The sequence below is a fragment of the Prolixibacter sp. DSM 2831 genome (genome assembly GCF_056493735.1).
The window spans coordinates 4,333,700-4,449,042 of sequence record NZ_CM151379.1; the positions used below are offsets into that span (position 1 = coordinate 4,333,700).

The 115,343-nt window shown below is 44.8% G+C and carries 100 protein-coding genes and 7 tRNA genes (2 of these 107 running past the window's edge); 30 read left to right on the forward strand and 77 right to left on the reverse strand.

The window, feature by feature from the left end; genetic code table 11:
• Positions 1-1,027 carry the beginning of a bifunctional UDP-N-acetylmuramoyl-tripeptide:D-alanyl-D-alanine ligase/alanine racemase gene (locus tag AC060N_RS17920; protein ID WP_479524932.1) on the reverse strand. The gene continues 1,457 nt to the left of window position 1, outside the view, so only the first 1,027 of its 2,484 coding nucleotides appear in the window; it begins with the start codon at positions 1,025-1,027; its stop codon lies off the left edge, out of view.
• Positions 1,028-1,033: 6 nt separating this feature from the next.
• Positions 1,034-1,609 carry a thymidine kinase gene (locus AC060N_RS17925; RefSeq protein WP_106540470.1) on the reverse strand — a complete coding sequence of 192 codons (576 nt, stop codon included), beginning with the start codon at positions 1,607-1,609 and terminating at the stop codon, positions 1,034-1,036.
• Between the two features lie 202 nt (positions 1,610-1,811).
• On the opposite strand from AC060N_RS17925, the gene AC060N_RS17930 reads away from it, so the two are divergent.
• The 5 genes from AC060N_RS17930 to AC060N_RS17950 all read left to right on the forward strand — a co-directional run bounded on the left by AC060N_RS17930 (position 1,812) and on the right by AC060N_RS17950 (position 9,966).
• Entirely contained in the window at positions 1,812-2,555 is a 744-nt protein-coding gene (locus tag AC060N_RS17930; protein WP_106540471.1) for a hypothetical protein, read from the forward strand.
• A 4-nt stretch (positions 2,556-2,559) separates the two neighbouring features.
• A complete protein-coding gene (rsmI, locus tag AC060N_RS17935; protein ID WP_106540472.1) occupies positions 2,560-3,282 on the forward strand; it encodes a 16S rRNA (cytidine(1402)-2'-O)-methyltransferase in 723 nt (240 codons plus the stop codon).
• Between the two features lie 27 nt (positions 3,283-3,309).
• On the forward strand, positions 3,310-4,080 hold the full coding sequence (locus AC060N_RS17940; protein ID WP_479524933.1) for a YjjG family noncanonical pyrimidine nucleotidase: 771 nt from the start codon (positions 3,310-3,312) through the stop codon (positions 4,078-4,080).
• 1,135 nt (positions 4,081-5,215) lie between these two features.
• On the forward strand, positions 5,216-8,461 hold the full coding sequence (locus tag AC060N_RS17945; RefSeq protein WP_106540474.1) for a SusC/RagA family TonB-linked outer membrane protein: 3,246 nt from the start codon (positions 5,216-5,218) through the stop codon (positions 8,459-8,461).
• A 14-nt stretch (positions 8,462-8,475) separates the two neighbouring features.
• The gene (locus tag AC060N_RS17950) at positions 8,476-9,966 is read left to right on the forward strand and encodes a SusD/RagB family nutrient-binding outer membrane lipoprotein (RefSeq protein WP_106540475.1); all 1,491 of its coding nucleotides are present in this window, start codon (positions 8,476-8,478) and stop codon (positions 9,964-9,966) included.
• A gap of 369 nt (positions 9,967-10,335) precedes the next feature.
• Here the strand turns inward: AC060N_RS17950 and AC060N_RS17955 are convergent, their stop codons facing one another.
• The 8 genes from AC060N_RS17955 to AC060N_RS17990 all read right to left on the reverse strand — a co-directional run bounded on the left by AC060N_RS17955 (position 10,336) and on the right by AC060N_RS17990 (position 18,073).
• Positions 10,336-11,595 (reverse strand): hypothetical protein, encoded by a 1,260-nt coding sequence (locus tag AC060N_RS17955; protein WP_479524934.1) that lies wholly within the window; start codon positions 11,593-11,595, stop codon positions 10,336-10,338.
• Between the two features lie 26 nt (positions 11,596-11,621).
• The gene (dnaB, locus tag AC060N_RS17960) at positions 11,622-13,184 is read right to left on the reverse strand and encodes a replicative DNA helicase (RefSeq protein WP_479524935.1); all 1,563 of its coding nucleotides are present in this window, start codon (positions 13,182-13,184) and stop codon (positions 11,622-11,624) included.
• Between the two features lie 205 nt (positions 13,185-13,389).
• Entirely contained in the window at positions 13,390-14,382 is a 993-nt protein-coding gene (locus tag AC060N_RS17965) for a D-alanine--D-alanine ligase (protein WP_479524936.1), read from the reverse strand.
• A gap of 11 nt (positions 14,383-14,393) precedes the next feature.
• Positions 14,394-15,449 carry an RluA family pseudouridine synthase gene (locus AC060N_RS17970; protein ID WP_479524937.1) on the reverse strand — a complete coding sequence of 352 codons (1,056 nt, stop codon included), beginning with the start codon at positions 15,447-15,449 and terminating at the stop codon, positions 14,394-14,396.
• A gap of 10 nt (positions 15,450-15,459) precedes the next feature.
• Positions 15,460-16,263: a PASTA domain-containing protein gene (locus AC060N_RS17975; protein ID WP_479524938.1), complete on the reverse strand. Its 804-nt coding sequence runs from the start codon at positions 16,261-16,263 to the stop codon at positions 15,460-15,462.
• A gap of 174 nt (positions 16,264-16,437) precedes the next feature.
• Positions 16,438-17,568, reverse strand: a complete 1,131-nt coding sequence (gene mqnE, locus AC060N_RS17980; protein ID WP_106540481.1) for an aminofutalosine synthase MqnE — start codon at positions 17,566-17,568, stop codon at positions 16,438-16,440.
• A gap of 170 nt (positions 17,569-17,738) precedes the next feature.
• Positions 17,739-17,897 (reverse strand): 50S ribosomal protein L34, encoded by a 159-nt coding sequence (gene rpmH, locus AC060N_RS17985; protein WP_106540482.1) that lies wholly within the window; start codon positions 17,895-17,897, stop codon positions 17,739-17,741.
• A 20-nt stretch (positions 17,898-17,917) separates the two neighbouring features.
• Entirely contained in the window at positions 17,918-18,073 is a 156-nt protein-coding gene (locus AC060N_RS17990; protein WP_153637024.1) for a hypothetical protein, read from the reverse strand.
• A 172-nt stretch (positions 18,074-18,245) separates the two neighbouring features.
• On the opposite strand from AC060N_RS17990, the gene AC060N_RS17995 reads away from it, so the two are divergent.
• Positions 18,246-19,415 (forward strand): hypothetical protein, encoded by a 1,170-nt coding sequence (locus tag AC060N_RS17995; protein WP_479524939.1) that lies wholly within the window; start codon positions 18,246-18,248, stop codon positions 19,413-19,415.
• Between the two features lie 9 nt (positions 19,416-19,424).
• On the opposite strand, the gene rsmG is transcribed toward AC060N_RS17995, so the two are convergent.
• From rsmG to AC060N_RS18010, 3 genes are read right to left on the reverse strand one after another with little or no spacing between them, the layout of a single operon-like run.
• A complete protein-coding gene (gene rsmG, locus AC060N_RS18000) occupies positions 19,425-20,057 on the reverse strand; it encodes a 16S rRNA (guanine(527)-N(7))-methyltransferase RsmG (RefSeq protein ID WP_479524940.1) in 633 nt (210 codons plus the stop codon).
• Entirely contained in the window at positions 20,054-20,623 is a 570-nt protein-coding gene (locus tag AC060N_RS18005; RefSeq protein ID WP_479524941.1) for an RNA polymerase sigma factor, read from the reverse strand. Before AC060N_RS18005 ends, rsmG begins: the two co-directional genes overlap by 4 nt.
• A gap of 41 nt (positions 20,624-20,664) precedes the next feature.
• Entirely contained in the window at positions 20,665-21,792 is a 1,128-nt protein-coding gene (locus tag AC060N_RS18010; RefSeq protein WP_479524942.1) for a glycosyltransferase, read from the reverse strand.
• 149 nt (positions 21,793-21,941) lie between these two features.
• On the opposite strand from AC060N_RS18010, the gene tgt reads away from it, so the two are divergent.
• The 4 genes from tgt to AC060N_RS18030 all read left to right on the forward strand — a co-directional run bounded on the left by tgt (position 21,942) and on the right by AC060N_RS18030 (position 26,282).
• Positions 21,942-23,072: a tRNA guanosine(34) transglycosylase Tgt gene (gene tgt / locus AC060N_RS18015; protein WP_479524943.1), complete on the forward strand. Its 1,131-nt coding sequence runs from the start codon at positions 21,942-21,944 to the stop codon at positions 23,070-23,072.
• A 36-nt stretch (positions 23,073-23,108) separates the two neighbouring features.
• Complete coding sequence (locus AC060N_RS18020; RefSeq protein WP_479524944.1) at positions 23,109-24,206, forward strand: LptF/LptG family permease; 1,098 nt, start codon at positions 23,109-23,111, stop codon at positions 24,204-24,206.
• A 177-nt stretch (positions 24,207-24,383) separates the two neighbouring features.
• Positions 24,384-25,928 (forward strand): acyl-CoA carboxylase subunit beta, encoded by a 1,545-nt coding sequence (locus AC060N_RS18025; protein WP_153640371.1) that lies wholly within the window; start codon positions 24,384-24,386, stop codon positions 25,926-25,928.
• 33 nt (positions 25,929-25,961) lie between these two features.
• Positions 25,962-26,282, forward strand: a complete 321-nt coding sequence (locus AC060N_RS18030) for a biotin/lipoyl-containing protein (RefSeq protein ID WP_106540488.1) — start codon at positions 25,962-25,964, stop codon at positions 26,280-26,282.
• Positions 26,283-26,593: 311 nt separating this feature from the next.
• On the opposite strand, the gene ispE is transcribed toward AC060N_RS18030, so the two are convergent.
• From ispE to AC060N_RS18050, 4 genes are all read right to left on the reverse strand, one after another.
• Positions 26,594-27,412 carry a 4-(cytidine 5'-diphospho)-2-C-methyl-D-erythritol kinase gene (gene ispE / locus AC060N_RS18035; RefSeq protein ID WP_479524945.1) on the reverse strand — a complete coding sequence of 273 codons (819 nt, stop codon included), beginning with the start codon at positions 27,410-27,412 and terminating at the stop codon, positions 26,594-26,596.
• A 45-nt stretch (positions 27,413-27,457) separates the two neighbouring features.
• Positions 27,458-30,328, reverse strand: a complete 2,871-nt coding sequence (gene gcvP, locus AC060N_RS18040; protein WP_479524946.1) for an aminomethyl-transferring glycine dehydrogenase — start codon at positions 30,326-30,328, stop codon at positions 27,458-27,460.
• A gap of 92 nt (positions 30,329-30,420) precedes the next feature.
• Positions 30,421-31,059, reverse strand: coding sequence for an MBL fold metallo-hydrolase (locus AC060N_RS18045; protein WP_479524947.1), 639 nt, complete (start codon positions 31,057-31,059; stop codon positions 30,421-30,423).
• A 12-nt stretch (positions 31,060-31,071) separates the two neighbouring features.
• Entirely contained in the window at positions 31,072-31,716 is a 645-nt protein-coding gene (locus AC060N_RS18050) for a protein-L-isoaspartate(D-aspartate) O-methyltransferase (protein ID WP_479524948.1), read from the reverse strand.
• Between the two features lie 127 nt (positions 31,717-31,843).
• Here AC060N_RS18050 and AC060N_RS18055 point away from each other — a divergent pair, with 127 nt between their 5' ends.
• Together AC060N_RS18055 and AC060N_RS18060 are read left to right on the forward strand one after the other, a co-directional pair.
• The gene (locus AC060N_RS18055) at positions 31,844-32,731 is read left to right on the forward strand and encodes a Gfo/Idh/MocA family oxidoreductase (RefSeq protein WP_479524949.1); all 888 of its coding nucleotides are present in this window, start codon (positions 31,844-31,846) and stop codon (positions 32,729-32,731) included.
• A gap of 104 nt (positions 32,732-32,835) precedes the next feature.
• Positions 32,836-34,251, forward strand: coding sequence for a sugar transferase (locus AC060N_RS18060; RefSeq protein WP_479524950.1), 1,416 nt, complete (start codon positions 32,836-32,838; stop codon positions 34,249-34,251).
• Between the two features lie 13 nt (positions 34,252-34,264).
• Here the strand turns inward: AC060N_RS18060 and thpR are convergent, their stop codons facing one another.
• Complete coding sequence (gene thpR, locus AC060N_RS18065) at positions 34,265-34,828, reverse strand: RNA 2',3'-cyclic phosphodiesterase (RefSeq protein ID WP_479524951.1); 564 nt, start codon at positions 34,826-34,828, stop codon at positions 34,265-34,267.
• Positions 34,825-35,478 carry a DUF4294 domain-containing protein gene (locus AC060N_RS18070; RefSeq protein WP_106540495.1) on the reverse strand — a complete coding sequence of 218 codons (654 nt, stop codon included), beginning with the start codon at positions 35,476-35,478 and terminating at the stop codon, positions 34,825-34,827. The genes thpR and AC060N_RS18070 overlap by 4 nt, the downstream gene beginning before the upstream one ends.
• A 98-nt stretch (positions 35,479-35,576) precedes the next feature.
• Here AC060N_RS18070 and AC060N_RS18075 point away from each other — a divergent pair, with 98 nt between their 5' ends.
• Positions 35,577-36,848, forward strand: coding sequence for an arginine deiminase (locus tag AC060N_RS18075; protein WP_479524952.1), 1,272 nt, complete (start codon positions 35,577-35,579; stop codon positions 36,846-36,848).
• Entirely contained in the window at positions 36,849-37,382 is a 534-nt protein-coding gene (locus tag AC060N_RS18080) for an RNA methyltransferase (RefSeq protein WP_479524953.1), read from the forward strand.
• A 191-nt stretch (positions 37,383-37,573) separates the two neighbouring features.
• Here AC060N_RS18080 and AC060N_RS18085 read toward each other — a convergent pair whose 3' ends face one another.
• From AC060N_RS18085 to AC060N_RS18125, 9 genes are all read right to left on the reverse strand, one after another.
• Positions 37,574-39,325 carry a tetratricopeptide repeat protein gene (locus AC060N_RS18085; RefSeq protein WP_479524954.1) on the reverse strand — a complete coding sequence of 584 codons (1,752 nt, stop codon included), beginning with the start codon at positions 39,323-39,325 and terminating at the stop codon, positions 37,574-37,576.
• A 109-nt stretch (positions 39,326-39,434) separates the two neighbouring features.
• Positions 39,435-40,070 carry a deoxynucleoside kinase gene (locus tag AC060N_RS18090; protein ID WP_463228444.1) on the reverse strand — a complete coding sequence of 212 codons (636 nt, stop codon included), beginning with the start codon at positions 40,068-40,070 and terminating at the stop codon, positions 39,435-39,437.
• A gap of 51 nt (positions 40,071-40,121) precedes the next feature.
• Positions 40,122-42,239 carry a prolyl oligopeptidase family serine peptidase gene (locus tag AC060N_RS18095; RefSeq protein WP_479524955.1) on the reverse strand — a complete coding sequence of 706 codons (2,118 nt, stop codon included), beginning with the start codon at positions 42,237-42,239 and terminating at the stop codon, positions 40,122-40,124.
• A gap of 144 nt (positions 42,240-42,383) precedes the next feature.
• Positions 42,384-42,881 (reverse strand): hypothetical protein, encoded by a 498-nt coding sequence (locus AC060N_RS18100; RefSeq protein WP_479524956.1) that lies wholly within the window; start codon positions 42,879-42,881, stop codon positions 42,384-42,386.
• 90 nt (positions 42,882-42,971) lie between these two features.
• Entirely contained in the window at positions 42,972-45,197 is a 2,226-nt protein-coding gene (locus AC060N_RS18105; protein ID WP_479524957.1) for a polyribonucleotide nucleotidyltransferase, read from the reverse strand.
• A gap of 102 nt (positions 45,198-45,299) precedes the next feature.
• Positions 45,300-45,569 carry a 30S ribosomal protein S15 gene (gene rpsO / locus AC060N_RS18110; RefSeq protein WP_106540503.1) on the reverse strand — a complete coding sequence of 90 codons (270 nt, stop codon included), beginning with the start codon at positions 45,567-45,569 and terminating at the stop codon, positions 45,300-45,302.
• 167 nt (positions 45,570-45,736) lie between these two features.
• A complete protein-coding gene (locus tag AC060N_RS18115) occupies positions 45,737-46,771 on the reverse strand; it encodes a potassium channel family protein (RefSeq protein WP_106540504.1) in 1,035 nt (344 codons plus the stop codon).
• The gene (locus tag AC060N_RS18120; protein ID WP_106540505.1) at positions 46,758-48,035 is read right to left on the reverse strand and encodes a DUF2851 family protein; all 1,278 of its coding nucleotides are present in this window, start codon (positions 48,033-48,035) and stop codon (positions 46,758-46,760) included. Before AC060N_RS18120 ends, AC060N_RS18115 begins: the two co-directional genes overlap by 14 nt.
• Before the next feature lie 65 nt (positions 48,036-48,100).
• Complete coding sequence (locus AC060N_RS18125) at positions 48,101-49,465, reverse strand: sigma-54-dependent transcriptional regulator (RefSeq protein ID WP_479524958.1); 1,365 nt, start codon at positions 49,463-49,465, stop codon at positions 48,101-48,103.
• A 134-nt stretch (positions 49,466-49,599) separates the two neighbouring features.
• Between AC060N_RS18125 and AC060N_RS18130 the strand changes: the two genes are divergently transcribed.
• Both AC060N_RS18130 and AC060N_RS18135 read left to right on the forward strand, forming a co-directional pair.
• Positions 49,600-50,064 (forward strand): toxin-antitoxin system YwqK family antitoxin, encoded by a 465-nt coding sequence (locus AC060N_RS18130; RefSeq protein ID WP_479524959.1) that lies wholly within the window; start codon positions 49,600-49,602, stop codon positions 50,062-50,064.
• 66 nt (positions 50,065-50,130) lie between these two features.
• Positions 50,131-50,346 (forward strand): hypothetical protein, encoded by a 216-nt coding sequence (locus tag AC060N_RS18135; RefSeq protein ID WP_479524960.1) that lies wholly within the window; start codon positions 50,131-50,133, stop codon positions 50,344-50,346.
• A 56-nt stretch (positions 50,347-50,402) separates the two neighbouring features.
• On the opposite strand, the gene nhaD (AC060N_RS18140) is transcribed toward AC060N_RS18135, so the two are convergent.
• From nhaD (AC060N_RS18140) to AC060N_RS18180, 9 genes are all read right to left on the reverse strand, one after another.
• The gene (gene nhaD / locus AC060N_RS18140) at positions 50,403-51,791 is read right to left on the reverse strand and encodes a sodium:proton antiporter NhaD (protein ID WP_106540508.1); all 1,389 of its coding nucleotides are present in this window, start codon (positions 51,789-51,791) and stop codon (positions 50,403-50,405) included.
• A gap of 170 nt (positions 51,792-51,961) precedes the next feature.
• Positions 51,962-53,344, reverse strand: a complete 1,383-nt coding sequence (nhaD, locus tag AC060N_RS18145) for a sodium:proton antiporter NhaD (RefSeq protein ID WP_479524961.1) — start codon at positions 53,342-53,344, stop codon at positions 51,962-51,964.
• 50 nt (positions 53,345-53,394) lie between these two features.
• Positions 53,395-54,228, reverse strand: a complete 834-nt coding sequence (gene pyrF, locus AC060N_RS18150; protein WP_479524962.1) for an orotidine-5'-phosphate decarboxylase — start codon at positions 54,226-54,228, stop codon at positions 53,395-53,397.
• Between the two features lie 151 nt (positions 54,229-54,379).
• On the reverse strand, positions 54,380-55,465 hold the full coding sequence (prfA, locus tag AC060N_RS18155; protein ID WP_479524963.1) for a peptide chain release factor 1: 1,086 nt from the start codon (positions 55,463-55,465) through the stop codon (positions 54,380-54,382).
• Between the two features lie 65 nt (positions 55,466-55,530).
• Complete coding sequence (locus AC060N_RS18160; RefSeq protein WP_479524964.1) at positions 55,531-56,703, reverse strand: AIR synthase related protein; 1,173 nt, start codon at positions 56,701-56,703, stop codon at positions 55,531-55,533.
• A gap of 94 nt (positions 56,704-56,797) precedes the next feature.
• Positions 56,798-58,804, reverse strand: a complete 2,007-nt coding sequence (porE, locus tag AC060N_RS18165; RefSeq protein ID WP_479524965.1) for a PorE family type IX secretion system protein — start codon at positions 58,802-58,804, stop codon at positions 56,798-56,800.
• A gap of 150 nt (positions 58,805-58,954) precedes the next feature.
• Entirely contained in the window at positions 58,955-61,144 is a 2,190-nt protein-coding gene (locus AC060N_RS18170; RefSeq protein WP_479524966.1) for a glutamine synthetase III family protein, read from the reverse strand.
• A 362-nt stretch (positions 61,145-61,506) separates the two neighbouring features.
• Complete coding sequence (locus tag AC060N_RS18175; protein ID WP_479524967.1) at positions 61,507-62,877, reverse strand: dipeptidase; 1,371 nt, start codon at positions 62,875-62,877, stop codon at positions 61,507-61,509.
• A gap of 84 nt (positions 62,878-62,961) precedes the next feature.
• Positions 62,962-64,440 (reverse strand): alpha-L-fucosidase, encoded by a 1,479-nt coding sequence (locus tag AC060N_RS18180; protein ID WP_479524968.1) that lies wholly within the window; start codon positions 64,438-64,440, stop codon positions 62,962-62,964.
• 142 nt (positions 64,441-64,582) lie between these two features.
• Here AC060N_RS18180 and AC060N_RS18185 point away from each other — a divergent pair, with 142 nt between their 5' ends.
• Together AC060N_RS18185 and AC060N_RS18190 are read left to right on the forward strand one after the other, a co-directional pair.
• Positions 64,583-64,996: a MarR family winged helix-turn-helix transcriptional regulator gene (locus tag AC060N_RS18185; RefSeq protein ID WP_479524969.1), complete on the forward strand. Its 414-nt coding sequence runs from the start codon at positions 64,583-64,585 to the stop codon at positions 64,994-64,996.
• Between the two features lie 24 nt (positions 64,997-65,020).
• Positions 65,021-65,392 (forward strand): VOC family protein, encoded by a 372-nt coding sequence (locus tag AC060N_RS18190; protein ID WP_153640402.1) that lies wholly within the window; start codon positions 65,021-65,023, stop codon positions 65,390-65,392.
• Between the two features lie 82 nt (positions 65,393-65,474).
• Here AC060N_RS18190 and AC060N_RS18195 read toward each other — a convergent pair whose 3' ends face one another.
• From AC060N_RS18195 to sqr, 4 genes are read right to left on the reverse strand one after another with little or no spacing between them, the layout of a single operon-like run.
• On the reverse strand, positions 65,475-65,981 hold the full coding sequence (locus AC060N_RS18195) for a DsrE/DsrF/DrsH-like family protein (RefSeq protein WP_479524970.1): 507 nt from the start codon (positions 65,979-65,981) through the stop codon (positions 65,475-65,477).
• Positions 65,982-65,997: 16 nt separating this feature from the next.
• Positions 65,998-66,309 carry a TusE/DsrC/DsvC family sulfur relay protein gene (locus tag AC060N_RS18200; RefSeq protein ID WP_479524971.1) on the reverse strand — a complete coding sequence of 104 codons (312 nt, stop codon included), beginning with the start codon at positions 66,307-66,309 and terminating at the stop codon, positions 65,998-66,000.
• A gap of 30 nt (positions 66,310-66,339) precedes the next feature.
• Complete coding sequence (locus AC060N_RS18205) at positions 66,340-67,008, reverse strand: helical membrane plugin domain-containing protein (protein ID WP_479524972.1); 669 nt, start codon at positions 67,006-67,008, stop codon at positions 66,340-66,342.
• Between the two features lie 8 nt (positions 67,009-67,016).
• The gene (gene sqr, locus AC060N_RS18210; protein WP_479524973.1) at positions 67,017-68,252 is read right to left on the reverse strand and encodes a type III sulfide quinone reductase, selenoprotein subtype; all 1,236 of its coding nucleotides are present in this window, start codon (positions 68,250-68,252) and stop codon (positions 67,017-67,019) included.
• 155 nt (positions 68,253-68,407) lie between these two features.
• Between sqr and AC060N_RS18215 the strand changes: the two genes are divergently transcribed.
• The 3 genes from AC060N_RS18215 (at position 68,408) to AC060N_RS18225 (ending at position 70,270) form a co-directional block, all read left to right on the forward strand.
• Complete coding sequence (locus AC060N_RS18215) at positions 68,408-69,097, forward strand: Crp/Fnr family transcriptional regulator (protein WP_479524974.1); 690 nt, start codon at positions 68,408-68,410, stop codon at positions 69,095-69,097.
• Positions 69,098-69,181: 84 nt separating this feature from the next.
• Positions 69,182-69,754, forward strand: coding sequence for a pentapeptide repeat-containing protein (locus AC060N_RS18220; protein WP_479524975.1), 573 nt, complete (start codon positions 69,182-69,184; stop codon positions 69,752-69,754).
• A gap of 75 nt (positions 69,755-69,829) precedes the next feature.
• Positions 69,830-70,270 carry a peptidylprolyl isomerase gene (locus AC060N_RS18225; RefSeq protein WP_463229956.1) on the forward strand — a complete coding sequence of 147 codons (441 nt, stop codon included), beginning with the start codon at positions 69,830-69,832 and terminating at the stop codon, positions 70,268-70,270.
• Between the two features lie 52 nt (positions 70,271-70,322).
• On the opposite strand, the gene AC060N_RS18230 is transcribed toward AC060N_RS18225, so the two are convergent.
• From AC060N_RS18230 to AC060N_RS18240, 3 genes are all read right to left on the reverse strand, one after another.
• Entirely contained in the window at positions 70,323-71,519 is a 1,197-nt protein-coding gene (locus AC060N_RS18230; protein ID WP_479524976.1) for a hypothetical protein, read from the reverse strand.
• A gap of 42 nt (positions 71,520-71,561) precedes the next feature.
• Positions 71,562-72,653 (reverse strand): family 20 glycosylhydrolase, encoded by a 1,092-nt coding sequence (locus AC060N_RS18235; RefSeq protein ID WP_479524977.1) that lies wholly within the window; start codon positions 72,651-72,653, stop codon positions 71,562-71,564.
• Positions 72,654-72,938: 285 nt separating this feature from the next.
• Entirely contained in the window at positions 72,939-74,744 is a 1,806-nt protein-coding gene (locus AC060N_RS18240) for a glycoside hydrolase family 15 protein (RefSeq protein ID WP_479524978.1), read from the reverse strand.
• An 86-nt stretch (positions 74,745-74,830) separates the two neighbouring features.
• Here AC060N_RS18240 and AC060N_RS18245 point away from each other — a divergent pair, with 86 nt between their 5' ends.
• Entirely contained in the window at positions 74,831-77,062 is a 2,232-nt protein-coding gene (locus AC060N_RS18245) for a bifunctional alpha,alpha-trehalose-phosphate synthase (UDP-forming)/trehalose-phosphatase (protein ID WP_479524979.1), read from the forward strand.
• 36 nt (positions 77,063-77,098) lie between these two features.
• On the opposite strand, the gene AC060N_RS18250 is transcribed toward AC060N_RS18245, so the two are convergent.
• Positions 77,099-77,848 carry an SDR family oxidoreductase gene (locus AC060N_RS18250; protein WP_479524980.1) on the reverse strand — a complete coding sequence of 250 codons (750 nt, stop codon included), beginning with the start codon at positions 77,846-77,848 and terminating at the stop codon, positions 77,099-77,101.
• 115 nt (positions 77,849-77,963) lie between these two features.
• Entirely contained in the window at positions 77,964-79,628 is a 1,665-nt protein-coding gene (locus AC060N_RS18255) for an AMP-binding protein (RefSeq protein WP_479524981.1), read from the reverse strand.
• Between the two features lie 288 nt (positions 79,629-79,916).
• Between AC060N_RS18255 and AC060N_RS18260 the strand changes: the two genes are divergently transcribed.
• Together AC060N_RS18260 and AC060N_RS18265 are read left to right on the forward strand one after the other, a co-directional pair.
• Positions 79,917-80,564 carry an HD domain-containing protein gene (locus tag AC060N_RS18260; protein WP_479524982.1) on the forward strand — a complete coding sequence of 216 codons (648 nt, stop codon included), beginning with the start codon at positions 79,917-79,919 and terminating at the stop codon, positions 80,562-80,564.
• Between the two features lie 288 nt (positions 80,565-80,852).
• On the forward strand, positions 80,853-81,848 hold the full coding sequence (locus AC060N_RS18265) for a sugar ABC transporter substrate-binding protein (RefSeq protein ID WP_479524983.1): 996 nt from the start codon (positions 80,853-80,855) through the stop codon (positions 81,846-81,848).
• Positions 81,849-81,921: 73 nt separating this feature from the next.
• Here AC060N_RS18265 and AC060N_RS18270 read toward each other — a convergent pair whose 3' ends face one another.
• The 11 genes from AC060N_RS18270 to AC060N_RS18320 form a co-directional block, all read right to left on the reverse strand.
• Positions 81,922-82,494, reverse strand: a complete 573-nt coding sequence (locus tag AC060N_RS18270) for a DUF3109 family protein (RefSeq protein WP_479524984.1) — start codon at positions 82,492-82,494, stop codon at positions 81,922-81,924.
• 129 nt (positions 82,495-82,623) lie between these two features.
• Complete coding sequence (gpmI, locus tag AC060N_RS18275; protein ID WP_479524985.1) at positions 82,624-84,159, reverse strand: 2,3-bisphosphoglycerate-independent phosphoglycerate mutase; 1,536 nt, start codon at positions 84,157-84,159, stop codon at positions 82,624-82,626.
• Positions 84,160-84,720: 561 nt separating this feature from the next.
• Positions 84,721-84,870: a GIY-YIG nuclease family protein gene (locus AC060N_RS18280; protein ID WP_479524986.1), complete on the reverse strand. Its 150-nt coding sequence runs from the start codon at positions 84,868-84,870 to the stop codon at positions 84,721-84,723.
• 97 nt (positions 84,871-84,967) lie between these two features.
• Positions 84,968-85,303 (reverse strand): GIY-YIG nuclease family protein, encoded by a 336-nt coding sequence (locus AC060N_RS18285; RefSeq protein ID WP_479524987.1) that lies wholly within the window; start codon positions 85,301-85,303, stop codon positions 84,968-84,970.
• Positions 85,304-85,359: 56 nt separating this feature from the next.
• Complete coding sequence (locus AC060N_RS18290) at positions 85,360-85,653, reverse strand: GIY-YIG nuclease family protein (RefSeq protein WP_479524988.1); 294 nt, start codon at positions 85,651-85,653, stop codon at positions 85,360-85,362.
• A 97-nt stretch (positions 85,654-85,750) separates the two neighbouring features.
• Complete coding sequence (locus tag AC060N_RS18295; RefSeq protein ID WP_479524987.1) at positions 85,751-86,086, reverse strand: GIY-YIG nuclease family protein; 336 nt, start codon at positions 86,084-86,086, stop codon at positions 85,751-85,753.
• A gap of 56 nt (positions 86,087-86,142) precedes the next feature.
• Entirely contained in the window at positions 86,143-86,436 is a 294-nt protein-coding gene (locus tag AC060N_RS18300; RefSeq protein ID WP_479524988.1) for a GIY-YIG nuclease family protein, read from the reverse strand.
• Between the two features lie 97 nt (positions 86,437-86,533).
• Positions 86,534-86,827, reverse strand: a complete 294-nt coding sequence (locus AC060N_RS18305) for a GIY-YIG nuclease family protein (RefSeq protein ID WP_479524988.1) — start codon at positions 86,825-86,827, stop codon at positions 86,534-86,536.
• Positions 86,828-86,970: 143 nt separating this feature from the next.
• Positions 86,971-87,043: transfer RNA gene (locus AC060N_RS18310), tRNA-Phe, on the reverse strand.
• A 179-nt stretch (positions 87,044-87,222) separates the two neighbouring features.
• A tRNA-Phe gene (locus AC060N_RS18315) sits at positions 87,223-87,298 on the reverse strand.
• Between the two features lie 104 nt (positions 87,299-87,402).
• The gene (locus AC060N_RS18320) at positions 87,403-89,814 is read right to left on the reverse strand and encodes a TonB-dependent receptor (protein WP_479524989.1); all 2,412 of its coding nucleotides are present in this window, start codon (positions 89,812-89,814) and stop codon (positions 87,403-87,405) included.
• 168 nt (positions 89,815-89,982) lie between these two features.
• On the opposite strand from AC060N_RS18320, the gene AC060N_RS18325 reads away from it, so the two are divergent.
• Together AC060N_RS18325 and AC060N_RS18330 are read left to right on the forward strand one after the other, a co-directional pair.
• Entirely contained in the window at positions 89,983-91,203 is a 1,221-nt protein-coding gene (locus AC060N_RS18325) for a M16 family metallopeptidase (RefSeq protein WP_479524990.1), read from the forward strand.
• Positions 91,204-91,209: 6 nt separating this feature from the next.
• The gene (locus AC060N_RS18330) at positions 91,210-91,872 is read left to right on the forward strand and encodes an O-methyltransferase (RefSeq protein ID WP_479524991.1); all 663 of its coding nucleotides are present in this window, start codon (positions 91,210-91,212) and stop codon (positions 91,870-91,872) included.
• 25 nt (positions 91,873-91,897) lie between these two features.
• On the opposite strand, the gene AC060N_RS18335 is transcribed toward AC060N_RS18330, so the two are convergent.
• The 20 genes from AC060N_RS18335 to glmM all read right to left on the reverse strand — a co-directional run bounded on the left by AC060N_RS18335 (position 91,898) and on the right by glmM (position 113,018).
• Positions 91,898-93,499 carry a hypothetical protein gene (locus AC060N_RS18335; protein WP_479524992.1) on the reverse strand — a complete coding sequence of 534 codons (1,602 nt, stop codon included), beginning with the start codon at positions 93,497-93,499 and terminating at the stop codon, positions 91,898-91,900.
• A gap of 31 nt (positions 93,500-93,530) precedes the next feature.
• Complete coding sequence (locus tag AC060N_RS18340) at positions 93,531-94,382, reverse strand: hypothetical protein (protein WP_479524993.1); 852 nt, start codon at positions 94,380-94,382, stop codon at positions 93,531-93,533.
• Positions 94,383-94,529: 147 nt separating this feature from the next.
• The gene (locus tag AC060N_RS18345; protein WP_479524994.1) at positions 94,530-96,440 is read right to left on the reverse strand and encodes a hypothetical protein; all 1,911 of its coding nucleotides are present in this window, start codon (positions 96,438-96,440) and stop codon (positions 94,530-94,532) included.
• Between the two features lie 42 nt (positions 96,441-96,482).
• A complete protein-coding gene (locus tag AC060N_RS18350) occupies positions 96,483-97,325 on the reverse strand; it encodes a hypothetical protein (protein ID WP_479524995.1) in 843 nt (280 codons plus the stop codon).
• An 893-nt stretch (positions 97,326-98,218) separates the two neighbouring features.
• Positions 98,219-98,294: transfer RNA gene (locus AC060N_RS18355), tRNA-Gly, on the reverse strand.
• Between the two features lie 45 nt (positions 98,295-98,339).
• Positions 98,340-98,425, reverse strand: a tRNA-Leu gene (locus AC060N_RS18360).
• Positions 98,426-98,434: 9 nt separating this feature from the next.
• A tRNA-Gly gene (locus AC060N_RS18365) sits at positions 98,435-98,507 on the reverse strand.
• Between the two features lie 89 nt (positions 98,508-98,596).
• A tRNA-Gly gene (locus tag AC060N_RS18370) sits at positions 98,597-98,669 on the reverse strand.
• Between the two features lie 92 nt (positions 98,670-98,761).
• Positions 98,762-98,834, reverse strand: a tRNA-Gly gene (locus AC060N_RS18375).
• Between the two features lie 124 nt (positions 98,835-98,958).
• Complete coding sequence (gene mutS, locus AC060N_RS18380; RefSeq protein WP_479524996.1) at positions 98,959-101,538, reverse strand: DNA mismatch repair protein MutS; 2,580 nt, start codon at positions 101,536-101,538, stop codon at positions 98,959-98,961.
• Positions 101,539-101,720: 182 nt separating this feature from the next.
• Positions 101,721-102,905 carry an Lnb N-terminal periplasmic domain-containing protein gene (locus tag AC060N_RS18385; protein ID WP_479524997.1) on the reverse strand — a complete coding sequence of 395 codons (1,185 nt, stop codon included), beginning with the start codon at positions 102,903-102,905 and terminating at the stop codon, positions 101,721-101,723.
• A 70-nt stretch (positions 102,906-102,975) separates the two neighbouring features.
• Complete coding sequence (locus AC060N_RS18390; RefSeq protein ID WP_479524998.1) at positions 102,976-103,686, reverse strand: tRNA1(Val) (adenine(37)-N6)-methyltransferase; 711 nt, start codon at positions 103,684-103,686, stop codon at positions 102,976-102,978.
• Between the two features lie 4 nt (positions 103,687-103,690).
• The gene (locus tag AC060N_RS18395) at positions 103,691-104,458 is read right to left on the reverse strand and encodes a TIGR02757 family protein (protein WP_479524999.1); all 768 of its coding nucleotides are present in this window, start codon (positions 104,456-104,458) and stop codon (positions 103,691-103,693) included.
• Positions 104,459-104,463: 5 nt separating this feature from the next.
• Positions 104,464-105,135, reverse strand: a complete 672-nt coding sequence (locus AC060N_RS18400; protein WP_479525000.1) for an ABC transporter ATP-binding protein — start codon at positions 105,133-105,135, stop codon at positions 104,464-104,466.
• A gap of 53 nt (positions 105,136-105,188) precedes the next feature.
• Positions 105,189-106,175: a calcium/sodium antiporter gene (locus AC060N_RS18405; RefSeq protein WP_479525001.1), complete on the reverse strand. Its 987-nt coding sequence runs from the start codon at positions 106,173-106,175 to the stop codon at positions 105,189-105,191.
• A 134-nt stretch (positions 106,176-106,309) separates the two neighbouring features.
• Positions 106,310-106,588: a Sec-independent protein translocase subunit TatA/TatB gene (locus AC060N_RS18410; RefSeq protein WP_106540541.1), complete on the reverse strand. Its 279-nt coding sequence runs from the start codon at positions 106,586-106,588 to the stop codon at positions 106,310-106,312.
• Positions 106,589-106,726: 138 nt separating this feature from the next.
• Positions 106,727-109,741 carry a protein translocase subunit SecDF gene (gene secDF / locus AC060N_RS18415; protein WP_479525002.1) on the reverse strand — a complete coding sequence of 1,005 codons (3,015 nt, stop codon included), beginning with the start codon at positions 109,739-109,741 and terminating at the stop codon, positions 106,727-106,729.
• A 151-nt stretch (positions 109,742-109,892) separates the two neighbouring features.
• Entirely contained in the window at positions 109,893-110,333 is a 441-nt protein-coding gene (locus AC060N_RS18420; RefSeq protein ID WP_479525003.1) for a retropepsin-like aspartic protease, read from the reverse strand.
• 61 nt (positions 110,334-110,394) lie between these two features.
• Positions 110,395-111,330 (reverse strand): malate dehydrogenase, encoded by a 936-nt coding sequence (gene mdh / locus AC060N_RS18425; protein ID WP_479525004.1) that lies wholly within the window; start codon positions 111,328-111,330, stop codon positions 110,395-110,397.
• 296 nt (positions 111,331-111,626) lie between these two features.
• Positions 111,627-113,018 carry a phosphoglucosamine mutase gene (glmM, locus tag AC060N_RS18430; protein WP_479525005.1) on the reverse strand — a complete coding sequence of 464 codons (1,392 nt, stop codon included), beginning with the start codon at positions 113,016-113,018 and terminating at the stop codon, positions 111,627-111,629.
• 28 nt (positions 113,019-113,046) lie between these two features.
• Here glmM and AC060N_RS18435 point away from each other — a divergent pair, with 28 nt between their 5' ends.
• The 4 genes from AC060N_RS18435 to AC060N_RS18450 all read left to right on the forward strand — a co-directional run.
• Positions 113,047-113,178 carry a hypothetical protein gene (locus tag AC060N_RS18435; RefSeq protein WP_479525006.1) on the forward strand — a complete coding sequence of 44 codons (132 nt, stop codon included), beginning with the start codon at positions 113,047-113,049 and terminating at the stop codon, positions 113,176-113,178.
• Between the two features lie 131 nt (positions 113,179-113,309).
• Positions 113,310-114,668 (forward strand): pseudouridine synthase, encoded by a 1,359-nt coding sequence (locus tag AC060N_RS18440; protein ID WP_479525007.1) that lies wholly within the window; start codon positions 113,310-113,312, stop codon positions 114,666-114,668.
• 70 nt (positions 114,669-114,738) lie between these two features.
• Positions 114,739-115,227 (forward strand): RNA polymerase sigma factor, encoded by a 489-nt coding sequence (locus AC060N_RS18445; protein WP_106540547.1) that lies wholly within the window; start codon positions 114,739-114,741, stop codon positions 115,225-115,227.
• Positions 115,227-115,343: the start of a hypothetical protein gene (locus tag AC060N_RS18450; RefSeq protein ID WP_479525008.1), read on the forward strand. The gene runs 564 nt beyond the window's last position; 117 of the gene's 681 nt are visible here — the first part of the coding sequence; it begins with the start codon at positions 115,227-115,229; its stop codon lies off the right edge, out of view. Before AC060N_RS18445 ends, AC060N_RS18450 begins: the two co-directional genes overlap by 1 nt.

The following is a 115,343-nucleotide window of genomic DNA, read 5'->3' on the forward strand; positions in this document are numbered from 1 at the left end:
TATATGAGTCATCGATAACGATAGCACCATGTTGTCCTTTCTTCAGCTCAAGCCGCATAGCTACCGGTGCCAAACGCGCGAACCTAGACTCGAAGCTTCCAGGCTCGTATCCCATCGCCAGCATGGTCGCCCAGCAATGAATGCCATCCTCAACGTAAGCATCATCGGTAAAAGGAAGGAAAACTTCGACTTCACGTCCGTTGAAGATTGCTTTTAACTGCGAGCCGTCCTTTTGTCTCTCTTCTTTACTGATGAATAAATCGGCACTTTCGTCTTCACGCGACCAGCGAAAAAGATCAGCACTCCATCCCTCCGCCTTTTTAGTATCAACCGCTTTTTTCAGCTCGTCGAAGTCGGAGCAAAACACCAAATGCTTGCTCTGGTTAAAAAGTTGCAGCTTTTCTTGCACCAAATGGCGCTGATTCCGGAAGTTCTCAAGGTGTGCCTGACCAAGGTGAGTGAAAACACCCCATTCGGGATGTAATAGTTTTTCGAGCTTCTCCATTTCGCCGGGCTTCGAAATACCGGCTTCAAATATGGAAAGATTGAATTGCTCATCCATCAGCCAAACCGAAAGTGGGTTTCCAATTTGCGAATTATAGCTGCGCGGACTGCGAATGATCTTGTACTCCGGGGCCATCAATTCGCTCAGCCACTCTTTCACAATGGTTTTGCCGTTACTTCCGGTTATTCCAATAACCGGATAATTAAAACGGTTTCGATGGTAAGTTGCCAATTTCTGAAGAGCTTCCAACGAATCGGGTACACGGATAAAAGAAGCCTCTGTCAACCCTGAATCATCCGGAACATCTTCAACGATAAAAGTTCTGACGCCGCGCAAATATGCATCCCTTACGTATTGGTGACCGTCCCGCAAATTCCCCTTCAGGGCAAAAAATAACGTTTCAGGTCCGGCCAGAATGGTGCGGCTGTCGAATGACAAAAAACGGATTGGCTTCGCGTTTTTTTCTCCGTGCAACTCTCCATCTGTAATCTCCAATACATTTTGTAAGGAATAGGCTGTCATAAAGCTTTATTTAGTCGCTTCGCGGTAGCATGACCGGCAAAGCGGTTCGTAGGCTTCTTTCTCTCCCAAAACCACTAATTTGTCAGCATCTGTCAAACGGTGGCTGTAATGGGCTAAATTTCCGCAACGCATGCAAATAGCATGTACCTTGGTGACATATTCGGCGCAAGCCATTAAACCCGGCATGGGACCGAACGGTTTGCCACGAAAATCCATATCGAGTCCTGCTGCAATCACGCGGACACCCTGATCGGCCAGTTTCACACACACATCCACAATCCCCTCATCGAAAAACTGCGCCTCGTCGATGCCCACAACATCTACATCACTTGACAACAAAAGAATGTTCGAGGAGTTCTCGACGGCTGTTGAACGAATGGCATTTTCGTCGTGCGAAACAACGTCAGTCTCTGAATAGCGCACATCTACAGCCGGTTTGAATATTTCCACTTTCTGCCGGGCAATTTCGGCGCGGCGTAACCGGCGAATCAATTCCTCGGTTTTACCGGAAAACATGGACCCTGCAATCACTTCGATACAGCCATGCTTCGTTTTTGCATTTAGGTTCGTTTCGATAAACATGAGGTAAAAATAACCAAATTGTCACCGACCTCAGAGATTCTTTTTCCACAATTGAATGAAATATGTTTTCAATCATTTTTTAACGACCGGTAAGCAAAATTAACCACCGATGATTAAGGATTAATAACGAACAAGATACACGCAGGACCTGACTTTTTTATACTTTTACTTTCTCAAATACGAATCGCAAATCATCATACATATGGAAGCCTCAATATTGTTGCAAATCATTAAGGATGACATTAAAATATTAAATAACCTGGCAGCTGATTTATCCACAGATACCGGGCTCACTTCGGATGAAGTAGAAATTGTTCTGGCCCGGGCCCGAAACGTGGTGAAAGAACTGGAATTGTTGAAATCAAAAGTTGTGGAAAAAGCAGAACCTTCCGCAGTGAAAACTTCACCGGAAAACCTCCAAAAGATTGCAGAAAAGACTATCGAATTAGAAGAAGAGGCTGCTCCGGAAGTCAAAACAGAAGAAATTCCGAAAGACGAAAGGCAACCGGAGAGCAAAGAGTCTAAAGAACCAGAACGGACGGAGACTTCATCTGAAGAAAAAGAGAAGCTGGTTTCCGAAGAACAGGAAGAAGATTCGGACATGGAGTTACTTGAAGTTGAACAGGAAAACAATAGAACCTTAGGCGAGTCGGTGGCAGCACAGCGTTCTATAAACGACCTGATTGGTGAAGACTACAAGGAAGATTCGTTCACAAACCGACCGCTGGGAAGTATCCGTGAAGGCATTAGTCTGAACGACCGGTTCCTTTTTGTGAGAGAGCTTTTTGGTAACAACAGTGACAAGTTCAACGAAGCTGTCGACAAGCTGGATCGGGCTGAGAACATTCAGGAAGCTGTCCATTTCCTAAAATCAAATTATAAATGGAGTAAGACGGAAACCAGTCAGAAGTTTTTGTCATTGGTTAAACGTCGTTTTTTAAGCTAATACTATGGGAAAATTATTCCTCATCCCCACTCCTATCGGGAATCTGGAAGACATCACCTTCCGGGCCGTGAGAATTCTGAAAGAAGTGGACCTGATTTTGGCAGAAGATACCCGGACTTCGGGGAAATTATTGAAACACTACGAAATCGAAAATAAAGTCACTGCTCATCATAAATTCAACGAACACAAGACTGCCGGCCGTTTTGCCGAACGAATTCTGGCAGGCGAAAATATAGCCCTGATTTCAGATGCAGGAACTCCCGGTATTTCTGATCCCGGTTTTCTTTTGGTGCGCAGTTGCCTGGACATGGGAGTCGAAGTGGAATGCTTACCCGGCGCAACTGCTTTTGTGCCTGCGCTTGTTAACTCGGGTCTTCCCTCTGATAAGTTTTGCTTCGAAGGATTCCTTCCTCAGAAAAAGGGTCGACAAAAAAGACTGACAGAACTGGAAACAGAAGAACACACCATCATTTTTTACGAGTCGCCACACCGCCTGTTGAAGATGCTGGAACAGTTTGCGGAGCATTTTGGAGAAGAAAGACAAATTTCAGTTTCGCGGGAGCTTTCTAAAATACACGAAGAAAATGTACGCGGCACCATTGCCGAGGTAACCAGCCATTTTGCCGAAAAAGGAGTAAAAGGTGAACTCGTTGTGGTCCTGGAAGGTTTGCAACACGCCCTGAAGAACAAAGACAAAAATAAAAACGACGGTACCGAGATGATTTAATTTATCTCACTCACCATATTTGCTTTCATGAAACAATACAGACACCTGTTTTTCGACCTGGATAATACGCTGTGGGATTTTGAAACCAACTCGTATTATGCGCTGGAGAGTGCTTTTCAACGATTAGGCTTACTGACAAAACTTGATAGTTTCGAAGATTACTTCAAAATATATCACCGCATCAATCACCATCTGTGGGAACTGTACCGAAACAGGGAAATTACCAAGGATAAGCTGACTGTCAAACGGTTTGAAGATTCGTTACAGGAGTATGGATTACCTCAACCCGGGAGAGGGGCTGAAATCAACGTGGCATATTTGTCACAGATGCCACTAAAAACTCAATTGGTTGAAGGAGCCCGCGAAGTTCTGGAAGCTTTGCATAAAAAATTCAAAATCCACATCATTACCAATGGCTTTCGCGAAGTCCAGCATCAAAAGCTGGTGAACAGTCAATTGGACCACTTTTTTGACAAGATATTCATATCGGAAGTAATCGGAGCCCCTAAACCGAGTCGCGAAATATTTGAACATGCCCTGAAATCAACCAATGCCCGCAAACAGGAATCTTTGATGATAGGAGATTCATGGGAAGCCGACATAAAAGGCGCACTTGAATTTGGCATTGATCAAGTCTTTCTGTCCGATGATTTCTCAGACAACCTTTCTCAACTGCTTGAATCGCCTCAGACTCAAAAAATCGAGTATAAAAAGACAGAATATATTCATCTGACCAACGGACGCACTTCCACTTATCTTATTCATCAGCTTTCGGAATTATTGGATGTTGTGTATTGAATCAGGCAGTGCCTCTGATTTTTTTCATCGTACTACCCAAAAGCCACAGTCACCAACGATCTAAAGCATTTTAGGGATAGATACTAAAAGATTGTTACCCAAAATGCACAAACACCAGTTAAATTGACTATATTTGTTTATGTGGGTTTTGGATGCAAAATTGTTTTTTGACACCCACTTTCGGTTTCATATTGAAAGTGTATTCGATGTAGCCCATAAGCCACTAACACTCTTTAAAGCTGATTTTATGTCTTTACAAAATACGACAAATGACAGGAGCCCAATCCGCTAGTTACTCATAGATTAAATTCGAATACAACAATCACACACACAATCTCTCCGGGCTCCTGTTTTTTTATTTCAATTTTTCCGAATATCCCTGTAAATAGTTAAGAATTTAAAGCTCGTATTCATTCCTGATTAAAACCAGCTACTTCCTGATGAACTCTTTTCAAATTTTGTTTTTTTAACAAGGGCCCACACTGTTTTCATACACCAAACACCAAATCCACAATTTTCAAACAACCACCCCTCACCCTGATAGTATCTTGCAAAAAATAAATACACATTTCACCAAAACCACCCCCTAAAATCAGCAGCTGAATGTTAATTGAAAATTACCTTTTCACCTGCTCTTTATTTAGATTCTGTCTAAATTAACATAGCGTTTTATGTTTTAGAATGATTCTGTACAACATGAAAAATCCTCACATTCTGACAATTTCAAATTGGAAAAGGCAAAAAATGACTTCAATCATGGTTAAAAATCATTCTTAATGCCCCTCTCATCAAGTTTCCGAAAGTATCTAAAAAGTTGCATGTAAATTTCATTTGAATATATTTGCATCCGGTAACACTTTTTAACTAATGCGTTCATATTAGTTATGATTTGGAAGATGTGTATGCTATCATACCACTGACTTGGCGGAGTCAGTCTGAAAGAGAAAAAGATTAAAAGTTTATTGATGCCCGGTAAAAAACCGGAAGAAAGGGGAGGCATGGTCCTAAAGCCATGTAAGGCCAGATTCACAAATCTGGAGTGTGTGTTTATTCTTAATCCGTAAATGCTTGTAATTTCTATAACCACCTGAAAATTGGGAATTAATGCTTACTGTTAAACGTTAAAACTATTTTTATGAAAAAATTTTCGCTGTTACTTGCTCTCCTTGGGTTTCTTGGATTGCAGGTCGTTTTTGCACAAACCAGGGAAATTTCAGGTCTTGTGACTTCCAGCGAAGACGGAAGTTCAATACCTGGAGCATCTGTTGTTGTTAAGGGTACCACCTTAGGTACGATTACCGACATGGATGGAAAATTTACATTGAAGGTACCGGAAAATGCCGCTGCCTTAACTGTCACTTTTGTGGGAATGAAATCACAAGAAATTCCCCTTACTTCTCAAAGTACTTACACAATTAAGCTGGAACCTGAAAACGTTGCCGTGGACGAAGTGGTTGTAACCGCTCTCGGTATTTCCCGTGAGAAAAAATCTCTGGGATACGCTGTACAGAAGGTTAGCGGTGACGATCTAAGTACGGTGAAGACCGATAACTTCGCCAACCTGCTTTCAGGTCGTGCTGCCGGTGTACAGATTAAAGCCAACGGTAACATGGGTGGTTCTACCAACGTTGTTATTCGTGGAAATGCTTCGCTGACCGGTAACAACCAGGCCCTGTTCGTAGTAGACGGTATTCCGATTAACAACTCTACCACGAACAACAGTGGACAGACCACTGGTCGTAGTGGTTATGACTACGGTAACGCGGCATCGGATATCAACCCCGATGACATCGAATCAATCAGTGTTCTGAAAGGTGCTGCTGCAACGGCTCTTTATGGTTCGCGTGCAGCCAACGGTGTTATCATGATTACCACCAAATCAGGTAAGAAAAACAAAAGAGGCGTAGGTGTATCAATTAGCTCTAACGTTACAGTTGGAACTATTGACAAGAGCACCTTCCCTAAATACCAGCACAATTATGGTGGTGGTTATGGTCCTTATTACAGTGACGGAAATTATCCGGGACTTTACCAGTATGACGTAAACGGAGACGGAACTCCTGACTTAGTCGTTCCGACTACGGAAGATGCCTCGATGGGTGAGAAATTCGATCCGAATTTGATGGTATACCAGTATGACGCATTCGTTCCGGAGTCACCGAACTACGGAAAAGCTACCCCGTGGGTTGCTGCCAAGAATGGACCCGACACCTTCTTCAACACAGCTCTGACGAAATCGAACAGTGTTGATATTAGCGGTGCTGGTGACAAATCGACTTTCCGCTTAGGTTATACCAACTTCGATCAGACTGGTATTATGCCGAACAGTGAATTGAAGAAAAACAACTTCAACTTCAATGCAACGTATAATATCCTCGATAACCTGAAGGTTACCGCCATGGCCAACTACATCAACACCCAGGGCAAAGGTCGTAACTCAACCGGTTATAGTGATAACATCCTGTCTTCTTTCCGTCAGTGGTTCGAAGTAAACGTTGATATCAAAGAACAGGAAAGACTGTTTAAAGAAACAGGTCGGAACGTAACCTGGAACCGTCACTCACCGACTAGTGGTACCCCTGAATACTGGGACAACCCTTACTGGGTACGATTTAAAAACTACGAAACAGACAAACGTAACCGTTTGATCGGTTATACTAAATTGGACTGGACAGCTACTGACTGGATGACGTTGACTGGTCGAGTTTCTGTTGATACCTATAATGAGTTACAGGAAGAAAGAAAAGCAATGGGTTCTGTTGCTGGTGAATTTGGTGTTGGTCGTCCCGATGTAACGTCAGGATATTCAAGACTGAACCGCGCATTCATCGAAACCAACATCGACCTGATGGCTAACTTCAATAAAGACCTGACTGACAAATTGAATTTGACAGGTCTTCTCGGTATGAACATCCGTAAAACCAAGATCGATCAGGTTTATGCTTCTACCAACGGTGGTTTGAGTGTTCCGGATGTATATGCATTGAGTAACAGTGCTTCTCCGATGTTGCCACCGGATGAACTTTACAGCATTGTTCAGGTAAATGGTGTGTTTGCACAGGCATCATTGGGCTATAACAACTTACTCTTCCTTGATGCTGCTATTCGTAGAGACCAATCTTCTACGTTGCCTCTTGACAACAATGCATATTACTACCCATCAGTATCTGGTAGTTTCATCTTCTCGAATTTGGTACAGAACGACTGGTTGTCGTTGGGTAAGGTTCGTTTGAACTACGCAGAAGTAGGTAACAGTGCACCGTTTGCAAGTATCAATGATACCTATGTACAGAACTCTCCGTTCAACGGTAACCCAATGGTAACTGTTCCGAATACAAAAAACAACGAAAATCTGAAGCCGGAGAAAACAAAGAGTTTGGAAGCCGGTCTGGAAATGAACTTCTGGAACAACCGTCTCGGATTTGATGTTGCTTATTACGATAACCGATCTGTTGACCAGATTATGCCGGTCGCAATTTCTTACGCAACTGGTTACTCCAGGAAGTATGTAAACGCCGGTGAGGTACAGAACAAAGGTATTGAATTGCAATTGAACGCTTCACCTGTTGTTACGAACAAGTTCCGTTGGGATATCAACGTAAACTGGTCGAAAAACGACAACAAAGTTGTTTCACTTGCTGCTGGTGTAGACAACCTGCAGATTGCAGCATTGCAAGGTGGTGTTACCATCAACGCCCGCGTTGGTGAGCCTTACGGAACCATCCAGGGTACTGACTTCGTTTACAAAAATGGTCAGCCTGTTGTAGGTTCAAACGGTTACTATGAAAAAACTTCCACTTCGGACGTAGTAATCGGTAATGTGAATCCAGATTGGACTGGTGGTGTAAGCAACACCCTGACCTATGGAGACTTTGCACTAAGCTTCCTGGTTGATATGCAACAAGGTGGTAGTGTTTTCTCACTTGACCAATGGTACGGTATGGGTACCGGCTTGTATGCTGAGACTGACTTCATCAACGACCTGGGTAACCCCGTACGTAACACAATTGCCAACGGTGGTGGTCTGATTCTCCCGGGTGTTAAAGAAGATGGTACTCCGAACGATGTCCGCGTTCCTGGTAACGACTACCGTGTATTTGGATGGTCGAAAAACCCGAACAGCAAGTTCGTATATGATGCTTCTTACGTGAAACTGCGTTCAGCTTCATTGACCTACAACTTCCCGAAAACAATGCTTAACAACACCTTTATCACTGGTGCTTCTCTGAGCGTTGTAGGTTCGAACCTGTGGATCATCCACAAAAATCTTCCACACGCTGATCCGGAAGCCAGCCAGGGTGCCGGTAATATTCAAGGATGGCAGAGTGGTGTAATGCCTACTACCCGGAATATTGGTTTTAGTGTAAAAGTTCAATTCTAAACATCGACGCAACTATGAAAAACAGATATTGGTTATTATTGGTAGTGATTGCACTTCTCGCGTCATGTACCGATAAATTTGAAGAATATAACACCGACACAAAGAATCCGTCGGAAGTGCCGGGAGAACCGCTCTTCTCCAACGCAGAGAAGACTCTCTCCGACCAGATTTCCAGCACGAACGTCAACAACAACGTATGGAAGTTGTGGGCCCAGTACTGGACTGAAACAACGTATACGGATGAGGCGAACTACGATATCGTTAACCGTACTATTGCAGACTGGACGTTCAACTACTACTACACCGGTGCTGTAGCCAATGATGGTGTATTAAGTGACCTGAAACGTGCCAAAGAGTTGATTAGTGCACAAACACCTGCAACCGATCCAGAGAAAGTTGCTCAGCAAAACAAGCTCTATATTATCGACTTGTTACAGGTCTACTCTTATCAGCGGTTGGTAGACATCTTCGGTGATGTTCCTTATACCGAAGCTCTTGATATCAATAATATTCATCCAAAGTATGATGATGGAATGACTATCTATAAGGACCTCATCACTCGTGTGGATGCTGATATCGCGGGGCTCGATGATACCGGAGATAGCTTTGGTTCTGCTGATCTGTACTACAACGGAGATGTTTCAGCGTGGAAAAAGTTCGCTTACACATTGAAGGTTAAGTTGGGTATCACTTTAGCTGATGCCGATCCGACATTGGCTCAGTCAACTGTTGAAAGTGCTTATGACAAAGCATTCACTTCATCTGATGACGACTGCCTGATGCCGTATCTGACTAACACTCCGAATACGAACACCCTCTATGAGGACCTCGTATTGAGTGGACGTCATGACTTCGTACCTGCAAATACTGTTGTTGATATCATGAACAACCTGCAAGACCCTCGTCTACCGTTGTATTTCACACAGGTTGATACTTCTACTGAGACAGGTGTTGAAAAACTCGCTTATCTTGGTGGTTCTTACGGTGAAAGTTCTCCTTTCGATAACTACTCTCACGTATCTGACAAGCTGCTTGATCCTACTTTCCCGGGTCTGATTATGACCTACACAGAGCTCCAGTTCTATTTGGCTGAAGCAGCTCAACGTGGTTGGAACGTGGGTAAAACTGCTGCTGAATACTATGATGAAGGTGTAAAATCTTCTATCATGTGGTGGGGTGGTACCGAAGCCGAGGCTAACGCATATCTTGCCAAACCGGATGTTGACTATGCGACTGCTGTTGCTGCCACCAGCTGGAAAGAAGTCATCGGAACCCAATCTTGGTTGGCTTCTTACACAAGAGGTTTGAATGGTTATACTACCTGGCGTCGTCTGGATTACCCGATATTTAATCTGGCTCCGACAATCGATAGCTACGATCAGATTCCGGTAAGGTTCACCTACCCGATTAACGAACAGACTTTGAACGCAGACAACTACGCTGCTGCATCGTCTGCCATCGGTGGTGACTTGTTAACGACAAAACTCTTCTGGGATAAAAATTAATCCTAAATAAATACCCCAGCCCTTTTGGGTTGGGGTAATTAAAATATACAGGAGCCCGTTTTTAATACTACCTATACTCATAGATTAAATTAGAGATACAACAATCACACACACTCTCTCTCCGGGCTCCTGTTCTTCAAATAAAATACAATTCCCCGCGAGGGGGATTTTAATCTAAACCCAGGCTTTTAATTGACTGGTTGAATAGCAAAAGATTTTACTATTCCAGCTATTCCCAATTTATTCCCTGGTTTAGTATGAGCAGGAAGTCTTCGGATTTCCTGCTCTTTTTATATAACGTCATGCTTTATTGGAGAACAATTATTATTCCGCTTAGAGGAGAATAATGAGGTGGAGAAGTAAATAAACCTAAGTTTTATGTTTCTTTTTACGTGCGGCGGGAAATAAAACATTATTTAAGATAAGCCGGTAGCCGGGCGAGTTAGGATGAAGACTTAAATCGGTTGGCGGATCGCCCACTAAATGCCGGTAATCTTCCGGATCGTGACCACCATAAAAAGAGAAAAAACCCTTTCCATAATCACCGTGAATATAACGCGCCTCATGGGCTGCTTTATTTTCACCCATGATAAGAATATTCGCTTTTAATTTATCCTCGTTAAACGCCGTCGTTTGCCCCATAAAACCTTTAATAACACGAGTGTGGTCCTGTGTGAGCATGGTTGGCACGGGATCCCATTTTGCTGAATAATCAAACAAGGTGAAATAATCTTCTTCCGGCTTTACTTTTCTGGTCTCCGTCACATCAATGTCAGAAAACTCATACGCGTAAGGATCTTTGACTATTTGAAAATTCTGAAAAGCCAGCGTATTGCCAAAGTCCAACTTGCTATTCATATCCGGATCTTCCGGGTCGCCGTCGTACATGGGCCCACAAATATCGGTGTTGTGGGCAGCGAGGGCAATGTCGTAGGTATCGGTTGCTGCACACATGGCAAACAGAAAACCGCCGTTTTTGACGAAATTTTTGATGATTTCTGCGACCTTAAGCTTGAGCTTAGAAACTTTCTGAAATCCGTTTTTTTGCGCCATTTCGCGATTAACACGCACCTCCTCCTGGTACCATGGCATGTTATGATAGTTCCGGTAGAATTTTCCAAACTCTCCGGTGAAGTCTTCGTGATGGAGATGCAACCAGTCGTAATTCTTCAACTTCCCGTCGAGAATATCCTGATCGTAAATTACGTCGTATGGAATTTCCGCATAGCTTAACACGAGGGTTACGGCATCATCCCAGGGTTGCTTATTTGGTGGGGAATAGACTGCTATCTTAGGCGCTTTCTGCATGGCAACAGCGTCCATGTTCACGTCTTCACGAGCAATGTACTGAAGGATTGATGAAGCTTTCGCATCCGGAATTGTCTCTACGCTAACACCACGAATCAGGCACTCGTCATGGACGTTCTGGTTCGAAGGCATCAAGAAACTACCTCCCCGGTAATTCAACAACCACTTCACCTCCACATCCTGCTGAAGAGCCCAATAAACAACGCCATATGCTTTGAGGTGATTTTTCTGCTGATCATCCATGGGAATCAGCAAAAAAGCTGCGTGTGCTTTTACTGCCAGGATAAACAGTAGAATCAGTAGAGAGAAAATTCGCTTCATATTCAACCTGTTTTGAGAAGATCTTCTCAGAAAGGAGTCTCATCGTCAAGTCCTCCTCCCGCAGCGGGGAAGCCTTGTGTGCCCAAGCTCTTTTCAAACGGATCATTGTCGTCTTCGTTCATCTTTGAACTGAAACGAGCACCAACCTGCCCATTTCCCAAATCTTCAGGCATGGTGCCGAGACTTTCTTCATCCGGATCGCTAAAGCGCGCCAAATGACTCTTAAATGCCAAATGAACATCACCGACGGCACCGTTACGATGCTTAGCGATAATGATTTCAGCCATCCCGATAAGGGAATTACCACTTTCGTCTTCCGTGATGCCGTAATATTCCGGGCGGTGAATAAACATAACCATATCGGCATCCTGCTCAATCGCACCCGACTCCCGGAGGTCGGAAAGCTGTGGCCGCTTACCGTCACGCGATTCAACCGAACGGTTCAACTGCGACAACGCGATAATAGGCACATCCACCTCTTTCGCTATCGCTTTCAGGTTACGTGAAATCGTACTCACCTCCTGTTCGCGACTTCCTCTCCCTTCCGAGCCGGCAGTCATCAGCTGCAAATAGTCGACAATGATGATGCCGATGTTATGTTGCATTTTTAAACGCCGGGCTTTTGCCCTGAACTCAAAAATGGAAAGTGCGGGTGTATCGTCAATGAAAAGTGAGGCTTCCTCTAAGTTTTTTATTTTGCGGTTCAGCTGTTCCCATTCCCAGTTTTCCAACCGGCCGGTTTTCAGTTTTTCTGAACCTAGTTCCGTTTCTGCAGCAATCAAACGATTGACCAGCTGAATCGAGGACATCTCCAACGAAAATACTGCGACAGGTACATGGTGATCAACGGCCATATTACGGGCCATCGACAAGACAAAAGCTGTTTTTCCCATCGCCGGACGAGCAGCGATAATCATCAGGTCCGTTTTCTGCCAACCGGAAGTCATCCTATCCAGACGCGTAAAGCCCGAAGGAACACCACTCAGTCCTTCTTCCTTCTTCGAGTTCTCTTCAATCTGTTCGATGGCTTCCCTCAAAATAGGCTTGATAGGCTGCGACTCTTTAGTGATACTACCTTCGGTTACTTTGAACAAAGAACCTTCGGCATAATCGATCAAATCCTCCAGCTCCATGGTATCGTCGTACGACTTGGTCTGGATTTCGGTGGAAATACGAATGAGTTCACGCTGAATGTGTTTCTGCGCAATGATGCGAGCGTGAAACTCAATGTGCGCCGCGGAGGCTACTTTGCTGGTCAGCTGCGTAATGTAAAGCGGGCCGCCAACTTCTTCCAACTCTTCCCGGTTCTTCAGCTCCTGCGTTACCATCAGCAAGTCGACCGGTTTTTCGTTGGCACTTAAATCCTGGATGGCTTTGAAAATTCTCTGATGCTCCTCCTTATAAAAACTTTCGGGCTTCAAAATATCCGCCACAGCAATGTAAGCATCCCGCTCGAGCATGAGCGCTCCCAATACGGCCTCCTCTACCTCGAGCGCTTGCGGCGGTATTTTACCGTATTGCGCGTTGAGTTGATCCAGTGTTAACTTACCTCTGTTTTTATTGCGGTTATTGTAATTTTCGCCAGCCATTTAACTTAAAAATTAGTGCGTTGTTGGGTCTGCAAAGATTCAAAAATAACGATTCCGACCATGTCATATGGGATATTTTATCCACCATCGGCAGTACATGTGCGTTCTATCAGCACGTTACCTATTTACTCACAAGAAATCACCAACACCGTAAACACCCTGTAAACAGAGTTGTCAACAAGATGTGAACAATTTCAGTTGATAACTACACTTTAGCCTTATTAATTCCCTCTTCGATGATTTCTGTTAATAACTCTTTCAAATCGAGCTCCATGGCCTCTACTTGCTGTGGAATAAAGCTTGTTCCGGTCATGCCGGGAATGGTATTTACTTCGAGAAAATAGAAACGTCCCTCGTGCCGGATGAAGTCGATACGAACAATTCCGTTGCAGCCACACAGGTCATAAATCTGGGACGACAGCGCCTGAATTTCCAGCATCGCCTCTTCCGATATCCGGGCCGGAGTAATCTCTTCGGCCATTCCGGCTACATATTTCGATTCGTAATTGAAGAACTCGTTCCTGGGAATAATTTCGGTTGCCGGGAAAACCAGCTTTTTTTCGCCGATTTTCACCAGACCACAAGTGAACTCGGTTCCCGAGATAAATTCATCGACCAGTACTTCATCATCCTCTTCAAATGCTTTTTTGATAGCAGGCTTCAGCTCATCAGCCGTTTTTACTTTCGTGATACCAAAGCTGGACCCACCCGCATTTGGCTTTACAAAAATGGGCAATCCCAATTCCGACAGAATCTCATCAATATCATAGTCATCTCCTTTCACAAGATGAAACGAACGCGCCATTTCAATCCCCGATGTCCGGAGAAAGTTGTTGCAATAGAATTTATTGAATGTCAACGCCGACGATTCGGTATCGCTCGACGAATACGGAATACCAATCAGATCGAAATAACCTTGCAGAATACCATTCTCGCCCGGAGAACCGTGAATGATGATATAAGCATATTCAAGCTGAATCTTTTTACCATCAACCGAAAATGAGAAATCCGACTTATCGACATTGGCGATCTTCGTTTCACCGTCAATCACTTCCCACACACCGTTCCTCATTTTTACCATCCACGGTGTAAAGTGCTCCCGATCGATTGATTTCATCACATTGGCGCCACTATTCATCGAAACTACATACTCCGACGAATCGCCGCCAACCACTACTGCAATGTTTCTCTTTGTCATTCCGGTTACGATTAAAACTGGTTTCTGTTTGAAATATAGGTTCGCCACTTTTCGATCACCTGCGTCATGTCTTCAGGCAATTCCGAATCAAAAATCATTTCTTCACCGGTACGCGGGTGTATAAATCCCAGCATTTTAGCGTGCAGCGCCTGCCGGGGAAGAAGCTGGAAACAGTTTTCCACAAACTGCTTGTATTTCGTGAAGGTGGTTCCTTTCAGAATCTTGTCACCACCATAATTATCATCGTTAAATAGCGGATGACCAATGTAGCGCATGTGCACCCTGATTTGGTGCGTCCTTCCGGTTTCCAGTACACATTCGACCAGGTTGACGTACCCAAGCTTTTCAATCACTTTGTAATGCGTCACGGCAGGCTTGCCATAATCTCCTTCCGGGAAAACCGTGAACACCTGCCGGTTTTTCAAACTACGGCCGATGTTACCTTCAATCGTTCCTTCGTCCTCCTTCAGGTTTCCCCAAACAATGGCGTTATACTTTCGCTTGGTTGTCTTATTGAAAAACTGTGCTGCCAAATGATTCTTAGCCATTTCGGTCTTGGCAACAACCAGCAATCCCGTCGTATTTTTATCGATACGGTGCACCAGTCCCGGGCGCGGATCGTCACCGCCATAAAGCGGCAAATCCTTGTAACGATAGGCCAATGCATTCACCAGTGTCCCTGAATAATTTCCGTGTCCGGGATGAACGACCAATCCGGCCGGCTTATTAATCACCAGTAAGTCGTCGTCTTCGTATACGATGTCGAGCGGAATATCTTCCGGAATAATTTTCAGCTCGCGACGCGGGTAATCCATCACAATGGAAATCTCATCATCGGGCTTTACCTTGTAGTTGGCTTTTACAGAGACATTATTCACCAGAATAATACCGGCTTCGGCAGCTGACTGAATCCGACTGCGGGAAGCGGTATCGATGCGGTTGACTAAAAATTTATCGATGCGCAAAGGCTTCTGCCCCGGATCGACGGTGAGCCGGTAATGCTCAAACATTTCATTATCGTCATCCTGCTCGTCCCGATCATCTACCGGCAAATTCTTTTCTGTCATCAAAAACTCCTTATTTATTATCATCGCCCGAAGAAAGGCTGTCAACCGGAAGCTTCAGCCACAGATCGACCGAATGGCCAATTTCGACACCTTCGTGCCTGTTAAATTCCGGCGATTGCTGCCAAATGATCGCGTTCGTCGAATCTTCCTCTGTCTTGACATCTTTGCTGTAAATAACAGCACCAACCGTCAAAGACACATCCTGCAAAATTTTTCGCCCTTCATCATATGTGTATCCGGTCAAATCGGGTACAACCGTCCGCTTATTCTCCATGGTCTTTCCTACAACCAAATCGATAGCTGTTCCCCGGGGAACCAGAATACCCGGATCAATACTGGAACCGTGCAGCTTCTGCGCAAGCACCAAATTATTGAACTCCGAAGGGCTGAAGGTCACATCGCCTAATTTCAGACTCTTAGATTGAAGCAATACCCGGGCTTCCCGTAACGAAACATCGGTCAACTTAGGCAGTTGAACCATTTCCGGCTTAACCGCTGCAATGGTTACATAAACCGTGCGTCCCGCTTTGATGTAGTGGCCACTCCTGGGCATCTGCTCAATCACCGAACCCGGCGAGAAATCGGTGTGGTACACCGAATCACGAATAACCACGTCGATATCTTTGTTCTTGGCTACTTTTTCCCAATCCGTCTGCTCCAGTCCGGTAAGATTTGGAGTTGGAAATGCTTCGCCGTGATGCGTATACTTCGACAGCGCATACATCGTCAACCACAGCAAAATAAGCGTAAGCACAACGGCCAGAATTACATTCAGCCAAAAAACCTTGCTTTTCAGAAATTTTCGGAATGACATATCTTCTTATCTAGGGTGAATATGACCTTGCAACAAAATTAATCCTAAAGTCGAAAAGTAAAAATTTATCGCACCTGTTGCCCACAAAAAAACCGAAGGTGCATATCTTCATCATCGGATGAAAATTTCACGCTCCGGTTTCCATATCTCTTTGCTGATAAATTCTCAGTGCAATTAATCGAAACGACGAACGATATTGTACAACGTATCGCGTTCGACAGGCACTTTACCAGCCGTCTTAATCATTTTAACCAACTCGTCGGTCGAAGCAGACGGATTCTGCTCTTCAGCTCCGGCCATTGAGTAAATCTTTGTCGAATCATCAATGGTTCCGTCCAAATCATCTACACCAAATGCGAGAGACAACTGGGCAACCGATTTACCAATCATCGGCCAATAGGCTTTCAGGTGTGGAATATTGTCGAGGAAAATCCGGGCAACCGCGTAGTTCTTCAAATCTTCCAATGTTGTTGATTCTGCAATGTGCGAAAACGCATTGTTGGAATGACGGAATTTTAACGGAATAAAGGTATTGAAGCCATGGGTCTGGTCCTGCAATTCCCTCAACCGATTCATGTGATCGACGCGGTGCTCGTAAGTTTCAATCAATCCGTAAAGCATCGTTGCATTACTCGGGATTCCCAGTTTGTGCGCTGTTTCATGAATCTTCAACCAACCGGCTGTATCGGTTTTGTCGGGGCAGATACGGGCTCTCGTCTTTTCATCAAAAATTTCAGCACCTCCACCCGGCATCGAATCCAACCCGGCTTTTTTCAGGGTCTGCAATCCTTCTTCCAACGAAAGTCCTGCTTTCTTTATCATGGCATCCACCTCAACTGCTGTGAAGCCTTTGATATGAATATCAGGCAATACCGACTTGACCGTTTGAACTAAATCGGCATAATAGAAAAGATCGCGGTTGGGGTGTACAGCACCCACGATGTGTACTTCCGTAATATCTTTCCCTACATAACTTTCGGCTTTGCGCCGAATATCGTTCAAACTGTGTTCCCAGCTTCCTTCTTCACCATCGTCACGACGATAGGAACAAAATGAGCAGTGGCTTTCGCAAATATTCGTCGGCTCAATATGAAAGTTGCGGTTGAAATAGACATATTCGTCATTGATACGCTGACGCACTGCATTGGATAACATCGACAAAAAAGGAATCTCGCCTTCCTGATAAAGTGTAACTCCTTCATCGAAAGTAATACGTTCTCCATTAAGTGCTTTTCCAGCTATATCCAGTAATCTGCTGTTCGATACGGTGGTCTTCAGCAGAGAGAAAACATCACTGTTTTGCATGATTTCCAGTTTTTCTGAATTATACGTCCGGATTTCCCGGAATCAGCGACTAAAGTACAAAAAAATACCTTGGTGTCCGCTAAAAACAGGCCAACATCGGCCATAAACAACAAAAGGTAAAGAGTATTAGCTCCTTACCTTCCGTATATCGTACTCGAAAATAATGTTCATTATCTCTTGTGACGCGGCTCATCTGAAACAGTCAGTTTTTTCCGACCTTTCGCACGACGAGCTTTAAGAACTTTGCGACCGTTTACAGTCGCCATTCTTTCACGGAAACCATGTTTGTTTTTCCTTTTCCTGTTATGCGGCTGAAATGTTCTTTTCATCTCTGAAAATATTTTACTGTTTAATTTCTTTTGTACTTCCTTGCCAATTCGGACTGCAAAATTAACTCTTTTTTTCTTTGCTCCAAACGAATCGGGTTTTTTATAGCTTTTTCTCCGGCAATAATTTCCAGCCAGACAGACGCTGCAAATATATTATTTTGAGGGACAAATTTCATCCCTGATATGTTTCAAAAATGGCCTGTAAAATATTTTATCTTTACGCCCGTTAAGTTTTATGGCATACTATATGTTATATACAGGCGAATCAAGACAATTCAATTGACGAATTGTTTTTCGATTCTCCCGTTTGAAAAGGGACATTTTAAAAACGTGCTTAAAAAACACCCAATGAGAAACTTGCATTATTTACTGTTCTTCGTCCTGCTGGTGACCTCTTGTGCATCGCCGAAGAAATACCTGGCCAATCAGAACTATGATGCGGCGATTGGAAAAGCTGTACACAAACTACTCAAGTCACCCCGCAAAGCGGAACTGATGGCAACCATCGACCGGGCTTATAAGCTGGCCAACCAACAAGACCTGGAACGGGTTAAATTCCTCGAGCAGGAAGGGAGTCCGCGAAACTATGATGAAGCAGTGGATATCTACCGCCGTTTGAAAAACCGCCAGGCGCTGGTAAATACGGTTACGCCATTCCGTTACAACGGGAAAGTTTACGATTACCCGCTGGTGGATTATGACCAGAAACTCATCGCATCGAAAAGAAAAGCTGCTGATTATCTTTACGCTCACGGTAACAAACTGATGCAAAACGGCGACAAAGAATCTTTCCGGAAAGCTTATCAAGAATTCGCTAAAGTGAAAGAGTACACCGGAGATTACACCGATATCGATCAAAAAATGGCAGAAGCCCACGATAAGGGAATGAGCCGTGTTCTGGTGCAGGCTATCAATAATACCCACCTAAAGTTTTCTCCCCAATTCATGGACAATCTGCTGACTATTGATAACAGTGGATTAAACAGTGACTGGGTGGAGTATGATTTCCGCGATATGGACCGGCAAATGCAGTATGACTACTACGTCAATATCAACCTAAATAATATCCAGATTTCTCCCGACCAATCGGAAGAAAAAGATTACACCGAACAAAAGAAAGTGGAAGATGGCTGGAATTATGCGCTTGACAGCCGCGGCAACGTGATGAAAGACTCCCTTGGCAATGACATCAAGATTAAGAAGTACAAAGAGTTGAAGTGCACGGTTATCGAAACTCATCAGCATAAGACCTGCCAGGTCAACGGCGTGGTAGAATACCTGCAGAATAATCCGTCGAAATTGCTTCGGAAAGTACCGATCGGTACCAACCTCGATTTCGATCATTCGTGGGCTCGCGCTGTCGGAGATTTGGGAGCCCTTAGCGAAGAATCAAAGAAAAAATGCCAGGTAAAAGCGATGCCATTCCCGTCAAACCTCGATATGGTTTATGAAGGAACCGATAAATTGAAGCTGGCAATTACCAATGTTATCAGGAATAACCGGCAGTTTATTTATTAACCGGAAAACTTAAAGCGAAAGGCAGACCACTTTTTTGGTCTCGAAGAAAGATTCGCTGAAAAAATCAGCAATCGAATACAATTCCACGTCCCGGCGGAATGGTTTAATTTCATCGGCAAAGTCACCGCCCTTGAGATAAATGATTCCGTTGGGACGTGCGTTTTTTTGCTCTTTTGCTAGGTTTTTCCTAACCATCGCCACAAACTTCGGAAAAGCAGTTACCGCCCGGCTAACCACAAAATCAAAAGGCTCTTTCACCTGCTGCACACGGGTATGAACTCCTTTCACGTTCGTTAATCCCAACGCTGCCGCCACTTCATTCACCACTTTTATTTTCTTACCAATCGAATCAACCAATAAGAACTCCGTTTCCGGAAATAAAATAGCCAGGGGTATTCCGGGGAAACCACCGCCGGTGCCTACGTCCATGATACGCGTTCCCGGTACAAACTGAATCACCTTGGCAATGGCCATCGAATGTAAAACGTGATGAATATAAAGCTCATCAATATCCTTCCGGGAAATCACGTTGATTTTCTCGTTCCATTCACGGTAAAGTGTTCCAAGCCGTGCAAAACGTTCATATTGTTCCTGGGTTAAATCGGGAAAGTACTTCTGAATAATCTCCATTGCGATGCTCATTTGCCCGTTTTGTCGGAACCCATTTCTGTTTTCTTTAACAGGTTAAACAGCATTTCGCGGGCACGAAAAAGCTGCACTTTGACAGTTCCAAGGGGCAAATTTAACTCTTTTGCTATTTCGTCATACGAATACTCCTTGAAATATCGGAGTTCGACTAACATGCGGTAACGCGGCTTCAGTCGGCTCACCATCCGGCGAAGAATGTTGGCGCGCTGCTGACGAATATATTTTTCTTCGGGCGAAAGCGTTTCCGATTTGAAATTGGGATTGTACTCCGAGTCTTTCCTATCGGTATCCGGATTCTCCAGCGGAACCGTGTTGGCTCTTCGCTTCCGCAGAAAATCGATCCCATTGTTTGAGGCAATTCGGAACAACCAGGTACTAAAAGCAAACTTGGGTGAATATTGATGAAGGTTAGTAAAGGCTTTTCCAAAAGCCTCGATGGTTAAATCCTCCGCATCGGCGCGGTTATTAACCATTTTTAGCAACATGAAATAAATAGCATCTTTATAACGGTTCATCAGCCGCGCAAAAGCATACTCGTCCCCTTCCCTTGCCAGCTTCACAAGCTCAAGGTCTCTACGTGCATTCTCTGACAAATTGGGGTTTATTTCCATTTCTTCCTCTCCGCCGCAATGTGCTGTCTCCAGCTCATCCAACCATTAATCAGCGGCAGGCAGGTTCTGTACAGAAAGCTTCGCAACACCAATCCTTTATCACCCAAACGATTCGAGGCAACTATCATCAGGGTAAATTCCAGCAAAAGCCGAAATGCCCAAATACCCAGAATCCAAAACCGATAAGGTGATATAACCAGAAGAACCAGCAAGGCAACATCTGTCAAAATCCTGCTTACCGTATCAAGCGATAAATAGAATCGCTGGGATACAGAAAATTTTCTTCTTAATAACAAATGTTTCTTTTTTAAGTTCATCCAGTCATAGTACATCAGCGGACCTGAAATACCTACAGAAGTGGCAGCGTCGAAGGCCACTGCCGAATTCTTCTTACGCGATAATTTGTTGACGAACATTTCGTTTTCACCGAAAGGGGTATTCAGCTGGGCAGCAAATCCCCGCTTCTCCAGGAAATATTTTCGGCGATAAGCCAGGTTAATATTCGAAATAGGCATTGGTAATCCGAAAAACCAGGCAGGACCGTATCGAAGTGCCAGCGTGAAATTCTCAATGCGTGTCCACCATTTGCCGTAGCCGGAAGTGCGGGAATAGTTGACGTATCCGAAAACAATATCCTTTCCGGGCTCCAGATAGGAAGAATAAGTCTCAAGCCAGCCCGTACCCGGCACCACCACCTGCGGATCTAGGAAAATCAACCAGTCATTGTCGGCGGCTCTGATTCCCACCGTCAGCGCCAGCGCATTGGCGAAATCAGTTTCCTGTTTCACGATGGTTGTCTTCAACTGTGGATACTTGCTTTTCATTACCCTCAACACGGCATCCGTATGATCGGTAGAGCAATCGTCTACGACTATGACCTCATAGTTTGGGTAATTCTGTTCCAGCAGAGGCGGCAAAGTTTCCTTTAATTCTTCGGCGTAGTTCCGGGAAGTAATAATCAGCGAAACCGAGGGCTTTTCTGACGAAGGCTGTTGCTTCTTTCGAAAGATTAGTGAGGCGAGCGAAATCAGATAAACCAACTGAATAAGCGTTCCTATTGCCAAAACAGCCATTCCGATAAGTTCCACCAAACTAAATGTAAGATTATCTGTCAGCATTATTCTTTTGGTTTTCCGAGTCTCCCAAAAATAGATAATGACGGAGTATAATACCTACATATCGTTAATTTTTTTTCACATATCTCAATCATAAGCTCTCCGGGGATATTACACCATAATAATTATCTTTGTGCGTCAAATTTTTGGTAATGAAGTTCGAACTACAATATACACTGCAGGGCACCAACGCCCGCGCGGGAAAACTTTATACTGCTCACGGCGAAATTGAAACGCCCATTTTTATGCCTGTCGGAACGGTTGGCTCGGTAAAAGGCGTCCATTTTCGTGATCTGAAAGAAGATGTAAACGCCCAGATTATTCTGGGAAACACCTACCACCTGTATCTTCGTCCTGGCATGGATACCATCGAAAAAGCGGGAGGTTTGCACAAATTCAACGGATGGGACGGTCCTATCCTGACTGACAGCGGCGGTTTCCAGGTTTTTTCGTTGGGCGACATCCGTAAACTATCGGAAGAAGGAGCCAAATTTCAGTCGCACATCGATGGTTCCCGCCATATGTTTACGCCGGAAAATGTGGTTGATATCCAACGGACCATTGGTGCCGATATCATCATGGCTTTCGATGAATGCCCCCCGGGAGATTCGGATTTCGATTATGCCAAAAAGTCGCTGGAGCTCACCCAGCGCTGGCTGGAACGTTGCGTCAAACGCTTCGATGAAACGGAACCGAAATATGGTTACGACCAAACGCTCTTTCCCATTGTTCAGGGAGGAATTTATCCGGAACTAAGAAGAAAAGCGGCTGAGCACGTCATCTCTTTCGAACGCGACGGTTATGCCATTGGCGGTCTTTCGGTTGGAGAAAAAGAGGAAGATATGTATTCGACCATTGAAGTAGTGAATGAAATTCTTCCCGAAGACAAACCCCGTTACCTGATGGGAGTCGGTACTCCGGTCAATATTCTGGAAGCCATCGACAGAGGTGTGGACATGTTCGATTGTGTGATGCCCACCCGGAACGGACGGAACGGAATGTTGTTCACCAGCGAGGGCATTATTAACATCAAGAATAAGAAATGGGAGAACGACTTTTCACCGGTCGACCCGAATGGCACCTCGTTTGTGGACCATCATTATACACGGGCATATTTGCGGCACTTGTTCCAGGCAAAAGAAATGTTGGGAGCCCAAATCGGAAGTCTCCACAACCTGGCCTTTTATCTTTGGCTGGTTGGAGAAGCCCGGGAACAAATCAAGGCAGGAACATTCAAGCAATGGAAGAATGTAATGGTCGAAAAATTAGGCCGTCGTTTGTAGTTTACTATTAAATTCGCAGAAAATACGCTTAGTCGCATGCAGCTGTCAAAACCATATCTTAAAAAGCTCGACGTATACATCATCAAAAAGTTTCTGGGAACCTTTTTCCTGGCAATTGCCCTGATTATCGGTATCTCGATTGTTTTTGACATCTCCGAGCACATCGACGAGTTCATCAGTCGTCATGCTCCACTGCACGCCATCATTTTCGATTTTTATCTGAACTTCATACCCTATTTTGCGAATCTCTTCAGTAGTCTGTTCACCTTCATCGCGGTTATTTATTTTACCTCGAAGATGGCTTACAACTCCGAGATTATAGCCATCCTCGCCAGTGGAGTAACCTACAAACGATTGATGCGCCCCTACATGATTGGTGCAGGGATTATCGCTTTAATGTCGTGGACATTGGGAAATTTTGTCATTCCGCCGGCCAATACTATTCGTATCGATTTCACCAACAAATACCTGAAAGGGGAATACAATAACCAGGATCGAAACATCCACAGGCAGCTGGAACCGGGACTATATATCTACATGCGCAATTACAACAACAAAAACGATGTAGGATATAAATTCTCTATCGAGAAATTTAAAGACCATAAACTGGTCTCAAAATTGATTTCCGACTATGTGAAATGGGACCGCGACAAGAAAAAATGGGTGATTCACAACTACTACATTCGTGACCTGAGCGGACCGACAGAAAAAATCACATCAGGTGCTGTAATTGATACCACCCTCCGTATGAAACCGGAAGATTTTGGCCGGCAAAAAAACCTCGAAGAGACGATGAACTATTGGGAGTTGAATCATTACATCGAGGATTTGAAGTTGCGCGGTGTGGACAATGTCGTGCAATACGAAATCGAAAAACATAAACGAACATCCGGACCATTTTCCACTTTTATCCTTTCGATCATCGGTGCAGCACTCGCTTCGCGGAAAATCAGGGGTGGAATGGGACTCCACCTCGGTATCGGACTGTTACTCAGCTTTTCTTACATTATGTTCCTCCAGGTATCAACCGTTTTTGCCACCAAGGGAGGGATGGATCCGTTTATTGCGGTCTGGATACCCAACCTCCTGTATTCCATTATAGCTATCTTCTTATACAGGTGGGCATCCAAATAATCGAACAATAAAAACTGTTATTCATTTTTTTGATATCTAAATAGATAGAGATGTCATTTAATGTCGGGTCGTGCTCTTTCCCGGCATTTTTTTTATAATTTTGACCCCCGAAGTAGATGAACTTTATAGGTGATCATCCTGGCTTTTCATGATGATCTTGAATTTAAATCGTAACCTATGTCATTAAAAAGAAACATCCTGGACCTCCGTAAACGCAAGCAAGAGGTACAGTTGGGGGGTGGTGAAAAAGCCATCGAAAAACAAGTGGCCATGGGTAAAAAGACGGCCCGTGAGAGAATCATGTCCATTCTGGACGAAGATTCTTTCCACGAGTACGATCTTTTTGTTGAGCACACAGCTCGTGATTTCGACATGGACAAAAAGGTGTTGCACGGCGATGGTGTTATCATCGGGACAGGTACTATTTACAATCAACCTGTTTGTATTTATGCACAGGACTTCACCGTAGCCGGTGGTTCACTCGGTTTGATGCATGCCCGTAAAATCACCAAAATCATGGACCACGCCCTGAAAATGCGCGTTCCGATCATCGGTATCAATGACTCCGGTGGTGCCCGCATCCAGGAAGGTGTCAACTCGCTCGCCGGTTACGGTGAGATTTTCTACCGTAACACCAAAGCTTCCGGCGTTATTCCGCAGATTTCAGTTATCCTCGGCCCTTGTGCCGGTGGAGCCGTTTATTCTCCCGCTTTAACCGATTTCGTATTTGTAGTGGAAAACATCTCCAAGATGTTCATCACCGGACCAAGTGTTATCAAAACAGTGCTTGGCGAAGAAATCAGTATGGAGGAGCTTGGGGGAGCCCGGGTACACAGCGAAATTACCGGTAATGCCCATTTCTTTGCCGAAAGCGAGGATCAATGCTTCGACCAGATCAAAAGCCTGATTTCATTTATTCCGTGGAATAATACGCAGAAAGCACGGAAATTCCCGCCCCAGGAGCCAACCTCTTCGCTCAATGTGGAAGAGATTGTTCCGTCCGATCCGAGGCGTCCGTATGACATCCGCGATATCATTCGCGCGGTGAGCGACAGTAGCGAGTTCCTTGAGATTATGGAGAACTTCGCCCGCAACATCGTTATCGGTTTTGGACGTATCAAAGGCGAGACTGTGGGTTTTGTGGCCAACCAGCCCAAATACCTGGCCGGGGTACTCGATTGCGACAGCTCGGATAAAGCCGCTCGTTTTATCCGCTATTGCGACTCATTTAACATCCCGATTGTCACCCTCGAAGATATGCCTGGTTATCTGCCCGGCGTTGATCAGGAACATGCTGGTGTCATTCGCCACGGAGCTAAACTGTTGTATGCCTATAGCGAAGCAACCGTTCCGAAAATCACCGTTATCCTGCGTAAAGCATATGGTGGAGGTTACATTGCCATGAACTCGCGCCACCTGGGTGCCGACTTTGTTTTCGCATGGCCAACTGCCGAAATTGCTGTGATGGGACCAGAAGGTGCTGCCAATATCGTCTTCCGTAAGGAAATTGCTGAAGCAGAAAATCCGGACGAAGTTCGGAAACAGAAAATCGAAGAGTACAAAGAGAAATTCGCCAACCCGTTTGTGGCCGCTGCCAAAGGCTACATCGACGAAGTAATTGAGCCGGCTGAAACCCGTGCCCGATTGATTCACTCGCTGTCACTTTCCGACAACAAAGTGGATGCCCGTCCGGCGAAGAAACATGGTATTCCTCCGTTCTAAAACGGGATTTTCTGTTAACCAAATCCTTTCAAAATGGAAGAAAGTACACCAAAATATCAAACCTTTGTGGTGAATAGCGCCAAATACAAAACGCTTTACACAAAGAAGTTTGAAACTCGAAAAAAATGGGAACGCCCAAATCCGTTTGAGATTCGTTCCTATATTCCGGGGACCGTCTTAAAGATGTGTGTAAAAACCGGACAGGAAGTAAAAGAAGGTGAATGCCTTCTGATTCTTGAAGCCATGAAAATGGAAAACAAGATCGAGATGCCTTTCGATGGTAAAATCAAAGAGATTCACGTCGAAGAAGGTGTCAAGATTCCGAAAGATGTTATCATGGTAACCATCGAATAAACAACAAAAGCTGCCTCAATCGGGGCAGCTTTTTTATTTTTTCTTTCCGGGGAATAAATCCCCTTTCAAAATTCTTACCGCACATTTTCACAACGACACATAAGTTTTCAGGCAAAAACAGCCAATCCTATCGGTAGCAAACCATAACCAACGCATAGCAACACGCGACTGACGCGAAGAAATCCATAACGGACCTGTAGCAGCCCCTCACGCACCTGAAGCAATGCACGACCGACCTGTAGCAACTCACGCCGGACGCGAAGCAACGCATCCAGAACGATTCGCAGCTGACCTCCCCTAAAAACAAAAAACTAGAATACTTCCGTCCAGAGAAAACTCCCTTCCGGGAAATCGCTATCGCGCCACATAGGTTCCGCGCGGAATAATCCGAAAACCGACGAGCCACTCCCCGACATGGAGGTATAAACAGCTCCCCGCTCCTTCAGCTTTTCTTTTATAGCTTCTATTTCCGGAAAACGTTGAAAAATTCCTACCTCAAAATCATTGACAACGCTTTCCTGCCAGTTATTGACCGACTGCCGGATGGCCTCTCTCAAACGAATTTCAGGTATTCCGGGACGAACTCCTGCATATGCCTCTTTGGTACCCACCTCAACCGGAGGTTTCACCAGCAACAGATGCCATCCCGCCAAACTCAGCGGAAGAGTCTCCAGCTTCTCTCCAATTCCTGACGCAAATGAGGGGATATTTTCAAGGAAGAAAGGACAATCAGCACCTAGCCTTGCTGCATACGACATCAGCGTCTCTGAGGGGATATTCAGCCCGAAAAAGTCATTTAGGCCTCTGAGCATAAAAGCAGCATCGGAGGAGCCACCCCCCAAACCTGCTCCAAACGGTATCGCTTTGTGCAGATGAATATCGACTCCAGGCAACGAATAATCGGCCGCCAGCATTCGGTACGCTTTCACCACCAGGTTATTCTCCGGGGCACCGCCAACTTCAATTCCACTATTGCTGAAACGAACTTCTCCGGTATGGTTCTCAATAAACTCCAAACCGTCTTGTAGTTTCAACGGATAAAATACGGTTTCCAGTTCGTGGTAACCATCCTCCCGCTTTCGCAGAATGTTCAGGCCGATATTTATTTTGGCGTTAGGAAATACTATCATAGGTTAGTAAAATAAATCCGGGGAAACTTCCCCGGATTTATGAATTTATTCTTCCATATAACTTTCCAGCGGTTCACAAGTACAAATCAGGTTCCGATCGCCATAAGCGTCATCAACCCGGCTGACCGGCACCCAGAATTTATTATCTCGTAGCCATTCGAGTGCATAGGCTGCTTTCTCGCGAGAGTAACTGTGCTTCCAGTCGTCTGTCATCAATACTTCAGCTGTATGCGGCGCATTCTTCAGTACGTTGTCATTTGCATCCGCTTTGCCTTCTTCAATCTCCTTAATCTCGCTAAAGATGCTGTTCATGGCTTCTACGAAACGATCGAGCTCTTCTTTCGATTCACTCTCTGTCGGTTCTACCATCAGTGTTCCGTGTACCGGAAATGAGAGCGTAGGTGCGTGGAATCCATAGTCCATTAAACGCTTGGCGATATCGGCTTCAGTTACACCAGCCGAGGCCTTCAGGTGACGGCATTCCAAAATCATTTCGTGTGCCACCCGACCTTTTTCGCCGGTATACAAAATACCGTAATTGTCTTTCAGCAAAGAAGCGATGTAGTTGGCATTCAAAATCGCAATTTTAGTTGCCTGCGCCAGGCCGTCAGCTCCCAGCATTTTGATGTACCCGTACGTGATGGGCAATACCGAAGCACTTCCCCATGGAGCCGCTGAAACGGCGTGCAAACCTACGTGTCCGTTATTCATTACCGGATGCGAAGGCAGGAATTCAACCAGATGCTTAGCTACACCAATCGGGCCTACACCCGGTCCACCACCTCCGTGTGGAATCGCAAAGGTTTTATGTAAGTTCAGGTGACAAACGTCAGCACCAATCCGCTTCGGATTGGTCAATCCCACCTGCGCGTTCATGTTGGCGCCGTCCATGTACACCTGACCACCATTTTTATGAATGATATCGCACATTTCAACAATCGCCGACTCGAAAACACCGTGTGTTGACGGGTAAGTCACCATGAAGGCCGACAAATTATCCTTGTGTTCTTCGGCTTTCGCCCGAAGAGCTTCCACATCGATGTTACCTTTATCATCGCAAGGCACTACTACCACTTTCATACCAGCCATTACCGCACTGGCCGGGTTAGTTCCGTGCGCTGATGAAGGAATCAGCACTACGTTCCGGTGACCTTCGCCGCGACTCTTGTGATATTCCCGAATCACCATCAAACCGGTGTACTCACCGGCTGCACCGGAATTCGGCATCAGCGAGATATCGTCGAAGCCGGTAATTTCCGACAAATCACGACGCAACTCTTCCATCATTTCGTGGTAACCCATCGCCTGGTTTTTCGGTACAAACGGGTGAATCCCGTTGAACTCAATCCAGCTGAGCGGAATCATTTCGGTAGCTGCATTCAGTTTCATGGTACACGAGCCCAACGAAATCATCGAATGTACCAGCGAAATATCTTTTTTCTCCAGCCGCTTGATGTAACGTGCCATCTCGGTTTCGGAGCGGTACTTGTTGAAAACATCCTGCCCCAGGTACTCCGATTTACGGCTGTATTTCTTATCAATCTTCGAATTCTCAGGAATCTCCTCGATAACCGGAATCCGCTTGTTAGCTGCCTTCGCAAAAACTTCCAAAATCCAGTTGATATCCTCCAGATTGGTGGTTTCATCAATACTCAGGCCTACCTCACCTGTTTCGAAATAGCGGAAATTCATCTCCAAATCGAGCGAAAGCCACTCAATATCTTCTTTCTTCACGTGTCGCGGAAGCGAGATACGAATGGTATCGAAGAAATTGGCATTTTCCTGCTTGTAACCGAGTTTGGTAATCTCATCCGCCAGTAAAACACCAATGCTATGTGCTCTGTCGGCTATACCGCGAATGCCTTCCGGGCCGTGATAGACGGCATACATTCCGGCCATCGTCGCCAGCAGTGCCTGGGCTGTACAAATATTTGAAGTTGCGCGCTCACGCTTGATATGTTGCTCGCGGGTTTGCAGCGCCATCCGCAGGGCCAGCTTTCCGGTAGCGTCTTTCGACACGCCGATAATGCGGCCAGGCATATAACGTTTGTAATCTTCCTTAATGGCAAAGAAAGCAGCAGAAGGTCCGCCATATCCCATGGGAACTCCAAAACGCTGGGCAGAACCAAACACCACATCGGCATCCCATTCTCCGGGAGGCGTAATCAACGCTAACGCCAGCAGATCGGATGCAACCGCAATTTTACAATCGTTGTCGTGCAGGCGGCTGGTGAAGTTGCTGTAGTCCTCCACCTCTCCTTTCAGGTTTGGATATTGAACAATCGCTCCAAACCAGTTTTCTTCAATCTTATCGCGTGAAAAATCACCTACTTTCAATTCAATTCCCAGCGGTTCGGCACGGGTCTGCAAAACATCAAGTGTTTGCGGCCATACGTTTTCGTCGACGAAACAAACGTTAGCGTCTGCTTTCTTTTTCCCGCGGCTGCGGTTCGCGTACATCAGCGACATAGCCTCTGCAGCTGCTGTAGCTTCATCAAGCAACGAAGCATTCGCCAAATCCATTGCCGTCATTTCACACACCATCGTCTGGAAATTCAGCAATGCTTCGAGACGCCCCTGCGAAACTTCTGCCTGGTAAGGCGTGTAGGATGTGTACCAAACCGGATTTTCCAGGATATTACGCTGAATTACTGCCGGGGTAATCGTGTCGTAGTACCCCATTCCGATGTAGGTATTGAAGACCTTGTTTTTGGCAGCCAGTTTTCTGATTTTCTTGAAATAGGCCCGTTCAGTCAAACCATTGGGTAGATTCAACGGTTTTTCCAAACGAATATTGGACGGAACCGTTTGTTCAATCAGTTCGTCCATTGATTTTACGCCGATAACCCGAAGCATTTCGTCCAAATCACGATCGCGGGGTCCTATATGGCGGTTGACAAATTTATCGATTGCCATCGCTAGTCAATTTTAGTTTATTATATCCCGACACAATTTTAAGGTCTTCTGTAATAGGAAAACATGATTTTTTCCTTTTTCCCAAGCCGTTTTTACTGCAGAAACGGATTGTTTTTTATTTCGTCTCCAATCGTTGTTTCCGGTCCGTGCCCGGGAAACACTTTCGTGGCCGGATCAAGTCCAAGTAATTTCGATTTGATGCCAGTGATCAACGCTTCGTGCTCCCCTCCCGGAAGATCTGTACGACCGACAGAACCATAAAAGAGGATATCACCAGCAATCAATACTTTCTCTTTTGCGTTGTGAAATGCCACTCCACCGGGCGAATGTCCCGGAACATGGATGACTTTCAGCATGGTGTTTCCAAAGGTTATTTCATCACCTTCGTCGAAGAATTTGGCCGGTTTCGGAGGCTGGTGCATCGCAATGCCAAACATTCCTCCCTGCTCCTTCGCATTCGACACCAAGGAATTGTCATCTTTATGCATCTCCACTTCCAAATCCCACTGACGCGCAGCAAAACCGTTCCCAATCACGTGATCGAAATGGCCATGAGTATTCAGTAGTTTGACCGGCGTCAATTCTTTTTCCTCAATGAAACCAGCAAGAGCTGCTTCTTCAGCAGGTTTCGAACAACCCGCATCAATTATGGCACACTCACCTGTTTCATCCCATACCACATAGGTATTTACCGCTACCGGATTAAATGTAAACTTTCGAATTTCCATCATAGCTTTCTTGTATTATCCTGATTTTCCGCCAACGAGCGGGACAAAAATAAAACCTCCTTTATCTTCTGTTCTGTACTCCGTTTCCGACTCCCTCACCACCAGCTTCATTTCCTGGTGATGCTGTGAACCTACCGGAATTACCAAACGCCCGCCAACCTTTAATTGTTCCAGAAGAGCTTCGGGAATGTAAGGTGCTCCGGCCGTGACAATTATCCTGTCGAATGGCCCGTATGTCGGCAATCCGGCATAACCGTCACCGTGAAAGAACATCGGTTCGTAGCCGATGGAGGGTAACAATGCTCTTACCTTATCATAGAGCTCCCGATGACGTTCGATAGTAAAAACAGTGGCGCCCATCTCACAAAGCACGGCGGCCTGGTAACCTGAACCGGTGCCAACCTCGAACACCTTGTCGAACTTTTTCACTTCGAGCAACTGCGTTTGAAAAGCGACTGTGTATGGCTGCGAAATGGTTTGCCCTTTACCTATCGGGAATGCTTTGTCCCGGTAGGCAAACTGCACAAAACTGCTGTCCAAGAACAGGTGACGAGGCACATTACCGATGGCTTCCAACACATTGGCATCCGTTATTCCTTTCGATTGAATCTCGCTGACCAGCTTCCGTCGCAGACCTCGATGTCGGTAATTATCTTCCAAGGGCCGTTTGTTTTTCAAATTCGCCAACAAAAATACCTTTCAATTGTGGGTTTTTCAACAAAAATGGTTGATAAATAAGACCGCCAAGGGATTCTTCCATACACTTAGCCTATGTACATTTGTGTATATGCTGAAACCCGGAATTATTTTACCCCAAAAATCAACGAAACACCTTATCGGGAAATTTCCTGGTAAGAAGAAATTACACTGGTATGTTTTTGATAATCATCAAAAGTGGGATGCCAGTGAACATGCCCATTTCAGCTTATATGAGAGCGATGTAATCCCTTTGATCTCCGATGTTCTGTTCGTTCTCGATCCGGAATTCTGCCATTTTGAATACCTGACCTTCGCTATTCGGAACTCATGTCATCTCTTTATCGAAACAATCGACAAGCTGACGATAACACAACAGGAGCAGTTGATCGAACTGGCCCACGAAGCCGGCACCCAAATTGTCGTGCGAGCCGACCAGTTGTACTTACCGTTGACAAAGCAGTTGTTCCAGATCAACCAGTTTCCCCGAATGGTAAAAAGCGAATACGCCTCGACCCGGTCGAACGAAGATCTTTTTACTCACATCCGCTGCTTCATCCGGATTATTTTGAAATTAAATCCAACCGAAATAACCGAAATGGCGGTAGCCGGAGGTAACTTTTTATCGATATCGACAGACTTTGTCGATATCCATCTGGATTTCGCCGATGGAATGGTGGCGTCAATGAATTTTAGCAACCTCGCCTCTGCCGAATCATCCCGGCTGCTTGTTTTCCGTAACGGCGGCCTGATGGATGCTAATTTTTCGGCCAATCACCTGGAACTAATTCCCGAAAACCGAACCTTTTCTTTTTCCGGGTCAGATGCCAACGAACTTCTGATTCAGCAAATCGATAACTTCCTGGGAAGCGTTGACAATATGGACTTTTCGACTCACTCACTGGAGGAAGAGAAAGAAGTTGTTTTTCTGCTCGACCGGATAAAAGAGCAACTCAGGCTCAAATCCGTTTCCATCTAGTCAAATTTTGTATTCATTTGCATAAGTTTTTTAAAATCCAGGCGTTTTGTAATTTGAAAGCCCGAAATTCACAAAACCAATAGAAACCTAACCTCATCAGTCAAATGAAAAGGAGAAAGTTCCTTGCCAGTTATATTATTTCTGACTATTTGGCCGCTCTTTGCGCCTGGATATTATTCTACCTGTACCGGAAACATTATGCCGAGGCTTTAATCTTCGGGCAAAACCATACCATCGATTTTACCCGCCAGTTTTATCTAGGAATTATTTTAATTCCACTCTTCTGGCTCGGCCTGTATACCATTTCGGGATTTTACAACGATGTCCTGCGAAAGTCGCGCCTGCTGGAGTTAGGCCAAACTATCTTTTCAGCAGTATTGGGCTCACTTTTCATCTTTTTTATGTTTCTGCTCGATGACTACATTCCCGACTATACTTTCTACTACAAGCATATTCTGGCACTGCTGGGAATTCAATTTGTGCTAACATACATACCCCGATTGAGCATTTCCACCATCATGGTACACCAGTTCAAAACCGGACGTATCGGCTTCCCAACCTTGATTATAGGGACCAACGAAGTTGCTCACCGTATTACCCGTGAGTTGGAATCGCAACCTGTCCCTACCGGGAATCAAGTGGTGGGATACGTTGCAACAGATGAGGAAGACGACGAAACTGAAGTGCCACAAGAACAAGTTTTGGGACACTTAGATGATATCCCGAAAATCATCAGTCAACACAAAATCGAAGAGGTCATTATTGCCACCGAATCGTCGGACCATAAAAAACTGAACGACATCATTAACCGTTTGGCCGGTCGGAATATCATCATCCGCGGCATCCCTGATATTTATGACATTCTTTCGGGAGCAGTAAAGATGACGACTGTTTATTCCAGTCCCTTGATTCAGATTTCAAATGGAATTATGCCGGCCTGGCAGATGAACATCAAGCGTTTGCTCGACATTTTTATTTCGATTATTGGACTGATTGTTTTATCTCCATTATCCCTTGGCTGTATCATTGGTGTGAGGTTCTCATCGCCGGGCCCTATTCTTTACCGGCAGGAACGCATCGGACGCTATGGGAAACCGTTTATCATGTACAAATTCCGAAGCATGTACAACGATGCAGAGAAAAACGGACCCGACTTATCCAGCCACAACGATGAACGAATAACTCCGTTTGGCCGGTTCCTCCGAAAATCGCATGCCGATGAAATACCGCAATTTATCAATGTGTTGAAAGGTGAGATGTCGGTCGTGGGGCCCCGTCCTGAGCGCGCTTTTTATATCAGTAAGATCGAGGAATCGGCACCACACTATCGCCATTTGCTACGCATTCGTCCGGGAATTACCAGCTGGGGACAGGTGAAATACGGCTATGCTGAAAATGTGACACAGATGATTGAACGCCTGCAGTACGACCTCATTTATTTACGAAACAGGAGTTTGTATGTAGATTTCAAAATAATCATCTACACAGCGATTAATATCCTTCAGGGAAGGGGGAAGTAAAATAGAAATAGCGTCAGCCCTCCAGTTTGAATTTTTGTATGGGACGATAAACGGGACCAGCCGGCTTTAGGATACTTTCGTAGAAAACTACTTCATTTACGATTATCTGCTGAAAAACTACCTCTCGATAATCATCAAGCATCTTCTTCAAATTATCCGCCTCTTTGAGCCATTTAACACGACCTAGTGTGAGGTGTGGACGAAAAGCCCGCTCTTCCCCCTCAAAACCGGCGCTTTGTACCATCAATTCAGTTTCTGCAGCAAGTTCCGACAGGGCTTCATTTCCCTCCAGGCCTATCCACAAAACCTTGGGATTTTCTGTTGAACCAAACTTTCCGAATCCTTTCAGCACCATGTCAAAAGGTGTCCTTTGATTAAATATGCCGGGGGCTTCTTTCAGAATTTGCCCAATTTTTTCTTTTGTAGTATTTCCCAGGAAGCGCAACGTTAAATGCATTGTCTCCGGATTTACCCAGTTTATTCTGCTTTTACTCAATTTCCCATGCAGCTCGCGTATGAACGTCAGCAACTTCTCTTCCGGACGGATATGTATGGCGATGAATGTACGCTTGCTCATATCGTTCCCTGGTTGATTTGTTGCACAATATTCTCAATCATCCAATCTTCACCGTAAGGATTGTAACGAACCTTCAGATCGTTTCCAAATATCCGGGCCACCGTCTGCCAGAAAAACGCTGTAAAACCGCCCCGGAACTCCTTGATGATTTGATATGACGAGTGCCCCGTTTCCCGGTCAATCAGCTTCATGAGTATTCTCCCTTCTGAAATTTTCATATGCTTAATCTCATCGCCATACTCGTTCATCAGGTCTTCCTGCACCTGCTTAATATATTTCTTTCGCTGCCGATCGGTCTTTAATGTGACATACACCTTGTTGTATTCCTCCAACTTCTTAGCAGCCAATTTAGCCATCGGGTAAACCTTTTTTACAATTAGCACCATCCGGTTATAGCGCCGTTGCTGCCTGCGGTAATACCTCCTGCTATGCGGCTTAATCTGAATAGGATCGAGGACCACATGAGGAATGGAATCGACTCTCCCGACAAGTGAATCCGGCAACTCCGGAGGTACTAAAACCACCTGACTGTGTCCGGCTACCGCAATGAACAGAAAAACGAAAATGTACAACCACTTTTTCAACTCATCCTCCTTCTTTACCGTATAAAAATAACAATCAACAATAGAAAATGACACAATAAAAGACATTGCTAAACATATTTCCCGCAAAATTCAGTCCATTCATATTTAACTATATTTGCCTCACATTAACACAAATGACACCACAATATTTTATTATATAGTCAATGAAAAAATTTAACGTAAATGTCAGCTCGGAAATCGGGCAGTTAGAGGGAGTTATCCTACATACTCCCGGGCAGGAGGTGGAGAATATGACTCCACAAAATGCCGAGCGTGCCCTTTACAGTGATATCCTGAACCTATCGGTTGCCAGACAGGAATATGCACAATTAAAAGGTGTTTTGGAAAAGGTTGCCAATACCTTTGAAGTAAGAGATTTGCTGACTCAAACCCTCCAGAATTCGCATGCCAAAGACCGTATTATCAATCGCATATGTGAGCGCGAAGATGCTTTTTGCGAAATATCAGCTTTGTATGACCTCCCGGAAGAAGAGTTGGCCCGGCAGCTGATTGAAGGTTCTATTCTAAAACGAGATAACCTGACCAAATTTCTGAGTAAAGAGCGCTTCGCCCTTCGCCCGCTACACAACTTTTTATTCACGCGCGATGCTTCAATGACTGTCTATGACGAGGTTTTGATTGGAAAAATGGCCAGTCCGGTACGCGACCGCGAAGCCTTAATTATGGAGGCAATTTTCAAAGATCATCCGCTCTTCGGAGTGAAGACTATCAACCCAATCGTTCCTATTAAAAACATTCCATCGAGTCCTCTGGCCAGCATCGAAGGCGGTGACGTGGAAATTGCCAGGGACGATGTGATACTAATCGGAACAGGCGTACGTACGACTTCGCAAGGAATTGATTATTTGATTGAATCCATCAAAGAGAAGAAAACATCGGCCAAGCATATCATTGTTCAGGAATTGCCGCATACGCCAGAATCATTCATCCACCTTGATATGACTTTTACATTCCTGAACAGGGATGAAGTAATGGTTTATGAGCCCCTGATTCTTGGAAACAATAAATACCAGACCATTCACATTACCATCGATAACGGTGAGGTAACCAGTATCAAACTGCACGAAGATCTACTACAGGCGTTGAAAGAAGTAGGCATGGATATGAAACCGATTCAGTGCGGAGGAACCAAGGATGATTGGACGATGGAACGGGAACAATGGCACAGCGGAGCAAACTTCTTCTCCATTGCACCTGGAAAAGTGATTGGCTACGAAAGAAATAATTATACCATTGAAGAGATGAGCAAAAATGGTTACGACATCATTAAAGCTCAGGATATTATCGAAAATAAGGCTGATATTCACGCATCAAAGAAAGCGGTCATTACCATCGCGGGTTCTGAACTGAGCCGGGGTGGAGGCGGTGCCCGATGTATGACAATGCCCGTGGGACGGAAAAAAGTAGATTGGTAGATGACGAGAAAGTTGAAAACAAATGAACTGGGGAGATTATCCGTCGATGAATTTAAAGAGGCGGATAAGCTCCCATTAACTGTTGTTTTAGACAATATCAGGAGCGGAAACAATGTGGGCTCGGTATTTCGCACCTCGGATGCTCTTCGTATTGAAAGAATCATTCTTTGCGGAATTACAGCCACGCCGCCAAACAAAGAGATTCATAAAACAGCTATAGGTGCGGAAAAATCAATCGATTGGGAATACTTTAAGCACACCGAAGAGGCTGTTCAAAAACTAAAAGATGAAGGCTATAGAATTGCCGGAGTGGAACAAGTGGAGAACAGCACTTTATTGCCTGATTTTAAAGCGAATGCTGACACTCCATTAGCTCTTGTTTTCGGCAATGAGGTAAAAGGTGTACAACAACAAATCATCGACATGTGCGATGAAAACATAGAAATCCCACAATACGGAACCAAGCACTCATTCAATATCTCGGTGAGTGCAGGTATCGTATTATGGGATATCTGCAATAAAATGCGTCGGTAATAACATACCGAACATATACAACAATCTCAGGGTGGATTCATTGTGCACTAAGCACGATAATCCACTTTTTTCTTTGAAAGAAATAAAGGTTTTACCAGAGTAGAATTGTAAAAATGCAGATACAGAAATTCTATTCCGATGTAGTTTTCACACTACTCCGGAATAGTTTCTGAAATATTTTCAGTTGAGTCTTACTCTACGATTGACTTGAACTGCTCGTCGTTGAAGTACTTCGAGAATTCGAGATCAACCTTCGCGATGTCTTTGTACTTGGCATCTTTGTTCACGGCAGCCTTCAGGCTATCGTACAACAGAGTTGTCTTAGCAGTACGTGCACCGATGATAGCTTTCAGGTAATCACCCAATGCTGACTCTTTCTTCAGGTTGTTCAAAGTGCGGAGTGCTCCATTGTTATCGCCGGTAAGCATCTGAGCAAGAGCTTTGTTGACACAAGTTCCGTCACCGAAATATTTAACGGCTGCATCATAGTCACCTTTCAGAATACTTACAGTACCCAGGTTGTAGTTCACTTCCTGACCGGCACCACTAGCTGCACTGAAGAGTTCCTGAGCTTTGTCCAGATCTCCGTTCACCAGTGCTACTCCACCGAGGTTGTTCTGAATGATTGGGTTTTTCGGATCCAGTTTATCAGCCTTTTCGAAGTTCGACTGAGCGTCGCTGGTGTTACCCTGATTCATTTCAACAACACCGAGGTCATTGAATCCACGCCAATCTTCCGGGAACTGACGAGTGAAGCTGGTGTAAATTGCTTTCTGCTTGTTCAGGTCTTCAGTAAGAGAAGCTGCGTAAAGCAATTCTGCCTGGTTGAGTTTGGAAGGATCGGTGTCTGCCAGATTGGCAATTTCTTCATCGGTCTTACCAATCAAATCAACACTGGCAATAATTTTTGAACGACGCAGTTTCGGAAGAATTGTTTTTGCGATTTCCTGGAACGGACCAGTCAGGTTGCGAATCTCACGCTCGCGAACTTCCGGATCCTGGTACATTGAAAGTACACGCAAAATCATTTCTTTATCCTGGATATTGGATTTCTGCATCAATTCTTTGAAACCTTCCCAGTCTTCCGGAGTGTATTTTCCGGTAACTTCAGTTTCAACTTTATCTTTTTTCAGTTTTCTGTCAACAACTTTGGTAGCTGAACCTTCACGTTTTTCAGCCAACTTGGTATTGAACTTCTCAGGTCCGTCCGGAGAAGCATAAGCTGAAACCTCAACGCCTTTCAGATCTTTGCGGTCTGCTTCAAATGCGTCTTTAATATACTGGTTCAACTTATCCATGTCTTCCTTCTTCAACTGAGAACCGCGAACATATGAACTGTTGATGAGATACATCAAATCTGCTTTGTACTGATCGGGTACGACACGCTGAAATTTATCAATTGTCGGGTCATAAACACCAGTAGTATTCTTTTCTTTCTGAACACCTACGATTGATGCGGGTTGGTCTTTAACCAAAGTAGAGGTTGCAATTACACCGTCAGCAATCTTAACCGGATCGAAATCCAAAGTCTGGTCTCCTTGTGAAGCGGTGATGCGAACAACCAAATCCGATTTACGCATGCCATCTACATAAGGTACGCTACCTTTATATGAGAAAGTTCCACCGTTGGTGTAGCTAATCACTTTGTTGTTAGCTTCAACTTTTTCTCCCTGCAATTTGTAAGGAGCATACGCTTTTTCTCCGCCTTGATAAGTCAGAACAGGAGTAGCCGTAATGGTAGCTTTCTTATTAAAGTACTTTTCAGGAATACGACCCTGAATCTCAACATCAACGTTACCACCTTTTGCTACAAGCACTTCAGGAGTAACCGTGTAGTTGATCTTATCGGCATTCTTCTTCATTTTCTGCAGACTGGCACAGCTTGACAGCATCATCGCGCCAACGAAGAACACAGCAACAGCCTTAAAATTGATTTTCTTCATGATGAACCTTTATTAATTTTCAAAACCAATTGTTCGACACTTTTCACAAAAGTAAAATCTTTTGTTAATTAAGAAAAGCTTTAGAACGTTTTTTTATTATTGAATCTAATTATAATATCACTCTGTTTACCCCCAAATTATAGGACTTATGAAAAATAACATCAATTAGTTTTTCATAATCTGCCTGGCTCTCCACGAAATCAATATTCCGGGTATCAATAATAACAATCGGGAAGTCATTTTGCTGACGGAAAAAGCGAAAATATCCTTCACTAATTTTTTTGAGATATTTTTCGTCGATTTCCTGCTCGTAATCCCGTCCTCTCTTCCTGATATTTTCAATCAGACGATTCTCAGGGAGATGAAGATACACATACAAGTCAGGCTTGGGGTGTTTATCATATATGATTTCAAAGAACTTACGATACAACTGATACTCATCTTCGGCGAGTGTATTCTGAGCGAAAATCAGCGATTTCATAAAAAAGTAATCGGCCACCGTCAATTGGTGAAAAAGATCGCGATCAGAAAGCTCCCGCTTCAACTGATTATATCGTTCGGCCAGGAAGGATAACTCAAGAGGGAAAGAATACCTTTCCGGATCTTTGTAAAATTTCGGCAGAAACGGATTATCCGCAAACTTTTCGAGAATCAGTTTAGCCTGAAAATCCTGACTTATCCGATTTGATAATGAGGTCTTTCCCGACCCTATATTACCTTCTATGACCAAAAAACTTATATCCATACAAACCCGGGGTAAAAATTCCGGGAAAGATATCCAATAATTTGCGAAGGGTCAATTAAATTTTGGCTCAACCCCCATTTCGTAAAACACAAATGACCAGATATCGGTGTACTCGTCTATTATCTTCGACGTTGGTTTTCCACCTCCGTGTCCCGCTTTGGTCTCAATGCGAACCAACGTTGGATTTTTACCATCGTTATACTCCTGCATCCGCGCCATATATTTAAAGGTATGCGCCGGCACTACCCGATCGTCATGATCAGCTGTCAACGCGAGAATCGCCGGATAGTGTCCTCCTTTCTTGATATTATGATACGGAGAGTAAGCATACAGGTACTTGAACATCTTCTCGCTATCGCTGCTGGTACCGTAATCGCCGGCCCACGACCAGCCAATGGTAAACTTATTATAACGCAGCATATCCATCACTCCCACCTGCGGAATCGCTACACGGAATAAATCAGGACGCTGGTTAATGACAGCCCCCACCAGTAAGCCACCGTTCGAACCGCCCATCAAAGCCAGATGGTTGGTGTCGGTGTATTTCTTTTCGACCAGATATTCCGCTGCAGCGATACAATCATCGAATACATTTTGTTTATGCATTTTGGTGCCGGCTTCATGCCATGTTTCGCCATATTCTCCTCCTCCTCGCAAATTCGCGACAGCATAAACACCGCCTTGCTCCAGAAACACCATTCGTGCCGGAGAGAAATACGGCGTCAGGCTAATGTTGAATCCACCGTACCCGTATAACAGCGCAGGATTCGTTCCATCGAGTTTCGTTCCCTTCTTCATGAAAATGAACATAGGAACCTTGGTTCCGTCCTTGCTGGCGTAAAACACCTGCCGGGTTTCAAATTCTTTCGGGTTGAATTTCAACTCAGGCTGCCTGAATACTTTCGACTCGCCTGTTGCCACATCGTATTGATAGATGGTATTCGGCATCGTCCATGATTCAAACGTGTAGAAAGCTTCATTATCGTTCTTCTCGCCAATCAGCACCGATGCACTTCCCATTTCTGGCAACTCGATGTTCCCGGTTAGTTTTCCGTCGGGCTGGAACAATTGCAGAACGGTATGGGCATCTTTCATATAGGAAGCGCATATTTTGCCTCCAACGACCGATGCATTGCTTAACACATCGTCCGATTCAGGGATAATTTCCTTCCAGTTAGTTTCCTCCGGATGTTTTGGGTCTACCGCAATTAACCGGTATCGAGGTGCTTTGTAATTGGTCAACACCAGTAGCTGCCCATCCACATCATCTATAACCTGGAACTCTTTATCGAACGAAGTATAGACCGGCTTCCACTCTGCATTTTTATCACCATTCATTCTCACGTAAAGTGAATTACCAATGGATGCTTGGTATTCCGTGAGGTACTGAATTTTTTCATCTCTCGTTACACTAACATCCGACAGCCGTTTCGGATGTTCCGGCGTATCGTACACCATTTTATCATCCGTCTGAGGTGTGCCGACCTTATGATAATACACCTTATGATACTCGTTGGACTGACTCAACTCGTCACCCGCCTTAGGTTTATCGTACCTGGAATAGTAAAAACCATCACCATCCCATCCAATGCCAGAAAACTTAATCCACTGCAAATGATCAGACAACTTCTCTCCGGTATTGATATCCAATACATACCCTTCATTCCAATCAGAACCTGAGCGGGCCACAAAATACGCCAGATACTTTCCATCGTTTGAAACACGAGCAGCACTAAGTGCTACAGTTCCATCATCGGAAAGTTTATTTGGGTCAAGTAATACCCGTGGTTCAGCACCTAAATTATCCTGAACATAGAGTACACTTTGATTCTGTAATCCGTCATTCTTGTAATAAAAATACTTACCTGCCCTTTTGAAGGGAGCCGAATATTTGGGGTAATTCCAGAGGTTGGTCAGTTGCTTTCGAATGTTATCCCGGTAGGGAATCTTGGCCAGAAAAGCATTGGTTACATTATTCTCTGCTTTCACCCACTCTGCTGTTTCTTCCGAATTATCATCTTCCAGCCAACGATACGGGTCACTTACTTTATGACCAAAGTAATCGTCAACAACATTGTCTTTATGCGCCACAGGATATTTTATTTTCTGATTGTTCGTACAGGAAAAGGCAAATAAAGCCAGACCTGCAAGTAGTATGGTCCCTTTCACAAGCTAAGTATTAAGTTTAGTTACTAAACATTTAATGTCTGTCTGGTATAAAAAGAAACACAAAAAGTACGCAAAGGTTTAATTCTTTGCAACTTAAACGAATAAAAAAAGTTAGTTGAAATGGTTATTCCCCTAAAAAAATTCTCAAAGAAGCTTCTTTTTCGCTCTCATATTATTGTCTTTCCGACCTCCGAGCACGTATCCAATCAACATTCCAATAATGGTTCCTCCAACAATGAAGCCCCATTTCTGTCCATGAAACAACACCAAATCAATCAAGGCTCCCACCAACGCACCGGCTGGCAAACCAAGCGCTGACCACCTGTAGGTAAAATAATAAGGTGGAAGAAACCCGTGTTCTTCGGTCATGTGTGAAGCCAACGTCGAGAGTGCCCGATCAAATTTGCGCCTTCTCTTTCCCGGATTCTTCACCGCATCGTTCATTCCGGCAATCGTTTCCCTAACGCCGGAGTGCATTTCCTTGCAAACCGGACAATCATTGGAGAATTGGTCCAGGCGTTGAACATTGCGCCAAAACTCTTCCAGTCGATAAAATCGAACATCCTTTTCCGATATACCTTTCAGGTTTTCACGGAAAAGCTCCTCTGTCTCATTCAGCCACGCTGATTCTTTCGCTTCCATGTATAAAAAAGATTGATTAAATATAGAAAAACTGGCAGAGATAAAAAAAGCCCGGTAACCCGGGCTTGTAAATTATAGTATCAATAAAAATTATCTGTTGTTGTCGCGACGCGGTGGACGACGGTCTCCACGACGATCACCACCTCTGCGGTCGCCTCTGTCGCCTCGACCACCCCGATCGTTCTCGTTTCCAGTACGCTCCGGACGAGGCAGCAATACCTTTCTCGAAAGTTTCAGTTTACCTGTACGTTGATCAACCTCAAGTAGTTTTACTTCTACTTCGTCGCCTTCTTTCAGCACATCGGCAGGATTCTCTACACGTTTCCAATCGAATTCCGAAACGTGGAGCAAACCTTCTTTACCCGGCATGATTTCCACAAAGGCTCCGAATGAAACTATTGACTTCACTTTACCTTTGTAAACTTCGCCTACTTCAGGTACAGCAACAATTGCACGAACACGCTCCAGCGCAGCATCAATTGCTTCGCGGTTGGGTGCACTGATTTCAACGATTCCCAAATCATCAACTTCCTCAATTGCAATAGTCGATTGGGTATCTTCCTGAATCTGCTGAATGATTTTTCCTCCAGGGCCAATAACCGGACCAATCATCTCCTTAGGGATGGTGATGGTCACGATGCGTGGTACATTCGGTTTGTAATCTTCACGAGGTTCGTCAATCACTTCAAGAATCTTACTCAGGATGTGTTCACGTCCTTCCTTGGCCTGCTGCAACGCCTGAGCCATTACTTCATAAGAAAGTCCGTCAACCTTAATATCCATCTGAGTAGCCGTGATTCCTTTTTCTGTTCCGGTTACCTTGAAGTCCATATCTCCCAGGTGATCCTCATCACCCAGAATATCGGAAAGAACAGCAAATTTATCTGAATCCTTATCGGTAATCAATCCCATGGCGATTCCTGAAACCGGGCGTTTCATTTTTACACCGGCATCCATCATGGCCATCGTTCCCGCACAAACCGTTGCCATCGATGACGAACCATTCGATTCAAGAATATCAGACACAATACGCATAATGTAAGGGAAATCGTCCGGAATCATTCCTTTCAAAGCACGGTGAGCCAAATTACCATGACCAATTTCACGGCGTGAAACACCTCTCGGCGTACGTGGTTCACCAACTGAGAAGGGTGGAAAGTTATAATGCAACAAGAAACGTTCACGTCCCTGAACAGTTACATTGTCGATAATCTTCTCATCCATTTTGGTTCCGAGCGTCAAACTAGTCAACGACTGAGTTTCACCACGGGTGAAAATCGCTGAACCATGTGCTCCCGGCAGGTAATTAACCTCGCCCCAGATAGGACGAATCTCATTGGTTTTCCGTCCGTCAAGACGAATTTGCTCATCCAGAATCATCCGGCGAACAGCTTCTTTTTCCACATCGTGGAAATAACGACCAATCAGGCCAAGCGGAATTTCTTCTTCCTCTTTTCCTTCACTGTATTTTTCAACAAACTCTTCCTTAACCTTGTCGAAGGCTTCGTAACGTTCCTGTTTGTTCTGTATCGTTGCCCGAGCTACATCGTATACTTTCTGGTAAGTTTCCTTTTTAACCAGTTCACGCAACTCTTCGTCGTTTGTTTCGTGTGAGTAATCACGCTTTACCACCCCAAGTTCAGCAGCCAGTTCTTCCTGAACCTTACAATGTTGCTTAATGGCATCGTGCGCAAATTTGATGGCTTCCAGCATTTCATCTTCGGAAACCTCATCCATTTCACCTTCTACCATCATGATGTTGTCATACGATGCCCCCACCATAATATCGATATCAGCCTTTTCCAACTGCTCCAACGAAGGATTGATGACTAACTTTCCATCAACACGACCTACACGAACCTCTGAGATAGGACACTCAAAAGGCACATCGGAAACAGCGATTGCTGCAGAGGCTGCCAATCCCGCTAACGAGTCCGGCATTTCATCTTTCCCTGTTGAAATCAGGGAAATCATCATAGCCGTTTCAGCATGATAATCTTCCGGAAACAGGGGACGCAGTGCGCGGTCGACCAGACGAGCTACCAAAATCTCATCATCAGAAGGACGTCCTTCACGCTTCAGAAAACCACCGGGGAAACGACCCGCAGCAGAAAATTTTTCACGGTAATCAACCGACAGGGGCATGAAATCAACGTCTTCCTTAGCTTCCTTTGCCGAAACAACAGTGGCTAACAACATTGTATCACCCATTTTAACCACAACCGATCCGTCTGCTTGTTTTGCTAATTTTCCGGTTTCGATGGTGATGGACCTTCCATCACCGAGATCGATTGTTTTTTCAATAGCTTTGTACATAATCTCTTCTTCAAACAATTAATAAGTTTCAAACAAATGGGTGGGGCTTTTTTAAAAATACCAAAAAAGGCAATTCGAAAATTGCCTTTTAAGGTCGTTCGTTTATCTACGAAGATTAAGTTCTTTCAGAATAGCACGATAACGCTCAATGTCTTTTCTTTTCAGATAATCGAGCAATGAACGGCGCTTACCAACCAGACGAATCAGTGCACGCTGGGTGCTGTAGTCTTTGCGGTTCTTTTTCAGGTGCTCAGTCAAGTGACTAATGCGGTATGAGAATAACGCAATCTGACCTTCGGTTGAACCAGTGTTGGTAGCACTTTTGCCGTGCTTTTCAAAAATCTCTTGTTTCTTTTCAGATGTTAAATACATTTTCTTAAAATAATTCGTGTGATACAATTATTACACCGCAGTATTCGAGTGCGATAGCAACGGCGTAACATTATCTGCAAAAATCAGCCCCAAAAGTAAAGAAAAATATTGAAAAACTGTAATCTTTATTTGTGAATATTTCATTTAAACCATTTGACTAACAACCGCTAAAGCGATTCAGGCTCCTGCTCCAGAAATTCCTGTAATTTGGTTACCTGCGCATGCGAACCCAAAACGAATAATTTATCGCCCCGATTGAGCATATGCCCGGGGCCCGGATTGAAGACATATTTTCCTTCGAAATTCTTCAGTCCCACAATGGTAGCTCCCGTCACATTTCCCACTAGTAAATCAGCAATGGTTTTTCCTTCGTACTCCTCAGCCATCCTGCTACAGGGAACCTCTGTGAGGCTTACCGATTTATTTCGCTGAAGCAGAACATACTCGACAAACTCCACCACATCAGGCTGTGTAACCAACCGAGCCATACGCTGACCTCCCATGCGTTCGGGCATAATCACATTGGTTGCACCTGCCCGGCGAAGCTTCATATCCGAACCAATCTCCGAAGCACGACTAATAATCAACAAGTTAGGATTCATGCTTCGCGCCGTTAACACGACAAACACATTATCGGCATCATTTGGTGTTGTGGCAATCAATGCACGTGCATGGTCGATTCGAGCCAACCTTAAATCATCCTCGTGAGTAGCGTCGCCGCGAACATATAGCAGGTTGGGATCTTCGCGAATGCGCTCAATCACATTATCGCGTTTTTCGATAATAACAAAATGTTGATTATGATCCATGAGCTCCAGCGCCGCTTGTTCTCCGTTTCGGCCAAAGCCACAAATAATCACATGATCGGTTAGCTTTTCAATCTTCTTGTTCACGCGATTCGTCTTTAAATAATTAATAAACTCTCCATCGAGGAAAAAACGCACCAAACTGGAACCAACGTAGGCAATATTACCCAGCGATAAGATAATCAAAATTGATACAAATATTTTCCCGGCAGGAGATAGAGGTTTTACCACCTCGAATCCTACGGTGGAAACCGAAATAATGGTCATGTAAAATGCATCAACCAGGTCGAGGCCTTCAATAATCATAAACCCGAGGACGCCGAAAATAATCAGCGACAGCAGGAGGACGATCCCAATGCGTAATGTTCTGTAAGTTTGTTCCTCAAAGAGGTTCATGCAAAATAATTTTATGCCCGATTCCGCAACTCAGACACCGCTTCAACTCGCAATACCTGCTTTTTAAGTGCAACAAGGCTTGTGATTCCAGGGCGTTGTCCGCTTCTATTCCGGACACGGTCCACTTTCGTATTACCATATTGTCCTCTGCCGGCAAATCTTCCAGCAGCTGCAGAGCCCTATTCTTCAAATATAGTTTATTTTGGTTTTCTCCATACAGGAAATAAAAGGGAACAATCACATTAATCACCAATAATCTCAGTGCCTGCTCCCCGAGTTTTTTCTTACGGCGAGGCGATTCCCGATTGAAATGATAATGCGTATCCCAGTACGGTGAAGCAACGACCTGAAACCAACCACGGATTTCGTCCATATTTTTTGCTTCCAGCAGTTTTCCCAATAACCCCTGCGAATTGTATATCAATCGTGCAAACTGAGCCAGGCGGATTGTCGGAAAATTGACCGGACGCATTCGCATGAATTTCCACAGATGCCCTTCAATGGGACGCAAAGAGTATTTTCCGGCCAGAAACCGGTATTCCTTTCGCAACTGCAGATAATAATTATCGGCAAACAGCTCTTCGCCTAAAAGTCCGGCCTGACCGAAAAGCAATGCCTCGGTTTGCATGAGCGAATCGTGATGATGAGCCAGAACCTTCTGGGGCAACGACCGGACAACCATCTCAAATGGCTGGGCATTCACTTTAAAACCAAAGCCCCGAGCCAACATCCGGTAAAAGGTTTCTCCCCAATCGCCATTCGTATCCTGAAGCAGTTCATCTACGACTCCCGTCTTTTCTTTCAGGCGTTCAATCATTACACTGTTCAGGAAAAACTTCACGCGAAAGGGATCTATGCGGAAAAGACGCGATGCACAGGCTACCCAGTCCTTGCTTTCGGTTAATTCCTGATAATTTCTTTCGATGGTATCCGCCCATTTCAAAACAAATGTGGGAAGTTCGGCATCCAGAGCATTTTTTACCGGTTCGTCATGTTCAGCGACGACATGCAGTATAACGTTGTTATAGGCCGGGTCTTCTTGATGACCGTGACGATTCCAATCGGAAGATTTTTGGTGTATTTCGACACTGCCCACCCATAACGTGTCGCCAATTTGGATACGTGCTTCTGAGAAATCAGGTCCGGCATGCAGGTTATGCATTCCGGGCTGAAGAATTTCAACGGGTTCTCCGCCAATCGTTTTTTGCTGACGGGTTTGATATAAACGGTGTTTCCAGATAAAGTGGAGAAACTCTTCTTTCATACGGTTGGTGGATAATATTCCTGAAATTACAAAATTCCAGCCTCATTAACCAACCATAATGTATATCAAAGTTTATACTTCCGGATTTTGTTGTAGAGGGTTTGACGAGTGATTCCCAACTGAGTAGCTGCCGCGCTGTGATTCATTTTGTGCCGTTCCAGCGCTTTTTTAATCATCGATTTTTCCATTTCTTCGATGGTATCCGGAATCTTGAATAACTGTGACTGTGCAGCCGACCGGAACATAAAATCTTCCGGACGCAGCACGTCTTTTTCACACAGGATTACAGCTTTCTCTATTGTCAGCTTTAATTCGGAGATGTTTCCCGGCCAGGGATTCAGCTTTAATTCTTCCAGCGTCCGGGCACTCATCCGAAGCGGCCCTTTATGGTATTTGGCACTAAACTGCCCGATGAAAAAATTAGCAATCTCTTCAATATCTTCCACCCGATGCCTTAATGCCGGAATTTCGATAGCCCTGGACGAAAGACGACGATAAAGCTCTTCGTGAAAAGCGCCGTCGTTTACCAAAGACCTTAAATCTTCTGCTGTTCCCAAAAGCAACTTTACATTAACCGGTACGGCTCTTACGGCACCGACCGGCTCAACCGTACTACGCTCCATGTAACGCAAAAACTGCTCCTGAACCGAAAGAGGTATTTTGGCGACCTCCGGGATATACAGTGTTCCGCCTTCAGCAATTTGAAACTTCCCGGGGAGATCGGGATCGGCAGTCGGATAATTCCTTTTCTTCACCCCAAAAAGATAACCGCCCAATTCGGTTTCCCGCTCCAATAAACTATTCGCCTCCAGAAATAATTCGTTTCGACGGGATGACTGACTATGAATGTATCGTGCTACCGATTTCTTTCCGCTTCCGGTTTCACCCTGCAACAAAATAACATCAGGCGTATCAATCACTCCCGCTACCGCGTGCATCATCCGGTTGTAAGGCACAGAACTTCCCTGAATGACTGGTTCAGCCTGCAACAACTCCTTCTTTATTCCGTCGAAACGGGACTCAATCAACTCACACCGCTCCTTCATCAGTTTCAATTGAACAACCGAACGAAGCGATGCAACTAGTTTTCGAGTATTGACAGGCTTGAACGCAAAATTGGCGGCCCCTTCTTCAATCGCCCGGTCACCGAGCATCACGTCATCTTCGTTAAGAAGAATAACCACCTCTATCCGGGGATTGATCCGTTTTATTTCGCGCAACCAATAAAGGCCGCGCTCTTCTCCCTCTCTTACACCGGAAAAATCAACGTCTAAGATCGCCACATCGGCCTTCTCGGTCTTGAGATAAAACGGCAGCAGGTTAGGATTTGAAAAGGATTTCACCGATTCAAAGTCCATCCTAAGCGCCATCTCCAACGACCCGCCCGGACCTTTTGCGTCATCAATGATTAATATTCGACCTTCAGACATTAATTATCTAATTTCTAACAAAGATACGTCCACTTCTTTCTGAGAACAACCTAATCTGTAAATTTTTTTTACACTTTCCCTGGTTTTATTTCCACCATATATTACTTATCTTACAGTATGTTAATTTCGTCACTATGAAACACATCAAGCTAACCATTACTCTGATAGCTTTTCTGTCGGGGGTTTCCTTATTTTTTGCCTGTTCATCTTCAATAAATGATAAATCCAATACTACCTCTTCGGGAAAAAATGTAAAGGGTGAATTAAAGGCTGTCCGGAATTATCAAAACGGTAAACTTTCATCTATTGTTCATTTTAGGGACAGTGTCGCAGAAGGTGAAGCCCGTAATTTTTATTCCAACGGGAAGCTGGCTTCAGTATTTTACTACGAAGACGGGAAACTGCACGGAAAAGCGGTTAAATACTATCCGGATGGAAAAGTTTATCGAATCCGTTGGTATGTTCACGGAAAACTTCAGGACACGGTAAAAAAATACTATGAATCGGGCAAACTCATGTCAACGCAGACCTATAAGGACGGAATGCCCTCGAACGATTTAAAAGAATACAAGCAAAACGGTGAACTGATAACCAATTAACCAACCCTTGTATTTACGCTTAAAAATTCAGCCGATTTCTATAAACGAAAACTACTGGAATTTAAGTTGTCGAATGGTTCTAACGTGGTCAGGTATTACTATGGTCCGCTTACAGAAGAGAAATACCTGGACCCGGAAGCTACTCTCATCGGACAGCGGGGCAATACAGGACAAATCGCACTTCAACCGGAAGATTTGGGCAGAAAACTGGTGGTCATCGCCAAGTACATCACTCCGTTTCAAAATGTATATCTGATTCAAGCCAGTTATGTATACAAATAAAAAGGACATCCCATTGCCAGGAATGCCCCTTATTTATTTTTTAGAATAAAATATAATCAGCTAAAAATAACCGATTGCAGATAGTAGGTTCCTGCACCAGCCAGATAGCCTAACGCCGCAATCCAGGTAATTTTACGGGCATACCAACCAAAGTGTATTTGCTCCATTCCCATAGCAGCCACTCCGGCAGCAGAACCGATAATTAACATCGAACCTCCGGTACCCGCACAGTAGGCCAGGAATGACCAGAACTGACCATCCTGCACAAACGAAGCCAGATAACCTTCGGCTCCCGATGGGGCAATGCCATACATTCCCATCGCACCTGCAACCAGCGGCACGTTGTCGACGATAGAAGACAGCGCTCCAATAATCAGGTTAATTCCAAATATATTTCCGACGTGCACATCCAGAAACTTTGAGACAATATCGAGTTGACCAGCCGACGACAGACTCGCCACTGCTGTCAGAATTCCCACGAAAAACAGAATGGTCGGAGCATCGAGATTTCGGACAACCCGGCTTACACTCAGAATTCGTTTATCTTCATGAGGACGGTTGCGCAGCATAAAATCGGTTATCAACCAAATAACTCCAAGGCCAAGCAACATACCTAGATACGGAGGCAAGTGCGTAATGGTTTTAAATACCGGTACGGACAACAAGGCCCCTACTCCAAGGAAGAAAATAAATTTTCGTTCACCCGCTGAGGTAAACTCTTTCGTGTCTTCGTCTGTCAGTTCGGGGCGCTCGGTCTCACCTTTCATGAATATTGAAGCGATAATAAGTGGTACCATCATACTAACCAGGCTGGGCAAAAATACCGATTTCACAATATGTTCTGTGGTAATCTGTTCTCCAATCCACAACATAATGGTCGTAACGTCGCCAATAGGCGACCAGGCACCTCCCGCGTTGGCCGAGATGACAATCATACTGGCAAAAATCCATCTATTTTCTGGCTTTCGCAGAATTTTCCTGGTAAGCGTAATCATTACAATCGTGGTCGTCAGGTTATCCAGTACTGCCGACATGAAGAAGGAAAGCACACTGATTAACCACATCAATTTCACCCGGTCGCGGGTCGTAATATGATCGGTAATTACACGAAACCCCTGGAAACGGTCTACTACCTCAACAATCCCCATCGCACCAAGCAGAAAGAGCATGATGGATGCAATTTCAGACAGGTGATGGAAGAGCTCGTGTTCTGTTACAAACTCACGGATCACCTCGGGTGAAGTAGACTCCGGATGCTGAGAAATAAACTCGTGCCAACTGTGGCTGTAACCTAACGAAAGAATATCGGAACCTCCGAGAGCATAAACTGCCCACATCAACGCTCCGGTAATCAAGGCAGTACCTGCTTTATTTATTCGTATCTCGTGCTCAAAAATAATTCCAGCATATCCCACGAGAAAAATAATTGCCATTAATTCAAACATTCTGCAGAAGTTTAGTTTAGTAACAACTTATATAAATAATAAAAGTTTGGACATTTTTCAGAAATAAAACGTTACAAGCTGGTATTCATTACTTTTTATTCTCTCTTTTTCCTTCCTTTTCAGCGCCCGAAGATACATATGCGATCTACTATTCAAAGTGTTTTATGTCACTAAAGTCCAAAATAGAATACCGCCGCACCCGACAAATAACCCAGAAATGCCAGGCCCGACATACGTTTAAAATACCATCCAAAACTGATATTTTCCATACTCATGGCCGCAACTCCCGCCGCTGAACCAATAATCAACATCGAACCTCCCGTTCCGGCAGTGTAAGCCAGAAATGTCCAGAAATTACCATTCACGACAAAACTTGAAAGGTAACCGGAGGTATCGGGCGAGGCAATGTTGTACATACCCATCGAGGCCGCTACCAGCGAGGCGTTATCGATAAGTGACGACAACATTCCAATCAACATGTCAATGCCGTAAATGTTTCCTACTTCACTATCCATCTTCATGGCAACAAGATCCAACAAACCAGAGGATGCCAATGCTGCCACAGCGGTCAGAATACCGGCGTAATAAAGAATCGTCGGGGCATCAAGTTGACGGACAATCCGACTTACACTCAGTACCCTTTTATCTTCACGCGGATGCGCCCGCAACATAATATCAGTCGTAATCCACAATACTCCCAGGCCGAACATCATGCCAAGATACGGGGGTAAGTGTGTAAATGTTTTAAATACTGGAACAAATATCAATGCTCCTACTCCAAGCGCCAAAATAAAACGCCTCTCCCACGGAGCGGTAAATTCCTTCGACTCTGCCCCTGCGTCTCCAGGTCCTTCATCAACTCCCTTTATAAAAAAGGAAGCGATAATCAGCGGAACGAGAATATTTACCAAACTCGGTAAAAAGATGGCCTTAATAATATACGCAGCCGTAATCTGTCCGCCAATCCAGAGCAAAATGGTGGTTACATCACCGATGGGCGACCAGGCGCCACCGGCGTTGGCCGCAATCACAACAATGCTGGCAAAAATCCACCGATCTTCGGCCTTGTTAATCAGCTTCCGGATGAGCGAAATCATGACAATGGTGGTCGTCAGATTATCGAGCACCGCCGAAAGGAAAAAACCCAACAAGCCCAACACCCACAGCAACTTCACTTTATTCCGGGTATGAATATGGTCGGTTAAGACTCTAAATCCCTGGAAACGGTCGACAATTTCAACAATTCCCATGGCACCCAATAGAAAAAGCAAAATACTCGCGGTATCTGAAAGATGCGGTAACAATTCATGATTGACGATGAAGTTGGTGACAACCTCTTGTGTTACCGGACCATTGAATTGTGAAAGATAGTTATGCCACGAATGACTATAGCCCACCGAAAGTATCTGGCTGCCTCCTGCTACATACACAATCCATATCAGCACGCTCATTATAAGCGCCGAAGCCGCCTTATTTACTTTGATATTATTCTCAAGGATAATTCCGGAATACCCGACGAGAAAAACCAATGTCATCACAATCACCATGGCCATAACAAAAAATCCTTTTTGCCGCCTTCAAATCTCTTGAGCAGAATTAACGATTATATCAGCTTGTGAAGTTTTAGCGTTTCTTTCATCTCGCCCGCCACTTTCAATGCATTTTCCCTTGCCTTTTCAGCAAAGTCTTCACCGTCCGAAGCATAAATGATTCCACGCGATGAATTCACCAGCAATCCACATTGCTCGTTCATCCCGTATTTCGCAACCTCTGCCAGACTGCCTCCCTGCGCTCCTACGCCCGGAACCAGTAAAAAGTGATTGGGAATAATCTGACGTATACCGGCCAACTCTTCCGCTTTTGTGGCGCCTACCACATACATCATATTTTCGTTGGTCCCCCACTCGCTAGAAGACTTCAATACCTTCTCGAACAGTCTCTCACCGGTTTCTTTGTCTTCCATGAACTGGAAATCGAAAGCTCCTTTATTTGACGTGAGTGCCAACAAAATAACCCACCGATCGAGATACGTCAGGAACGGCTTTACGGAATCTTCCCCCATGTAGGGAGCCACCGTTACAGCGTCAAAATCGAGGTGATCGAAAAAAGCCCGGGCATACATTGAGGCAGTATTGCCAATATCGCCACGTTTAGCATCAGCAATAATAAAGATGTCCGGATGATTATTCCTGATGTAATTAACGGTTTTTTCCAGGCTGCTCCACCCTTGAACGCCCAGCATTTCGTAAAATGCCAGATTAGGTTTGTAAGCAACAGTTACGTCAGCCGTGGCATCGATGATTTCTTTATTGAAAGCAAATACCGGGTCGGTTGCGTCGAGCAGGTAACGCGGAATCTTGCGGATATCAGTATCGAGTCCTACACACAAATAGGAACCTTTGCGTTTGATGTTTTCAAATAGTTGTTCGGTATTCATTCACTGAAATTTTGGCACGAAAATAATTCTATTTAGACTATATCTACCTAACGAGATGAAATATTTGCAAAAAACCTGCTCCACATCATGTTACAATAACAATTTTCACAAAATGTTTTCCGCTATCGAACTCCCGTCAGACTATGACGTCTTACAGCTCGCTTTCTTTCAAACGTTGAGCATTCTCCTCTACCCGCAGTTTGTCTATCACTTCCTCAATGTCACCATCCATAATGGCTGAGAGATTGTACAAGGTCAACCCGATACGGTGATCGGTTACACGCCCCTGCGGATAGTTGTAGGTCCGTATTTTGGCCGAACGGTCACCGGTTGAAACCATCGTCTTTCTTCGCGACGCCACATCATCGAGATACTTCTGATACTCCATGTTGTAAATCCGGGTACGCAATTCCGTCATGGCTTTGGCCAGGTTTTTCAATTGCGACTTCTCATCCTGACAGGTAACCACAATCCCCGTAGGAATATGGGTTAACCGAATGGCTGAATACGTAGTGTTCACACTCTGTCCACCCGGTCCTGAAGAACAATAGGTGTCTTTCCGAATATCGCTTTCCTTCACTTCCACATCAAACTCTTCAGCTTCGGGAAGAACAGCCACCGTGGCTGCTGAGGTATGGACACGCCCCTGCGTTTCGGTTTGCGGCACGCGCTGAACACGATGCACACCCGACTCATATTTCAATACTCCATATACACCTTCGCCTGAAACTTTAACCACAATTTCCTTGTAACCTCCCGACGTACCTTCGGTGTAGTGTGTAATCTCCATCCGCCAACCTTTGGCGTCACAATATTTGGAGTACATACGAAAAAGATCGCCAGCAAAAATAGCCGCTTCGTCTCCTCCGGTTCCACCACGAATTTCCAGAATAGCATTCTTGCTGTCTTCCGGATCGGCCGGCACCAAAAGCAGCTTGATATCTTCTTCCATCTCCTCCACCTTGGCTTCGCTGCTTTCCAGCTCTTCGCGAGCCATTTCGCGAACTTCCTCGTCACTTTCTTCGGCCAGCATTTCGCGGGCATCTTTAATGTTCTGAAGTACCCGTGCGTATTCCGTAAATGCTTTCACCAACGATTCAAGCTGTTTGTATTCCTGGTTCAGCTTGACGTATCGCTTCATATCCTTCATCACGTCCGGGTCGGTAATCTGCTTACCAACTTCTTCAAAACGTATCTGGATGCTTTCGAATTTATCTAAGAGTTTGTTATCTGACATAGTCTTTAGCGTTTTGGCATTTCTTTCCCATTTAAAAATTCTCAATCAATAAATTATGGGAGAAGCTAATGGTATGCAAAAGTGCCAAATTCCGATTGAATGGTTAGTTTCTTTCCCTCATGTTCTTCAACACGCCCGACAATTTGCGCATCAATTCTAAACTCTTCGGAAATGGCAATGATGGCATCGGCTACTTCGGGCTCCACATACAACTCGAAGCGATGCCCCATATTAAACACTTTGTACATCTCCTGCCATTCGGTTCCGCTCTGCTCTTTAATGAGCTTAAAAAGCGGGGGAACCGGGAACATATTGTCTTTAATCACATGAACGTTATCGACAAAATGCAGCACTTTGGTTTGTGCTCCACCCGAGCAGTGAATCATTCCGGAAACCTGCTTCCTGTATTTTTCCAATATTTTGCGAATAACCGGTGCATAGGTCCGCGTGGGCGAAAGCACCAGTTTCCCTGCATCCATTCCTACTTCTCCAATCGCATCGGTTAAACGGCGTCCGCCAGAATAAACCAAATCATCGGGAACGGAAGGATCGAAGCTTTCGGGATATTTTTCAGCCAGGTAATGGGCAAATACATCGTGACGGGCTGAAGTCAGTCCATTGCTTCCCATTCCGCCATTGTATTCTTTCTCGTAAGTGGCTTGTCCCGCTGAGGACAATCCGACAATCACATTCCCGGGACGGATGTTATCGGCCGAAATCACATCTTCGCGTTTCATGCGACAGGTAACCGTTGAATCGACAATGATGGTACGGACCAAATCACCCACATCGGCTGTTTCACCGCCGGTTGGGTAAATGGATATTCCCTGTTCGCGCAGTTCTGCACACAGCTCTTCCGTTCCGTTAATAATCGCGGAAATTACTTCACCTGGAATATTGTTCTTATTTCGTCCAATGGTAGATGAGAGAAGGATATTGTCGGTCGCACCTACACACAATAGGTCATCGAGATTCATCACAATGGCATCCTGTGCAATGCCTTTCCAAACCGAAACATCACCCGTTTCTTTCCAGTAAAGGTAAGCCAGCGACGATTTAGTACCGGCTCCGTCGGCATGCATGATGTTACAATACTCCGGATCGCCACTGAGGTAATCAGGAACTATTTTGCAGAATGCTTTCGGGAAAAGTCCCTTGTCGATGTTCTTGATGGCGTTGTGCACATCTTCTTTCGATGCCGAAACACCGCGACGGTTATATCTGGTTTCGCTGCCCATAGGTGAAAATAGATTTTGCCGAATGGTAAATCCCTCCGGATGAAAAACAACCGCAAAATTAATATCTTTTTAGACTTTCACCTTTATGGAATTGTTACTCCTTGGGTGACGGAGTAAATTTCTCCCGGTAATCTGTCGAAAGTACCCTGAATTCGGTGCGACGATTAATTTGATGACAAATTTCCTGCTCGTCCTCGGTTGGCAGTTTGTTGATGAAATCGCAGGTCAGTTCTTCTCCTCTTTTCAAGAAGCTGTATTGCTGAGCCAATTTCCGGGTAACCGTTTTGGGTGCCGTTTCGCCATAACCTTTTGCTACCAGGCGAGCAGGTGAGATACCATTCGCCACCAGGTAATTCACCACCGATTCCGCCCTTTTCTGCGAAAGCTCAAAATTGAATTTAGCATCTCCACGGCAGTCGGTATGCGCCATGAGCTCAATCGTAACGGTGGGGTTTTGCACCAGGATTTGTACTAAACTGTCCAACGCATTTTTCGAAGCAGGCAACAAATCCCACTTCCCGAATTGGTAATAAATATTGTCGACGCGAATTGGAGCATCGGTTGGAGTAAGTGCCAGACTGACATCGAATGTTTTGCTGTCCTTCAAACCAATCGTTGTTTCGTTGGCTTTGGCATTGAGGTAACCTTTTTTGAAGGCGGCCACCACATATTCTGTTTCCGGATTGAGCCGGAATTTGAATTTCCCGTTGTTTGCATTCAGGCGCAACATCGTTCCGTCGGTTCCAATCAAACGGATGGTCGCATTCTTCAACCGGTTGCCTGTTTCCTTGTCAACTACATTACCGTCGACCTCGAAAATTTTCGGCGGAAGCACAAACGAAAAGATATCATCACCGCGGGTACCTTTCCGATTCGTCGAAAACAGTCCCCGATCTTCTCCGGGAACAAAATAGATGGCAAAATCGTCACCGGGCGAATTGATGGGCGATTTCATATTCTCGACCTCCCATTGACCTTTATCGTTCTTCACAGCCCTAAAAATGTCAAGACCGCCCATCCCGACGCGAAAATCGGAAGAGAAATATAACTCTCCATTATCGCGAATAAACGGGAACATTTCGTTACCGGGCGTATTAATGGCAGGTCCCAAATTCACGGGTTTTCCCCAGGCACCGGGAGCTCCTTCGGCTTTCCAAATATCTTTACCACCAAAGCCTCCGGGCATGTCTGAAACGAAGTAGAGTGTCCGGCCATCGGCTGACAGTGAGGGGTGTGCAATCAACAAACTATCGCCGCCCAATGCAACTTTTACCGGCTCCGACCAGGTTCCTCCGGTTTCGGAACTGGTGTAAATTTCCGCTCCCATCGACTTCGTTTTGTCGTAGCGACAGCGGGTAAAATACATCGTTGTGCCACGGGAATCGAATGAAGCAGCTCCTTCATCGTCGCCAGTATCTACCGTCAGATTTTCATCAATCAGCGAAGGTTTCTCCCAACGCCCCTTTTGCTTATCGTAGTACGAGTGAAAAATATCGCCATACAACTGTCCGGTAATCGGGCTGTCTCGTTTTCCGGTTGCGCCTTCACGGGAAGAGGTGAACACAATCTGATTTTCGTGACCACCGGGATAAACGCCGGCATAATCACTGGCTCTCGAATTCAGCGACTTTAAATCTTCGATCTGAAATCGGGTTGGATTTTCCAGCCATTTCGGTGTTCTGTCACACGAAGCGATACCATTCAGTGCATGTTGATCTCCGGGGTTTGTTTTGAGATATTTCTGGTAATTCGCAATCGCTTCATCATACTCCTGGTCGGCCCGTAACACATCGGCGTAATGCAGGATGGCGATCGGATCGGAATAGCCGCGAACAATTGCTGTTTTGTAAAAAGTGGCTGCCCGCTTATATTCTCCGATGTATTTATACGCCTCGGCAATCTTAAATTGTATTTCGGCCTTTACCGCGCGATTTTTGGTCTTTCGATAGGTTTTCCGGTATTGTTCGATGGAGCGGTAATATTCCCCTATCTCATACGATTTATTCGATTTCGACAACTTCCTGGAGGCCTTGCAACCGCCCAGTACAAGAGTCAACATCAACACCGATATGAAAACAAAGATTGAGGACTTAGACTTCATCGATTAGGAATTATGAGCCGTAAATTTAGACCTTTTCCGGTTAACGTAAAACCCTTACGGCTATTTGACAACATTTCGAACAAAAGAAAGCCGTCCTCCTGAAGGAAAACGGCTTCTCAAATCTAATCTTAATGGAATTTGTCCTTGAAATTATCTTGCAAAAAGTAATTCACGATACTTAGGCAATGGCCACAACTCATCGTCAACAATCAATTCGAGCTTATCGATGTGATAGCGGATGTCATCGAGGAACGGACGAACTGTTTTGTCATAAGCGTAAGCTTTTTCGCGCTCATTCTCGATAGCATTAGCCACTTTACGGGTTTCAATCATTTCGCTTACCTTGGCTTTAATATTTGAAATATGTCCAGAAATCATACGAATCATATCCAGACGGGCACCAGCCAGTTTTTCGAACTCGTTAGCCGGGAAGAGATCCTTCAGACCCTGAACGTTCTCAATCAAAGCAGTCTGGTAACGAATCGCTGTAGGAACAATGTGGTTGATAGCCAAATCGCCTAACACGCGAGCTTCAATCTGGATTTTCTTAGTGAATTTCTCGAATTCAACTTCCGTACGTCCTTCCAGCTCCTTGGGAGTGTAAATACCCATTTCACCGAAAAGGTTAACTACTTTGTCGGAAAGATATGCGTCCAGTGCTTCCGGAACGTTTCTCACGTTGGTCAGACCACGACGGGCAGCCTCTTCTACCCACTCTTCGCTGTAACCGTTACCGTCGAAACGAATGTCTTTACATTCAACAATGTATTTTTTCAGTACCTGGAAGATAGCTTCATCTTTCTTCACTCCGCTTTCGATGATAACATCTACGTCCTTCTTAAACACAGTCAGCTGTTTTGCCAAGGCCGTATTCAGTGCGATCATCGCTGAAGCACAGTTAGCAGAAGAACCAACCGCACGAAACTCGAAACGGTTTCCGGTGAAGGCGAAAGGAGAAGTACGGTTACGGTCGGTGTTATCCAGCAGAATTTCAGGAATACGACCAATATCCAGTTTCAATGCAGTTTTTTCGTCCGGAGTCATTTTCCGGTCAACGACTGCTTCTTCCAGGTAATCGAGCATCTTATTTACTTCTGTTCCCAGGAAGGCAGAAATAATGGCCGGCGGGGCTTCGTTGGCACCCAAACGGTGAGCATTACCTGCTGTCAAAATCGATGCACGAAGCAGATCCTGGTTATCATGCAGCGTTTTCAGCGTGTTGACCACAAAGGTCAGGAACTGCATGTTTGCTTTCGGATTTTTTCCGGGAGAATAAAGGTTCACACCGGTATCCGTCGAAAGCGACCAGTTGTTATGTTTTCCGGAACCGTTAATTCCGGCAAATGGTTTTTCATGAAGGAGAACACGGAAACCGTGGTGACGAGCGATACGACTCATGGTATCCATGATCAGCTGGTTGTGGTCGTTTGCCAGGTTCACTTCCTCGAAAATCGGAGCGACCTCGAACTGGTTTGGAGCCACCTCGTTGTGACGGGTTTTCACCGGAATACCCAGCTTGTATGCTTCGTTTTCCAGATCGCGCATGAAGTAAGAAACCCTTTCCGGAATGGAACCGAAATAGTGGTCATCCAACTGCTGATCTTTCGAAGATGAGTGCCCCATCAGCGTACGACCGGTCAGAATCAGGTCGGGACGTGCATTGTACAACGCTTCGTCAATCAGGAAGTACTCCTGCTCCCAACCAAGGTTCGCCGTTACTTTCGATACATTTTTATCGTAATACTGACAAACAGCAACAGCCGCCTTGTCAACAGCATTAATCGCTTTCAGCAACGGAGCCTTATAGTCAAGAGCTTCGCCGGTATATGAAATAAATACGGTAGGAACACAAAGAGTCGTTCCAACAATAAATGCAGGAGAGGAAACATCCCACGCAGTATAGCCACGCGCTTCAAAAGTATTCCTCAAACCACCACTCGGGAAGGAAGATGCATCAGGTTCCTGCTGAGCCAGTAATTTTCCTGAGAAATTCTCAACAACGCCTCCCAATTCTGAATACTCGATAAAAGCATCGTGTTTCTCTGCGGTACCATCAGTCAAAGGATGAAACCAGTGAGTGTAGTGAGTTGCACCATTTTCAAGTGCCCAAGCTTTCATACCAACAGCTACCAAATCAGCCGATTTGCGATCGATGGTGGTACCTTTATCAATCGCGTCAGTTACGGCCTTGTAACCTTCTTTGGACAAATACTTTTTCATCTTCTCCCGATCGAAAACTAATTTTCCGTAATAATCGGAAGTGAGATTTGCTTCACGGGGGACACAAACGGGTTTTCTTTCCAAAAGTGTCTCGAGGGCTTTAAATCTAAATGTTGCCATAGTTATTCAGGGATATTTGTGAATGATTTTCTATGATTCTAAATCAAAAGTAATTTTTTTGGCATACATCCTTGCTTTTTGCGACTATTTTGTGCTTCATTTTCACAATTTCTTAATATTACCCCTCATTTTTTGACACATCTCTTCATTTTTTGTTGTTTTTCGGCTCAAAAAGATGTTTTCTGGTTTTATTATCCTAAAATCCAATTTCAAATTGACGCATTTTCAATATAATTCGTAACTATATATTACCAGCTATTTATTTTCTACAATAATTTTCGGCATAAAACACAAAAAAAGGGGAATACAGAACTGCATTCCCCTTTCGGTTAACTATTTGGATGTTGCTATTAAATCAACTTTTAACTTTCACCTTCAGCAAAGTGTTTATAGAAAAGCGGGATGGTGCGAATTCCATTATAGAAATTCTCCAACGGGAAGTTTTCGTTGGGTGAATGAATGGCATCCGACTCCAGTCCAAATCCTAACAGGATCGATTTTATTCCCAGAATTTCTTCGAATGTGGATATGATTGGAATACTACCTCCACTACGCACCGGAACCGGAGTTCGGCCAAATACATCTTCGCAGGCTTTTTCGGCTGCACGATAGGCCGGCAAATCAATCGGGCAAACGTAAGCCTTACCTCCGTGCAACGGAGTTACCTCAACGGTTACCGTATCAGGAGCAATCGATTCGAAATATTCTTTGAATACCACCGCCATTTTTTCGTGGTCCTGATTCGGAACAAGGCGACTACTAATTTTCGCGAATGCTTTGGACGGCAAAACGGTTTTGGCTCCTTCGCCTGTATAACCACCCCAGATTCCACACAAATCAAACGACGGGCGAATTCCGGTCCGCTCATTGGTCGTAAATCCTTTTTCACCATCGAGCGCTTCCACGCCAATCGACTTTTTATACTCCGCTTCATCGAAAGGAGCTTCCGCCAATTTAGCCCGCTCTTCATCCGAAACCTCCAGCACATCGTCATAGAAACCAGGAATGGTCACTTGATTGTTCTCGTCTACCATGCCGGCAATCATTTTGCTCAATACATTAATCGGGTTGGCCACTGCACCACCAAACAGTCCGGAATGCAAATCGCGGTTGGGTCCGGTCACTTCGACCTGCCAGTACGCCAAACCGCGCAAGCCGGTTGTAATGGAAGGAATGTCCCGGGCAATCATGCTGGTATCTGAAACCAGGATAATATCAGCATTCAGCATCTCTTTGTGCTCTTCGCAGAATTTACCCAGATTGGGTGAACCCACTTCCTCTTCACCTTCAATCATGAATTTCACGTTACAGGGAAGTGCATCGTTTTTCACCATCAGCTCGAAAGCCTTGGCATGCATAAACGACTGACCTTTGTTATCCTCAGCACCACGAGCCCATATCTTCCCGTCTTTAATCTCGGCTTTAAACGGCTCGGTGTTCCACTTTTCAATCGGATCAACCGGCATCACATCCATATGGCCATAAACCAACACCGTCGGCTTGGCCTGATCGATAATTTTTTCGCCATAAGTAACCGGGTTACCATCCGTTTCGAAAACTTCCGCTTTGTCCGCACCTGCATCCAGCATCAGTTTTTTCCAGTACTCGGCCGCTTTGTACATGTCCGGCTTGTGCTGAGCAATGGAACTGATAGACGGAATACTAATCAGTTCGAACAGCTCTTCAAGGAACCGGTCCTTGTTCTCTTCGATATATTTATTAATGTAATCCATGATGTAAATTTATTTTTGAATGCCTAAGGTACATTTTTTTCCTCTTGCGGACTGAATCCGCTTTGTGGAAAATCTCCTGCCTAATTATCGAACTTCCGGCAGCAAAAACAAACCTGTTTCTGAAATTACCGGACAGGCCATCGCCTTTTGAATCGTCAGCCGAACCTTTTCAGCCGTAACCATCGGGAACCGGACAAGCTTTTTGTAACCAATCGTGCTTCCTTTTGCCACCGGCTTCCATTTACCGTTTTGCCAAACATCTACCGAGAATTCGGATACACGTTGTCCCAGCGGAATATATTCCTGTGCCATGAAGCAATTAAATGTCTCCTTGCCGGGAAGTTGAAAAACTATTGTTCCGCTTTTCTCATCGTCATTGGTAGCCCAATAGGTATCCAAATCATCATCGACGGTATTCCTGGCATCATAAACCTCGCTTTCACCGCGGGTGGCTGAAGCTTCTACTTTCGCATTCCGTAACAGATTGTCGTCGAATGCTTCTTTCAACCAGGCATGAAATTCCATCAGACGAGCGGAGTCGACCGGATTAATGCGTCCTGTTCTATCGGGAGGAACATTCAAATTCAGCGAAGTTCCGTTTCCAACTGAATGGAAATAAATCTCCACCAACTCCTTCAAGCTTTTCACTTTGTCGTTTTCAGCAGGGTGATAAAACCATCCGGGACGAATGGAAACATCAGCCTCAGCCGGCATCCAAAACTTTCCGTTCTGTGTTCCGGTTTCACCAATTTGCCACTGTGTCGTTCCGGCAACGGCTTTTGTTTCTCCCTTCGCGGGAAGCGGTGTATAGGTTTCCCAGCAGGAATCCTTCGCGAAACCATTTTCGTTACCCACCCAGCGAATATCCGGTCCGGCATCACTGAAAATACAGGCACCAGGTTGCAGTTCGCGTACCATTGCGATTAATTTGTCCCATTGGTAGTACGACGACCGATCGATCTTTCGCGTTTCCCGGGCACCGCCATAATATCCGTCACCCCCATTGGCACCGTCCCACCAAACCTCGAAAATATTTCCGTAGTTGGTCAGGAGCTCCTTTAACTGATTCCGGTAATAGGTAATGTATTCCGGCTGACCGTAACCAGCGTAATTCCGATCCCAAGGCGATAAGTACACACCAAATTTCATTTGATACGTTCTGCAAGCATCCGAGATCGCCTTTACCACATCTCCCTTTCCATCTTTCCAAGGCGAGTTCTTTACCGAATGCTCGGTATAGGCCGAAGGCCACAGACAAAATCCATCATGATGTTTGGCTGTTAATATTGCACCACTAAAACCAGCCTCACGAAGCGTACCAATAATTTGGTCAGCATCGAAATCGGTAGGATTGAAAACCGATTCGGACTCATCGCCGTAGCCCCACTCTTTATCCGTAAACGTATTGGTTGTGAAATGCAGAAAAGCATACAACTCCATCTGGTGCCATTTCATTTGACGCTTCGAAGGAATTGCTCCATATGGTTCGGGTGGAGGAACCACTTTTTCGTGGCAACTAACGGATATGAAAAGCAGGCAGGTTAATCCAATTATCCTATACATGGTCGTTTGTTTAGTTTATGTCAACTAAACAAAATTAACAACTTATCCCAAAAACCAATTCCCTGTCGCAATATTGAAAATCAACCGAATGTATTTCATGTTTAGTTCTATCTCACTAACTTTATAAGTAAACCTAATAGTTATGACACAGGAAGAAATCATCAACCATTTCCTTTCCCGGGCAAAAGAAATTGAAGAGCAAGCCCGGCAACAATCCGAACTGGCCGACCTGACAGAGCACCAACTTAGTTGTCTCCAAAAAATAGAAGAGTTAAAGAATCCTCTTCCATCGGTTTTAGCCAAAGAACTTTCGATTACCAAACCGACAACAACGGCATTAATCGATAAGCTGCTCAAGAAAAAAGTGATTAAAAAAGTTCCTTCGAAAAAAGATAAAAGGGCTTTCCATTTGCATCTGACCGCAGCGGGCAGAAAAATGATTCGGCTACACGAATCGGTTCAAACCGAAGTTGCGAGTCGGCTAACCAAAAATCTCAATGAATCGGAGAGAGACATTTTGGGATACCTGTTCACCAAAGTCCTAACAGAAGAATAGAATACCAACTTAACTACCCAGCTTATGAAAACATTCGAGTTTCGATATCATCATCTTGGTATTCCCACTAACGAGAAAAAGGAAAACGAAGCTTACCACGAAAAACTAAAATTCTACCATTCCGGCTACGAAGAGAGCGAGTTTGGAATTGAATGGATGCGTTTTGAAGAAGATTCGCCCATGCCGGAACTGGTCAAAACGGTGCCTCACGTTGCTTTTGTGGTTCACGACATGGATGAGGCATTGAAAGGTCGAAATATATTGGTTGAACCGAACAGCCCTTCGGAAGGAATACTGGTAGCCATGATTGAGGAAAACGGAGCTCCGGTTGAATTTCTTCAATATACATCTCCGGATACGGGAAGAATAAGCCACACCTCAATGAGTCATGGATAAAAAAGAAAGGGAGGCGGACGCTTCCACTCTCCCTCTCCAAACGTTTAAATGTCTAAAAGCCTAAATTAAGGCCAGAGCCAAATCAGGTAAAGATGATTTGGGTATTTTCGCCACCTGCCATTTCATAGAACTGGCCAATGGTAATGATATCTTCTACCTCATCGCTCAAATCCTCCTTTTTGAGTTTGAACATGTCAACGGCCAGTTTGCAGGCAAAAACTTCGCCTCCTCCAGCAGTGATCATCTCCAAAAACTCGTCCACCGGCGGCATATCCAGCGCATCCATTTCTTTGCGCATCATCGATGACACACCGCTCTCTACGCCGGGCAATACGCCCAACAACGACGGGAACTGTAAACCGCCTGGCATCCGCATTGCCGGATTACCCAATGTGGCAGTATGTAACTTATTCATTCGCTTTTTGGTAATTCCATCGAGTCCGAAGAAGGTGAAAAACAGTTTTGTCTCGATACCTTCCATCACGGCTCCATTGGCCATTACCAATGCAGCGTATACATCTTCCAATGATCCCTTGGCACAAATAATCAGTACCTTTTTCAGGGGTGTTTCTGTATGTTCACTCATCATTCAAGGAATTAATTGGTTAAACACAACTGGTGGGTTTCGGTATACCTGCCAGTTTGGATGAAATTTTCAAGGGGCCACCGGGGAACAGTTGGTAAAGTCCCTTAATATCGACAATACCTGATTTACCAACCTTTCGAATGGTCAATGCTTCTCCGGTTTCGAACTGCTTACGCAGATAGTTTAATACCTCGAAATGTTTATCTGTCAGCTCTATTCCAGCTTCCTTGGCCATCTCCTTCGCAATTTCCTCGTTCCAGTCAGCCGGATTTGTCAAATAACCTTCTTCAGTTACTTCCACTGTTTTTCCTGCATAATTTTTTTCAGCCATTGTTCTATTGTTTTTAAGTTGATTTATTAATTATGATTGTTGAGTAGAAAAATTCTTCATGAATGTTACCATAAACCCAAGCGCTCTTTTCATCTCAGGTTTATTCAGTTCCCGCATCATGCGGAATACGGATACTTCCGGAACCTTCTGGCTACTGGTATCGGCCAAAGCCTGCGTCGCATTCTTCATTCCCTGAATCACCTCGGGCCGTCCCAAAGCTTTCAGCATTTCCAGCATCGGATCAATATTCTCCGCCAACTGTTTCATATCGTCAGCCGAAACTTTGGTGATGACTTTGTCCAATACGTTTCCGCTTTCGCGAAGAAATTCGAAATAACCTTTCCGGTCGAACTCATCGAGCTTATCGGTGAAATCCATGATGGTTTCATTCACGATAGGTGTGACATCCTTGACCAAATCGGCCATACTTTCGAACGTGATGAGTAAATCGCGGAAATTCCCAATATTTCTCAGGAAACGCAGTCCCAATCCTTTTAACTGGTCGGGATCAAGCTCCACCTGGCGGTTCTCCAGTTCCACCACTGCCGTGTCATACACATCCTTGCCCACGATGGAAATATCGGATACCAAATCTTCCAGCTGATTGGTTTTGAGCCGCTGCTCATTTACATGCTCGAGCAACAGATCAACCTTCGCATTCAGTTCCGAAATCTGAACTTGTAGTGCTTTATCATCCATGGTTCTCCTTATTTTATCATTTTCTTACCAGCCATCGTCATTAATGGATCGATGGGTAACTCTTTCCCGCGAAGGAGAATATGCCAGTACATCCAGCGGAACATTACTTTTCCGTAGTGGTTGATTTTGGTATTCTTCAGCAAACCAAACGGTCCGACTCCCGGCAATGGGAACGTACCCGGAAGTGGTTCGGTATCGTAGTTAAAATCGATGAGGGCACCTTTGCCGAAACCTGTTTCAATATAACAGTTAGCGTGTCCATCGAATTTGGCCATCAGTGGACGACCTTCGATAGCACTCATCAGGTTCTCGAAAAGTATGTCGGCAGCAAAGTGAGCTACACTACCTGCTTTTGATGTAGGCAGGTTGGCCGCGTCACCCAGCACAAATATGTTCTCGTATTTTTCCGATCGCAATGTGTGCTTATCGGTAGGAACATAGTTCATATCATCACCCAGACCGCTGCGCTCGATAACCGAATTTCCCATGTTCATCGGAACAATGGTCAACACATCGAACGGAATCTCTTGTTCGTCATAGGAAACAATCGTCTTTTTCTCGTTGTCGACTTTTTCGAGATAGAAGTCCGGAACGACTTTGATATTCTTTTCTGCCAATAATTCACTCAGCATCTTCGTAGCAATAGGCTTAGTAAATGCTCCGGCTAAAGGTGTAACGAAGGTAATGTCCACCTTATCGCGAATTCCCTTTTCGGTGAAGTAAGCATCCGCCAAACAAACAAATTCGATGGGGGCAACCGGACATTTGTAAGGCAGCTCGGTAATAGCCAAAACAAGTTTGCCACCTTCCCACTGCTTGAAGAATTTCTGCAATTCAACAGCGCCTTCAACCGTATAGAAATCGAAAATTTCTTTTCGCCACAACTTGTCGACCAATCCCGGAGTTTCATCCGGACGGGTTTCGGTTCCGGTTGCCAGAATCAGGTAGTCATACAATAAAACGCTTCCATCAGCCAGGCGAACTTTGTTTCCTTCAGCTTCCACTTTATCGACTTCCGAAAAAACCACTTTTACACCCGGTGGAATAAAATCAGCTTTCGGTTTGACAACATCCTGCTTATTGTAAATTCCGAACGGAATGAACAAAAAACCTGGTTGGTAGTAGTGAGTGCGGTGCTTATCAACAATGGTAATCTCCCACTCATCCCTGTCAAGGGCTTTTCTCAGCTTGTTGGCCATCATCGTGCCAGCAGTACCCGCTCCTAATATTAATATGCGTTTCATCGTTACTGGATTTAGAACATCATTAAAAATCTCAGAAGCGAAAATACCTAGCCTCCAAACGTTATTTTAAAAATGTCGTGTGACAACTATCATCAGCTAATATTTATCATATCTTTTTAATACCTTACAGTCCTAAATAATCAGGGGATATAAATATGAGCACCTTTGAATGCACCTGTGAACGATGCCACTTAAAGACGCTGTTTTTCAAGCACATTACAAAGAATGAAATTCGTTCGATCTGCACTCAGAAAGTTGAACATAACTACGACAAAGGCGATGTGATTCTCCGGGAGGGAGATCCCATCAAAAACTTTCTTTATCTGAAAGATGGATTGGTCAAGCTGTCACGAACAACCGGCGATGACAAGGAGCAAATCATCAGTTTTGCCAAGCCGTTTGATTTTGTCAGTCTGTTGAGCGTTTTCTCTTCAGATAGCTACCATTACACAGTTACAGCCATCGAAGATTCAACGACGTGTGAGCTAGATCTGGAACAAGTAAAGGAAATTGCCCGCGAAAATGGCGTTTTCACGCTCGATTTAATGATGCGTGTCAGCGAAGCAACCGACCGAATTATCCTGGACAACCTGGAGATCAAACAAAAACATCTTCACGGAAGAGTTGCTTACGTCCTGCTGTTTTTCGCGGATAAGGTTTACGAACGTGACGATTTCGAACTCCCCATTTCCCGCAAGGAAATTGCCGAATACATTGGCATGACGACCGAAAATGTCATTCGCACGCTTTCCGAATTTAAAAAGGACAAGATTATTCGGATTTTCGGAAAAGAGATTGATATCATCGACAAAGAACGACTGGAAAGTATCTCGCTCCACGGATAGAAAATCACTCTTCATTTTTCAAGAATAATTCAACGCCCGAAGCTGGTTTTGTTGTACCTTCATGTGATTTTAAATCCTGAAGAGATGAAAGACGCAGAGCACGATAATCAGGTGTTTGACGGCATTGATTATAGCCAACAAACCATCGGCGGGGAAGAGTACTACGAATGTACATTCAGAAACTGTAACCTTTCCGAAGCCAACCTTTCCAACAGCGATTTCAACGAATGCGTATTTGAAAATTGCAACTTAAGTCTGGTTAAATTAACCAACACCGGACTGAAGACCGTTTCCTTCATAAACTGCAAACTGATTGGTATCGATTTCAACTCCTGCAATCCGTTCCTGCTCAACGTGAAATTTTCGAAGTGTCAGCTCGATTACGCTGGGCTGTATCAGATGAAGCTGAAAGACACAACATTTGAGGAATGCTCACTCGTGGAAGCTAATTTTTCGGAAAGCGATTTGAGTGGCGCTTCCTTCCGGGAATGCAATTTGACCAATGCTGTTTTTGATTTTACCGATTTGACTCAAGCCGATTTCCGGAGTGCTCATCATTACACCATCGATCCGGAACGGAATAAACTGAACCAGGCAAGATTTTCGCACTTCGGGCTTGCGGGCTTACTTGGGAAGTACAACCTGCTCATTGAATAGCCGGGTGTATCCTATTCACGATACAAGAGACTAAATAAAAAGATTGTATTTTTGTGGTCAAAAATTAAAGACATTATGACAAAACGTGCTGAGATTCACACCGAGAAAGGGGTAATGAAAGTGAACTTTTACGAGGAAGATGCCCCGAATACCGTGGCCAATTTCATTAAGTTGTCGAAAGAAGGATTCTACGATGGATTGACTTTCCATCGCGTAATTCCTGATTTCGTCATCCAGGGCGGCTGCCCGATTGGTGATGGTACCGGAGGTCCGGGTTACAAAATCAAATGCGAACTGGATGGTAATAACCAGTACCACGATCGTGGCGTATTGTCGATGGCTCATGCCGGCCGCGACACCGGTGGTTCACAGTTCTTCATTTGTCACAACCGGCAAAACACACAGCATCTCGACCGCCAGCACACTTGCTTCGGGAAAGTGTACGAAGGGCTGGATGTGATTGACGATATTCGCCCCGGCGATGAGATTGAAAAGATTGTCATTATTGAAGACTAATCGACTTTTATATGAAAATGAAGCCCGACTGAATTCAGCCGGGCTTTTTTAATTATAGCTTCAATTTTATTTTGTGTTTTTCTAACCAACCGGTTAATAAAACAACCAATAGCGCAAAAATCAGCGATTTCAATATTCCGACAAAACCGGTTCGCAAAGCAATTGGCAAAACCAGTCCAAAAATGCTTCGTATCGGGTAAATGAAATAAGGTAACAGGTAAGCTGTTAAAGTTGCAGTTCCGGCCGGACGGATAATATCAGCCCAGTTGGTTTTTCCCTTTTTGTCGGCAATGAAATACAACACTCCGAACAAGGCGAATCCCATTCCTGAGCAAATGCCTACCCAGGCCGGTGTTGCCTGAATTTTCGAAATTCCCCATTCCGGTCGTAAACCAAAACCATATGCCAGTGCTACAACGGCCAGCACAGCCATCCATAAGTAAAACGATTTCTCCTTTCCAGAAGAACGCAGCTTTCGCAGGATAACTGCAGCGACCAATCCTCCTGCAGTCAAGGCAGGATTGGAACCGGTTACGAACGGTCCGGCTACATTCCGAAGAAATTCCCAGCCAGAAGTCCAACCGGCAAGATCTGCAATATTTAATAAATTGAAAAACAACCAGCCGGCGATTATCACCCAAAGTTTTCCGCGAGAAGCGACATAAAGCAATGCATTTAAAAGGTAAGCCCAACCAATCAAGCCTAATATTCCCCACCAATAAACCTGCATCCACGACTGCCCATTTTCTCCTCCGTGGTAAATCGTAGCCAAAAAGATGAAGATAGCGACACCTATTCCCTGCATCAAATAAACAACTCGCTGCGATAAACCGGTACGCCGCCAATCGAGCCAAATCAGCATAATGCCAACGCCCATTAGCAACTCCCATCCAGATCGACCAACGATTACCTGATTTCCGGCAATCTTTTCAAGATTCATCATATAAAATCCCATCAAAATGAGAGAAACAGAGCGAATGAAAATATGCCAGACAATTTTCCCGCTCGAATCTCCTTTCTTCCGGCGGTTAGCTACCGCGAAAGGAATGCTCAGCCCAACAATAAAAAGAAACAGAGGAAATATGATATCGGAGAATCCCAGGTAATCTTCAGTAGCCGAGGCATGTTCCAGCCATTTGGGAACGCCCTTCAGCGACCATAAATCGTTTACAAAAATCATAAAATACATTGTCAGGGCACGCAAAATATCAATAGCAGCCACCCGACCTGAGGAAGTTGGTTTTGTCATGGTATCGTTTGATTGTTAGAATAAAAAAAGATTCTGATTGAATTATTTTCCGGTCCATGCTTTGGACAAGGCTTTAAAGCAATCGATGTCACTCAAACCGTTTTCCGGTTTTTCATTCTCCTTCCAACGACGAAGAAAACTTTCGGCCGGAGTCCAGACCGTATGCATCACGCCCAGAAATTTTTGATTCATCGGGGAAGGTGACTGCTGACGGAAATTCTTCATGTCTTCCAATTGTTGAAGGGCCACGTCGGCTTTTCTCCACGGGCAACTCACAACCCGTAATCCTTTTTGCGCAAAATAAGGCGCAGTAGGAACTGCTTTCACATAATGCCAGTCACAAATAACCACATTTTTGGGAATCATATCGACAGCCGGCCATGTATTGTTAAAACTACCTTCCCACATACCAATTCCACTTGTTTTACCATCTATCAAGCGGTCGCCCCAAATCCACAGTTCCGCTCCGCTCTTCGCGAGATGGTCATCAATACGCTTTACTTCATCAGCGAACAGTTTGGCTTTCGACTTACCGGCACAGCGCGGACAATCCGGGTCACCGATGTAGAAGACTTCGTCCATACCAGCATGAAAAGCTTTGGCGTGAAAAGCAGCCACAATTTCATCTACTACATCAAAAACTACCTTATGTACGCCGGGATGCAACGGACAATAACTTTTACAGTACAAACTGTCTTTGTTCGGCCACTTGTACTCCTTCGGCAACTTCACATCAGGCCTTTCATCGAATTGAGGATAAACCTTCAACAAGTTTCCCAAATCGGATGCCCAGGATTGATGGCCAAGCAAGTTCACCTGCGGAATGATGGCTATCTCATGATTATGACAGACCTCAACTATCCGATCGACATCTTCCTGCGAAAGCGCATCTTCATCCCGTAATTCTGGATGGCTCTTATACTGGTAGTTATAATCGACTCGCAGAACCAGCGTATTCACTCCTGCCGGTCCCAATACATCGTTGATGAATTCCAAAAATGTATCCAAATCGGCTGGCTTGGGTGCTGCTATGCAGAACCCCCGAACTGGTGGCTCGGGATTGATTTGTTCTTGTTGAGCAAAACTCGGTGTGATTAGAAAAGCAAGCAGAAGAAACAGGGTAATCCTTTTCATGTCAGTTAGTTTTATCGATTGATGCTAAATTTATATGATTAACATCCAATCGCAAAAACTCTTTAAAAGTTTACCAAACACCTGATATACTTTCCTGAAGAAATGATAAAATATATTGTATAACAGCTAACAGAGCAGAGCAATATTAGAATAATCCATCTATATTGCATCCAATCCTTTTACTATAGTAACCACGAAAACGTTAATTAAAGGTTTTCAATCAGAAACCGGGTTCTGGCCCCCAAAAGGGAAAGAACCCGGTTTCTTTTATTTATAATGCTGGAACTATTTTATGGCTTCTCTGATAACTTCTTCCAGACTTAATTCACCTTCCGAAATGGTAATGGCCGATTCAATCATGGCCAGGTGAGAATACGCCTGCGGAAAATTCCCTAACATACGCTTCGTTTTAAAATCCAAATCCTCGCTGAATAAACCCAGGTGATTCGAATAGGACAACAACCGGTTGAACCGCTCACGTGCCTCTTCTTTATAACCAATTTTATACAAGCTATTTATCAACCAGAAGGAACAAATGGTAAATGCCGATTGTGGCTCTCCAAAATCATCCTCGTTTTTATAGCGGTACATTAAACCATTGTGTTCTAATTCGCGCTGTACGGCCAGTACAGTACTTTTAAAACGGGGATCAGATGCCTGTACAAAACCATAAGATTCCATCAGTAAAACGGAGGCATCCAGGTCTTCTGTTCCATAAGCCTGCGTAAACGATTGCTTCTCTTCCGACCAGGCATTTTTCAATATACTATCGCGAATACGGTCCCGTAACCGCTCCCATTCAGTGAACACTTCTTCCTGTTTCAACAGATTACCAATCTTCACAGCCCGATCGATAGCAACCCAACAAAGCACTTTACTAAAAGTGAAATGCCGGCTTTCGTTTCGGAACTCCCAGATTCCCTTGTCGGGCTTCTGCCAGTTACGCTCTACCATCTTCACAATATTGCGAACCAAAGTCCACAACTCCTCGCTGTACTCCAAACTGGCCGGGAAGAGTTTGAACTGCTGATAGACGACATCGACCAAAATACCGTAAATGTCGTTCTGCTTCTGCTTGTAAGCTGCATTTCCAATCCGAACCGGGCAGGAACCTTCGTATCCTTTCAGGTGCTTCAACACCTTTTCTGAAAGCTTCTTCTCGCCACTGATACCATACATGATCTGGATGCGTTCATCCTTCTCAGGCAGCAGGCTGATAATAAAATCAAGGTAGCGCTGCGTCAGGCTCAGGTGTCCCAAACCTGTCATGATGCGAACCACCATCGATGCATCACGGATCCAACAGAAACGGTAGTCCCAGTTACGCTCTTCGCCGATTGTCTCCGGTAACGAAGTAGTCAAAGCGGCCAATACTGCTCCGGTTTTCTCGTAACTCAGTAACTTCAGCGTAAGCGCACTCCGGTTAATCTCATCATTATATTCCTTGAAACGCGTCGTCCGCTCCGACCAGTTCAACCAATATACCTGCGTACGCATCAACTTCAGGTACGCCCTTTTCACATCCTGTTTTAACAACTTCTGGTTGTAACTAACCAAGGTGAACTGATCTTCCGGAAGATGAAGCACTTCACCTGCTACCAGCTTCTGTTTGTCGAAACTAGTGTACAGATAAAGTGAATCGTAAGGGCCTTTGGTGGTATTGGATTTAACGTAGTGCTCGTTGACGACCGTCTTCGTTTCAAATTCAGCATACTCGAGCCGCGGATCGTAGATAATACGGAAGGAGGGATTGCCGGTAATGTGCTTGAAATAACGAATGATATCGGGCGGTGAGTAATATTTTTCCTTTTGATTCTCGTATCGCGGCATGAAGTCATGCACCTCGAAAATACCGTCCTCACATTCAAAGCGGGTACAAAGGATGTTGGTTCGCGGGAGGTAAAATTGCTTCGATTCGTTTAACTTCTCAGGCAGGATGGCCATGTGTCCTCCCTTTTCATCATCCAGCAAGCGTCCGAAGACTGACGAGGAATCAAATTTGGGCAGACATAACCAATCGAGTGAGCCATCTTTGGATATCAATGCCGCGCTTTTGCAATTCCCTACTATTCCATAATTCAAATTATCCATTCTGCCGTTTTTGTTTCTGCCAAATTTGTTTAATCGCCAAAAAAGGGCTATTATCAGTAAAAATCCAAAAAAAATACCCTAATTATATGAGCAAAATCCATATTGTTTCAAACCGGCTACCTTACAGCATCAAAGATACGGAAAACGGTTTTTCTCTGAAACCTAGCGTTGGAGGACTAGCCACCGGGATGAAATCAATTTACAAAGACTATCATGGCTCATGGATTGGTTGGCCCGGAGTGGCTAAAGAAGACCACTCAACAAAAGAACTTGAACAGATTGATACCTTACTGAACAAAGAAAATTGTGTCCCGGTACATTTAAGCCACGAAGAGATCAATCTTTATTACGAGGGCTTTAGCAACCGAACCATTTGGCCCCTCTTTCACTACTTCACACAGTTTGCCGACTTCAATGCCGAAACCTGGGAAGCTTATAAAGCTGTCAACCAGAAAATGGCAGACGCAGCCATTTCTATTATAGAAGACGGCGACTCGGTTTGGGTACACGACTATCAATTGCTGCTGGTACCCGAAATGATTAAATCGAAGAAGCCCAACGTGACAATTGGCTTTTTCTTACACATTCCTTTCCCTTCATTCGAGGTTTTCAGGACGCTTCCATGGCGTAAAGAACTTGTCAAGGGAATGCTGGGAGCCGATTTGGTCGGTTTTCATGTGTATGACTATGAACGACACTTTTTCAGTACGGTACGCCGGCTGTTTGGTTACGAAATATCGTTCAACCAAATTCACGTCGAAGACCGGATTATCCTCGCCGATGCATTTCCAATGGGAATCGATTACGACAAATTCCACGATGCCGCATTGGCGACTCATCAAAAACCGTTGCAGGAAAAATCGAGATTGCATCAGGAACTGGAGAAATATTTTCTCACCTCGCCTGACCGTCGTTTGATTCTCTCCATCGACCGCCTTGATTACACAAAAGGAATACCGAACCGGTTGAAAGCCTTTGCGCGTTTTCTGGAGCAGTATCCCGAATTTCGATACAAAGTAACGCTGGTTATGCTGGCTGTACCTTCCCGCGGGCAGGTCGATCATTATCAGCAGTTGAAGAAAGAGGTGGACGAGTTGGTGGGTAGTATCAACGGACTTTACGGTAGTATCAACTACACGCCCGTTTGGTATTTCTATCGCTCACTGCCATTCGAGAATCTCATCGAACTTTACAGCTCCTGCGATGTGGCGCTGATTACGCCGGTTCGTGATGGAATGAACCTGGTGGCCAAGGAATATGTCGCCTCCCGGACCAATAAGAGCGGTGTCATCATTCTTAGTGAAATGGCTGGTGTTGCCAAAGAGATGGGAGAAGCCATTATCATTAATCCCAATGACGAGAACGATACAGCCGAGAGCATTTACCAGGCACTCACCATGCCGCTGGACGAGCAGCGCGAACGAATGAGCTACCTGCAGGATCGCATCAAACGGTACGATATTTTCAAATGGGCTAAGGAATTTGTGAAATCATTGAACATCGCACGTGATATTCAATCCGACTTCCTGGCCAAGCGAATCAATACCAAAATCCGGAAACAGCTGGTTGCCGAGTATGCGAAAGGCCAAAATCGAGCCATCTTCCTGGATTACGATGGAACGTTGGCTAGCTTCAAGAAAAATCCCCAGGATGCTTCGCCGGACGACGAGCTGCACAACCTGCTCAAGCAGTTGGAACAGGACGAACATAACGATATCACACTTATCAGTGGTCGCGATCGAGCAACGCTCGAAAAATGGATGGACGGGCATAAAGTCAATCTCATCTGTGAACATGGTGTCTGGGTGAAGGATTTCGGTGGTACCTGGAAAACACTCACCAACATCAGCAATTCCTGGATGGCCATGGTGCGACCAATTTTGGAAAATTTTGTCGACAGAACGCCCGGCTCGTTCATCGAAGAGAAAAATTATTCCCTGGTATGGCATTACCGCAAAGCGGAACCTGAACAAGGCGAGTTACGTGCCAACGAGCTGAAAGATGAGTTGACCAACCTGGTTTCGAATCACAATCTCGAGATCATGGAAGGAAATAAAGTGATAGAAGTGAAAAACGGTGGTATCAACAAGGGTGTTGCCGCACTTAATTTCCTTCACGGAAAAGACTACGATTACGTATTGGCTATGGGAGACGACTGGACGGATGAATACATGTTCAGAGAACTTCCGCGTGAAGCCATTACCATTAAGGTTGGCCTGAAGCATACCAATGCCGCTTACAACCTCGAATCGGTCAGTGCCGTTAGAGAATTCTTAGGAAATCTCGTCAAAGCGTCGGACAAAGAAAACAAAAACTAAATTTAGAAACGGGGAGCATGATCGCTTCCCGTTTTTTTATACGTAAATCATTTTCCGGGTCATCCCTCCGTCTACCACAAAATTCTGACCGGTAATGAAACTGTTTTCAGGCTGTGCCAGAAAATAAGCCATATTGGCAATGTCTTCCACCTTTCCTACTCTTCCAGCCGGATGTTGCAAGTGGTCTTCCTTTGTCAATTTTTCCTGATTTGCAACAGACTTCTTTTTTACTTCAGAAACGTCAATCCAACCCGGCGAGATACTGTTTACCCTGACATCCGGGCCTAAACTCATAGCCAGTGAATGTGTTAACGCATAAACGCCGCCCTTCGATGCTGAATAAGCTTCTGTATTAGGTTCTGATTGAAATGCCCGTGTAGAGCAAAGATTGATGATGGCCCCTTTGTTCTTTCCTAACTCCGCAGCGCAATATTTCGAGCAGAGAAAAGGGCCGTTCAAATTGACATCGAGCACATGTTGCCACTCTTCCAGCGAAAGCTCAGTTACTGATTTGTTATTCGCGATAGCAGCATTATTCACTAAAACATCGATTCTTCCGAATAAAGAAATGGTTTTTTGAACAGCTGCCCGAACTGCCGCTTCATGAGAGACATTACACAACAGATACTCGAAATCAGTTGAATTCAGCTGCTCTTTCATTTCGCGTCCGGCTTCATCATCCACTTCCCAAATGACAACTTTCCAGTCTTCTTTCAAAAACTTCTCGACAATTCCGCTGCCAATCCCCTGGGCACCTCCGGTAACTACAACGACCTTTTGTTTCATATTATCTTCCTTGATTCATTTTTATTAAAATAGGAAAAACTGATGTGAATTTTGATAAAAAAGAAAGGGACATCTTTCAGCAAGACATCCCTTTTTATTTTGTCTGTTTTCCTTATCAGGAATAAAGAAAGCGCTTAATTTTTTGCGTTGGCGTACGTTCGAAAGGAGTTGGCTGAACCAATACCATTTGAACCTGCGCAAATTTGCTTACGCGGGAATTCACATATGCCTGCAGTTCTTTCAATGTTTCGTCCACTTTCTCGTTGACATACTGCTCGGCCTGATCGCGCATCAGGTGGTACTTTTCTTCCATCTCCTCAATGTTCAGATGAACCAAGGCTACTAATTTTCCCTTCCGTTGCACAACCAGTGACTCGACCACATTCCGGAAGTTATTAATGACTGACTCAATCTCCTCCGGATAGATATTCTCCCCGGAAGCACCCAGAATCATGTTTTTAATTCGTCCCTTCATGTACAAGTATCCATTCCGATCGAATACACCCAAATCTCCGGTTCGGAACCAGCCATCTTCACTCAATACCTCCCTGGTCAGCTCCGGCTCTTTGAAATAACCTTTCATCACATTCGGGCCTTTCGCCAGAATTTCGCCTTCGCCGGTTTTGGGATCCGGATTTTCCAGTTTTAACTCAACTCCTTCGAGTACTGGCCCAATTCCCTGCAATTTTGTGCTGCTTGCGCCGGTACCTGCCAGTAACGGAGATGTTTCGGTTAAGCCATAGCCAATAGCGTACGGGAACTTTGCTTCACGCAGAAAAATTTCAACCTGTCGGTCGAGCTTTGCACCACCGATACCGAAAAATACCAGTTCGCCACCGAATGTTTCCAGCAGCTTCTTCCCGGCAATCGCATTCAATTTTTTCCGGATAACCGGAATGCGATACAACGTCCGGATAAGGCCATTCTTTTGAAATTTCGGCAATATCTGTTGCTTGTATATTTTCTCAATGATGAGCGGTACCGAAAGCATTAATGTTGGCTTTACCTCCTGAAGGGCAGGCAACAAAACTCTTGCTGTCGGCGGCTTTCTCAGATAGTGCACCGAGGCTCCGTACATGATGGGTAGCAACAGCCCAAGTGTATTCTCAAAAGTATGCGACAAAGGCAATATGGACAGGAACCGATCGGTTGTCAATATTCGCTGGACGGTATAACTCTGACGAGCATTCCAAACCAAATTGCGATGTGTCAGCATGACACCCTTCGACTTTCCGGTTGTTCCTGATGTATAAATAATTGATGCCAAATCGTCTTCTCCAACATCAACATCGTCCGTCAGATAATTTTCATCTGACAAAGCCGATGGTATACCAGGCACCTGCTCTCTGGAGGTCCCTTTCGGAATAACACCAAATGTTTCCATCAGGATAACAGAGGAGAGCTCGATGGCCTCAAACTCCTCGACCTTATTGTATAGATTTTCGGATACGAACAAAGCGCGCGTTTCCGAATGCTTGAAAATATTTTCAATTTCAGCCGGCGAAAAGTCTGGCAATACTGGCACAGCAATGGCACCAATCATTGAAACAGCAAAAAACGCGATTCCCCAATTGGGCATGTTATTACTCAGTATCCCAATCTTGTCTCCTTCTTTCAGGCCTAATTGCCTTAGCAGTCCGGCCACTTTCCTGACTTCGGTCTCAAGCTCAGCATAGGTACGGTGTTCTTCACCAGCATACACCAGCGATTCCTTGTCTTTAAATTCGGAAAAACTACTCCGAAGCATTTCCGGAATAGTTAGTTTGTTAAGTTTTCTCATTTTTTCTTCTCCACCCCCAAAAATAGTATTTCTGTATGCTCTGCAATTTCCGTTCCATGATATTTCATAACATACATCCCTGATTCCGTTCTATTCCGGGTGTAATATATTCATTGAAAAGTAGTTCAAATCTATTTGAACGAATTATAAATTGCATCGGCACAAATATACGATATTTGTCTAAATATCAACAACTTCAGGATTTTTCAAACATTTAGGTCAAATGATCGGCAATAATATGTATTTTCCCAGTACATACAATCCGATTTTTATCGAATAGTTGATATAATGAATAGCCACGAGAAAGAACAGATTATCAAACAAACCGAAGATTTCATCCAACAACGCTTTGCGGGAGACGGTTCCGGTCACGATTGGTGGCACATCCATCGCGTACGAAATCTGGCACTGGAACTAGCCAAACGGGAACAAGCTGATATTTTCGTCGTCGAAATGGCCGCATTGCTACATGATTTGGACGACTGGAAACTTAATCCTAACAGTAATCAGGTCGAAAAATGGCTTGACAAACTTTCGGTTGCCAAGAAAGAAGGCAAAAATATTCTGAATATTACCCGGAATGTGTCCTTTAAGGGAGCAGGCGTGCCAACACCGATGAGTACGATTGAAGGGAAAGTGGTTCAGGATGCGGACAGGCTCGATGCCATTGGTGCCATCGGCATTGCCCGTACATTTGCTTTCGGCGGAAGCCGGGATCGACTTATTTACCATCCGGATGCGACACCCGAAATGCACCAAAGTTTTGAGAGTTACCAACAGAATCAATCGCATACCATCAACCATTTTTATGAGAAGTTGCTTCTTTTGAAAGACAGAATGCAAACCCGGGCTGGTTACGAAATGGCTGTGCACCGACATCAGGTGATGGAGGCGTTCCTGAATGAATTCTTTGAGGAATGGGACGGGAAAAAATAGACAACTGTATTCTCAGGCCCTACCACGAAAAACTCCCCGCTTTCTTTTTCACCGCTTCGACAACAAGCGTCAATAAATAGCCCACCCGGCCCGAAGGAATCATTATGTTTTAAAAAACCCGCCGGATTTCTCCACTTTTCAATGCTTTTTTATTTCCTAATCCGTAAATTTATATAAAGAGAAAACCAAAACTACCTAAGGACCAAGTTGTCCTCCGTTTACTTCTGAAGAACTTTTCACGTTCTGTACCTGATTCTATTTTGATAAATCTTTTTAAATATCCATGTCATGAAAAGTACACTGCGGTTTTTCATTCTTTTCATTGGATTGATATTGGCTGGTTGCTCGAGCGATAAGGTTAAAGTTGGTTTGCTGATACACAGTCTGGACAAAGAACGCTGGGAGAACGATCAAAAATATTTTATTGAATCTGTCAACGAGTTGGGAGGGAAAGTGTTGGTTGCCGTTGCCGACAACGACGATCAGAAACAGATACAACAGGCTCAGGACTTGCTAAAAAGAAAGATTCAAACCCTTGTTGTTATCCCGGTCAACCAGTATAGTGCTTCGGAAATTGTCGATCTGGCTCACAATCGCTCGGTCCCGGTTGTTTCTTACGACCGACTCATCAACAACAGTCGTGTTGATTACTATGTCTCTACGGACAATATCAAAATCGGTGAAATGCAGGCCAGGTATATGGTCAACCTGGTTCCCGAAGGGAACTATGCCCTCATCGGGGGGTCAGAATATGACAACAACAGCCGGATGCTTTATCTCGGCCAGATGAATATTCTGCAACCCTATATCGAACGCGGAGAGATCTTCCTGGTTTACCGAAAATTCACCAAATTCTGGTCCGAAGATGAAGGCTACCGAATGGCGAAAGAGTGCCTCGATGAAAACAACAACCAGGTGGACGCCATCATTGCCGGCAATGATGCTATTGCCTATGGGGTGCTGCGGGCATTGAAAGAGTACGGACTGGAAAAGAAAATTGCCGTGGCCGGAATGGATGCCGACCTCCGGAACGTACGGGAAGTGGTGAAAGGCAACCAGGTGATGACGGTTTACAAACCGATCCAGACAATGGCTTCTACGGCGGCCGAAATAGCTGTCAAACTCGCCCGCGGAGAAAAATACGAAGGTTGCAACAACCGGGTCAGTAATGGGAAACGACTGGTACCGGCCGTTTTACTCGAGGCACTCCCGGTAACAAAAGACAACATCGAACAGACAGTTGTTGCTGATGGCTATCTGAAAGAAAAAGACATTTACCAATAAACGACCTGTCACAAAAAAAGGCATTCCCATTTTCCTGAGAATGCCTTTTTTATGTCTTTATCTGCTGGCTCGATTAATCGCGAGGCATATTTTCAGCTGCATACTGCAATTCCTCGTACCACTCTTTTCCATACTTGCGAATAAGCGGTTCTTTCAGGAATTTCCATAACGGTAACTGCTCTTTCTTTCCGCAGGCTTTCCCCGGCTTACAAATGTCCAGTTCCTGGTAATTCACCGCGTCGAAACGCTTGTATTCGGTTATCCGGATAGGAAAAAGATGGCAAGATACCGGCTTTCGGAAATCGATTTTACCATCGAGATAGGCACGCTCAATTCCACATTTGACAATACCGGCCTCATCCCGGTAGGTGTAAACACATTCTCTGTTGCCGATAATTGGAGTTACCAAATCTCCATCGGAATCGATAATGGAAAAGCCTTGCTTCTTCACTTCCGCCCGGTTATGTTCGGACAAATAAGGCGCCACTTCGGGATAAATCCGCTCGATGGTCTTTGCCTCTTCTTCAGTTAATGGCGCACCACTATCCCCTTCCACACAACAAGCTCCTTTGCATTTCGACAAATCGCAAAGAAACTGCTGATCCAACACATCAAAACTAATCAGCGCTTTTCCTATCTCAATCACTTGTTTATTATTTAGTTGTTAGTCACCTGCAGGTATTCTGCTCCTGAAGATGAATGTCGGCAAAAATAAAAAAAGAACCGGGAAAGAAATGCCCTCCCGGTTCGAAATATTTATTGGGAGAAGAACAATTTATGCGTTCTCAATCAATACTTTTCCAGTCATTTCCGCCGGAACATCAACTCCCATGATGGTCAGAAGCGTTGGCGCAACATCTGCCAGGATACCGCTGTTCAGCTTCATATCCTTGTTGTCGGTTACCCAGATGCAGGGAACCGGGTTAAGGGAGTGAGCCGTATTTTCACTGCCATCTTCATTTATTGCATTGTCGGCATTACCGTGGTCGGCAATGACGACAACATCATAATCGTTGGCACGGGCTGCTTCAACGACTTCCTTCACACACGAATCAACAGCTTTCACGGCGGTCTGAATGGCCGAATAAACTCCCGTATGCCCTACCATATCGCCATTGGCAAAATTGAGGCAAACGAAGTCTGCAGACTTGTCATTCAACTCCTTCACGATAGCATCCTTCACTTTCGGTGCCGACATTTCGGGTTGCATATCGTAAGTCGGTACCTTGGGTGAAGGTATCAGAATGCGCTTCTCTCCGTCGAACTCTTGTTCGCGTCCGCCGGAGAAGAAGAAGGTTACGTGCGCATATTTCTCGGTTTCAGCAATACGAATCTGCTTTAATCCGGCATTCGCAACGACCTCTCCCATCGTATTGGCCACATTGTCTTTATCGAACAACACGTTCACACCTTTGAAGCTGGCGTTGTAGTTGGTCATCGTGTACCATTCCACCGGCATGGTCTGCAAACCAGCCTCCGGATGCTCTTCCTGGGTAAATGCCATGGTCAGCTGACGCAGACGGTCGGTACGGTAGTTGAAACAAATCACTACATCGCCTTCCTGAACGGTAGCCAATGGTGCACCATTTTCGTCTACCATCACCACCGGCTTGATGAACTCATCGGTTACTCCTTCGTCATACGATTCCTGGATGGATTTAAGAATATCGTTACTCTTCTTGCCTTCGCCTTTCACCAACAGGTCGTAAGCCAACTTGATACGATCCCAGTTTTTGTCGCGGTCCATGCCATAATAACGGCCAACCAACGATGCAAAACGGGCATTGGTTTTCTCCAGACCTTTCAAATCACTTTCCACAAATCCGTAACCGGAACGCGGATCGGTATCACGTCCATCAGTCAAACCATGAACAAATACTTTTTCCAGTCCCTTCTCGGTAGCAATTTGAGCCAGGGCAATCATGTGGTCACTCAAGGCATGTACGCCACCGGGGCCAATCAAACCGATGAGGTGAACCTGTTTGTTATTGGTTTTGGCATAATCATACGCTTTCAGCAATTCAGGATTACTCCACAGAGATTTATCCTTAATTGCCTTATTGATTTTCACCAAATCCTGGTATACAACGCGGCCAGCTCCAATATTGAGGTGGCCTACTTCGGAGTTTCCCATTTGGCCGTCGGGTAAACCAACATTTTCGCCGGAGGTTAATAATTCGCTGTGAGGATAATTATTCCAAAGCTCATCGATAAATGGTGTGGGCGTACTGTAAATTACATCACCTTTCGATTTGTCACCAATCCCCCAACCATCGAGGATCATGAGCATGGTCTTTTTAACATTTGCCATCTTGAATTCTACTTGTTTAATTAACGACTTTAATCGTCGCAAAAGTATGATTTTCAAGCGAGGAATAAAACCGGAAGGGAACGGTTTCGGAGCGAATTAAAGATTTCTTTATGGAGTAGGATCCAACCAGATTGGGGGCAAAATTGCTTTCCGTCAAGAGTCTTCGGTCGCATACCAAACCTAGACAGAAATAACAAAATCCAGGAACGATTTTCGGGAGCACCAGAAAACCACACGTGGTTTCGATCAAGATCACACTTGGTTTGTGCCAAAATCACGTTAGGTTTGGAATAAAACCACACATGGTTTTCATCAAAAGCAGGCGTGGTTTTAAGAACAACTCTTGTTCTTTTCGTCGGGAGAAACGTTTCCCGCATCCAGGGGTTCTTTATCTCATCGCCGCGCGAAGCTCAACTCGTCGGATTTTCTTCCTCATCTCACGGCACAAAGTTCTTCATCTTTGTCCGGAAAGTTCTTCATCTTCTGGAGATGAGAAGCTCATCTCAATCACAAAGCGTGATTTTCTGTTTATTAAGCCGGTTTTAATCACCGATATTCCCTTCAGATGCAGTCGTTGGCATATTTCGTGCTTGAACCTTCATAAAATCCGGTATTGTGCTGCATAATTCGTCCGGCAACCTCTACAGTTTCACCAACATAAAAACGGTCAAAAGATTCGGAGTAAATGATATATACATAGTGAAGGCTCATACCATCAACTTCAATAAAAACAAAAAAGGGAAATTTCTCATCTTCCCCTCTTTGTGGTGCCACCTGGCTCCGAAGCATCGGAGGAACCAGGGACACATTACTCTGAAAATCTATTGAGTAAATTATCAACCAACTCGGGCTCTTCCTTCAGCTTTTTAATAAATTTCCGGCTTTTCATTTGCTTAATAAAGCGCTCCAACTTCAAGGCCTGTATTCTGTTCTCACACCGTATCGATAAGTACAATGACCAGTCGTTGGCATATTTCGTGCTTGAACCTTCATAAAATCCGGTATTGTGCTGCATAATTCGTCCGGCAACCTCTACAGTTTCACCAACATAAAAACGGTCAAAAGATTCGGAGTAAATGATATATACATAGTGAAGGCTCATACCATCAACTTCAATAAAAACAAAAGAGGGAAAGATTCTCATCTTCCCCTCTTTGTGGTGCCACCTGGCTCCGAAGCATCGGAGGAACCTGGGACACATTACTCTGAAAATCTATTGAGTAAATTATCAACCAACTCGGGCTCTTCCTTCAGCTTTTTAATAAATTTCCGGCTTTTCATTTGCTTAATAAAGCGCTCCAACTTCAAGGCCTGTATTCTGTTCTCACACCGTATCGATAAGTACAATGACCAGTCGTTGGCATATTTCGTGCTTGAACCTTCATAAAATCCGGTATTGTGCTGCATAATTCGCCCAGTAACATCTGCTGTTTCACCAACATAAAAACGGTCAAAAGATTCGGAGTAAATGATATATACATAGTGAAGGCTCATACCATCAACTTAAATAAAAACAAAAAAGGGAAATTTCTCATCTTCCCCTCTTCATGGTGCCACCTGGCTCCGAAGCATCGGAGGAACCAGGGACACATTACTCTGAAAATCTATTGAGTAAATTATCAACCAACTCGGGCTCTTCCTTCAGCTTTTTAATAAATTTCCGGCTTTTCATTTGCTTAATAAAGCGCTCCAACTTCAAGGCCTGTATTCTGTTCTCACACCGTATCGATAAGTACAATGACCAGTCGTTGGCATATTTCGTGCTTGAACCTTCATAAAATCCGGTATTGTGCTGCATAATTCGTCCGGCAACCTCTACAGTTTCACCAACATAAAAACGGTCAAAAGATTCGGAGTAAATGATATATACATAGTGAAGGCTCATACCATCAACTTCAATAAAAACAAAAGAGGGAAAGATTCTCATCTTCCCCTCTTTGTGGTGCCACCTGGCTCCGAAGCATCGGAGGAACCTGGGACACATTACTCTGAAAATCTATTGAGTAAATTATCAACCAACTCGGGCTCTTCCTTCAGCTTTTTAATAAATTTCCGGCTTTTCATTTGCTTAATAAAGCGCTCCAACTTCAAGGCCTGTATTCTGTTCTCACACCGTATCGATAAGTACAATGACCAGTCGTTGGCATATTTCGTGCTTGAACCTTCATAAAATCCGGTATTGTGCTGCATAATTCGCCCAGTAACATCTGCTGTTTCACCAACATAAAAACGGTCAAAAGATTCGGAGTAAATGATATATACATAGTGAAGGCTCATACCATCAACTTAAATAAAAACAAAAAAGGGAAATTTCTCATCTTCCCCTCTTTGTGGTGCCACCTGGCTCCGAAGCATCGGAGGAACCAGGGACACATTACTCTGAAAATCTATTGAGTAAATTATCAACCAACTCGGGCTCTTCCTTCAGCTTTTTAATAAATTTCCGGCTTTTCATTTGCTTAATAAAGCGCTCCAACTTCAAGGCCTGTATTCTGTTCTCACACCGTATCGATAAGTACAATGACCAGTCGTTGGCATATTTCGTGCTTGAACCTTCATAAAATCCGGTATTGTGCTGCATAATTCGCCCAGTAACATCTGCTGTTTCACCAACATAAAAACGGTCAAAAGATTCGGAGTAAATGATATATACATAGTGAAGGCTCATACCATCAACCTCGATAAAAAACAAAAGAGGGAAAGATTTTCATCTTCCCCTCTTCGTGGTGCCACCTGGCTCCGATGCTTCGGAGGAACCTGGGACACACGGGAAGAATAAAAAAAGGGAAAGATTCTCATCTTCCCCTCTTGTGGTGCCACCTGGAATCGAACCAGGGACACACGGATTTTCAGTCCGTTGCTCTACCAACTGAGCTATGGCACCTACTCATTTGGTTTATCGGTTCGTCAAAAGTACAGATTTTTTAGAAATCCCAAACTTTTGCTTCATCCGATTTCTTCAATAAACTCGTTAAAATAAAACCTTTCTAAATAACTATCCAACCCTATAAACTATGACACTTTCAGAAAAATACCGGAGCATTTCTGCTTCGGTATTTCATCTGGTGGTGCCACCTGGAATCGAACCAGGGACACACGGATTTTCAGTCCGTTGCTCTACCAACTGAGCTATGGCACCTTAATTTTGTTAAGCGCGGTGCAAAAGTAACGATTAATTTCTATGTGCCAAATTTCAACCTAAAAATTTTTAATCCCGCTGCATCCGTACCTTTCAGCGTTTTATCAGAAATAAACTCGATACAAGATAGTTGGCACAAATCCCAACTGATATTCCTCATCAATAGCTCCTGATTCCGGATTGTAAAATCTCCTCAGCAGAATCTTTTCTCCCGTCAGGTTATGCAGGTTAAAAGACAATTCGTGACTCAACCAACGCATCGACCACTTCAAACTGACCTGAGCATCGACGCGAAACCACGCAGGTTCCCGATTAACGTAACGTGAAGCTTCACCATAAACCGTATATCCCGCCTGAACCGACATGCTGTCGTCAATCCCTGGCAAGGGTACACCTCCTGAATAGGTGGCGTGGAGATTCAAATCCAGGAGTCCGTTTTGGGAAAACGGGAAACGAGTTCCCAATGTCAAATCCGACTTGTAAGCGCCGTTAAAAGCCGTATTTCTCGACGCACCATCACTTGCTTTGTATTTTGAATCATACACTGCCCCGGAAAGACGGAAGTAATAACCGTGTGAAAGATATTTATCGAGTTGTAGTTCCAGTCCTTTATTCTGTCCGGTTCCCTGATTCACTAACGGATAAATGGAATAATCCCTGAAACCGGCGCCGTAATTCACCATTGAATAGCTGCTCACATGTTGTTCTACCGGGACTTTCATCAACTGCTGAAAATAAATTTCGGCATGAAGCCGCAGATTTCCCCGAAAGTTTCGGTCAACTGCCCCCACCAGTTGGTGCATTCGCGTTGGACTTAAATTTCGGTTTCCCTCCGTAACAACTGTACCGGTAGGATCTGCCTTGGTTTTCATGAAGTACAAAAACATCGGCTGCAGCTGACTTTTAAGTCCATAACCGATGGAAACAATGGTTTTGCTATTGTACTCATGTCTGATGCTCAACCGTGGTTCGATGGAGGCGGTCTGGTTAAAAGTGAAATAGCTGGCATTCAGACCTACATAAACAGCTGTTGTGTTTCCGAATTTGTGCTGCCAGCCGGCGTCTGCCTGAACCTGAACCATCCCTTTTTCATTAGCATCAAGTAACGTGTAATAAGTTTTCGGGTAGACCTGTGTGACATTCCCCGTTAGGGTGCTGTCGGAAAAATTCATCTGATGGATACGTGCGGAGATTCCTGCAACAATGTAATTGGATACGGAGGGTTTGTGCTGAAAGCGGGAAGAAAAAAACAGTTCCTGCTCTTTGTTATCGTTCCCGGTATCGATTTGGCGAAGATTGGCACTTCGATGCATTTCCATTCGGGAAGTTTTCTCATACCCCGAAATACCGACGGTTGTTTTGATGGAACTGATTCCCCGCTTCAAATAGATCTTGTGAGAAAATCCACCGGTATACGTTGTTTCATCCCGGTAATTGTCGGTATTCGGCAATCCTCCATAAACGTAAAAGTTTTCGGGATGCGCACTGTTTTCCGGAAGCATCTCCACCTTGTTTTTACCACCGGTAGCAAATACGGAAAAGGTTCCGGCAAAACGCGTTGGAATATTTACTTTGAAAGCGGCCTGCTGTCTGTCGGGAAATATTCCCGGTACCGCTTCTACTCCACTCCCCTCCAATACCGACGGAAGGGAATTCCGGTAATAAACCAAATAGGAAGATGATGGCTTTCGGCTAATAGGACCTTCGGCGGACACAGCTGCACCATATGAGCCCATTTCTACGGAATAACGACGATCAACCCGGTTACCATCGCGGAACCGAAGATTGAACTTGCCGGCCAGCGCATCAATCGGCCCGGCCGGGGATGGACCATAATCAATCTCAGATTTTCCAAGCAGTGCGTTAGGTAACAGAGGATATGTACCTCCGGGTAATCCAATTTCGTGACCAAAGTTAGGTGCTACTACCGGAATATCATCAAGTTGCCAAACCAGTCCTGTTGGCGAATTTCCCCGAATGCTCAAATCGTTTCGGCCAGTCATTATTTGCCTGAAGGCGGGAAGCTCAGCTGCCATCTCAGCCGGATCTTCTTTTACATTATCGGAGGTCTGCACATTTTCCCGGTTAAATGAAAATGCACTAACCGTGGCTGTTGCATTACGGGCAATTCCGGGTTTATACGGCCGGATATCGATGTCCTTCTTGTTATCCTGCACCTTTTGATCCAACTCAATTACCCGAAACGCTTCTTTTCCGGTAACTACTTCCACATTTCGCAGTAGCAGGTTCTTGTAATCCTTTAGCTCTACTACAATATCATGGAGTCCTACCGGAACATTCTCTATTTCAAACCAGCCGTTGAAATCGGACGAAGTCGTATAAAATCGGCTTGTTCCCCGGATTGTAACAGTAGCTCCGGGCAATGGGGCTTTGGTTTGATGGTCGAGTACCACTCCTCTAAGCGTTTCAACATGCTGTGCTGAAACCGGACCATTCAGCAATAAAACTGTCAGAAAAAGCGAAGCCAACCGGCACCAAATTTTTATACCATCCATAGTCTTTATCTGTCGGGGGAATGATTAATCACTTTCATTAAAAACGAATAAAAACTTAAACTGTTATTTGACTCGCTGAAAATAGATGAAACAAGCGATGAACTATTTCAGGATAAAAAGGTACAAATAATTATTTTCCATACTTTTGCATCCTGATTAAGAGACGATATGAACTACTTCACATATACATTGCCCAACGGCATTCGGCTGATTCACCAATACATCGATTCGCCGGTAGCCCATTGCGGCGTGATTTTTAACACCGGGTCGCGCGACGAAAAGCCGGATGAGCAAGGAATGGCCCATTTTATCGAGCACACCATTTTCAAAGGAACGCAAAAACGGAAAGCGTATCATATTCTCAGTCGGCTGGAAGATGTCGGCGGCGAACTGAACGCTTACACAACCAAGGAGGAAACTGCACTGTATGCTTCGTTCCTGAGCGAATATTACAACCGGACCATCGAGCTTTTCAGCGATATTCTCATCAACAGTACTTTTCCCGAAAAGGAATTAAAAAAGGAGAAAGAGGTTATCATCGAAGAGATTAACTCGTACAACGACAGTCCTTCGGAACTGATTTTCGACGAATTTGAGGATTTGGTGTATGATGGCCACCCTATCGGGAGAAATATTCTGGGGACACCCGAAAACATCAAACGATTTAACCGGAACGATGTGAAACGGTTCATCCGGGAAAATTACAACACCGACGAAATGGTGATTTGCTCGGTAGGAAAAATTACACCTAAGAAACTGCAGAAACTAGTTGATCGTCATTTCTCACATGTTCCTGAAAATCCAAGAAAACACCAACGGGAAAAGTTCATCGGGTACAAACCTGAAACGCGACTGATACACAAGGACACTTTTCAGGCACACTGCATTATTGGAAACGAAGCTTACGACAGCCAACATCCGCGACGTATTGCCATGCTGCTGCTGAATAATATTTTGGGTGGACAATCCATGAATTCGCGCCTCAACCTGTCGCTCAGGGAACGAAACGGAATGGCCTACAATGTGGAATCGAGTTACACAGCATACACTGATACCGGAATTCTCAACATTTATTTTGGTACCGACAAGGAAAACCTCGAACGGGCCATCAAGCTTGTTCACCGGGAAATCAGAAAGCTACAAACCCAGGCAATGGGAAGTTTGCAACTGAGCAAAGCCAAAAAACAGATGATTGGTCAGCTGGCCATGGCTCAGGAAAACCGGGAAGACCTGATGCTTACATTGGGTAAAAGCTTCCAGCTATACAACCGCGTTGACAGCTTGGAAAAAATAAATGCCAAAATCGAGAAGGTCACAGCCAGCGAGTTAATGGAAATTGCCAATGAGGTTCTCGACAGGGAAAAACTTTCAACACTCATTTTTAAATAGCCAGTTATGCATCTTTCAATCGATCTCGAAAACTACATTCTGGAGCACATTGAAGAAGAAGATCCGGTTTTGGCTCAGCTAAACCGTGACACGCATGCGAAACAACTATATGCCCGAATGTGCTCCGGCCATTTGCAAGGTTCCATTTTAACGCTACTTAGCAAATTAGTTCAGCCGAAGCGAATTCTCGAACTGGGTACTTTTACCGGCTATTCGGCGCTCTGTCTGGCCAAAGGATTGCAGTCTGACGGAGTACTACACACGATCGAAATCAATGATGAATTGGAAGATTTTGCCGCACATTATATCGAACTGGCCGGAATGCGGGAACGGATAGTTCAACACATCGGAGATGCATCTGCCATATTGCCCACGTTGAAAGAATCGTTTGACCTCATCTTTATGGATGCGGACAAACGTTCGTACCCGGAACACTACGAAATGGTTATTCCGCTGCTGCGTGAAGGCGGCATTCTCATCGCCGACAATACGCTTTGGGATGAGAAAGTAATCGATGAAGAAGTATCGGACGAACAAACAGCCGGAATTCTCCAATTCAATGATTTGGTAAAAAACGATTCACGGGTGGAAACTTACCTTTTTCCCGTTAGGGATGGTCTGACCGTTTTACGCAAAAAAGGCACCGGCTTGCATTCCGATGCCCTTTGAGCGTAGTTAACTTGTGTGTATTTAATTATTGGGGTAAGGCAGGACAAACAACTGCATGGACAATGACGTAAATGTTTCCGCCATTAAATCCATCCAGTGTAGTATTCCATGTATTTTCAGTAAGACCTTCGTCGACAACAGTATATTTCCCCGGCGACAACGTATAAACAATATCACCATTGTTCTTTTCATAATGCGGAATCCGTGGATCGGGCTCATCTCCTGCATCTCCTTCAGCAACCCATACATGCACTTGTGTCAAATCGAAACCAGAGGAAATATTCATTGATATCGAAACAGAGGAACCGTCGTAAGTTACTGTTGTAGTTCCCGCATTAACGCCATTTTCCGGATGGCACTCAGGAGGATCTTCATTCTGTCCTCCTCCAGCTCCGGCCAGCATCGTAAACTCATATGCCGTGGCACTTGGCTCAAGCGGGCCATTGGTCCATCCCCAGCGGTTTGTCGGAATCAGGTAACTAAAATCGAAGAAACAGTCGCTGTAATTCTCATTATAAGCAAATGCAGTTTCGCACCCGCCAACCGATACATTCGGGTCTTCCAGGCAATTCAAATATTCCAAATGAACAAACCGTGGATTGCTAACCGTCGGATCCGGAGCAGAATCAACTTTGACTGTAATCCCGCGAACTTCATCAATCAATATCGGATCGCCAACGTAGGAATTCAGTCCCAGGTATTCGAGAATGATCGATTGAGGAATGGTTATCGTAAACACATCTGAATAGATCACTTCACCGCTGACTAATTCACCAAAAGCAGGTCGTATCTCTAACGTCAGACCATCGGTCATCTCAATTGCCGGCGCATATAACGGGAAGCAGACCGGGTAAATGCCTGTAATCGCATTGTTCTCGACCGTGTAGTTGGGACCAATATCCCAATAAGCATTACCCGAGTTCACATCAGAAGGCACCCATGCAGCAAGGTAGGATGGATAAACCTGATGGTAGTTTTCCCGATCATTTTCATTGATACAGTTAATGAACACACATATTTCATCGCCCTGTACAATGTTATAGTCAAACCACTCGAAGCCAAATGCCGGAGCTACCTGCTGATTAAAGCAGAGCAAATCGATATTAATCCGGTTCTTTTCATATTTGCCAACCGTGAACTCAGACGGAAGCGATTCGGAAACGTAGTCCATGAAGGCCGAGTTATTCTCCGGGGTAGCCATCACCATCTCCGTGTTTTCCACTGTCCAGTCACCGTTTTGATCGATTTTCTGAACAAGCGCAAAACGCTCAATTGAGTAGGTTGCATCGGCATTTAATTGAACCAGTTCCGAAGCAACACCTCCACCCACCGGATCAAAAGCCAGAAAGTAAGTTTTATCAAAGGCATTGGGCCCCGTTAAACGGACCATTAACCGATAGTTGGCAGCGGCGTCTTCTCCAAGTAAGACATCACCGCAATCCAGCTCAGCCAAGATAGCATCCAAATCCAGGCTCCCATTTTTCAGGGTAGGACCCGATTTTTCTGCAAAAAAAGTGATATCAACTTTCGGTGTGCTGTTTTCTGTGTCTTCGGTTCTCGAACAGGCCCCTACAACAGTCAGTAGCACGATAGTTGAAAGCAAGCCATATATCCATCTATTTTTCATAAGAATCTCTCCTCTTTATAGCTTTGGTTCGTTATGGTACCACCGGACAGGGAATCTCATACAAGTAATAACCTTGTCCATCCAGAAACTGGTTAACATCTTCAGCAGCTATCTTAAATTCAGCTAAAAGGTTTTGTTCACTATCAAAAATGTGAACATAAACCCCATACGTCTTTGCCCCACTCCACAAAGGGAAACACATACCTCCAGTATACTGGTCACTGACCGATGCATACAAACTCCCTTCTTCACCCGTTTCTAAAACGGTGTAAAACGAAGCCTTGTATGTAACAGGCTCATTGCACTGCGATATATACATACATAGTTCATCGCCAAGTACAACGTTATAATCAGTCCAGGTAAACCCAAAGTTCGGCGCCGCAGCTGGTTCAAAACAAAGCACTTCCATGAGCAACCGATTTTTCTTATACAACTCCACTGTAAATTCAAAATTGAGCTGAGTACTTACATAATCGGCAAAAGGTGAACCTTCCACAGGAGTAGCCATTATTGTATTATCATCTCCTTGAAGCACCTCGAATTTTGTGACCACGTATTTCCCGGGGAGTAAGGTAATCAGATCGGAGGCAACTCCATCACCGACTGGGTGCAGCAACAGTATTTTATCCTGCATGCCTTCAACCTGTTGACCTTCCTTAGTTGAAATGGAAATTTTAATTGCATCAGCTGTCGCCAACTGACAATCGTCAAGATAATAGGGCTCATCTGCTGCCGCTTTCAGGACCGAACCTCCTTTGGCAACCCCAATCTCCAACTGGGTGGAATAATCACGGGTTCCCCAATTGAACAGATCGTTACAGGAGAGTGCTGCAAACGTAAAGAACAGAATTGCGACTGCCTTGAAAATATGTATTGTTTTCATAAGCGTAAATTTTCAGGTTCGTTCATCGATTTCGTTTCTTCCCTAATGGGAAGCTTATTGCCTTTGAACCTGATGTTTGTTCGAAAGCAGGCAATCATTTTAAAGGGAATAACACCCTGCACCAAGCAGGATGTTATTCTTTTCTCCCTATTCAGGCTGAGCAGGACGATTCAAAATGAATGGCGAAGCCAAATCTCCGTACAGGTATGTGAAGGCAGGTACAGGAGTATAAGTTACCCCTTGTGTAAATGATACCGGTAGTGGAGTACCATTCCAGGTCCAACTCCAACTTTCAAGGCCTGTAGCACCTCCATCTCCGGTAATTATCGTGGCATTGTCTTCATAGACCATAGAACCGAATACGCTATACATATTGTCCTCAGTAGCCAATTTGGTTACGGTTCCCGTAGCAATATCAATTTCGTGTACATAGGCCGAAGAGCTATTTTTACTGAAACTCCACAAGGTTCCGGCATCGGTAGCTATTAAATCACCTCCAGAGAAATCTATGATAGTAGGATCCGGGTAACTAAACTCCTTGTAGTTTTCTAATTTATATGTTTCACCATTCGGTTCAAGCACATAGAGGCCTAAGACGTTATTGTTCATGTCTGCTGCAAAGAGGGTACCATCCATGAAAACCAATTGCGTAATCTTATCTGGGTTTACTTCCTGATATACATCAAATGTTTTATGACTCATCGAATACAGGTCGTATACCAGAATTTTATCACTATGTTCCGAATCAACAATATACAGCTGACGACGGTTGGGTGCAACGGCGATATGCGGATCTGTCATTGTGGGGTCAGTCTGTGTAAGGTCAAGGATTTTGGTCATATCAACCTCTCCGGGATTCGGATAGTCAAACCGCAAGGCATAAATTTCATGGGCGCCATTATCATCATTGTGCGACTCGAAATAGGCAGGCTTATGGCAGTCTGTCAGCATGATGTGGATGTATCTCGGATTGTCGGCCCCGGAACCTTCCACATTTTCGACCTTGACCGTGACTCCAGCTCCACCTGGTACTCCATCATTCGGTTCCTCGGGGAGCGGTATGAGGCCTAAGTATTGCTCTATTATTTCCAAAGGTATGTGAACCAGAACATCATCCCCGTAAATCAATTCTGCAGCTGAATTTTTTCCAAATACGGGCTTCAACTGAAGAATCACGCCGTGGTCCATGTCTTCCAGTACATCGTACAGCGGGAAACACATCGGCTCAACACTTCCAACAACCTCGCTACCGTCCCCAACTTCCGTTGGTACCAACTCATAATTCGGGCCAACCTCCCAATATGGAGCGTCACCTGCCGGAACAACCTCTTCTCCATCCAGTGTTGTCTTCCAGGCATAAATATCTGAGGCAAATACCTGATGGTAATATATCCGATCATATTCATTGATACAGTTAACGAAAACACAGATTTCATCACCTCTTACAATGTTGTAGTCGAACCAATAGAAACCGAAGGCCGGTGCCAATTGCTGGTTAAAACAGAGTACGTCGAGTAAAACCCGGGTCTTATCATAGTCTCCAACGGTAAATGGTTCAGGAAGAGGTTTTGTCACAAAATCGTTAAAAGAAGAACCAATCATGGGAGTTGCTAAGCGAGGTATAAAATCGTTTTCACCTCCGTTTCCAACCTGGAATAGAGTCAGATAATAGTTCCCAGGTGCCAACTGTACCAAGTCTGATGCGACTCCTTCTCCAACTCCAGTATAGCCCAGGTAATAATCATCGCCCGGGATGTCTCCTTCTTCTATGTCTTTAGGAAAATCCCCTCCGTTCAAGAATGTATTGTAGTCTGCTTCAGTTGCAATCTTTACATGAATTGTTCCATAATCGTCAAAATGACATTTTAGCGCTGCTAACATTTCGTCATATGGGAGATTAGCTCCCTTCAGCATGGGCTTGGTCAAATTGGCCTGAAAGACCAAATCGACTTTTTGGGGTTCGTCAATGCTCATATCATCCTTCTTATTACAGGAAGAAAATAGCATCGCAAAAGGCACTGCTATTAGCAGTATTCGGAAGAGTAAATTTTTTCTCATTTCGGTAGAATTTAAGTTTCACATAAAACATGGGTTTTTATATCACGAATCACATCCAATTTCGAGATGTACGTAGTCAATCTCACCGTTCACATATTTGTCGATTTCCGCTTTTGTTATCGGAATAATCAGGACCGTATTCTCCTCCCCAACCGGTTGTACCTGAAGAATAATTCCATTGGTATAATCAGTGGGCAAGGCAATGAAAACGGGCTCAGGTTGCCCCTGAGAATTCAGGTTATCTCCCGTCGACAATACATCTACCGGATTCTGTTCAGCATCCGCCGTGTAAGCCCTAAATTCATAGGAAAGCACTTCGTGGAAATTTTCACGATTTTCGGTGTTACACCGGTTAATAAAAAGGTAGAAACCGGAAGCCTCCGCTGCTTGAGAAACCTCCCCGGAGCCGCTTTCGGTCTGCGTTTCCAGGTAAGAAAGACCCAGGCAATTCACATTTAAAATGGTATTCCCTCCGGCTGAAGTCCGGAATGTGCAGTTTTTTGTGCTATTAATGGGGTAAGTGACTGCGAAGTGAGGTGCAGAAATCAATTGTACTTTTTCCAGTCGGTGAACAGTAAACTTGGTCAATCGGTAATCTGCCGGAGGAATGGGGATCGAACGGGAAATGTAGCGTCCATCCTGGAAAGTCATGGAAAGAGGATAGTTCAGTGCAGTAACGACTCCGTCGGACCGAACCAGCGTAATCTCGGCATCAAAATCGGCTTTGGGAGGATAAACCTCGAGACTATTGAACGCATCTTCCAGGGCTACCTGAATGTACAGCCCGTTCTCCAGCTTCAGCAGGTCTTCTTCCTGGTTACTGCAGGAAACCCCGGCCAATACAAGCACAAGAACTATAATGAGGCCAGTTAGTTTATTTTTCATAATGTTAAAATTACAGATGTACTACCTAATTATCAGAGCGTAAAATACCTCCCCGACAAGAGCTATTACTTATAGGTATCGCATAGCTATCCTTGTCAGGAAATTATCCTTTTAATCAAACAGAAGAAATAAACACTGAAGAGTTCAGTCTGGAAGTGAAAGGGGGAGAGACTGTCAACCAATCGATTAACAGCAAAAGAACTGCTGTCATACAACCCTTAATTACATAATTAGACTGGCTTCAGGATTAACATAATAGGTTTTAGTTTTTGTTCTACATAGGTGCAATCGTTTTCAACTTACTGTGGTTAGGGCAGAAAGCCTAGAGAACGCTACATTCCCGGGTTAACGGAAATTGATGCACTTTCAATAATTCTACTTTTAAAGGTGCAGCCAAAGGCAGTCGAACTGCCTTTCACTGAAATAAATTGCGGACTACACCTCTGAGCTTCGTGCCATCATTATTCAGTTCATGACGGCAAAGGAGTTTTTCATTCAAGGCTAATAAAAATCCTTGGTAAGAACAGGTTACTTAGTTTTCAATCCTAAATGGATACATAAATTTAAGGCATTCAGAAAGTAAACACAAGACATTGTCTAAAAAATAAACAAAATGAAAGACTATATTATCTTATTTTTCAATCACTTAACTAAATAGTAATTACTAGAAATACAACACAGTAACTTGCGGCTATTTAAGGATATAATCGCTGATAATTATAGTATTTCTATCATAAATTAATATTATGAAATATTAATTCGCCTAAAACACACTAGCCAAACACTTAATTTTCATATAATTAATCAGAAATACATCTGCAAAGAATAGTAAAAAAGAGTTCCCGAAACCGGCGCGGAGAGAAAATAAAAAAGCCCCCGAAGATTCGGAGGCCTGGAGCGGGAAACGAGACTCGAACTCGCGACCCTAACCTTGGCAAGGTTATGCTCTACCAACTGAGCTATTCCCGCAGAAGAACGGAGCCATTAAGAATAATTGCTCCGTTGCCCTAAACGTACCCAGAGCGGGACTTGAACCCGCACGGCCATTACTGGCCATTGGATTTTAAGTCCAACGTGTCTACCTATTCCACCATCTGGGCATCCTTTTGAGCGGGAAACGAGACTCGAACTCGCGACCCTAACCTTGGCAAGGTTATGCTCTACCAACTGAGCTATTCCCGCATTTAAGGATTTCTGACAAGAGCAACATAAAGATCTACTCTTTTAGTTTTTCCTGTCAACAATATAAAATGAACATTTTTGCAAAACTGAGCGGGAAACGAGACTCGAACTCGCGACCCTAACCTTGGCAAGGTTATGCTCTACCAACTGAGCTATTCCCGCATTTTAAAGGTTTATGACAAGAGCAACATAAAAATTTTACTCTTTTTAGTCTTTCCTGTCACCAATATAAAATGAACGTTTTTACAAAACTGAGCGGGAAACGAGACTCGAACTCGCGACCCTAACCTTGGCAAGGTTATGCTCTACCAACTGAGCTATTCCCGCATGTGCTTCCGCTTAAATCCTGCGATAGCGGACGCAAATATAAAAACATTTTTCCGTTCGCTGAAAAATCAAATTGATTTTATGACCGATTTTTCGTTAAACAGCCGCCGTTCACCATTAAAATTTACTGACCGGCAATTTTTTTAATTTCATTCAGCTTGTTCAGTGCTTCCACCGGAGTCAGGTTATTGATGTCGAGATTGGCAATCTCATCCCGGATTTGCTTCAACACCGGATCGTCTAACTGAAAGAAACTGAGCTGCAAACCTTCCCGGTTCTCTGCAATTTCTCCTACCGGTTTGGCCGGATACTCCTGTCGGTTGTTTTCTTCCAGCTGCTTCAAAATATCATCGGCGCGTTTCACCACACTGGGCGGCATCCCGGCCATACGGGCCACGTGAATACCAAAGCTGTGATTGCTTCCTCCCCGAATCAGCTTCCGCAAGAAAATGACTTTATTCCCAACTTCCTTGACCGTTACGTTGAAATTCCGAACACGGTTGAACGACTTCTCCATCTCATTTAACTCGTGGTAATGAGTTGCAAAAAGAGTCTTCGCCCGGGCTTTGGGATGTTCATGGATATATTCCACAATCGACCAGGCAATGGAAATTCCGTCATAGGTGCTGGTTCCACGCCCTAATTCATCGAGCAAAATCAGGCTGCGCTCCGACAGGTTATTCAGGATGCTGGCCGCCTCGTTCATCTCGACCATAAATGTCGATTCACCGAGCGAAATATTGTCGGAGGCACCAACCCGTGTAAAGATTTTGTCGACAAAACCAATTTTTGCGGCTTCCGCCGGAACAAAACTTCCCATCTGGGCCATCAACACAATCAATGCAGTTTGCCGCAATAAAGCCGATTTACCGGCCATGTTTGGTCCGGTAATAATGATGACCTGCTGCTCGTCGTTATCGAGATAAACGTCATTGGCAATGTACGATTCTCCTATCGGGAGTTGTTGCTCAATCACCGGATGACGCCCTTCTTTAATATCAATTACCGATGAGTTATTCACCTCCGGCCGTTTGTAATTGTTTTCTTCCGCGATGGTCCCAAACGAAAGAAGACAATCAATACGGGCCAGAATCACCGCATTGAGCTGAATAGCCTGAATGTAATCGGAAATCGAGAAAACCAGGTCAGAAAAGAGTTTCGATTCCAGCTCGAGAATTCGTTCTTCTGCTCCCAGAATCTTCGTTTCGTACTCTTTCAGTTCCTCTGTAATATAGCGTTCTGCACTGACCAGCGTTTGCTTCCGAATCCACTCGGGCGGAACTTTATCTTTGTGCGTATTCCGTACCTCGATATAGTACCCGAATACGTTGTTGAAACCTATTTTTAGTGAAGAAATTCCGGTTCGCTCAACTTCGCGGTCGACAATTTTTTTGAGGTAATCTTTTCCTGAAAAAGCGATTCGCCGCAATTCATCCAGCTCTTCCGAAACGCCGTCGGCAAACACTCGTCCTTTTCCGACCTGCGTGGGTGGTTCAGGAACCAATTCCTTTTCAATCCTTTCTTTAACAGAAGAACACGGATTCAACTGCTCGGCATATCGATGCAAACTCTCATTGCCCGATTGTTCGCAGTCGTTTTTGATCGGCTCAATCGCGGCCAGCGAATTCTTCAACTGAACAACTTCCCGCGGATTGATACGCCCCGTCGCCACCTTCGAGATGATGCGTTCCAGGTCGCCAATTTGCCGGAGTGATTCTTCCAGCTCTTCTTTCAATCCCGGATGAGAAACAAAATGCTCCACAACATCCAGCCGTTCATTAATTCGCTTTTGCTCTTTCAGCGGAAGCGCCACCCAACGTTTGAGCAAACGCGCTCCCATGGGCGAGATGGTCCGGTCGATAACTTCCACCAGTGTTTTTGCACCTTCGTTAATCGCTGAAAAGAGCTCCAGGTTACGAATGGTAAAACGGTCGAGCCAAACATAGCGTTCTTCCTCAATTCGCGAAAGCCCGGTGATATGTTTGAGTTGATTGTGTTGCGTTAAATCGAGGTATTGTAAAATCGCCCCTGAAGCGATGACGCCCAGCTGCAATCCATGCACTCCGTAACCTTTCAATGTTTTGGTTTCGAAATGGCGTGTCAATCGGTCAAAGGCAGCATCTTCGGTGTAAACCCAATCGTCGAGGGTGTAGGTATAAAATTTATGGCCAAACGTTTCCCGGAAAAGTTTTTCTTTTCCTTTCTGAAATAGCACTTCCTTGGGCTGGAAACTGTTCAGCAACTTGTCAATGTATTCGAAGTTTCCTTCGGCTGTCATGAACTCGCCGGTCGAAATATCTAGGAACGCCACACCTGCCATCTGCTTTTCGATGTGCAGCGAAGCCAGGAAATTGTTTTCGCGGTGTTCCAGTATGTTGTCATTAATGGAAACACCCGGTGTCACCAACTCGGTAATTCCGCGCTTGACAATCTTCTTGGTGGTTTTCGGGTCTTCGAGCTGCTCGCAAATGGCCACGCGCTGTCCGGCTCTGACTAACTTCGGCAGGTAGGTGTCGAGCGCGTGGTACGGAAATCCGGCCAGTTCCACATAACTTGCCGAACCATTGGCCCGGCGGGTCAAGGTTATTCCCAGAATTTCAGCCGCTTTAATGGCATCCTCTCCGAAAGTCTCGTAAAAGTCGCCCACACGAAACAGCAATACAGCGTCGGGATGTTTCGACTTGACGCTGTAATATTGCTTCATCAGCGGGGTTTCGACATATTTTTTTGTGCTTTTTGCCAAGGGGGATCAGGTTTTATCAATCTGCGAAAACAAATATAGGAACAATCCAACGGTCGGAAAAGTGTCTTATTTCTCCGTAACCGGAAGTTTTTAACAAGCAGTCTGCGTCCGTTGTTTTGCCTACTTAAATAATATTGTCGACTCTATTTATTTTTTCGTAAGCGGATATCCTCCAATACATGTTTCCCCGAACGCAGTAACAATATCAGCGAAAGCGGAATAACCAACCAATGGAAAGTTTGTGGCAACAGCGGCATGCTTACCAGGAATAAAACCAATAAACCAGCCGTAAACCAATGATAACCTTTCAGTTTGTTCCGTAGTGGTTTTATCAGCCAAACAAAGGCAAACAAGAAATGTGTTGGCAAGGCCCAGATGAGATTCAGGTTCCAGCCCGTTGCCGGATGAGTGGAAACGAATGTCAGGAAGGCCAATACCAAACCAGCAACTCCAAACATTAGATAAATGATAAAGTCGAGCCAAATGCCGGCCTTCTTTTTCCGGTACTGCCAAACGGTTATTACCAGAACAAGAACGAAAAGAGCCAGAATTACATTGACCGGGGACCAAAGTTCCGCCTTGAATTTCTTTGGAGGAGCTTCATAGATAGTTGTTCGCGGGAGACACAGTGGAACATCAACCGAATCCCGGGGAACTTTCGCCTCTCCAAAGTCTTTCGAGACATAATCGGGCAGAAACATCTTCTGGTAATAGGTGATATTCTTATCGGCAGGAACGCCCAACGCCAGTTTGATTCCCAGCCCCGACCAGGTATTTCCGGGTACATACCGATCGAGTAGATTGCGGAAAGTGACTGGCTTTTCCTTCTCTTTGGCCCAGATAATTTTGTTATTCAACACTTCTTCTACCCTGTCGCGTATGCGTGTTGCGCAGTTATCGAAAAAGAAATTGTAGCGGTAAACACGATTTTCAGGCTTGGCATTTTTTACCAGCAAATCGAACAAATGCTGCCTTTCATCCGGTGTCAAATTAATCTCCTGCTCGTACACACTTCGTTTATAATAAATGTACTCCTGCATAAAATCGGAAAAATACTGCACCGCCAACATGTAATCGGTTTCGCCTTTGGCAAAACGATAGACGAAATTGGGCGCATCGAAGCTGAAGACGCCGTAGTTGAACACCAGATCGATTTTCTTGCCCGGATCGTGTACCCGCAAGGCTGTATGCCCAAAATAGGAATAGATTTCATTTCCGGGTTCGCAGGTCAACAGTGAAATACGGGCTGTCGGAGACAACTGACTAGCGCGCGATGCCTGAAAAAACAACGTGAACAGCAACAGGAGAAGCAAAAACTTTCGATTCATAACGCAGGGATGAAAATATTTTTGTTGGCTAAAAATAAGAAACAGCCGGAGAATGTCCGGTATTTCCTTTTTAAAGTTTTAGATAATAGTCTTTTGTCAAAGCCCGGTAGGCTTCCGTGTAATTTCCATTGGCATCGCGGATGCACAGTTCGCTTACCTGACGGTCACCCGGCTTTTTACTGAATTCCAACAAAACACGATTGGCTGGTTTTCCTTCCCGGGGAATCACATTGAGTACTTTTACCAGGTAAAATCCACTCAAGCGCGCCGTCTCCCTGAATTCATCGTACGCGTCGGACGGGATGATAACAGACAGTCTGCCTTCCGGCGAAAGCTTTGTAACTGCGCCGTCAATCAATTCGGAGAAGGACAAATTTTCATGATGCCGGGCAGATGTTCGGTTCTTATCCGGTGAAAGCAGGGAGTTTGCAAAAAAAGGCGGATTGCTGACAATTAAATCATACTGGTCGGGCATTTCGTCGATGAACTCCTGGAAAGAAGAATGAAAAACAGTTACCCGGTCGGACCATGGCGAGGCCACCACATTTTGATTCGCTTCGCAAAATGCCACAGGCTCAATCTCCACCGCGTCAACAACGGCGTCCGAGCGTTGTGCCAGCATCAATGCTACCAAACCGGTTCCGGCCCCGACATCCAGAATGTTTTTGGCTCCGGATACATCGGTCCATGCACCGAGAAGGACACCATCGGTTCCCACCTTCATAGCTGCCTTTTCCTGTTTAACTGTAAACTGTTTAAAGGTAAATGACTTTGATTCCATTGGTTTAAAATTTCTCAAACACGCCCAGACCAAACAGGGCAAAATCGTATTTTACCGGATCGTCCCGATCGAAATCCCGCAGCCGGGAAGTCAGTTCGTCTACCGCCTTCCAGTCGTTCTGCTTCCGCTTCAACAGGCCCAGCTTTCGCGCCACGTTACCCGAATGTACATCCAATGGCATCATCAGCGCCGAGGTTGGAATATCTTTCCATAATCCGAAATCAACTCCGGTGAAATTATCCCGCACCATCCAACGCAAAAACATATTGATGCGCTTGGCCGAAGAGCCTTTTAACGGATTGGCGACATGTTTCTCTGTTCGCTTTTCCGGCTGGTAACTCAGAAATTTTTCCCGGAAACGCACGATACCTGCCATCATATTTCCATCCTGCTGAAATCCTTCCGTGAATAGTGTTTCCAAACTACTCCCGCTTCGGTAAATTTCGCTTAAAGCATGGAGAAAATAGCGACAATCGGTTCCGTTAAACGTGCGATGCACAAATTCGTCGAACCGCTCAAAATCCGACGTTCCGTTTTTTGTGATGAATTCGAAAGGCCGGTTGTCCATCCAATCCATCAGTTTCGAAGCGTTGCGAATAATAGTTGAACGCTGTCCCCATGCAATGGTCGCAGCCAAGAATCCTGCTATTTCGATGTCCTCCTTACGGGAAAAAAGTCGCGGAATGGAAAGGGGATCGGTTTCGATAAACCGTGGGCGGTTATAAAAAAGATATTTTTCGTCGAGAAAGTTTTTCAGTTCCTGCTCGGTCATGCTCCTCAGTTCTCAATCACACCATCGCGAATGCGCAACATCCGGTCGGTGGTTTTGGCAAAATGTTCGTCATGCGTAACAATGATGAACGTCTGCTTAAATTTTTCTTTCAACTGGTAGAATAGCGAGAAAAGATCTTCCTGGTTACGGGAATCCAGGTTTCCGGAAGGTTCGTCCGCCAGTATCACCGAAGGATCGTTAATCAACGCCCGGGCAACAGCCACCCGCTGCTTCTCACCTCCCGACAACTCCGACGGTTTGTGATGAAACCGGTCTTTCAGGTCGAGACTTTCCAGCAACTCCTGCGCCTTAGCCTCTACCTCTTTCCGATCACGCTTCGAAATATATCCGGGAATACAGACATTCTCGAAAGCTGTAAATTCAGGAAGCAGGTGGTGAAACTGGAAAACAAAACCTATTTCGCGGTTCCGGAAACGGGAAAGCTCCCGCTCGCCCATCTTAAATACTTCCTTTTGATTGATGTGAACTTTTCCGCCGTCAGGTTTTCCCAGGGTACCCAGAATTTGCAGCAACGTTGTTTTTCCGGCACCGCTGGCACCAACAATCGCCACCACTTCTCCCTGGTAAACTTCCAACGATACTTTTTTCAACACCTGCAAATCCCCAAACGACTTGGTGATATTGGTTGCCTGTAATATGATGTTCTTCTTACTCATTTTTGTCTTTAATCACCGCTTTTTCGCGTTAGCTAAAAGTACCGAAAAAAACCTTAGATAATGGAAACGACGTAAACAACGTAAAATATGAAAAGCAAAAACCCTTCGATTCGTAGCAGATGTCCGCCTTCCAAATTCCGAAGCGCTGATAAATTGTGCCACCCGGATTCACGCAATACAGCTAAATTCTTCCGCAAGGGAATAACAAATAACAATAGGGCGAGCGCAAAACCAAGCATCCAGATAACATCGATTCTGAACGAAGCAAATTCGACGGGAATAGGATGAATGGCAGCAGTCAAACCAATTACTCCGAGCAAATTGAAAATATTGGACCCGATGATGTTCCCAATGGAAATGTCGGCTTCCTTTTTAATAGCCGCCATGACCGATGCAGCGAGTTCCGGAAGACTGGTTCCGAATGCGACTACCGTGATGGAAATAATCCGCTCGGTCACGCCCAGGCTTCGGGCGATGGTCGACGCGCCTTCAATCAATATGCGTGAGCCAAAAGCCAATGCCACAACCGAGGCCGCAATAATCAGAAAACCTACCGGGATGGAATAACGTGGCGGAAGAATTTCATGTGCTTCTTTCTGCCTCCTCGACCGCTGAAAGCTTTTCCAGATGAACCAAAGCAGAGCGACAAAAAAGAAAATTCCTTCCACGCGGCCAACCTGTCCGTTCATGATGAACAGATAAAACAGAATGCTGGCAATAAACATCACCGGCCACGCAAACCGGATCGTTTCCCGCTTCACGGGCATCACCATTAGTGTTCCGGTAAGTCCCAATACCAAAGCAATGTTGGCAATATTCGAACCTACCACGTTTCCGATGGAAATTTCGGGGTGACCGGAAATAGCTGCATCCAAACTCACGATAAACTCGGGAGCCGACGTACCAAACGCTACAACCGTAATTCCGATAACCAGCGTCGAAACTTTAAAATGACGGGCCAGACTTACGCCTCCCCTCACCAACAAATCTCCGCCGGTAAGCAACAGAATCAAACCACCTAATAACTTCAGATATTCCACAAAGGATGTTTAAGTAGTATTTTGTTTTATTTCTCTTCTATAAAATAAAAACCTCCTTTCGCTCCGTGGCGAAAAGAGATCTCCTACATTAAAAACAACAGATGTCGACACCTTACGGTTTACCCGACAAGACATCATTTCTTCTTATCCTCAAGCTCTTCCTCTATTTTCCGGCTAAGCTTGTTGGATTCACTATTGACCGAATCGGTAAAATTATTGACGTCCTTCTTGATGTCTGAGGTATGGCTCTCGAACTCACGCTGAATATCACTTGTTGCTTTCTTGAATTCGCGCATACCTTTTCCTAACGTCCGCGCAATCTCAGGAATACTGTTCGCTCCGAAAAACAGCAGCGCCAGCAACAGGACAAGAACCAACTCTGAACCACTCACAAAGAGCAACACATTCCCCATAGTAATTGATTTTGAACAAATATAACATTCATCTGCCAATTGTCATCGCCCCAAATCAGATTTTAAATCTGCATCATAAAAAAAGCCCGATCACCAATGTGACCGGGCATATCTTAAAAGAGAAGTCTCTTTATTTTCTTACTTTTTCCCCTTCTTGGTAGCAATACGTTTCACTGTATCGTATACAATCGGAGTTGCAATGAATACCGAAGAATAGGTACCGACAACCACACCCATCATCAATGCGAAGGTAAATCCTTTGATGGAAGTACCACCGAACAGGAAGATGGCCAGCAATACCACGAAGGTAGAAAGTGATGTACTAAACGTACGACGCAGCGTACTGTTAATAGCAGAGTCCATCACATCTTTTCTATCGTGCTTCGGATGGAGGTGGAGGTACTCACGGATACGGTCAAATACAACCACTGTATCGTTTATGGAGTAACCAAGCACCGTTAGAATGGCGGCAATGAAGGCCTGGTCTACCTCCAGCGAGAACGGTAACCATCCATCGAACAGGGCAAACATTCCCAGCACAATGAAACTATCGTGCGCCAATGCGACAATCGCACCAAGAGAATACTGCCACTGACGGAATCGTATTAAGATGTAGAGGAAGATGATAACCAGCGCAAAGAAGATGGATATCAAAGCATCCTTTCGAATATCATCCGAAATGGTTGGTCCGACTTTCTGCGAACTCATCCGGTAATTGGCCAGGAAGTCCTTTTCCGAAGTATTCGCCGGAAGGAAGGATTTCACCCCATCGTACAACTTCGCTTCAATATCGGCATCGACATTGTTTCCATCCTCATCGATACGATAGTCGGTTGTGATACGTACCTGGTTATCACCACCGAAGGTTTTCACCTCAGGAGCAGAACCAAATTCAGGTGTCAGGGCATTCATCACTTTCTCAACCTGAACCGGATGTTCAAATCGAACTACGTATGTACGACCTCCTTTGAAGTCGATACCATAATTCAGCCCTTTGAATACCAAGGCAAACAGTGCAATGGCAATCATCGTTCCGGAAACGCCGTAGAAAATCTTCCGCTTGTCGAGGAATTTAATTGTCGGATTCCTCAGCCATTCGGCGGTCATCGATGCAACGAATTTGATTTTGCGATCTTTCGCTAACCAACGTTCAAAAATCAGTCGGGTAATAAAGATAGCAGTGAACATCGATGTCAGGATACCGATAATAAGCGTGGTAGCAAAACCTTTAATCGGACCAGAACCAAACAGGTAAAGTACAACACCAGTCAGCAACGTAGTTACCTGACCGTCGATAATCGCTGAATAAGCATTCCGGTAACCGTCCTGGATGGCGAGCTTCATTCCCTTACCGGCTTTCAGCTCTTCCTGAACACGTTCATAAATCAGCACGTTCGCATCCACCGACATACCGATGGTCAATACGATACCCGCGATTCCCGGTAGGGTAAGCACAGCACCTAACGATGCCAGAATACCAATAATATAGAAGAGGTTCGCTATCAGCGCAACGTTGGCAACCATACCAGCGCTTCCGCTGTAGAAGAACAACATATAAAGAAGGATGAGCACAAAGGCAATCACGAACGACCACATACCGCTGCGAATCGATTCTTTACCCAGTGTCGGTCCTACAATTTCTTCCTGAACAATATGTGCCGGGGCCGGCATTTTCCCTGACTTCAGCATGTTTGCAAGGTCCTTCGCCTCATTTACCGAGAAGTTTCCGGTAATAGAAGAACGACCTCCGGTGATTTCACCCTGTACTGTCGGGAACGACTGAACCAGACCGTCGAGCACAATTGCGATGGACTTACCCACATTTTCGCGTGTCAGACGAGCCCATGTTTTTGCTCCTTCGCTGTTCATCGTCATGGTCACCTCGCTGGTGGCGCGGTTTTGACCAAATTCCTGGCGTGCGTCGGTGATTGCATCCCCGGTAAGCGGCGCTTTACCATCACGGTTGGTCACTTTCAATGCAACCAACTGATAGTAATTGCCTTCCTTATCCATTGGCTTCGCCGTCCAGCGGAACATCATGTTGCGCGGGAAAATGGAACGAATCTGCGGCATTTTCAGATACTTATCAACTCGAGCAGTATCTTTAAAGTGCGCATAACCTACAACCGGACCACGGAACAATTGTCCGTCGCGTGAGGTATTCGGCGACAAAACGGAGAAGAGCGGGAAGTTCTTAGCAATATCGGCAGCTGAACCGGCAGCAAGCGAGTCTTTACTTTGTGCTTTGTCCAATTCATTCAACAACCCGGTACCAGTAGTATCTTTCTTCGCTTCCGCTGTTTTACCTGCAGGTGCTGCTTCAGCAGTTTCTGTTTTCTGCGTAGTATCCTGAGCAACCTGGTTTTCACCGGTCTCATTCATTTCACGCAAACGCTGGTTGGCTTTCAACAGATAAGGATATACCTCGCTGTTTTCCCAGGTCTCCCAGAACTCCAACTTCGCAGTTCCTTCCAACAGCTTCCGTACACGATCTGCATCTTTTACACCCGGCAATTCAATCAGAATACGACCTTCGGTTTGCAACTTCTGAATGTTCGGCTGAGCAACACCAAAACGGTCGATACGATTACGCAGAATATTGAAGGCATTATCGATGGCACTATCGGTCTCTTTCCTGATAACCTGCAATACCTGTGCGTTGGTCGAATTGTAATTCACCTTATCACGCAGGTCAACCGTATTAAAGATGGCCGCCAAACGACCATTCGGATCAATCTGTTCGAAAGATTGTCCAAAAAGGGTTACGAAATCTTCCTGGCTGTTTTTCTGGCGCTCTTCCGCCATTTTCAGCGCAGCAACAAATGTTGAATCTTTGCTGTAGTTAGCCAACGAACGAATCAGATCCGGAACCGAAATCTCCAGGGTTACGTTCATACCACCTTTCAGGTCAAGACCGAGGTTCATCTCGTATTCTTTCACTTCACGGTAAGTATATTTACGAATTCCCAGGAAATTAAATACGGGCTGTCCGGCAACTGAATCGAGATAATACGTTTCACGTTGAGGATTCCCGTTTGCGTACTCCAGAGCATCCTTCTCGACCTGTTTGGCCTTGAAAGTAAAGGTTAGCTGGTAAACACAAATTAAGGCTAGCAGGATTGCAAAAAGCCTTATCAATCCTTTATTCTGCATTGGGATATCAGTTTAATTTTCCTATGTAATTTGACAATTTTATACGTTTTCAGCTTAGCACGCAAAGATATTTATTTTTTTCTGAATACAATGGTTTTCACGGGAGCAATGCCCGTTATGTCAGATGCCTCGCAACACATGGAAGCGAATGTTATGCAAACTCCTCCTCACCCGGCAAATTTAATATGAGCTGCTGCTGACCATAATCAATAACTGCCTTGTACCGAATCAGGAAGTCCGAGCCCAACAATCCGACAATCTGCTTATCCGAAAAACGGGCATATTCCTGATTGATGTGGGTCAGATCAATCAACGCGATTGTCAGCGATCCAAAATCGAACTGCCCTAACCACAGCTCACTAATCTCTCCCGAAGCCGTTTCGACCAAATCTTTCCCCAGTCCGGTGGCTTGCTTCACCGGATGTTCGTCGGGGTGGTAGTGCAAATCCAGACTTTTGTCGAAAACCGATTTCGATGCACCGGAATCGATCACCCACCAGCCAATACATTTGTCTTCGAAACGAGCCTGCACCAGGGGATGGTATGTTCCCGTTTCCAGTTCGCACAGTTCAATCGGAATAATTATTTCCATAATGGAGGCATAAAAAAGGGGAACCTGTTTCAGTTCCCCTTTCCATATAAATATGTATTGATTACTTGCTGTTCAGTTTGTCGAGAACACTCATTACTTCGCGAACATGACCTTCACTCTCTTTCAGCATAGCCATTTCATCGTCGTTCAGTTCGAGCTCAATCACTTTCTCGATACCGTTTTTACCCAAAATAACCGGTACTCCGAGGTAGCAGTTGTCGATACCATACTCGCCTTCCAGTTTTACACAAACCGGGAATACGCGACGCTGGTCTTTTACAATTGCTTCAACCATTTGAGCTGCCGCTGCACCAGGAGCATACCATGCTGAGGTACCCATCAGTTTCACGAGCTCGCCACCACCAGTCTTAGTGCGCTGTACAATAGCATCCAGTTTTTCTTTGTCAATCATTTCGGTAACCGGAATACCGGCAACGGTAGTATAACGTGGCAGCGGAACCATGGTATCACCGTGACCCCCCATCAGAACTGCCTGAATTTCTTTCGGAGAAACATTCAGCGCTTCAGCCAGGAAAGCACGATAACGAGCAGTATCCAGAATACCTGCCATACCCATTACTTTGGTACGCGGGAATTTCGAAGTCAGGTGTGCCTGATAAGTCATTACATCCAACGGGTTGGATACAATAATAATAGTGGCTTCCGGTGAATGCTTAATTACATTCTCGGTAACCGATTTTACGATCCCAGCATTGGTTTCAATCAAATCGTCGCGGCTCATTCCGGGTTTACGCGGAAGTCCTGACGTAATCACAACTACATCCGAACCAGCGGTTTTGGAATAATCGTTCGATACACCTACCGTACGGGTATCATATACATTGATGGGAGCTTTTTCCCAAATATCGAGGGCTTTTCCTTCTGCCAATCCCTCTTTAATATCGACCAGAATTACTTCGTTTACCACTTCGCGGTAAGCTAATACATCGGCGCAAGTTGCGCCAACATTTCCTGCACCTACTACAGTAACTTTCATAAACCTTGCAATTAAGAATTCAGTTATCAATCAGTTTCTATACTTTTTCTAAAAAGCAAACAAATATAACCAGAATAGGATGTAATCAAAAGGATTTTTGCTACGCTTTCGAAATGAAAAGAAGTAGCAACACCACTGCCTTACAGGTAAATCCGCATGTTCCTTTCATCCCCGAGCTTATCTTTATTCATTAGAAATAAGAAGAGTTCGGTTGGAAGACTTTTATAAAAAGAAAAAGCCGACTCCATTCATGACAACGGAATCAGCTTCCCTCTATCTTAATATAAGTAAAGCGATTAGTTAGCCACGATCGCTTTTATTTCACCCATAATTTTCTCTGCCAATGCTTCCGCTTTTTCCATGCTTTTGCCTTCGGAATAAACCCGGATAATCGGTTCGGTGTTCGACTTGCGCAAATGCACCCACTCGTCAGCAAAATCAATCTTTACACCGTCCACATCGGTCACCTGCTCATGCTGGTATTTTTCCTTCATAGCTACCAATACAGCATCCACATTGATATCGGGAGTCAGCTCAATTTTATTCTTCGAAATGAAATAGTTGGGATATTGCGCCCTCAACTCCGAACATTTCTTGCCTGATTTTGCCAGATGCGTCAGGAACAAACCAATGCCGACCAATGCATCGCGCCCGTAATGACTGGCCGGATAGATGACTCCGCCGTTTCCTTCACCACCGATAACCGCTCCGGTTTCTTTCATCAATATAGTAACATTCACTTCGCCAACAGCCGAAGGCGCATATTTGCCGTTGTGTTTTTCGGTGATATCGCGCAGTGCCCGTGAAGAAGACAGATTGGAAACCGTATTGCCGGGCGTTTGACTCAGCACATAGTCGGCAACCGCCACCAAAGTATATTCTTCGTTGAACATGCTCCCATCCTCGTTGATGATGGCCAGACGATCGACATCCGGATCGACCACAAAACCGATATCCACACCTTTTTCCCGAATAATCGCCGAGGTCTCCTGCAGGTTTTCAGGGATAGGTTCAGGGGTGTGAGCAAAATGTCCGTGTGGCTCACAGTTGATTTCTACGACATCGGCCACGCCCAGCGCTTTCAACATCGCTGGAACAGCCACCCCGCCAACCGAGTTGACTGCATCGACAGCTACTTTGAATTTCGCTGCCCGGATGGCTTCCACGTCCACCAAATCGAGATCCAGCACGTGCTGAACATGATATTTAGTGTAATCCTTCACTGTTTCCACTCCCAAATCATCCACTTCAGCAAAATAAAAATCTTCTTTATCAGCAATACTCAACACCGTTTTACCGGCAGCATCATCGAGGAATTCGCCTTTATTGTTCAGCAATTTCAGCGCATTCCATTGTTTCGGATTATGGCTGGCTGTCAGAATAATTCCACCGTCAGCATTTTCTGCAGTAACCGCCAATTCGGTCGTCGGAGTTGTAGCCAAACCAATATTGATCACGTCAGCTCCCATTCCCAGAAGGGTTCCGGACACCAACGAATTAACCATCTTCCCCGAGATTCGGGCATCGCGCCCCACAACAATGCGCAGTTTTCCCTCGCTGGTTTGATTATTCTTCGCCCAGGTACAATAGGCGGCAGTAAATTTGACCACATCGAGCGGACTTAATCCCTCGCCAGGCACTCCACCAATGGTGCCCCTTATTCCTGAAATGGATTTGATCAGTGTCATAAAAGTGGATTGTTTTATTTTGGATTGAATGAGCAAAATTGCCGAAAAAGGGTTTCATTTCAAAGAAAAAATGGGGTTCCGTATTGCCTTATCTACGGGCCTTGGTTTTGCTTCAAGCGAGACGAATCTTTCCAGAAAGAACATTCAACAACCTAACTAATTGATTAACTTTTTATTTCACCACATATTATTTTCATGTTAAATACATTTAATCGCCATAATTCTTACCGTGATATCCGAATTTTTTCGAACTTTGCACCGATTTTTAAACAGTTCACAGAACATACTGAAATGACAAAAAGAGAAAGAGGACAGGACCGCCCACAAAAGCGGACCGTCGGAGGAAGAAGCAGTAACCGTATAGGCACAAACAAAGGTACCGAGCGAGTAGGAAAGCGCAAACGGATTGCAGGAGCAACAGGCTCAACAAACAGCAACAGACCTGGTCGATTCTCAGGCCCCAGAGATGCTGAAAGAAATGAAAGACCCAGCCGTTTCTCAAGACAGGGAAGTACGGAAAGAAGCGAAAGACCCAACCGACATTCAGGAACTGAAGGCTCGGAAAGAAGAGTAAATCCAAAGCATTTTTCAAGAACTGAGCGCCCCGAAAGAGGTGAACGTCCCAATCGTTTTTCCAGAAACGAAGGTTCAGACAGGAGTGAATATTCCGATAGAAGAGATTCGCGCTTCGGCCGCGACAACCGCCGCTCTGATAATTCCGGCTACCGCAAAAACGATCGTTTTTCAGGAAGAAATGAAGAAAGAGGAGACCGTCGCCAAAGAAGAGACGGTGGAAAAGGTGTCAATCGCCCCGATTCCGATCGCTACCTGAATAAGGACGGAAAAGTTATCCGCGGCCGGTTTGGTGAAAAAAACCTGCGAAACAAACGCGCCGGTCGGACAGACCGCATACAGAGTGTCAAGCGGGAAAATGATGGCAGTATTCGCCTCAACCGTTTTATTGCTAACGCTGGTATTTGCTCTCGAAGAGAAGCTGATACCTTTATCGCTTCGGGCGTGGTAACCGTTAACGGGAAACCGGTGACTGAAATGGGAGTCCGGGTAAAACCCGGCGACGATGTACGCTTTAACGGTCAACGCATTTCCGCTGAGCGAAAAGTTTACGTTTTACTGAATAAGCCGAAAGGTTTTGTCACGACCGTTGATGATCCGCACGCGGACAAAACCGTGATGGACCTGGTAAGAAGTGCCTGCCCGGAACGAGTTTATCCGGTAGGACGACTCGACAAAACAACGACGGGACTGCTGCTTTTCACCAACGATGGCGAGATGACTAAACGGTTGACGCATCCGAAATACAACCGCAAAAAAATCTATCACGTTCATCTTGACAAAAACGTCAGCAAAAACGACCTGCAGCAAATTGTCGATGGGGTAACACTGGAAGATGGCTTTGTGGCCGCCGATTCGGTTAGTTACGTGGAACCGGAAGATAAAAAGCAGGTAGGAATCGAGATTCACTCGGGTAAAAACCGCGTGGTACGACGTATTTTCGCCCACCTGGGGTACAAAGTAGAAAAACTTGACCGCGTATATTTCTGCGGATTAACTAAGAAAAATCTGCCTCGGGGCAAATGGCGCTTTCTATCTGAAGACGAAGTTAACTTCCTAAAAATGGGCTCATTTTAAGGCAGATTTTCATTTTTCGTCTATCTTAGTGTAATTCAAACTTCACAGGTAAGACTTATACTTTAGCAAATTGGATCGGGAATTTCTGCGAAAAATATCTGATAACCAGGGAATCATCCACAAGGTCACAGGCATTTACTGTGATAATCCCGAGGATCGAAAAGATCTTTTTCAGGAAATCCTGATTCAGCTATGGAAGTCATACGAATCCTTCCGTAACGAATCGAAATTCTCCACATGGATGTACCGCGTTGCACTCAACACTGCCATTACGGCATTTAAGAAGGCATCGCGTCATCCATTGGGTAACCAGGTTGAGTCGGTTAATTTTCAACTGGCTGCGGAAGAGTACGACTACGAATTTGAGGAAAATTTAAAGTTGCTCCATAAAGCGATCGAACAATTGACAGGGGTGGAAAAATCGATCATTTTGCTTTATCTGGAGGACAAAAAATACGAAGAGATAGCTGAAATTACGGGGATTACTCAGAATTACGTCCGGGTGAAAATGAACCGTATTAAGAAAAAACTGAAAGCGATTTTAAACGTGGATGCCTGATGGAACTATCCGAACTGAAAACAGCGTGGAAGAAAGTGGCCGATCGCTCGGCTGATGAAAACAGGCTTGAAGAAGACCAGCTCAGGGAAATTTTGTCTAATCGGGGCAAAGGCATT

Bases quoted from the DNA above. Each gene is read 5' to 3' on its own strand.
- AC060N_RS18320 (WP_479524989.1), bottom strand. From the start codon at position 89,814: ATGGATGGTATAAAAATTTGGTGCCGGTTGGCTTCGCTTTTTCTGACA.
- AC060N_RS18070 (WP_106540495.1), bottom strand. From the start codon at position 35,478: ATGTCTTTTATTGTGTCATTTTCTATTGTTGATTGTTATTTTTATACG.
- AC060N_RS18235 (WP_479524977.1), bottom strand. From the start codon at position 72,653: ATGAAAAGGATTACCCTGTTTCTTCTGCTTGCTTTTCTAATCACACCG.
- AC060N_RS17970 (WP_479524937.1), bottom strand. From the start codon at position 15,449: ATGACAGAAAAGAATTTGCCGGTAGATGATCGGGACGAGCAGGATGAC.
- AC060N_RS17950 (WP_106540475.1), top strand. From the start codon at position 8,476: ATGAAAAACAGATATTGGTTATTATTGGTAGTGATTGCACTTCTCGCG.
- porE (WP_479524965.1), bottom strand. From the start codon at position 58,804: ATGAAGTCTAAGTCCTCAATCTTTGTTTTCATATCGGTGTTGATGTTG.
- AC060N_RS18120 (WP_106540505.1), bottom strand. From the start codon at position 48,035: ATGAAAGAAGAGTTTCTCCACTTTATCTGGAAACACCGTTTATATCAA.
- AC060N_RS17955 (WP_479524934.1), bottom strand. From the start codon at position 11,595: ATGAAGCGAATTTTCTCTCTACTGATTCTACTGTTTATCCTGGCAGTA.
- glmM (WP_479525005.1), bottom strand. From the start codon at position 113,018: ATGACACTGATCAAATCCATTTCAGGAATAAGGGGCACCATTGGTGGA.
- AC060N_RS17965 (WP_479524936.1), bottom strand. From the start codon at position 14,382: ATGACAAAGAGAAACATTGCAGTAGTGGTTGGCGGCGATTCGTCGGAG.
- AC060N_RS17975 (WP_479524938.1), bottom strand. From the start codon at position 16,263: ATGTCATTCCGAAAATTTCTGAAAAGCAAGGTTTTTTGGCTGAATGTA.
- AC060N_RS18230 (WP_479524976.1), bottom strand. From the start codon at position 71,519: ATGACAAAACCAACTTCCTCAGGTCGGGTGGCTGCTATTGATATTTTG.
- dnaB (WP_479524935.1), bottom strand. From the start codon at position 13,184: ATGGCTGGCGAAAATTACAATAACCGCAATAAAAACAGAGGTAAGTTA.
- ispE (WP_479524945.1), bottom strand. From the start codon at position 27,412: ATGATAGTATTTCCTAACGCCAAAATAAATATCGGCCTGAACATTCTG.
- AC060N_RS17990 (WP_153637024.1), bottom strand. From the start codon at position 18,073: ATGAAATTTGTCCCTCAAAATAATATATTTGCAGCGTCTGTCTGGCTG.
- AC060N_RS18240 (WP_479524978.1), bottom strand. From the start codon at position 74,744: ATGGATAATTTGAATTATGGAATAGTAGGGAATTGCAAAAGCGCGGCA.
- AC060N_RS18245 (WP_479524979.1), top strand. From the start codon at position 74,831: ATGAGCAAAATCCATATTGTTTCAAACCGGCTACCTTACAGCATCAAA.
- AC060N_RS18305 (WP_479524988.1), bottom strand. From the start codon at position 86,827: ATGAGCCTTCACTATGTATATATCATTTACTCCGAATCTTTTGACCGT.
- AC060N_RS18105 (WP_479524957.1), bottom strand. From the start codon at position 45,197: ATGTACAAAGCTATTGAAAAAACAATCGATCTCGGTGATGGAAGGTCC.
- thpR (WP_479524951.1), bottom strand. From the start codon at position 34,828: ATGAGCAAGCGTACATTCATCGCCATACATATCCGTCCGGAAGAGAAG.
- AC060N_RS18215 (WP_479524974.1), top strand. From the start codon at position 68,408: ATGAGCACCTTTGAATGCACCTGTGAACGATGCCACTTAAAGACGCTG.
- AC060N_RS18340 (WP_479524993.1), bottom strand. From the start codon at position 94,382: ATGAAAACAATACATATTTTCAAGGCAGTCGCAATTCTGTTCTTTACG.
- AC060N_RS18090 (WP_463228444.1), bottom strand. From the start codon at position 40,070: ATGGATATAAGTTTTTTGGTCATAGAAGGTAATATAGGGTCGGGAAAG.
- AC060N_RS18010 (WP_479524942.1), bottom strand. From the start codon at position 21,792: ATGCTGACAGATAATCTTACATTTAGTTTGGTGGAACTTATCGGAATG.
- AC060N_RS17945 (WP_106540474.1), top strand. From the start codon at position 5,216: ATGAAAAAATTTTCGCTGTTACTTGCTCTCCTTGGGTTTCTTGGATTG.
- rpmH (WP_106540482.1), bottom strand. From the start codon at position 17,897: ATGAAAAGAACATTTCAGCCGCATAACAGGAAAAGGAAAAACAAACAT.
- AC060N_RS18170 (WP_479524966.1), bottom strand. From the start codon at position 61,144: ATGGCAACATTTAGATTTAAAGCCCTCGAGACACTTTTGGAAAGAAAA.
- AC060N_RS18205 (WP_479524972.1), bottom strand. From the start codon at position 67,008: ATGGATGATAAAGCACTACAAGTTCAGATTTCGGAACTGAATGCGAAG.
- AC060N_RS18265 (WP_479524983.1), top strand. From the start codon at position 80,853: ATGAAAAGTACACTGCGGTTTTTCATTCTTTTCATTGGATTGATATTG.
- AC060N_RS18420 (WP_479525003.1), bottom strand. From the start codon at position 110,333: ATGGAAATAATTATTCCGATTGAACTGTGCGAACTGGAAACGGGAACA.
- AC060N_RS18435 (WP_479525006.1), top strand. From the start codon at position 113,047: ATGAGCAAAATTGCCGAAAAAGGGTTTCATTTCAAAGAAAAAATGGGG.
- AC060N_RS18060 (WP_479524950.1), top strand. From the start codon at position 32,836: ATGAAAAGGAGAAAGTTCCTTGCCAGTTATATTATTTCTGACTATTTG.
- nhaD (WP_479524961.1), bottom strand. From the start codon at position 53,344: ATGGCCATGGTGATTGTGATGACATTGGTTTTTCTCGTCGGGTATTCC.
- AC060N_RS18410 (WP_106540541.1), bottom strand. From the start codon at position 106,588: ATGGGGAATGTGTTGCTCTTTGTGAGTGGTTCAGAGTTGGTTCTTGTC.
- AC060N_RS18125 (WP_479524958.1), bottom strand. From the start codon at position 49,465: ATGTCTGAAGGTCGAATATTAATCATTGATGACGCAAAAGGTCCGGGC.
- rsmI (WP_106540472.1), top strand. From the start codon at position 2,560: ATGGGAAAATTATTCCTCATCCCCACTCCTATCGGGAATCTGGAAGAC.
- AC060N_RS18330 (WP_479524991.1), top strand. From the start codon at position 91,210: ATGCATCTTTCAATCGATCTCGAAAACTACATTCTGGAGCACATTGAA.
- AC060N_RS18225 (WP_463229956.1), top strand. From the start codon at position 69,830: ATGACAAAACGTGCTGAGATTCACACCGAGAAAGGGGTAATGAAAGTG.
- AC060N_RS18250 (WP_479524980.1), bottom strand. From the start codon at position 77,848: ATGAAACAAAAGGTCGTTGTAGTTACCGGAGGTGCCCAGGGGATTGGC.
- AC060N_RS17930 (WP_106540471.1), top strand. From the start codon at position 1,812: ATGGAAGCCTCAATATTGTTGCAAATCATTAAGGATGACATTAAAATA.
- AC060N_RS18160 (WP_479524964.1), bottom strand. From the start codon at position 56,703: ATGGGCAGCGAAACCAGATATAACCGTCGCGGTGTTTCGGCATCGAAA.
- AC060N_RS18285 (WP_479524987.1), bottom strand. From the start codon at position 85,303: ATGAGAATCTTTCCCTCTTTTGTTTTTATTGAAGTTGATGGTATGAGC.
- gcvP (WP_479524946.1), bottom strand. From the start codon at position 30,328: ATGGCAATCGATAAATTTGTCAACCGCCATATAGGACCCCGCGATCGT.
- AC060N_RS18395 (WP_479524999.1), bottom strand. From the start codon at position 104,458: ATGACCGAGCAGGAACTGAAAAACTTTCTCGACGAAAAATATCTTTTT.
- mutS (WP_479524996.1), bottom strand. From the start codon at position 101,538: ATGAAGCAATATTACAGCGTCAAGTCGAAACATCCCGACGCTGTATTG.
- AC060N_RS18025 (WP_153640371.1), top strand. From the start codon at position 24,384: ATGTCATTAAAAAGAAACATCCTGGACCTCCGTAAACGCAAGCAAGAG.
- AC060N_RS18325 (WP_479524990.1), top strand. From the start codon at position 89,983: ATGAACTACTTCACATATACATTGCCCAACGGCATTCGGCTGATTCAC.
- AC060N_RS18100 (WP_479524956.1), bottom strand. From the start codon at position 42,881: ATGGAAGCGAAAGAATCAGCGTGGCTGAATGAGACAGAGGAGCTTTTC.
- AC060N_RS18200 (WP_479524971.1), bottom strand. From the start codon at position 66,309: ATGGCTGAAAAAAATTATGCAGGAAAAACAGTGGAAGTAACTGAAGAA.
- AC060N_RS18290 (WP_479524988.1), bottom strand. From the start codon at position 85,653: ATGAGCCTTCACTATGTATATATCATTTACTCCGAATCTTTTGACCGT.
- nhaD (WP_106540508.1), bottom strand. From the start codon at position 51,791: ATGTTTGAATTAATGGCAATTATTTTTCTCGTGGGATATGCTGGAATT.
- AC060N_RS18080 (WP_479524953.1), top strand. From the start codon at position 36,849: ATGACGAGAAAGTTGAAAACAAATGAACTGGGGAGATTATCCGTCGAT.
- sqr (WP_479524973.1), bottom strand. From the start codon at position 68,252: ATGAAACGCATATTAATATTAGGAGCGGGTACTGCTGGCACGATGATG.
- AC060N_RS18295 (WP_479524987.1), bottom strand. From the start codon at position 86,086: ATGAGAATCTTTCCCTCTTTTGTTTTTATTGAAGTTGATGGTATGAGC.
- AC060N_RS18255 (WP_479524981.1), bottom strand. From the start codon at position 79,628: ATGAGAAAACTTAACAAACTAACTATTCCGGAAATGCTTCGGAGTAGT.
- AC060N_RS18195 (WP_479524970.1), bottom strand. From the start codon at position 65,981: ATGATGAGTGAACATACAGAAACACCCCTGAAAAAGGTACTGATTATT.
- secDF (WP_479525002.1), bottom strand. From the start codon at position 109,741: ATGCAGAATAAAGGATTGATAAGGCTTTTTGCAATCCTGCTAGCCTTA.
- tgt (WP_479524943.1), top strand. From the start codon at position 21,942: ATGAAGTTCGAACTACAATATACACTGCAGGGCACCAACGCCCGCGCG.
- AC060N_RS18045 (WP_479524947.1), bottom strand. From the start codon at position 31,059: ATGATGGAAATTCGAAAGTTTACATTTAATCCGGTAGCGGTAAATACC.
- AC060N_RS18115 (WP_106540504.1), bottom strand. From the start codon at position 46,771: ATGAACCTCTTTGAGGAACAAACTTACAGAACATTACGCATTGGGATC.
- AC060N_RS18390 (WP_479524998.1), bottom strand. From the start codon at position 103,686: ATGGAATCAAAGTCATTTACCTTTAAACAGTTTACAGTTAAACAGGAA.
- AC060N_RS18280 (WP_479524986.1), bottom strand. From the start codon at position 84,870: ATGAGCCTTCACTATGTATATATCATTTACTCCGAATCTTTTGACCGT.
- AC060N_RS18085 (WP_479524954.1), bottom strand. From the start codon at position 39,325: ATGAAGAAAATCAATTTTAAGGCTGTTGCTGTGTTCTTCGTTGGCGCG.
- mqnE (WP_106540481.1), bottom strand. From the start codon at position 17,568: ATGCAAAACAGTGATGTTTTCTCTCTGCTGAAGACCACCGTATCGAAC.
- AC060N_RS18350 (WP_479524995.1), bottom strand. From the start codon at position 97,325: ATGAAAAATAAACTAACTGGCCTCATTATAGTTCTTGTGCTTGTATTG.
- mdh (WP_479525004.1), bottom strand. From the start codon at position 111,330: ATGAAAGTTACTGTAGTAGGTGCAGGAAATGTTGGCGCAACTTGCGCC.
- AC060N_RS18190 (WP_153640402.1), top strand. From the start codon at position 65,021: ATGAAAACATTCGAGTTTCGATATCATCATCTTGGTATTCCCACTAAC.
- AC060N_RS18220 (WP_479524975.1), top strand. From the start codon at position 69,182: ATGAAAGACGCAGAGCACGATAATCAGGTGTTTGACGGCATTGATTAT.
- AC060N_RS17995 (WP_479524939.1), top strand. From the start codon at position 18,246: ATGAGAAACTTGCATTATTTACTGTTCTTCGTCCTGCTGGTGACCTCT.
- AC060N_RS18130 (WP_479524959.1), top strand. From the start codon at position 49,600: ATGAAACACATCAAGCTAACCATTACTCTGATAGCTTTTCTGTCGGGG.
- AC060N_RS18055 (WP_479524949.1), top strand. From the start codon at position 31,844: ATGCTGAAACCCGGAATTATTTTACCCCAAAAATCAACGAAACACCTT.
- AC060N_RS18400 (WP_479525000.1), bottom strand. From the start codon at position 105,135: ATGAGTAAGAAGAACATCATATTACAGGCAACCAATATCACCAAGTCG.
- gpmI (WP_479524985.1), bottom strand. From the start codon at position 84,159: ATGGCAAATGTTAAAAAGACCATGCTCATGATCCTCGATGGTTGGGGG.
- AC060N_RS18335 (WP_479524992.1), bottom strand. From the start codon at position 93,499: ATGAAAAATAGATGGATATATGGCTTGCTTTCAACTATCGTGCTACTG.
- AC060N_RS18185 (WP_479524969.1), top strand. From the start codon at position 64,583: ATGACACAGGAAGAAATCATCAACCATTTCCTTTCCCGGGCAAAAGAA.
- rpsO (WP_106540503.1), bottom strand. From the start codon at position 45,569: ATGTATTTAACATCTGAAAAGAAACAAGAGATTTTTGAAAAGCACGGC.
- pyrF (WP_479524962.1), bottom strand. From the start codon at position 54,228: ATGAATACCGAACAACTATTTGAAAACATCAAACGCAAAGGTTCCTAT.
- rsmG (WP_479524940.1), bottom strand. From the start codon at position 20,057: ATGAGCATCGCAATGGAGATTATTCAGAAGTACTTTCCCGATTTAACC.
- AC060N_RS18260 (WP_479524982.1), top strand. From the start codon at position 79,917: ATGAATAGCCACGAGAAAGAACAGATTATCAAACAAACCGAAGATTTC.
- prfA (WP_479524963.1), bottom strand. From the start codon at position 55,465: ATGTCAGATAACAAACTCTTAGATAAATTCGAAAGCATCCAGATACGT.
- AC060N_RS18030 (WP_106540488.1), top strand. From the start codon at position 25,962: ATGGAAGAAAGTACACCAAAATATCAAACCTTTGTGGTGAATAGCGCC.
- AC060N_RS18075 (WP_479524952.1), top strand. From the start codon at position 35,577: ATGAAAAAATTTAACGTAAATGTCAGCTCGGAAATCGGGCAGTTAGAG.
- AC060N_RS18440 (WP_479525007.1), top strand. From the start codon at position 113,310: ATGACAAAAAGAGAAAGAGGACAGGACCGCCCACAAAAGCGGACCGTC.
- AC060N_RS18300 (WP_479524988.1), bottom strand. From the start codon at position 86,436: ATGAGCCTTCACTATGTATATATCATTTACTCCGAATCTTTTGACCGT.
- AC060N_RS18385 (WP_479524997.1), bottom strand. From the start codon at position 102,905: ATGAATCGAAAGTTTTTGCTTCTCCTGTTGCTGTTCACGTTGTTTTTT.
- AC060N_RS18020 (WP_479524944.1), top strand. From the start codon at position 23,109: ATGCAGCTGTCAAAACCATATCTTAAAAAGCTCGACGTATACATCATC.
- AC060N_RS17925 (WP_106540470.1), bottom strand. From the start codon at position 1,609: ATGTTTATCGAAACGAACCTAAATGCAAAAACGAAGCATGGCTGTATC.
- AC060N_RS18180 (WP_479524968.1), bottom strand. From the start codon at position 64,440: ATGTATAGGATAATTGGATTAACCTGCCTGCTTTTCATATCCGTTAGT.
- AC060N_RS17940 (WP_479524933.1), top strand. From the start codon at position 3,310: ATGAAACAATACAGACACCTGTTTTTCGACCTGGATAATACGCTGTGG.
- AC060N_RS18345 (WP_479524994.1), bottom strand. From the start codon at position 96,440: ATGAGAAAAAATTTACTCTTCCGAATACTGCTAATAGCAGTGCCTTTT.
- AC060N_RS18175 (WP_479524967.1), bottom strand. From the start codon at position 62,877: ATGGATTACATTAATAAATATATCGAAGAGAACAAGGACCGGTTCCTT.